Source organism: Paraburkholderia sp. SIMBA_030, assembly GCF_046535245.1.
In the GTDB taxonomy this organism is placed as follows: Bacteria; Pseudomonadota; Gammaproteobacteria; order Burkholderiales; family Burkholderiaceae; genus Paraburkholderia.
The window spans coordinates 56,522-171,157 of sequence record NZ_JAWRXB010000009.1 but is presented as its reverse complement, the minus strand read 5'-3'; the positions used below and the strand labels follow the sequence as shown (position 1 = coordinate 171,157).

Sequence of the window (114,636 nt, the reverse complement as noted above, 5' to 3'; positions counted from 1 at the left end):
ATTCTGAAAATTCGGCTGGGCATACAACAGGCGCGCGCCGGCCGTCAGCTCTGGCGTGAGCGCTTCGGGAATCAGGCCTTGCTCGTCGGTCGGCACTTGCACATAACGCGGCTCGTACATCGAGAACGATTGCAGTGCGCCGAGGTAGGTCGGCGTTTCGACCAGCACCGGGCTGTCCGGGCACACCAGCACTTTGCCGAGGAGGTCGAGCGCCTGCTGCGAGCCGGTCGTGATCAGCACCTGGGTGGGGCGAATCTGTGCGCCGTTCACCGAATAGCGCTGTGCAACCCATTCACGCAGCGGCAGATAGCCTTCGGTCGCGCTGTATTGCAACGCCGCGGCGGGCGCATCGCGCAGAATGCGGTCGGACGCTTCGCGCATGCGCTCGGCGGGGAAGGTGGCCGGCGACGGCAAACCGCCCGCGAACGAAATGACTTCCGGCCGCTCCGTGACCTTCAGGATTTCGCGGATCGCAGAGCTCGTGAGCTTGCGCGCGCGTTCGGACAGTTGCCACGTGGGGGCTTTCAAGTCGCTTTGGTCCATGGTCTCCTCGTCTGGTGTGTTTGGAATCGGTCAAAACTTCAATTATCGCCGAGTCGGCGACCCGCGCGCGCTGCTTATTTAAGGGTCCGTAGACCGTCGGGCGTTTCAAACTCGGCGGTGAGTGCTGGTGCGCCTTCCGTTGGCGCCAGCGCAATCAGGTGCGCCGCGCCCAGCCACTGCAATTGCGCCGCGATCGCGTCTGCCTGCGGATGGACCGCTTTCAGCGTTTTCAGCGCCAGGCTCGTCTCCGGCAATACCGCCGACGGATGCCGCGGCGTGTCCCACTGAATCAGCGACGGCAGCACGCCGTCGCCTGCGCCTTGCCAGGCGGGAAATGCACCGTCGTCGGGCACGGACAGGCTCCATGTGAAATCGCCGCGCGTCATCGGCACGATCGGCGCGATGCGCTGCGGATACTGCGCTTGCCACGTCGCGAGGCGTTTCGGCCGCTCGACGCGTGCGACCCAATGCGACAGATACGGCCCTTTGTCGAGCCGCGCGTGGGTCGCCGGGTCGTCGAGGGCGAACAGCCGTGCGCGCGTCGCGCCGCCGTCCGCCGCCGCGACGGCTTGCGGATCGATCGCGATCACCTCCAGATACACGCCGCCCCACAGGTTCAGCAGGCGGTTGTGCGTGCGCATCAGCGGATGTGCGCCACCGCCGGCCGGCGCGACGCCGAGCGTGTCGGCGACGTACTGCGTGCCCTCGTCGAGGGTACGGGCGGAAATCACGAGGTGATCGAGACGAAGCGAATGAGCGGTCATGGCGGATCGAAGAAACGGTTTCTGCAGTGAACCGGAGCGACGCCGAGCGTGGCGGCGACGCGGCCGGGGTCGTAAGCATAACCGTTCGCCGGACCGGCAGGCGAGGCCGGCCGCGGCGACGATTGCGCCGCTATCTTCAATTTGTGGCTCGGCGCTGGGTCGGGCGGCGCCGTGATCCGCTGCGTGTCTCAAATGTAGCGGCGGCGACCGGCACAGTAACGGTACAATCGATTCGATACTATTCGGTACAGTTGGAGCCCGTTATGTCCGTCCCGCTTGCCCAGATTCCCGCCCCGCACGATACAGCGTCGCTGACGCTGGTCGAGCAGCTTGTCCAGTGGGCGCGCCGCCGCATCGAGGAGCGGGTGTTCCGCCCGGGTATGCGCATGCCGTCGATTCGCAAGCTGGCGCTCGACAAGGGCGTGTCGCGTTTCACGGTGGTCGAGGCGTATGAACGGCTGGTGGCGCAAGGCTGCCTGGAGTCACGGCGCGGCTCGGGTTTCTACGTACGCGAGCGGCTCGGCGGCACGGCCTCGGGCGAGGTCCACGCGATCGCCGAAGCCGCGCCTGCGCCGGCCACGATCGACGTCGTCTGGTTGCTGCGCAATATGCTGCATACGGGCGCGCGCCCCGAGCGCAGTCCGGGGCTGGGCTACCTGCCGGGCCGCTGGCTCGACGGCGATCTGATCACCAACGCGCTGCGCACGCTCGGCCGGCAAAGCGGCGCGCAGATGCTCGGGATCGGCACGCCGCTGGGTTTTTTGCCGCTGCGCCAGCAGTTGCAGACGCGGCTGGAAGAGCTGGAAATCGGCGCGTCGCCCGAGCAGATCGTGATGGTCTCCGGGATTACCCAGGCGATCGACCTGATTTCGCGCATTTACGTGAAGCCGGGCGATGCGGTGATCGTCGGCGATCCGGCCTGGTTTCAGATGTTCGGACGCTTTGCGTCGCAGGGCGCGCGGCTGGTCGGCATGCCGTATACGCCGGACGGTCCCGACCTCGACGCGCTCGAATCGCTGGTGCAGACGTGGCGGCCGAAAATGCTGGTGATCAATTCGGTGCTGCAGAACCCCACCGGCACCTCGCTCACGGCCGCGCAGGCGTTCCGCATCCTGCGACTTGCCGAAGCCTACGACTTCATCGTCGTCGAAGACGATATTTACGGCGATCTGTGTCCGCCGAGCTATCCGGGCACGCGCCTCGCGAGTCTCGACCAGTTGAAGCGCGTGATCTACCTCGGCAGCTTTTCGAAGACGCTCGCGCCCAATCTGCGCGTGGGTTTCATCGCCTGCTCGCCGGAAGTGGCCAAGGCCGTCAGCGATCAGAAAATGCTGGTCGGCATGACGAGCCCCGAGTTGAACGAGCGCGTGCTCTACAAGATTCTCACCGAAGGCCATTACCGTCGGCATGTCGAGCGGCTGCGCGCACGGCTGGACGGCGTGCGGGAAAAGTCCGTGCGGATGCTCGAGAAGACCGGCATGAAGCTGTTTTTGACGCCGACGGCAGGCATGTTCCTGTGGGCCGACACGGGCGTCGACGCGGACGCGCTGGCGGCGGCCGGCCATGAAGACGGCTTTCTGCTGACGCCTGGGAGCCTCTTTTCGCCGCAGCAATCGCCGACCACGTGGATGCGCTTCAATATCGCCAACTGCGGCGATCCGGAGCTGTCGGCGTTCCTGTGCCGCTATCTGGACGGCGTCGCGCGGCGCGCCTCTTGAAACCGCGCCGGATCGTCCCCAGCTAGGCGGACGATCCGGCGGCCCGGCGCGCCGGCGGGCGCGGCCCGCCAGTCGCCCGGCGCCACGCCTGACCCGAACCCCATTCGCAACAGAGAGGAAGTCCGACCATGGCACAAGAAACCATGAGCTTTCAGGCAGAAGTGAAACAGCTTCTGCACCTGATGATCCATTCGCTGTACAGCAACAAGGAAATCTTTCTGCGCGAGCTGATTTCGAACGCGTCCGACGCGGCCGACAAGCTGCGCTTCGAAGCGATCGAAAATAGCGCGCTGTACGAAAACGATCCGAATCTGCGCATCCGTGTGTCGTACGACAAGGCCGCGCGCACCGTCACCATCGACGACAACGGCATCGGCATGAGCCGCGACGAGACGATCTCGCATCTCGGCACGATCGCGCGTTCGGGCACCAAGGAATTTTTCGGCAAACTCTCTGGCGATCAGCAGAAAGATGCGGCGCTGATTGGCCAGTTCGGCGTGGGCTTCTACTCGGGCTTCATCGTCGCCGATCGCATTACGGTCGAAACGCGCCGTGCCGGTTTGCCGGCGTCCGAAGGCGTGCGCTGGGAAAGCGCGGGCGAGGGCGATTTTGCCGTGGAGACGATCGAGCGCGCTCAACGCGGCACGACGATCACGCTGCATCTGCGCGCCGATGAAGACGACCTGCTGTCGGTGCATCGTCTGAAGTCGATCATCCAGAAGTATTCGGATCACGTCGCGCTGCCGATCCTGATGCAGAAGGAAGAGTGGGACGCCGAAAAGAGCGAGATGGTCACGAAGGACGAGGACGAGACCGTCAATCAGGCCAGCGCCCTGTGGACCCGTTCGAAGAACGACATCAGCGAAGATCAGTACAAGCAGTTCTACCAGCATCTGTCGCACGATCATCAGGATCCGCTCACCTGGACGCATAACCGCGTCGAAGGCCGCAGCGAGTACACGCAACTGCTGTATGTGCCCACCCACGCGCCGTTCGACATGTGGAATCGCGATCATCGCGGCGGCCTGAAGCTGTACGTGAAGCGCGTGTTCATCATGGACGACGCCGAGCAACTGCTGCCCGCGTATCTGCGCTTCGTAAAGGGCGTGGTCGATTCGAGCGATCTGCCGCTGAACGTATCGCGTGAAATCCTGCAGGAAAGCCGCGACGTGAAGGCGATCCGCGAAGGCGTGACCAAGCGTTCGCTGTCGATGCTCGAAGATCTGGCCAACTCGGACAACGATGCCGACCGCGAAAAGTACGCCGGCTTCTGGAAGGAATTCGGCCAGGTGCTAAAGGAAGGCGTCGGCGAGGATTTCGCCAATCGCGAGCGCGTCGCCAAGCTGGTGCGCTTTGCGTCGACGCATACGGATTCGCCCGAGCAAACCGTTTCGCTCGCCGATTACGTCGCGCGGATGAAGCCCGAGCAAAGCAAGATCTACTACGTGACCGCCGACACCTGGCAGGCCGCGACCCACAGTCCGCATCTTGAAGTGTTTCGCAAGAAGGGCGTGGAAGTGCTGCTGCTGACCGATCGTGTCGACGAATGGATGCTGTCGTTCCTGAACGAATTCGACGGCAAGCCGCTGCAAAGCGTCGCGCGCGGCGATCTCGATCTGGGCGCGTTGAACGACGAAGAAAAAGAGGCGCAGGAAAAGGTTGGCGAAGAATTCAAGCCGCTTGTCGACAAGATGAAGGAAGCGCTGAAGGACAAGGCGAAGGACGTGCGCTTGACGTTCCGCCTGACCGATTCGCCGTCCTGCCTCGTCGCGGACGATGGCGAAATGAGTGGCTATCTGCAACGTATGCTGAAGGCCGCGGGGCAGCAGGCGCCGTCGTTCCATCCGATTCTCGAAGTGAACCCGGAGCACGCGCTGGTGAAGGGCTTGCATGCGGACAGCGCGAACTTCGATGACTGGTGCCATCTGCTGTTCGATCAGGCATTGCTTGCCGAAGGTGGTGCGCTGGAAGACCCGGCGAGCTTCGTGAAGCGTACCAATGCGCTGTTGCTGGCGCGCGCGGGTTGAGCTTGCGTGGTGAGCTTGAATAATCCGACACCATGCCTATCCGCTTCGATGCCGCCGACGCCCACTGGCGCGTTGCGCCCTTGCCCGGCTTTAGCGCCGCCCAGAAAGACTGGCTGACGCGCGGTGGTTCATTGACCGCGCATCTGGGCATGCTTGGCGCTGTCGCGGTGCGCGTCACGCGCGAAGCCGTCGCGTTGCCGTGGGCCGACGAATCCGCCGCGCTCGGCATCGCGCCGCGCGCACCGGCGTGGATTCGGGAGGTGGTGCTGTCGGTCGACGGCGTGCCGTTTGTCGCCGCGCATAGCGTGGCGCCTCTCGCGGCGAGCGTCGGCGTGTGGCAGGCGACGCGGCGGTTACGCACCCGGCCGCTCGCTGAGTTGCTGTACAGCGATAGCAGCGTCGCGCGTTCGTCGCTAGTGAGCCGCAGGCTGACGGCGCGTCATCCGCTGTACCGGCTGGCGCAGCATGAGATCGGCGCGGCGCCGCCGCATGCGCTGGTCGCGCGACGCTCGGTGTTCGAACGCCACGGCGCGCCGCTGATGGTGACCGAATGCATGCTGCCTGCGCTGTGGGCGCATCTGGCTTCGTCGTCGGGTGAATCATCCGCGCCTGCGCTGCACGCTGCGCATCCACGTTCGCGCGAACATGGCCGCCCGCTCGAGCACATCGCATCGCGCGCGCATCCCGTGTTTCGCGCACCCGGCGAGGCGAGCCGCTAATGTTGCGCGGCTTTCCACCCGTCGCCGCCGCGGATACACATACGCTGATTCTCGGCAGCTTTCCCGGCGAGGCGTCGCTCGCCGCGACGCAGTACTACGCGCATCCGCGTAACCAGTTCTGGTGCCTGCTCGGCACGGTGCTCGACGAACCGCTTCCCGGGCTCGCTTACGAAGAACGTCTCAGGCGCGTACTGGTCCATGGCATCGGTGTATGGGACGTGCTCGCAGCGTGCCATCGCGAGGGAAGTCTGGATGCGGCGATCCGCAACGCGCAACCGAATGACTTCGCATCGCTGCGCGAGCATGCGCCGCTGTTGCGCAAAGTCTGCTTCAACGGCAAGACAGCAGGCCGCTTCGCGCCGGTGATCGGCGAAGCCGGCTACGCCACCCTCGTATTGCCTTCGTCGAGTCCGGCGAATGCTATGCTCTCGTTCGACCAAAAATTGCGTCTCTGGCGCGACATCCTTACATGACGAAATTGATCAAGCGCGCTTCGGCTGAAGCGCGCGCTTTCCGTAATCAAGGCGCTGACGCCGTGAGCAGCAAACAGAAAGTAGTGCGCAACAACAAGCGCGCGCTACACGACGACGATCTGCACGACGCGCCGCAAATCGAAGCGCCGCGCAAGCCGCGTTTCGCGCCTGTCACGTTTTCGGAAGAGGGCGGCGTGCGCTTCCTGCATTTCGGCACGGAATGGGTGCAAGGCGCGATGCGTCTGCGCAAGCCGGATCACATCGAACTCGAATACGCGCAGCAGATGATGGCCTGGCTGCTGTTCATCGAAACGCCCAGGCGCATCGTCCAACTCGGTCTTGGCGCAGCGGCGCTGACCAAGTTCGCCCACCGCTTCCTGACGCGCGCGAAGGTCGAGGCGGTCGAGTTGAATCCGGCCGTCGTCGTCGCCGCGCGGACGATGTTCGAATTGCCGCCCGACGATGCACGCCTGACCGTGCACGAAACCGACGCGTGGGACTTCGTCAACGACCGCGCCAACCACGGCACGATCGGCGCGCTGCAAGTCGACGTCTACGATGCGACCGCGCGCGGCCCGGTGCTCGACAGCGTCGGCTTCTATCGTGCGGTGCGCGCGTGTCTGACCGAGGCGGGCGTGGTGACGGTGAACCTGTTCGGCGATCATCCGAGCTTCGTGCGCAACATGAAGCGTTTGAACGAAGCGTTCGACGGCCGCGTCGTCGCGCTGCCGGAAGTGCACGACGGCAATCGCATCGCGATCGCGCTCTCGGGCCCGGCGCTCGACGTGCCGTTCACGGCGCTGCAAGCGCGCGCGAGACTGATCGAAGCGGAACTCGGCCTGCCGGCGCGCAAGTGGATCAAGGGACTGCAGGAATCGACCGGGCAGAACGGCACCTCGTTCTCGATCTGACGATCGAAGCAGCCGGGCCGGGCAAGGTGGCTCGCCCGGCCACCCGGCGTAGGGCCGCCCGGCCTCGAACCGTCTGCCCCATCTGCATCAAAGCACCGCCCCGCCTCGGGTCGTCCCTGCTTGACCGCACGCTCGCGGCTCCTATACTCTTTCGAAGCTTTCGGGGCGCCTGTCGCTTATCCGGCGGCGGCCACCCGCTGCGGAAACCGCCACCCGTCAAAACACGGGCCAACATTTCAATAATAGGTAGGAGGAGACGTCATGGCTCACGACGCCGACGCGAACAAAGCCAGCAAGCACTGGCTATGGTTGCTGCTGCTGCCCTGGGTCGCGATGATCTGGGTGCCGTCATATAACAAGGTCGAACCGCAACTGTTCGACTTCCCGTTCTTCTACTGGTATCAGCTCCTGTGGGTGCTGATCAGCGCGGTCATCACGGCGCTCGTGTACTTCAAGACCAAGACCCGTTCGACGGGCCGCCCGCAAGGGGGCGCACAATAATGAACGCCACCGCAACTTTCGTCTTCGTTCTGTTCTTCGTCGGCGTCACCATTCTGGGCTTTATCGCGGCCCATTGGCGGCGCGGCGATCTGGCCCATCTGGAAGAGTGGGGCCTCGGCGGCCGGCGCTTCGGCACAATCGTCACCTGGTTTCTGCTGGGTGGCGACCTGTACACCGCGTACACCTTCATCGCCGTGCCGGCGCTCGTGTTCGGCGCGGGCGCCACGGGCTTCTTCGCGCTGCCGTACACGATCCTGATCTATCCGTTCGCGTTCGTCGTGTTCCCGAAACTGTGGAGCATCGCCAAACGTCAGGGCTACGTGACATCGGCCGACTTCGTCTCCGCCCGTTATGGCAGCCGGATGCTGGCGCTCGCGGTTGCGGTGACCGGTATCCTCGCGACGATGCCGTACATCGCGCTGCAACTGGTCGGTATCGAAGTGGTGATCGGCGCGCTGGGTTTCGACACCACGGGCTTCGTCGGCGATCTGCCGCTGATCATCGCGTTCGCGATTCTGGCGGCGTACACGTACACGTCGGGCCTGCGCGCGCCGGCGATGATCGCGGTCGTCAAGGACGTGCTGATCTACATCACGATTGCCGCCGCGATCATCGTGATTCCGCCGCAACTGGGCGGCTTCGGCCATATCTTCGGCGTGGTGCCGCCCGCCAAGCTGCTGCTGAAGGCGCCGGACGTATCGAGCCTGAACGGCTACAGCGCGTATGCGACGCTCGCCATCGGCTCGGCCCTGGCGCTGTTCCTGTATCCGCACTCGATCACGGCCATCCTGTCGTCGAATTCGGGTAACACGATCCGCCGCAATATGGCGATGTTGCCGGCTTACTCGCTGGTGCTCGGTCTGCTCGCGCTGCTCGGTTTCATGGCGCTCGCAGCGGGCGTGAAGGACATGCCGGAATTCGCGCCGTACTTCAAGGCGTTCGGCCCGAACTTCGCGGTGCCGGCGCTGTTCCTGCACTTCTTCCCGTCGTGGTTCGTCGGCGTCGCGTTCGCGGCGATCGGCATCGGCGCGCTGGTGCCGGCGGCGATCATGTCGATTGCGGCAGCGAACCTGTACACGCGCAACATCCACAAGGAGTTCGTCAACCGCAACATGTCGCATGAACAGGAGACCAACGTCGCGAAGCTGGTGTCGCTGATCGTCAAGGTCGGCGCGGTCGCGTTCATTCTGGGGCTGCCGCTCACCTACGCGATCCAGTTGCAGTTGCTGGGCGGCATCTGGATCATCCAGACGCTGCCGGCGATCGTGCTGGGTCTGTACACGCGCATGCTCGACTACCGCGGTTTGCTGCTCGGCTGGGCGGCCGGCATCGCAACCGGCACGTGGATGGCGATTTCGCTGAAGCTGGCGAGCTCGATCTTCACGATTCACCTGTTCGGTTTCGCGATTCCGGGCTACGCGGCCGTGTGGTCGCTGGTCGTGAACCTGGTGGTGGCGGTGGTGGTGAGTATTCTGGTGCGTGTGCTCGGCATGCAGCGCGCCGAAGATCGTACCCGTCCGGAAGACTATCTGGACGTGGTCGAAGGCTGAGCAAGCCGCTCTACTTCGCTTCAAGGCGAAACGCCCGCAAACGAAAGTTTGCGGGCGTTTGTCGTTCCGGGGCACTCTGGTGCACGATAGCGAAACCTTTCCTCAAAGCGTCCGTCGCGCTGCCATGGCCTCTGCCGATTCCCACACTGTGATTGCCCGCCGTTCGGCCATCAGCCGCATAGTGCGCGCGGTCGCATCGCCGTATTACCGCTATCGCCATGCAAGGGTGTTGCATAGTCTGCGCGTCGGCCTCGCGATGCTGGTGTCGATTCTCGCCACGACCGGTATCGACATCCCGCACGGCATCTGGTCGTCGGTGACCTTGCTGGTGGTGATCGGCGGTTTGCAGCATCACGGCAATATTCGCAAGAAGGCGGCGGAACGGGCGGCGGGGACTTTGCTCGGCGCGTCGATCGGTTTGGTGCTGATCCTGCAGCAGAATCTGATCGGCTCGCTGCCGCTCACCTACGTACTGATGTCGATCGTCGCCGCGATCTGCGCGTGGTTCGCGATCGGCTCGTCCGGCTATATCGGTCTGTTGACGGCGATCACGATGTGCATCGTCGCCGGCCATGGCGACAATCCGATCGACGTCGGCCTGTGGCGCACGCTGAACGTGCTGATCGGCATCGTGATCGCGCTGGCCTTTTCGTTCGCGCTGCCGCTGCACGCAACCTATTCGTGGCGCTACGGCCTCGCCGACAATCTGCGCGAATGCGCGCGGATCTACGCACGGTTGCTACAAGGCGAAACCATTAGCGAAGACGAGCAGGTCAAAAGTTTTCTGCGGATCAATAAGCGGCTGGTGCAGTTGCGCTCGCTGATGCCCTCGGTGGCCAAGGAGATCGATGTGCCGCAGGCGCGGCTCGAAGAAATCCAGCGTTTGCATCGCTCGGTGCTCAGTTCGCTGGAGTTGCTGGCGACCGGCCCGCTGATGCGCGCCAACGCCGTGGCGCGCGCCGTTTTTGCACAGGAGTGCGGGGTCGAGGTGCGCGCCGTGCGGGGCATCCTGCTGGCGACGTCGCGCGGCCTGCGATTTGGCCGCGCGACGCATTTCAGGATTCCGCCCGCGTCGCCGCTCGCGCAAGCGCTGCCCGGCGCGGCGTTGAAGCTGCCATCCGATTTGCAAGGGCCCTATTGGCTCGGACAGCGGCTGGCCGAACAGGTCGACCGGCTGCGCGCCTTGCTGCTGGAAACCGAGCCGAACTGGAACATCGAACGGCACACGCGGACCTTGCCGAAGGCGTGAGGCGGCGCAGTCCGCCGCGGCCGACCGCGGTGGCCGCAGCCGCACTCGGCAAGCGTGAGGGCCTTACTCCTCCGGCACCGTCACCATCCAGCCGAGGCCGAAGCGGTCCTCTACCATCCCGAAACCTTTGCTCCAGAAGGTGGCTTGCCACGGCATCATGATCTTTCCGCCGTCGGCCAGTGCATTGAAGTATTTTTCGGCCGATGCCGCGTCGTCGGCCGTCAGCGACAGGCTGAAACCGTTCATCGGACCGGCATCGGGGTCGCAGTGGCCGTCGGACGCCATCCAGGTCGTCGAACCGCTTTTGATGCTCGCGTGCATGATCTTGTCCTCCGTGCCAGGGCGCAGCTGGCTCTGCGCGTCAGGCGGCGCCTCCTTGAAGCGCATCTGGAATAACACTTCGGCGCCGATTGCTTCGCCGTAAAACTTCAGCGCTTCTTCGCAACGGCCGTTGAAAAATACGTAAGGCTGAACGTACATGATCGTCTCCCGGAATGTGGGTCAGCGGCGCCGCGTTCCTTCGGCCGGCGGCCAGCAGGAGCGGGCGTGCAGACGATTGTAGTCGTCCGTCGTGGCAGCAATTGTGACTTTATGCTGGAAGGGCGGTGGGCTTGACGTAGACCCGATAAGACGCCGCCGGAAACGGCGCGCGGCCCTGAACCGGAAGGCTCAGGGCCGCGCGCTGAAGCGAAGAACGCGGGTTTAACGCAGCGCGTCGATCAGCTTTTCCAGCTTGACGGCGTCCGCAGCGAATGCGCGAATGCCTTCGGCGAGCTTTTCCGTCGCCATCGCTTCGTCGTTGACGAGGAAACGGAACGACGATTCGTCGACCGGCACGCGCGCGATGTCGGCACCCGTGGCAAGCTCCGGCGACAGCTTGCGCTCGACTTTCTCGGTGCTCTCCTGCAGCTTTTGCAGCAGATCCGGGCTGATGGTCAGCAGATCGCAGCCGGCCAGTTCGAGAATCTGACCCGGCGTGCGGAAGCTCGCGCCCATCACTTCCGTTTTGTAGCCGAACTTCTTGTAGTACGCGTAGATGCGGCGCACCGATTTGACGCCCGGATCGTTGGCGCCGCCGTCTTTCGCTTCGTCCCAGGCGCTGCCGGCGTTCTTCTTGTACCAGTCGTAAATGCGGCCGACGAACGGCGAAATCAGCTGCGCACCCGCTTCGGCACAGGCGGCCGCCTGCGCGAGCGAGAACAGCAGCGTCATGTTGCAGTGGATGCCTTCTTTCTGCAGCACTTCGGCAGCGCGGATGCCTTCCCAGGTGGAAGCCAGCTTGATCAGCACGCGTTCACGGCCGATGCCCTTTTGCTGGTACAGGCCGATCAGTTCGCGGCCCTTGGCGATCGATGCCTGCGTGTCGAACGACAGGCGCGCGTCCACTTCGGTCGACACGCGGCCCGGGATGATCTTGAGGATTTCGGTGCCGAATGCGATCAGCAGATGATCGATGATCGCGCCAACCGGTTTCGACGCGTGCTCTTTCACGGTCTTTTCGAGCAGCGGACGGTAATCGTCCTTCTGCACGGCCTTCAGAATCAGCGACGGATTGGTGGTCGCGTCGTGCGGCTTGTATTGGGCGAGCTGCTGGAAGTCGCCGGTATCGGCCACGACGGTGGTGTATTGCTTGAGTTGGTCGAGTGCGGTTGTCATGTTCGAGCCTTCAGGGCGCAGGTGCGCCGTGGTTCAGGAGAAATGAGGTCGCCGCCGGACAAAAAGTACAAAAAATACCAAAAGCCCTGGCGGACGCGGGTCACGCTGCAGCGTTGGCCCGCCATGTTGCGGGGAAACGCTGCCGGATACTTCTATTCTATGGCGGATCGCCTGATGCAGTATTGACAGTTGCCCCCGGCGAACCGTTCACGCGGATTTCCGCCACTTTTTTCGTCGACGATTCAGCCGCGGCGCGCGTTCAGCACCAGTTGCGTCAGCACGCCCGCAACCAGTCCCCAGAATGCCGAGCCGATCGACAGCAGGGTGAGGCCCGAGGCAGTCACCATGAACGTCACCAGCGCCGCCTCGCGCTGTTTGGGGTCGTGCATCGCGTTGGCGAGGCCGCTCATGATCGAGCCGAACAGCGCCAGCGCGGCGACGGAAACCACCAGCGCCTTCGGCAAGGCTGCGAACAGCGCGGCGATGGTGGCGCCGAAGATCCCGGCGATCAGATAGAAAATGCCGCACCAGAGCGCCGCGGTGTAACGCTTGTTGCGGTTTTCGTGCGCCTCGGGGCCGGTGCAGATCGCCGCCGTGATCGCCGCAAGATTGATGCCGTGCGAGACATGAAAGCGGCTGAAATCGAGCAAGCCGAGCCCGCCGGCGGCGGCCGTGCCGACGGTGAGCGGCCTGGCCCGCCTGGAACATCAGCACCAGCGAACTGGTGTAGCCGGTCATCATCGCGACGAAGCCGGCGACGACGGCTGACAGCGAGGTGTCGGCGAAGGGTTTGAGACGCCCGGGCAATGCGGTGACAGGGGACAAATCAGGCGATGAAGACGGACTCATGCAGATGCTTTCTTATAGTTGAGGATAAAGCGCGACGCGATTATTTGCTCAGCATGCGCATGGCCGTTTCAAGGCCGGCGAGCGTGAGCGGATACATGCGGTGGCCGAGCACTTCGCGGATTGCGCTGACCGACTGCCGATACGCCCACAAGCCTTCCGGCTCCGGATTCAGCCACGCATGATGCGGGAAATGATCCGCGAGGCGCCGCAGCCACACGGCGCCGGCTTCGGGGTTGTTGTATTCGACCGAGCCGCCCGGTTGCAGCACTTCGTACGGACTCATCGTCGCATCGCCGACGAAGATCAGCTTGTAATCCGGCGTGAACTTGTGCAGCACGTCCCACGTCGGCGCCCGTTCGGCGTGGCGGCGGCGATTGTTCTTCCACAGAAAGTCGTACACGCAGTTGTGGAAGTAATAGAACTCAAGGTGCTTGAACTCCGCCTTGGCGGCCGAAAACAGTTCTTCGGTGCGTTTGATGTGATCGTCCATCGAGCCGCCCACGTCGAGCAGCATCAGCACTTTCACCTTGTTGTGCCGCTCCGGCACCATCTTCAGGTCGAGCCAGCCGGCGTTGGCGGCGGTGCTGCGGATCGTGTCGGGTAGATCGAGCTCTTCGGCGGCGCCTTCGCGCGCGAAACGGCGCAAGCGGCGCAGCGCGACCTTGATATTGCGGGTGCCGATTTCGAGCTGGTCGTCGTAATCTCGGTAGGCGCGCGCTTCCCACACCTTGACCGCACTGCGATTGCCCGCCGCGTCGCCGCCGATGCGTACGCCCTCCGGGTTATAGCCGCCGTTGCCGAACGGCGACGTGCCGCCTGTGCCGATCCATTTGCTGCCGCCTTCGTGGCGCTCTTTCTGTTCGTCGAACAGTTCCTTGAGGCGCGCCATCAGCTTGTCGAGGCCGCCCATCGCTTCGATCTGCGCTTTCTCCTCGGGCGACAGATCGCGTTGCAGCTTCTTCTTCAGCCAGTCGAGCGGGACGTCGAAGGCGGGCGCCGAGGCTTGCGCGACGCCGTTGAAATATGCGCCGAACGCCTGGTCGAACTTGTCGAAGTACTGTTCGTCCTTGACCAGCGTGATGCGCGCGAGATAGTAGAAGTCGTCGAGCGACGGTGCGATCACGTTGGCTTTCAGCGCCTCGAGCAGCGTCAGGTATTCCTTCACCGACACCGGCAGTTTGGCCGCGCGCAGCGAATAAAAGAAGTCGATCAGCATGCTGTTTCCTCCACGGCGGCTGGGGTGCGGTACGGCGCGCTCAACGACCGGATATCGACCCGGGTCAAGACCCGGGTTCCAGCGGTTCCAGCCGTTTCAGCGATTATTGCGGTTCATGAAGATCAGCCGCTCGAACAGGCTCACGTCCTGTTCGTTCTTCAGCAGCGCGCCGTGCAGCGGCGGGATGATCTGCTTCTGGTCGGAAGAGCGCAGCGCCTCGGGCGGAATGTCTTCGGCGAGCAGCAGCTTCAGCCAGTCGAGCAGTTCCGACGTGGACGGCTTCTTCTTCAGCCCCGACACATTGCGCAATTCGAAGAAGCTTTGCATGGCTGCGGCGAGCAACTCCTTTTTGATGCCGGGGTAATGCACCTCGACGATCTGCTGCATCGTCACCGGATCGGGGAACTTGATGTAGTGGAAGAAGCAACGGCGCAGGAACGCGTCGGGCAGTTCCTTCTCGTTGTTCGACGTGATGATCACGAGCGGGCGCTGTTTGGCGCGAATCAGCTCGTGCGTTTCGTACACGTAGAACTCCATGCGGTCGAGTTCGCGCAGCAGGTCGTTCGGGAATTCGATGTCGGCCTTGTCGATCTCGTCGATCAGCAGCACCGTTCGCTGTTCCGACTCGAACGCCTGCCACAGCACGCCCTTGACGATATAGTTGCCGATGTCCTTGACGCGTTCGTCGCCGAGCTGCGAATCGCGCAGGCGCGACACCGCGTCGTACTCGTACAGACCCTGCTGCGCCTTGGTGGTGGACTTGATATGCCACTGCAGGAGCGGCATGCCGAGGGCGGCGGCGACCTCTTCGGCCAGCATGGTTTTGCCAGTGCCGGGTTCGCCCTTGATCAGCAACGGGCGTTTTAGCGTCATCGCGGCGTTGACCGCGAGCTTGAGGTCGTCGGTGGCGACGTATTGCGATGAGCCTTCGAAACGCATGGCGAGATGCTCTTTTCGGGAAAAATTCCAGTATAAGTCAGAAGGCCTGTTGGGCTGAAACGGGCTCGCGTATGGTTTCACCCGCGATCTTGGCGCCTATGCGGGCGTTCGCGCGGCGACCGCGGGCGCCGCAAGGCGGCGCTAGCCGCGGCCTGGCGGCGGGAAAATGCACCGCTGCCCCGCGCGGTGGACGTTCGGCGCGGCGTCGCGGTACAATTAGCCCGATTTTTTTGGCCTGCGTGGCTACCCTATAAGAATAACGGCGCGGGCCGTTGCCTTTTCGGGCGCCCGTTTCCCCTCAAGCCAGGTTACATGCTATGAATAAATTCGTCGGCAAACACGTCGTGATCGCAGCGCTGTCGGTGCTCGCGGGCTATGCGGCCAGTGCGCGGGCAGCGGATGTCGTCGGCAACGCGAAGGCGGGCCAAGGCAAGGTCGCGATGTGTATTGGCTGCCACGGCATCCCTGAATACCGCACCGCTTACCCTGAGGTCTACCGGGTGCCGATGCTCGGCGGCCAGAATCAGGCGTATCTCGAGAATGCGCTGCGCGGCTACAAGAAGGGCGACCGCCATTTCGAAACGATGCACGCGATCACCGCGTCGCTGTCGGATCAGGACATCGCCGATATCTCGGCCTACTACGCAGCGCAAAGTTCCTCTTCGAAGAACAATCCCGACAAGTGATCGGCGTCGGTCACTCGGTTATTTATATTCGCGGGATAGGAGAATTCATGAATAAGCCCCAACAGGCACTCCACACGGTGTTCAAGGCTGCATGCGCGTCGGCGGCATTGATCGGTCTGGTTGCAGCGAACGTCGCGCACGCCGCTGACGCCGGCAATGGCAAGGTGCTGGCCGACAGCCACAACTGCGCGGCTTGCCACGGTGTCAACCTGAACAAGCCGGTGAGCCCGGAATATCCGAAGCTTGCCGGTCAGCACGCCGACTACGTCTACTGGGCGCTGCGCCAGTATCAGATGGGCAACGGCAACCCGCACCTCGGTCGCAACAACGCGATCATGCAGGCGCAGGTGCAAAGCTTGTCGATTGGCGACATGAAAGACATCGCGGCCTACGTCGAATCGCTGGACGGCGACCTGGTGCAGAAGAAGTAAGCGGCGCGCGGCGCTTTTTCCGCACAGTTTCTGATTGAACGACACCCTGCTTCGGCGGGGTGTTGTGCTTTTGGAGCCGCACGCGGTTCGTTGCGCGACGGCTTTGGCCGGGCGTGCTTGCCGCTTGGTCTCGCTTAGTCCCGCGTGGCGCGCCGCTCGATGCGCTGCAGGTACGCGTCCGTATCCGGCGGCGTGCCGGTGCGCTGCGCTTCCCAGATGGTTTCGCCGAGGCAATCCATGATCGCGTGCTGCGCTTCATGGGTCGAGCCGAGGCGGGCGGCGAGCCGCTCGTGCGCCGCGCGAATGCCCGGCGGCTGGTCGATCGACAATTGCTCGGTGATCGCCAGATGCATCGACAGATGCAGGAACGGGTTGGTCTGCCCGCGTTCGGGCGAGTAATCCTGGCTTGCCGCGCCTTCGCTATCGGCCAGATCGGCGTGGTACTCGGGATGCTCGACGATCCAGTCGGCGGCGATCGCCTCGAGCGGCGTCAGGATTTCGCCTTGACGCTGTTTGCGCCAGGTGTCGGTGAAAAAGAGGCGGACTTCGTCGCGGCTGGGATTGAACATCGTGGGACCGGTGCGTTGAGTGTGAGGCGGGCGTGCAGGGCGCCATTTTACGCCGGGGCAAGGCCGCTTGCTGGCCCAACCGCGCCGTCTTCAGAGATCCGGCGGCGGCGTCTTCGGGCGGAACTCGCACAGTGGCTCGATCACGCAATGCCAACATTCCGGCCGGCGTGCCTTGCATACATAACGGCCGTGCAGGATCAGCCAGTGATGCGCGTCCTGCTTGAATTCGGCCGGCGTGAATTTCTCCAGTGCCTGTTCGACCGCACGCACATCTTTTCCCGGCGCGAGACCAGTTCGATTGGCCACTCGGAAGATGTGCGTATCGACGGCGATGCTCGGATGACCGAACGCCGTGTTCAGGATCACGTTCGCCGTTTTTCGGCCGACGCCGGGCAGGCTCTCGAGCGCTTCGCGATCTTCCGGTACTTCGCCGCCGTACTGGTCGAGCAGAATGCGGCACGTCGCAATCACATTCTTCGCCTTGGTCCGATAGAGGCCAATGGTCTTGATGTAACCGGCAACTCCTTCTTCGCCGAGATCGAAAACCTGCTGCGGCGTGTTCGCGACCGGGAACATCTTGCGCATCGCCTTGTTGACCGACAAGTCGGTGGCTTGCGCCGACAGCAGCACGGCAATCAGCAGTTCGAACGGTGTGGTGTACTCGAGTTCGGTCGTGGGATGCGGATTGAGACTCTGAAGCGTCTCGTAGATGGCGCGGCGTTTGTTCGCGTTCATGCGGGGCGTGCGGGTGCGGTTAGCGCTTCGTGGAAGGCGTGTCGGTGTCGTCGTCCGATGCGAGTCCGAGGCGGCGGCGGCGTGCTTCGGCGGCATCGATCTGCGCCTGGACGTCGGCGCTGACATGCTCGGTGTTCAGCGGACCTTGGCCTTTGGCGGCCAGTTCTTCTTTCTTCTTGCGCGCACGATCGAGTGCGGCCTGGATGATCGCGCGTTTTTTCGCTTCGGCGTCGTCCGTTACAGACGCCGCGGGCGCCGCAGGCGATGCATCGGCCGAAGCCGCAGCGCCGGTTCCAGCGCCGTGTGCAGGCGCACTGCTCGCGGCTCGCCGCGCTGCAGCACGCGCTTCGGCGGCTTCGCGTTCGCGCGCAAGACGCGCTTCGCGCCGGTCGTGGCGTTCACGCGCGGCGTCGGCCTGGACCTGGCTCCATGCGTCCCAGCCGGTCGCTTCGCCAGTGACGGGCGGCATCGCGATGCAATCAACCGGACAAGGCGGCACGCACAGGTCGCAGCCGGTGCAGCGTTCCGCGATCACCGTGTGCATCTGTTTCGGTGCGCCAACTATCGCATCGACCGGACAGGCCTGCATGCACAACGTGCAGCCGATGCAAAGTTGTTCGTCGATAACTGCCAAAGGACGAGGCCGTTCGACGCCGTTGGCGGGATTGAGCGGAATCACCGGCTTGCCGAGCAACGCGGCGAGGCGCGCGATGCCTTCGGCGCCACCTGGCGGGCACTGATTGTAATTGGCTTCGCCGCTGGCGACTGCCTCGGCGTACGGACGGCATGCGGGATAGCCGCACTTCGTGCATTGCGTTTGGGGCAGCAGATCCTCGATGCGGTCTGCGAGTGTTATGGAATGGGTCACGGTTACGACGTTGAGGCTTGCCTTGCGGCCGCACAGCCAGCCGAACGCGACTTGGGGAAAACGCGCGGCGGGCTGCGGCAGCACAAAAGCATGGCGAAAGCGTGCTAACACACGCCAATATAGACAAATACAGGCGCAAATAGCGGCGCGAGTGGAGTCTAATCCACGCAAGCGCTCGCTCGCGCCGGGCTTGAACTAAATAGCACATTATCGCCGATTTCCCCAATTGCGATCCGCAATCCATGTGCCATAATCGAAGCGCTTTTTCGAAAGACCGCAGAAGGGTGTTCCCCCAACCAGCCCGTTCAGTGCTGTCGGTGCAAGGCCCGAGGAGAGGCCGGCGGCGCGATCCGGATAACGCGGCTCACGAAGACGATGCCACCATGAATCAGCCGAAAATCAAAAGAGATCCTGAAGGCACGCGGCGCCGCATTCTGCTTGCGGCGGCCGAAGAGTTTGCAAATGGGGGCTTGTTCGGCGCACGCGTCGATCAGATCGCCCGCCGTGCGGAAACCAATGAACGCATGCTCTACTACTACTTCGGTAGCAAGGAGCAGCTTTTCACTGCTGTACTCGAGCACGCATTCAGCGCGCTCAATGAAGCGGAACGTACGCTCGAACTGAACGGTGTCGCGCCGGTCGAGGCCGTGACACGCCTTGCGCATTTTGTTTGGGATTACTACCGCGATCATCCTGAGCTGCTACGTCTCGTCAATAACGAGAATCTGCATGAGGCACGCTACATGCAGAAGTCGACGCGCATCCGCGAAATGATCTCGCCGATCGTCGCCACGCTCGGCGGCATTCTGGAGCGCGGCCAGCGCGCCGGGCTGTTCCGCACCAACGTCGATCCGTTGCGCTTTTACGTGACGCTGTCCGGCATGGGCTACTACATCGTGTCGAACCGGTTCACACTCGAAGCGACGCTCGGCCGCGATTTCAGCAGCGCAGGCGAACGCAGCGAACTCGTGCAGATGAACACGGAATTGCTGCTCGCGTATCTGTTGCGAAAATAAGCCTCGCCGTCGCGACGCACGGCAGCTTCAAAAACGGCAACGGCCTCCGAAGAGGCCGTTGTTCTATCTGTCTGCCTGCGTGGTGTTCAGGCTTCCACTTTTTCCTTCGTCACCTTTGGCGCCTTGTTGTGCTCGAGGATGAAGTCGCGCAATTGCGGATAGATGATGGTGCGCCAGCGGCGGCCCGAGAAAATGCCGTAGTGGCCGCATTTCTCGGCGGTGAAGTGCTGCTTGTTCTGCTCCGGAATGCCACTGCACAACTCGTGCGCGGCAAAAGTCTGACCGTCGCCGGAGATATCGTCCAGTTCGCCTTCGATCGTGAAGAGCGCAGTCTTCCTGATGTCCTGCGGCCGTACCCGCTCGCCGCCGACGTCCCACGTGCCTTCGGCAAGACGGAATTCCTGGAACACCACGCGGATCGTGTCCAGGTAATAGTCGGCGGCCATGTCGAGCACGGCGTTGTACTCGTCGTAGAAGCGGCGATGCGCTTCGGCGTCGTCTTCGTCGCCGCGCAGCAGGCTTTGGTAGAAGTCCCAGTGCGACGCCGCGTGCCGCTCCGGATTCATCGCGACAAAACCGGTGTGTTGCAGGAAGCCCGGATAAACCTTGCGGCCCACGCCCGGATAGTTCGGCGGCACCGTGAAGATCACGTTGTTCTCGAACCATTCGTACGAGTGCTGCGTGGCGAGCGAGTTGACCGAAGTCGGGCTCTTGCGCGCGTCGATCGGGCCGCCCATCATCGTCATGGTGCGCGGCGTGTCTTCGCCTCGGCTCGCCATCAAGGAGATGGCGGCGAGCACCGGCACGGTCGGCTGGCATACCGAGATCACATGCAGATTCTTCGCGCCGATGTGACGGATGAATTCCTGGATGTAGGCGATGTAGTCGTCGAGGTGAAATTCGCCCTCTTCGAGCGGCACCATGCGCGCGTCGATCCAGTCGGTCAGGTAGACCTTGTGGTCTTGCAGCAACGTACGCACGGTATCGCGTAGCAGCGTGGCGTGGTGGCCGGACAACGGTGCGCACACCAGCACGATCGGCTCGTCTTTCAATTGGGTAACAGCGCTGCTGTCATCCGCGAAACGCTTGAAGCGCATCAGGCGGCAAAACGGCTTCTCGATGATCGTTTGTTCGATGATCGGGATGTTATGGCCGTCTTTGACGATTTGATGAAGGTTGAACTCGGGTTTTTCGTAATCTTTACCGAGCCGGTACAGCAGTTCGTAGCCGGCCGACAGGCGGGTCGCGCCGGGCACATAGGCAAGGGGACTGGCCGGATTCGCAAAGGATTTCGACGCGGCCTGAGCCCAGGCGGTGAGGGGGCTCAACATCGCCCGCTGGAATTCGTGCAATTGGTAGAGCATGGGTGCTCCGTACTTAAGCGGTTCGCATGGGGCTTCGCAAACACGCGTATGGCGTTGCGGCAGGCCGTATTGGTTGTTGGCACATTGATTTTCGGCCGACATTCCTGTCGATCATATCGAACAAAGCGTACTTGTGCAATGCAGCAATTTACGCGTGGACAACGCGTAAACTGTCATTAAATCATGCTACCGGCGATGTTGCTGCGCCGCTATCAGGGGTTGCCGCAGCTTTGAATTCCGCAGCCTCCGTGACGCCGATATCGGACGGCTGGCCGGTGGCCTCGGCCATCTTCTGCTCGTGCTTCATCAGGTTCAAACCGGTGTGCACCAGCGCCACATGCGAAAACGCCTGCGGGAAATTGCCGACCAGGCGCTTCGCCGCTGGATCATACTCTTCTGACAGCAGACCGACGTCGTTGCAGAGCGCGAGCAGCCGTTCGTACATCGCATGGGCTTCACCGATGCGGCCTTGCAGCGCGAGGTTGTCCACCATCCAGAACGAGCACGCGAGGAAGGTGCCCTCGCCGGGCGGCAGGCCGTCATCATATTCGGTAGTGCGGTAGCGCATCACGAAGCCGTCACGCATCAGATTTTTTTCGATCGCCGCCACCGTGCCTTTGACACGCGGATCGTCCGGCGGCAGGAAGCCGACCAGCGGCAGCAGCAACACGCTCGCATCGAGCTGATCGCTGCCGTAATACTGGGTGAACGCGTCGAGCGTCGGATTCCAGCTCTTCGCGCAGACTTCCGCGCGGATTTTCGCGCGGGTCGCGCGCCATTCGTCGAGCGGGCCGTCCAGCTTGAACTTTTCCGCCGACTGGATGGCGCGGTCGAAGGCGACCCATGCCATCACCTTCGAAAAGGTGAAGTGCTGGCGTCCGCCGCGCGTTTCCCAGATACCTTCGTCCGGTTCTTGCCAGATTGTCTCGAGGTGGCCGAGCAGCGCGCGTTGCACGTTCCACGCGGTGTCGTCCGCCTGCAATCCGCCTACGCGCGCCAGATGCAGCGCGTTCATCACTTCGCCGTAGACGTCCAGTTGCTGCTGGCCGACTGCGTTGTTGCCGATCCGCACCGGCCTGGCGTCCTGATAGCCCGGCAGCCAGTCGATCTCGAACTCGGGCAGGCGCCGTTCGCCGGCGATGCCGTACATGATCTGCAACTGATCGGGCGCGCCGGCCATCACGCGGCCCAGCCAGGTGCGCCACGCGCGCGCTTCGTCGTAGTAGCCGCCGCGCATCATCGCCAGCAGCGTGATGGTGGCGTCGCGCAACCAGCAGTAGCGGTAGTCCCAGTTGCGCGTGCCGCCGAGCTGCTCCGGCAGCGAGGTGGTGGGCGCCGCGACGATGCCGCCGGTCGGCTCGTAGGCGAGCGCCTTCAGCGTAATCAGCGAGCGGCGGATCGGCTCGGCCCATTTGCCTTCGACCGTGCCGCGCGCCGACCATTCGAGCCAGTGATTCTCGGTGCGCGCAAGGGCCGTGTGCGGATCGCGGGCGGGCGGATTGCGCAGATGCGAGGCCGCATAAGCCAGCGAAAAGGGCACCCGCTCGCCTTCGGTCACGGTGAAATCGGCGACGGTCTTCATGTTCTCGCCGCGCAATTCGACCGGCGTGCGCAGGACTGCGGTGTCCGGACCGGCGATCGCCTTGATGCCGCTGTCGTGCTTCAGGCGTTCGACCCACGGAATCGAGAAGCCGTAATCGAAGCGCAGCACCAGTTCCATCCGCATGCGCACGGTGCCGCGTTTGCCGACCACGAGCCGCACCATCTCCGACCAGCCGTTGCCCGGCGGCATGAAATCGATCAGCGTGACCGCGCCCTCGGGCGTTTCGAAATCCGTTTCGAGGATCAGTGTTTCGCCGCGATAACGGCGCGTGATTGTTGGCGGCGTGTCGGCGACGGGCGAAATCAGCCAGCGGCCGTTTTCGGGCGTGCCGAGCAGGGCGGCGAAGCAGGCGCCGGAGTCGAAGCGCGGCCAGCAGAGCCAGTCGACGGAACCTTCGCGGGAGACCAGCGCGGCCGTGTGGCCGTCGCCGATGAGCGCATAGTCTTCGATGAGTGCGGGCATAGGGAGCGTGTCTCTAGTGCGCACGGCCTTGGCCGCCGCGCTTGATGTCGTTGTTACTACCGGACTCGTACGATGCGTTTTGGTTCAGCACGCAATGCGGCAAAACGCGAGTTGGTAAATTGTCAAATCACTACCTACAATCGGATTTCAACCCGGCGCGCCCAGCTTTCACGTTAGCGCATCGGTCTTACCCCTGGCGCGTGCAGACGCCGTCTCGGAGGACAAAAGCCATGCTGAACCCGTCGAAATCCGATTGCATCACAATTCTCTCGGCCGCGAGCGAACTTGCCGACGATTCGATGCTGTCGCTCGACCCTGGCCGGCTCGGTCTGTCCCGCAACGGGATGCTGGCCGCCGCGGCCTTTCTGGTCGAACGGGACTGCTTCCGGCATCACCGTGAAGGTGACGGCCATTATGCCGTCGGCGCGCTGTCGTTGCAGGGGCGCCTGCGGCTCGATCAACTGTCGAACGGCTGACCGGCGCCGCTGCGGGTGTCTACCGCGCGAGTTTGCCGCTTGGCATGACAGCCTGGTTTGCCATCACGGCAACCGCCACCGCGCGTGCCGTTCATGTCGTTCGCGTCGTTCCTTTCGTTCGTGCCATTCCTTCGCCGGCCGCGCTCATGCGGACCGGTCGCCGGGCTCGCACTGCGCTCCCGGCCGTCCATCCCATCCTGCTGTCCGCTGCCGCTCAGAAGTGCGACGACCCCACGCCGAACAGCCCAATGATGCCGATGATGATCAGATAGAGCGCGACGATGTAGTTCAACAGGCGCGGCATGACGAGAATCAGGATGCCGGCGATCAACGAAACGAGCGGGCCCAGGCTGAGTGTGACGTTCATGAAGACTCCGTGGTGTGAGACTCGATTGAGAAAAAACGACCCGACAGGCGGGACACATGCTGCACATGCACGCCGGTAGCCGGATTGGCTCCATGATCCGACGCAACGCTTTTATACTTGCGTCGATAACGACAATGCACGACCGATGGCGCGGCAGACCAAAGACACCGATATAACCGAATCAACCAGATAACCGATGTCCAGGAGGTCTTATGCGCCGTAGTAACCGGGCCGCAGTGCGTGCCGTATCAACCTCTGCTTTACCGTCTGCTTCATGGTCCGCTGGACGGCCAGTTCCTTTGCGCGCCGCCCGCTCGATAATAAAAGGTTTCGTGCTCATGATCTCGATTGTTGCGTCGCATGCGTTTGCGCAAGATGCAGGCCCGGCTCCCGCCGACGGCGTCTACGACCTGCTGGTCGGCACTTACACGGGCGGCAAGAGCGAAGGGCTCTACGTCTATCGCTTCGACACGAAGACCGGCGAGGCGACGCGTGTGTCGGTCGCACAGACGGTCAACCCGTCGTATCTGGTGGTCAGCCGCGACCGCCGCTTCGTGTACGCGGTCAACGAAATGCCCGGCGACAACGGCCCGGCCACGCAGCGCGGCGGCATCAGCGCATTTCGTTTCGACGCCGCGAGCGGTCAGCTGACCTTCCTCAACAAGGTGTCGTCGGACGGCAACGATCCGTGCTATTTGAGCCTGTCGCCGGACGGCAAGTATTTGCTCACCGCGAACTACTCCGTGGCCGCCGACCCGGGCGGCAGCTTCGCGGTGTTCCCGTTGCAGGCGGACGGTCAGGTCGGCAGCTCGGTGCTCACGGTGCATCACGAAGGCGGTGGTCCGGTGAAGGGCCGCCAGGACAACTCGCACGTTCACTCGACGGTGTTCTCGCCGGACGGCCACTACCTGTTCGCTCAAGACCTCGGCGCCGACAAGCTGTACGCGTACCGCTACACGTCTGACGGCAGCCGCGGTCTGTTCAGCCCGACCGACTGGCGCTACACGCAGGAGAAGGCAGGCACCGGCCCGCGCCACCTGGTGTTCGGCGTCGACGGCAAGCATGCGTATCTGACGAGCGAACTGGCCGCCACGGTCAGCACCTTCGAGTACCACGACGGCAAGCTGGCGCAAGTGCAGACGCTGTCGCTGACGGAGCCGGGATTCAAGGGCGCGGTGGGCGCCGCGGCGATCCATCTGTCGCCGGATGGGCGCTTTTTGTACGCATCCAATCGCGGCGATGCGAACGACATCGTGATCTTCGCGGTCGACCCGGGCAACGGCCGCCTGAAGAAAGTCGGGCACCAGTCGAGCCTCGGCAAGGCGCCGCGTGAATTCGCGATCGACCCGACCGGCAACTGGCTGATCGTCGGCAACCAGAACAGCGATACGGTGTACGTGTTCAAGCGCGATCGGCAGACCGGCTTGCTCGAAGCGAATCCGAAACGGATCGACATCGGCTCGCCGGTGGATTTCAAGCTGGTTTCGCCGTCGTGAGGATGGGTGACGCGAGTGATGTGACGTGAATGCGCGTCGGATAAAAAACGGGCCGCTTCGAGCGGCCCGTTTTTTGTGGTTGGCTTCGCCGTGCCTATTCAGCCGGCCCAGGCGCGAGCACTTCGCGGCTGCCGTTGATACCCATCGCCGACACCAGGCCCGCCGTTTCCATCTGCTCGACGAGGCGCGCCGCCCGGTTATAGCCGATGCGCAATTGCCGCTGCACCGACGAGATCGACGCGCGCCGCGTGCGCACCACGAAGGCGACCGCCTCGTCGTAGAGCGGATCGGCTTCGGCATCCGGCATGTCGCCGAACAGATCCGGCGATGCGCCTTCGGTGGCCGGGCCGTCGAGAATGCCTTCCTCGTATTGCGGCTCGCCGAACTGCTTCAGATACTCGACGATCCGATGCACCTCCTCGTCGGCGACGAACGCACCGTGCACGCGCTGCGGATAGCCCGTGCCCGGCGGCAGGAACAACATGTCGCCCTGGCCGAGCAGCGATTCGGCGCCCATCTGATCGAGAATCGTGCGCGAGTCGATCTTCGACGACACCTGGAACGCGACCCGCGTCGGAATGTTCGCCTTGATGAGGCCGGTGATCACATCCACCGAAGGCCGCTGTGTCGCGAGAATCAGGTGGATGCCGGCGGCGCGCGCTTTCTGCGCGAGCCGCGCGATCAGTTCTTCGATCTTCTTGCCCGCAACCATCATCAGGTCGGCCAGCTCGTCGATCACCACGACGATCAGCGGCAGCGGCGCGAGCGGCTCCGGCGCTTCGGGCGTCAGCGAGAAGGGATTGCCGAGCTTCTTGCCCTTGGCTTCGGTGTCGCGGATTTTCTGGTTGAAGCCGGCCAGATTGCGCACGCCGACCGCCGACATCAAGCGATAGCGCTTTTCCATTTCGCCGACACACCAGTTCAGCGCGTTGGCCGCCAGCTTCATATCGGTGACGACCGGCGCGAGCAGGTGCGGAATGCCTTCGTAGACCGACAGTTCCAGCATCTTCGGGTCGATCATGATCAGGCGCACTTCTTCGGGCGTCGCCTTGTAGAGCAGCGAGCAGATCATCGCGTTGATCGCCACCGACTTGCCCGAACCGGTGGTGCCCGCGACCAGCATGTGCGGCGCCTTCGCCAGATCGGCGACCACTGGATGACCGGTGATGTCCTTGCCCATTGCCAGCGTCAACTGAGAATGCGAGTGCTGGTAGACGTTCGCTTCGAGAATTTCGGAGAGCCGGATCGTCTGACGCCTGGCGTTCGGCAACTCGAGGCCCATGCAGGTCTTGCCGGGAATCGTCTCGACCACACGGATCGACGTGAGGCCGAGGCCGCGCGACAAGTCCTTCATCAAGCCGACGATCTGACTGCCGCGCACGCCGAGTGCCGGCTCGACTTCGAAGCGCGTGATGACCGGGCCCGCCGATGCGCCGACCACGGTGACCGGCACCTTGAATTCCTGCAGGCGCTGTTCGATCAACTGACCGGTTTCGGCGAGCTTTTCTTCGGAGACCGGTTCGACGTCGGTGTCGGCGCGCGCGAGCAGATCGAGCGTCGGCAATTCGACCATCGACGCGGCGGGCGCGCGGAATTCGAAACCGTTGGCGGGGCTGTGGCCGCGCAGCGGTGGGCGCTGGACGACGGCGGGCTCGGCAGGCTCGGCCGATGGTTCCGCCGTGAATTGCGCGGACGATGGCGCGGTGGGTTCGGCGGTAAGCTCGTCGGCGAAATCGTCTGTTGCTGCCGGTGCGGCTTGCGCCGCGAAGCCGGGGAAGCGAACCACGTTGGACGCGTGCGATGCGCTTTGCGGCGGGACGGCGGGCGCGATGTCCGATGTTTCCGGCACGTCCGGCACGTCCGGAACGTCCGACATGTCCGGCGTTTCCGACATGTCCGGCATGTCCGACACGTCCGGCACGTCCGATAGGGCGCGGGAGTCCGCGGCGTCGGCTTCGAATTGCGTAGCCGGTTCGCTCGCGCTCACGACGTGCAGCGACGGCGTGGCGTGATGCGTGGACGCGGCGTCGCTCGGCGCGGTGGTGCTGCTCACGCGCGGCGCGCCCGCCGACGACGCCGCGCGCAGCGACGCTACGGCATCGATCTGGGTTTCCCAAGGCACCAGCGTTTTATCGATGACGACTTCGGCGCCCGGCGCCGGCGCGGCGGCGAATGCGTCGACATGAGCAAACGCAGGTGCCGACGAAATCGCGCCGGTGTTGTCGGTCGCGTGTGCGGTTAAGTTTTCGAACACGTGCGCAGCCGGATTGGGCGTTGCAGCGACCTGTGCAGCCGGCGCCTCGGCGGTTTGCATCGGCGAATCAGCAGGCGCTTGTCCGAACTCGCCCGCGATCGGCGAATTGGCGGTCACTTGTCCGGCATCGAACGGCGCATCGGAGGTTGGCGGAACCGTCGCCACCTTCGCGGTTTCTGCCCCGGTGCTGCGCGCGAGGCTGACGCCGGCGAGATCAGTCCAGCGCGCGGTATTTTCCTCGATGCTGCGAAGCGTTTCTTGCACGCTGGCGGGAGGCGTGACACGCTGCGTCGTCGGCATCGGCCGCGTGTACCTGGGCGCCGGCGAGTTGAGCGGAGTAGCGGGACGATGCGCGATTGGCGTTGACGCGATGTTCGTGCGCGGGGCGGCCGCGAACGGTTGTCCGGCGGACGTGGGCTGGCTGCCTGCAGATGAAGACACTGCGGGTGCCGCGCCTGCGGAGCCCGGCATGGCGGACGGACGGCTCGCGCCGGTGGCTGAACTTGCCGCCGCGCTTGAAGCCGCACCGGTTGCCGCACCTGATACCGTCCGCGCGGCATTCATCGCTTGCGAAGCTTGCGCCGCAACAGCAGGCGCGACTGCTGCGCCGGCCAGGCCCGCTACGGCAGCGCCGGCACCCCGAGACCCTGTTGGCCGTTGCTCTCCAGCCGCGCGGCGGTCCGCCTGCGAGCCGCCGTCGGCAGGCATCCACGCCGCAGTCTTGCCCTGGTTCAGCGGCTGCCTCGGCGCCGGCGTCTGACGCAGCGGCGTTCCGGCCGGCGTTCGCGCTACCGGCTCGGTTTGCGGCGTCTGGCTGCGCGGCTTCACCTCGCCGGTGCGCCAGTCCGACCCGGCGCTGCGCGCCGTCGTGTCTTTGCCTGCCGCGGGAGAAGCCGCACCTACGCCTGCCGCACCCGCACCCGCACCGCGCCCGCGCGCCGGCGGCCGCCAGACGGTCGGGCGGGCATAACGTCCGTTGGTTTTGGGCGCCATCGTATTGGTGGACGACGAAACGTGCGACGGCAAACCGTCATCGACGCTGCGATGGCGGCGCGCTTGCTCGTCGCGTTTGGCGAGTCCGCGCGACAGGCCGAGACCGAACGCGCCGTCGGCCCATACCGCGACGTCGGTCCAGCGGAAGTCGATCAGCCAGGGCAAGCTGATCGCCAGCAGCGCGAGCGCCGCGAGCGGTGTGCCGATATGGCCGAGCAGATGACCGAAGCCCGCCGCCAGCGCATGTCCGAAGCCGTTGACGCCGGCCGCGCCGATCAACGACGCCTCCAGCGTGCAGCTCGCCACCATCACGCAGACGAAGCCGAGCCATAGGCGGATCGTGCCGGGGCCGCGCAAACCTGCGCCGCCCGGCAGCGCCGACTTCACGAGACGCCACAAAAGAGGAATGAACCAGACGGCCGACCCGCCGAACCAGCCGAAAACTACCGTGTGCATGCTAGACATCAACGAATGACGGACGCGCAAAAGCGCAACCCGTCGAGTTTAAACCGGCGAAGCCCGATGCTTCGATGGCAGCCGCAAGTTTGCTTGCGTCCAGTGGAAAAACAGGCCGGCGCGCGGCCTGCCGTCGGTGAAAAACAACGGCTGCTGCAACCCGTGCGCGTCATGCAGACAGCGTCGGCGGCAATAAGGCAACGGGATTGTCTGATCCGCACTGTCCGATCATTTGGCGCTGCGCTCGAACGTCAGCGTGTCGCCGTTATCGAGCACCAGCTGCATCTGCTGCGGCTCGCGCATTTGCACGCCGGTACGGTCGATGTGCGTCAGCGCGTTGAGATACGCGCCTTCGATCTGTCCGCCCGGCGTCATGCACGCCATGCGCGTGCCGCCCAGCGTGCCGAAGCTCAGCTTGCCGTCTTTCAGCGCATACGACCCCATGTAGCGGTTGCAGCCGGAAAAGCCGCTGGCGTGGCGCTGGCCTTTATCGGTCGAGAGCACGAGCGTGATCGGCGCGCCCTGATCGGCGGACGGAATCGCGCGCGCCGTGCCGTCAGCCTGTTTCCAGCCCGAGAGCACCCAGCTGGTGTCGTCGAGCAGCTGCGTCGCGGCCGGGTTGAACGGGTCGGGTGGCGCGGCCTCCGAGTCGGGATGTTTCGGGATCGCGCAGGCGCTGCACAGCGCGGCTACGCTCAAGGCGGCGATCGCCGTGCGCGCGTAGTCAAGCAGCGGCGAGCCGGCCAACGTGAAGGCGCGGCGGCGGGTTGCCATGTGTGGCTGATGCGGCGTTGCCTGCGGCAAGGCTTGCGGCTCGGCCCGCGACGCTGCGGGCAACGAGGCGGCGGACCTCGAAGACAACGTTGCAGGTAACGCTGCCGTCGACGGCGCACGACATGTTGCGATGAAGCGCGCAACACGTCGCGCGGAGGCGCTTTGGAGCATGGCGTCGTTCCTCTTCAAACTGGCGAAGGCGTAAGGGTAACGCACTAAGCTCGCCGCACGCGAGCGCATCGGCGCGCCAAGGGCAGATTCAGCGAGCCGCAGCGCCGCTGCGCGCACTGCGCGCAGACCGTGGCGCGGGGCCGGCGAGCGACGCGCGGCGAGGGTGCGCATCGGGGTGTGCATCGGGGTGCGCATGTTAACATCGTGCTCTACCCAATCCCACCCTCATCCGACTTTTTTATCTGGAGACCCCATGCAGATCGGCCAACGGATTGGCACGCCCCTTTCTGAATCCGCCACGCGCGTCATGCTGCTCGGCGCCGGCGAGCTCGGCAAGGAAGTGATCATCGCGCTGCAACGGCTGGGCGTCGAAGTGATCGCGGTCGACCGCTATCCGAACGCGCCGGGCCACCAGGTGGCGCACCGCTCGCACGTGATCGACATGACCGACCGCGCCGCGTTGCGCGCGCTGGTCGAAGCGGAGCGCCCGCATCTGATCGTCCCCGAAATCGAAGCGATCGCCACCGACGCGCTCGCCGCGATCGAAACCGACGGCCTCGCCGAAGTGATCCCGACCGCGCGCGCCACGCAACTCACGATGAACCGCGAAGGCATCCGGCGTCTGGCCGCCGAAGAACTCGGCCTGCCGACCTCGCCGTACGCGTTCGCCGATTCGCTCGACGAACTGCGCGCGGGCATCGCCAAGGTCGGCTATCCGTGCGTGGTGAAGCCGGTGATGTCGTCGTCGGGCAAGGGGCAGTCGGTGTTGAAGAGCGACGCCGACGTCGAGCCCGCATGGCAATACGCGCTGGCCGGCGGCCGCGTGAATCACGGCCGCGTGATCGTCGAAGGCTTTATCGACTTCGAGTATGAAATCACCCAGCTGACCGTGCGCGCGATCGATCCGGCGAGCGGCGAGGTCGGCACGTATTTCTGCGACCCGATCGGCCACGTGCAGGTGGCGGGCGATTACGTCGAGTCGTGGCAGCCGCAGCCGATGAACCCGCTTGCGCTCGAACGTTCGCGCGAAGTGGCGCACAAGGTGACGGCGGCACTTGGCGGCAGGGGCCTGTTCGGCGTGGAACTCTTCGTGCGCGGCGATGACGTATGGTTCTCGGAAGTCAGTCCGCGTCCGCACGATACAGGCCTGGTTACGCTGTGCTCGCAACGCTTTTCGGAGTTTGAGTTACATGCGCGCGCGATCCTCGGTTTGCCGGTGAATACGTCGCTGCGCGCGCCGGGGGCTTCGGCGGTGATTTACGGCGGTCTGGAAGAAGCGGGCATTGCATTCGAAGGCGTCGCGGCGGCATTGGCGGTGCCGAATGCGGATCTGCGCCTCTTCGGCAAGCCGGAGAGTTTCGTCAAGCGCCGCATGGGCGTCGCGCTCGCCACCGGCGAAAACATCGACGAAGCACGCTCGCGGGCGAAGCAGGCCGCGGCGGCGGTGCATCCGGTCTCCACGAAGTGAAGTGCGCCGAAGCAGATTGAAGGGCACCGAGCCGCGCCGCAACGTATTGGCATGCAATGAAGTAACCCGCGCGTCTTGCGAACTCGCAGCGCGCGAATCCTGAATCATTGAAGTAGAGGTAGGTATGGCCGTGGAATCGCGCAAAAATACGCGGCGTGTGACGTTTGGCCGTCTTGGCGCACTCGGCGTGGTGCTCGCGCTGTGTGCCGGGATGACAGGGTGCGGGCTCGCCGCCGCGCCGTGCCGGATCGCTTCTGCGGGTTTGAAGATCGTGCCGGTGGTCGGTCACGTCGCCGCCGCGCCGACTGACGCGTGCGCCGACGTGATCGATCCATAAGCCGATCTGTCTGCGGCTCATATACGCGACCCGCGGGCGGTTCGGGCGCGTTCCTTGATGTGTAACAACGATCGAGGCACTCGATGAAGAAATGGTTTGTTGCGGTCACCGCCGTAGTGAGTCTGGCGACGCTGTATGGCAACGCATGGGCCGCACCATTGCGGCTCGCCGAGATGCAGACCAGAGACCGGCAAACGCAAAAATACACCTGCGCGACCGGCAAGATCCTGCAGGTGACGTACTGGAATACCGCCAATGGCCAGAGCTTCGCGCTCGTGCCTGTGAAGGGCCAGCAACTGCTGTTCGTCAACACCGTTTCGGCCTCCGGCGCGAAGTATCAGGCCGGCCGCTATACGTGGTGGACCAAGGGCCCGCGCGCCGACCTGTACGACGAAACGGCCGGCGCAAACGCGCCGCCGATGCTGTCCGACTGCGTCACCATCAATCGCTGAGCACGGCGTGGCGGCTTCCTTCATGATGCCGCCCCCCGCCTTGTCAGGCCTCTGCCTTGCGGCATTGCCCGCCTGCGCGCATCTTTTCCGTTCGAGTAGTAAGCTGTCCGGCATGGCATTCGCCGCGTCACGCCGTGTTCAGCCGTGCCCCGCCGTGCCCATCAGGTTGCGCCGTGCGCTGTCGGCGCGGCGGTGGCTGTCTTCGATCGTCCGTTCCCCGGACCACAACGCGCGGGCGGATGGCCCGCGTCGTTTCATCAAGCGAGACCCTCCATGAAAGCATCGGACCTGTTCGTCAAATCGCTGGAAGCCGAAGGTGTCGAGTACGTGTTCGGTATTCCCGGTGAAGAAAATCTCGATCTGCTCGAATCGCTGCGCCGCTCGAAAATCCGCCTGATCCTGACGCGTCACGAACAGGCGGCCGGTTTCATGGCCGCCACTTACGGCCGTCTCACCGGACGCACCGGTGTATGTCTTGCCACCCTCGGGCCGGGCGCGACCAATTTCGTGACGGCTGCCGCATACGCACAGCTGGGCGGCATGCCGATGCTGATGGTCACCGGGCAAAAGCCGATCAAGTCGAGCAAGCAGGGACACTTCCAGATCGTCGACGTGGTGCGGATGATGGAGCCGCTCACCAAATACACGCGGCAGATCGTCTCGATTGCCAATATTCCGGCGGCCGTGCGCGAGGCGGTCCGCCAGGCCGAGGAAGAGCGGCCCGGCGCCACGCATCTGGAATTGCCCGAGGACGTCGCGCATGAAGAGGGCGACGGCAAGCCGATTCCGAAGAGTTACAGCCGCCGTCCGGTCGCCGAAGAAAAGGCAGTGGCGCGCGCGGTCGAGGCGATCACGAACGCGAAGCATCCGTTGCTGATGATCGGTGCGGGAGGCAACCGCAAGACCACGACCAGGATGTTGCGCGATTTCGTCGACCAGATCGGCATTCCGTTCTTCACGACGCAGATGGGCAAGGGCGTGATCGACGAATCGCATCCGATGTGGCTCGGCAACGCGACGCTCTCCGATGGCGACTTCGTGCATCGCGCGATCGAACACGCGGATTGCATCATCAATGTGGGCCACGACGTGATCGAGAAGCCGCCGTTCTTCATGCGCAGCGGCGAGGCGGGTGAGAAGACCGTGATTCACGTGAACTTCCTCGGTGCGGAAGTCGATACGGTGTATTTCCCGCAGATCGAAGTGGTCGGCGATATCGCCAATGCGGTGTGGCAGCTAAAGGAAAGTCTCAAGGCGCGCCAGGAGCATTGGGATTTCACGCGCTTCAAGGAGATCAAGCAGCACTTTGAAGAACACCTGGTGAAAGGCCAGCACGACGACCGCTTCCCGATGTATCCGGTGCGGATCGTCAACGACGTCTACGAAACCACGCCGGCGGACGGCATCGTGTGTCTGGACAACGGCATGTACAAGATCTGGTTCGCGCGCTACTACCGCGCACACGAACCGAATTCGCTGCTGCTCGACAATGCGCTCGCTTCGATGGGTGCCGGTTTGCCGTCCGCGATCGCCACCAGGATCGTGCATCCGGACCGCAAGGTGATGGCCGTGTGCGGCGACGGCGGCTTCATGATGAATTCGCAGGAACTGGAAACGGCGGTGCGTCTCAAGCTCGATCTGGTGATCCTGATTCTGCGCGACGACGCGTTCGGCATGATCCGCTGGAAGCAGGAGAACATGAATTTCCCCGACTACGGCATGACGCTGCGCAACCCCGATTTCGTCGCGTATGCGCAGAGCTATGGCGCGCAGGGGCATCGCATCGAGTCGGCCGCCGAGTTCGCGCCGTTGCTGCGCGAATGTTTCGCGACGCCCGGTGTGCATGTGATCGACTTGCCGATCGACTATTCGGACAACGAGCGCGTGCTCAATCGCGAGATCAAGCGGCTGAGCGCGCAACTATGAGCGGCAGCGCGGCATAGGCATTGGGCTGCGTTGCCGTTGTCAGGCATCGGATCAAGGAGAACCCGTCATGTTGCAAAAGACTTACCCGTATTACCTCGCGAACCAAGCGGTGGCCGCCAACACCGATCTCGAAGTCACCGACAAATTCAGCGGCGAAGTGGCGACCCGCGTCGCGATGGCGGACGCGGCCGCCATCGACAAAGCGATCGGCTACGCCGTCGACGCGATGCCCGCGTTGCGCGTGTTTGCGCCGTTCAAGCGCCAGGCCGTGCTGGAGCACTGCGTGAAGCGCTTTCGCGAGCGTTACGACGAACTGGCGCTCGCGCTCTGTATCGAAGCCGGCAAGCCGATTAACGACTCGAAGGGTGAAGTCACGCGGCTGATCGACACGTTCAAGGTGGCGGCGGAAGAGTCGGTGCGCATCGACGGCGAGATCGTCAATCTGGAGATTTCGCCGCGCGCGAAAGGCTATCACGGCTATGTGAAGCGCGTGCCGATCGGCCCGTGCTCGTTCATCTCGCCGTTCAATTTTCCGTTGAATCTGACCGCGCATAAGGTCGCGCCGGCGATCGCGGCGGGCGTGCCGTTCGTGCTGAAACCCGCGAGCCGCACGCCGGTCGGCGCGCTGATCATGGGCGAGATTCTGGCGGAAACCGACTTGCCGAAGGGCGCGTTCTCGATCCTGCCCGCGCATCGGGACGGTGCCGATCTATTCACCACCGACGAGCGTTTCAAGCTGCTGTCGTTCACCGGTTCGCCGGCGGTCGGCTGGGAGCTGAAGAAGAAGGCCGGCAAGAAGAAGGTGATTCTGGAGCTGGGCGGTAACGCGGCGGCGATCGTCGACGGCGATCAGGGCGGCAAGCTCGATTACGTGGTCGACCGGCTCGCGTTCGGCGCGTTCTATCAGTCGGGGCAGAGTTGCATCGGCGTGCAGCGGATTCTGGTGCATGCAAAGGTCTACGATGCGCTGCGCGACAAGCTGATCGCGAAGACGAAATCGCTGGTGATGGGCGATCCCAGGGACGAGAAGACCTTCGTCGGGCCGATGATCTCGGAGTCGGAGTCGAGGCGCCTCGCCGGCTGGATGGAGAGCGCGGTCGCGGCGGGCGCGAAAATCGTCGCGGGCGGCAAGGTCGAGGGCGCGATGTTCGAGGCGACGCTGCTCGAAGACGTGGAGCGCGGTACCGATCTGTATCGCAAGGAAGCCTTCGGGCCGGTGGCGATACTGGAGCGTTTCGACGATTTCGACGCGGCGCTGGCCACCGTCAACGACAGCGACTTCGGCCTGCAAGCCGGCGTATTCACCGATTCGCTCGCCCATGCGCATCGCGCCTGGGACGTGCTCGAAGTGGGCGGCGTGGTGATCAATGACGTGCCGTCGTTCCGGGTCGACAATATGCCGTACGGCGGCGTGAAGGACTCCGGGCTGGGGCGCGAGGGCGTGCGCTACGCGATCGAGGATATGACCGAGATGCGTTTGATGGTGATGCGCGAGACGTGGTGACGGATGGTTCGGCGGCGCGGCGGTGAGGTTGTCTTTGCCGCCGTTCGGACTTTCGGCGCGGTGCGTCTTATCCGCGCGCCGGCGTCCGGGTCCGAGCCAGTTCCCGACGTCTGGCGGTAGGGCCGGGAAGAACCCGCTGTCATGCAACTGTCGCGCGCGCCAACTACGCTGCCAGCGAGGCGCCGCCGTGCCCGGTGGCGGATCTGCCAAAGCCTGCACGGGCGGCCCGTTGACCAGGGCGCTCGGCTGGCTTTCGCAAGCGCAAGCAGAAAGCCGGCAGACGCGCCATGAGTGTTTTTGCTGAAGTGCTACAATACCGGCCTTTCCGGCGGGTGTTTCCGCCGGCCGGAGCCGGCCGCATTTGTTTCCCGCAATACTGACGGGTCCCGTGCGGAACGCCGTGGCTCCGCCTTCATCCTGATGCCCTCTGCGGTTCCGACCGCTGCCGCGCGCACGCGCCAAGCGCATTTTTAGCGAAAGCCACCATGTCCGACACAGCCGTCACGCCCAGTACTGCGACTTTTGATCAATTCGGCCTCGCGCCCGACATCCTGAAAGCCGTCAAAGAATCGGGCTACACCACGCCAACGCCGATTCAGGCGCAGGCGATTCCCGTCGTGCTGGCCGGACGTGACGTGATGGGCGCCGCGCAAACCGGCACCGGCAAGACCGCGAGCTTCTCGCTGCCGATCATCCAGCGCTTGCTGCCGCAGGCCAGCACGAGTGCGTCGCCCGCGCGCCATCCGGTGCGCGCGTTGATCCTCACGCCGACCCGCGAACTGGCCGACCAGGTCGCCGCGAATGTGCAGGCGTATGCCAGGCATACGGCGCTGCGCAGTGCCGTGGTGTTCGGCGGCGTCGATATGAATCCGCAATCCGAGCAACTGCGCCGCGGCGTCGAAATTCTGATTGCCACGCCGGGCCGTCTGCTCGATCACGTGCAACAGAAAACCGCCAACCTCGGCCAGGTGCAGATCCTCGTGCTCGACGAAGCCGACCGGATGCTCGACATGGGCTTTTTGCCCGACTTGCAGCGCATCCTGAACCTGCTGCCGAAAGAGCGTCAGACGCTGCTGTTTTCGGCCACGTTCTCGGGCGAAATCAAGAAGCTGGCGGCCACGTATCTGCGCGACCCGCAGACGATCGAAGTCGCGCGCAGCAATTCGACTGCGACTAACGTAACGCAGATCGTTTTTGAAGTCGCCGAGGGCGACAAGACCGGCGCGGTCGTTCAGTTGATTCGTGAGCGCGGCCTCAAGCAGGTGATCGTGTTCTGTAACAGCAAGATTGGCGCGAGCCGTCTGGCGCGCAGTCTGGAACGCGATGGGGTTATCGCGACTGCAATTCACGGTGACCGGACGCAGAATGAGCGGATGCAGGCTCTGGATGCGTTCAAGCGTGGTGAGATCGAGGCTTTGGTTGCTACCGATGTGGCGGCGCGTGGGCTGGATATTGTCGAGCTGCCTGCTGTTATCAATTTCGATCTGCCGTTCAATGCGGAAGACTATGTGCATCGGATTGGGCGCACTGGGCGTGCTGGGGCTTCCGGCGATGCTTTGTCGCTGTGCAGCCCGAATGAGCGCAAGCAGCTTGCTGATATCGAGAAGCTGATCAAGCGGCCTTTGGATGTGCAACGGTTGACCGTCGATGCGCCGGTGCGGCATCACCACGAAGAGCGCGCGCCACGGCGGGAAGCTCGCGAAGGGCGGGATGAACGGCCGGGGCGTCGGCGTTCCGGGTCCGGCTCTTCGGGTTCGTTCGATCGGCCGCATCATCATCGCGCTCAGCCTGTGGATGATTTTTTCCTCAAGCCGTATGAGCCGTCGCCTTCTTCCATTCGGAAAGTAGAGGATGCCGGTTCGGCTGCGGCACCGCAGAAGTCTTCTTCCAAGCAGCCGTTGGCTGCACTGTTGGGTGGGTTTGGGATGCCTAGGAAGTCTTCTTCCTGATCCTGTTTTTTGCTCTTTGGTTTTTGGCCTTTCCTTGTTTTCTTTGTGGTTTATTAGCGTTGCCCCTGTGCGGGGCGGCACCTACTTTTCTTTGCCGGCCGCAAAGAAAAGTAGGCAAAAGAAAGCGGCTCAAACCGCTAGCTCCTAAGCGGGTCCCCTGGCTTTGAGGGGATAGTGGAGCATCTGGAGTCGGTGTTCTCGCACACTCCGCGCTGGTGACAAGGCAGTCATACTTCCGTCGGCGCTACGCGCGCCGTAGCGGTACTTCTAATGCCGCTGGTCGTTTCGATCCACCTGTTTCTGCGTACGCTTCGCTCGCCGACTCAGTGCTCGCCCATTCGCTGCGCCCATGCCGACGTCGCGGCAGAATAAAAGCCTTCTAGTGTCGCGTGCTCGGCGCTTCCCAACTCAAGTCCCAGATGTCGCGCGGCTGCGCTTAACGATTCGAGTGGTTTGTCCACGTCCAGCGCGGTTGCGCCGTTTTGCTTGCTGAGCTTTTCACCCTGGTCGTTCGTGACCACCGGTACGTGCAAATACTTCGGTGTCGATACGCCGAGGCAGCGTTGCAAGTAAATCTGCCGCGCCGTCGAATCCATCAGATCCGCGCCTCGCACAATGTGCGTGATGCCCGCGTCCGCGTCGTCGACTACCACCGCCAGTTGATAGGCCCACTGGTCGTCCGCTCGCTTTAATACAAAATCACCGACCTCGGTGGCCAGGTTCTGTGTCTGCGCGCCCTGCCAACGGTCTTCGAATGTGATCACCGCAGCGTCGCCGTCCGGCACGCGCAAACGCCATGCGCGCGCCGGTTTGCCGTGCAGGCCATCACGGCATGTGCCAGGGTAGGCGAGCGTGGTGTTGCGCGCGTGCGCATGCAACAACGAATCGACAATCTCCTTGCGCGTGCAGCCGCACGGATAGATCAAGCCGATAGCCTTCAATTGCTCCAGTGCTTGCTGATAGCGCGCGATGCGCTGGCTTTGCCAGACCGGCGGCTCGTCGGCGTACATGCCGAAGCGCTCAAGCGTCGCGAGAATACCCTCAGCGGCACCCGGGACCGTGCGCGGGCCGTCGATGTCTTCGATGCGCACGAGCCATGCGCCGTCGTGCGCACGCGCGTCCAGCCAGCTTGCCAACGCGCTCGCCAGCGAACCGAAATGCAGCGGCCCCGTGGGCGATGGCGCGAAGCGTCCGCGATAGTTCATGGGTTTCGCCGCGCTTGCGCGAAAGCGATTGTTCTCATCACGCCGCGCGCGCTGCCTCGCCGTCCGGATGGCATGCCGGACACGTCTTGCCCGCCACATACAGCGGCGATTGCTGCGCTTCCACTGTCACCACCGCGCGGCAGCCGAAGCATTGCGCGGTCGCGGTCGGTTCCAGTTGCGGATTGAGCGCGGTGCGATAGTCGAACACGAAGCAGTCGCCGTGGTAATGCGCGCCGCCCACTTCCTCAAAATACTTCAGGATGCCGCCTTCGAGCTGATAGACGTTCTCGATGCCGACTTCCTTCATATGGATCGCGGCCTTTTCGCAGCGAATCCCGCCGGTGCAGAACGACACCACCGTCTTGCCTTCGAGATCGGCACGGTTTTGCTCGATCACGTCAGGAAACTCGCTGAACTTCGTAATGCGGTAGTCGAGCGCGTCGTCGAACGTGCCGACGTCCACTTCGAACGCGTTGCGGGTGTCGAGCATCACGACCGGCCGGCCTGCGTCGTCGTGGCCGCGGTCGAGCCAGGTTCTCAGCGTGGGCGCGTCGACGAACGGTGCGCGGCCGAGTTCCGGCCGGATCGCCGGCTTCTTCATTGTGATGATCTCGCGCTTGAGCTTCACCAGCATGCGGCGAAACGGCTGCTTTTCCGAGAGGCTTTCCTTGAAGTGCAGATTCGCGAACTTGCCTTCGAACAGCGGGTCGTGGCGGATGTAGTCGATAAACGCATCCGCGGCGTCGCGCGTGCCGGCGACGAACAGATTGATGCCTTCAGGCGCCAGCAGAATGGTGCCGCGCAAGCCGAGCGCGTCGCAGCGTTCGGTGACGAACGGGCGCCATTCGGCTGTGTTTTCGATAGTCGCGAAATGATACGCGGCGAGATTGACGATGCTCATGTTTGTCCAGCGATAAAAGACGGCCAGAGGTGGCCGACGGCGGGCCGGCGGCGCGAACACGGGGCGCATTGAGCCGCGGTGTGGCGCGGCCACGTCGAAAAGGGCGAAACCCGTATTATCTCTCAAGCCGGCGCTTCGACCGATTCAGCCGAATGGCCAGCATATTGCGGCAGCGCAAATCGTGCACGAACTTGAGCCGGGTTTGCCTCGATTTGCCCTTTCGGACGCTCGAAGCATACTGCGTGCGCCTGCTGCTCAAACCGTTTGCTGTCCGCCGCGCGCCGGTGCGCGGTGCTCGCGCGTTTCGCTCTTGGGCCAAACGGCCAACGCGCGGGTTGGGCCTGAAAACTCCAGTAGGGTGGAGTTACAATGTCGCCCATGTCAGATCCTCGCTTCGTTCATCTCCGCGTCCACTCCGAATTCTCGATTGCCGACGGCATCGTGCGCCTTGACGACATCGTCGCGGCGGCGGCCAAAGACGGTCAGGGCGCGCTCGCCCTTACCGATCTCGGCAACGCGTTCGGCCTCGTTCGTTTCTACAAGGAAGCCCGTGGCAAAGGGGTCAAACCCATTGCCGGCTGCGACGTCTGGATCACCAATCCGGACGACCGCGACAAGCCTTCGCGCCTGCTGCTGCTGGTCAAAGACCGGCGCGGCTATCTGAATCTGTGCGAACTGCTCAGCAAGGCATCGCTCACCAACCAGTATCGGGGGCGTGCGGAAGTCGAAGCCGGCTGGCTCGAATCCGGTCTGGGTGAAGGCCTGCTCGCGCTGTCCGGCGCACAGCAGGGCGATGTCGGTCTCGCGCTGGCGGCCGGTAACCCGGAAGCGGCGAAGCGCCATGCCCAACACTGGGCGAAGGTGTTCCCGAACGGCTTTTATATCGAGTTGCAACGGTGTGCCCAGCCGGGCGGCGAGCAGTACGTGCAGCAGGCGGTCGCGCTTGCGGCGTCGCTGAAATTGCCGGTGGTGGCCACACACCCGATGCAGTTCATGACGCCGGACGATTTCACCGCGCACGAAGCGCGCGTGTGTATTTCCGAAGGCGACATTCTGGCGAATCCGCGCCGCTCGAAGCGCTTCACGGCCGAGCAGTATTTCCGCACGCAAGAAGAGATGACTGCGTTGTTCGCGGACATTCCGTCTGCGCTCGCCAATACCGTCGAAATCGCCAAGCGCTGCAACCTGACGCTCGAACTCGGCAAGCCGAAGCTGCCGCTGTTCCCGACACCCGACGGCATGTCGCTCGACGACTACCTCGTGCATCTGTCGAAAGAGGGCCTGGAAAAGCGTCTCGAACAGTTGTATCCGGTCGAGGCGGAGCGCGATGCGCAGCGTGAAACGTACTACAAGCGCCTCGAATTCGAGTGCGGCACGATCATCAAGATGGGCTTTCCGGGCTACTTCCTGATCGTTGCGGACTTCATCAACTGGGCGAAGAACAACGGCGTGCCGGTCGGTCCGGGCCGGGGTTCGGGCGCGGGTTCGCTGGTTGCGTATGCGCTCGGCGTGACCGACCTCGATCCGCTGCGCTACAACCTGCTGTTCGAACGATTCCTGAATCCGGAGCGGGTCTCGATGCCCGACTTCGACATCGACTTCTGCCAGCACGGCCGCGACCGCGTCATTCAGTACGTGAAGGACAAGTACGGCGCGGATGCGGTCTCGCAGATCGCGACCTTCGGCACGATGGCGGCGAAGGCGGCGGTGCGCGACATCGGCCGCGTGCTCGATCTCGGCTACATGTTCACGGACGGTATCGCGAAGCTGATTCCGTTCAAGCCGGGCAAGCACGTCACCATTGCCGACGCGATGAAGGAAGAGCCGCTGCTGCAGGAGCGCTTCGACAACGAAGACGAAGTGCACCAGTTGCTCGAACTCGCACAGCGCGTGGAAGGCTTGACGCGTAACGTCGGCATGCACGCCGGCGGCGTGTTGATCGCGCCAGGCAAGCTGACGGATTTCTGCCCGCTCTATACGCAAGGCGACGAAAGCGGTGTCGTGAGCCAGTACGACAAGGACGACGTCGAAGCTGTCGGCCTCGTGAAATTCGACTTTCTGGGTCTGACCACGCTGACGATTCTCGACTGGGCCGAGCGCTATATCCGCCGCCTCGATCCGTCGAAGCAGGACTGGTCGCTAGCACAAGTGCCGCTCGACGATCCGGCGTCGTTCTCGATCCTGAAGAAAGCGAATACGGTCGCCGTGTTCCAGCTGGAAAGCCGAGGCATGCAAGGCATGCTGAAAGACGCGCAGCCTGACCGCTTCGAGGACATCATCGCGCTGGTGGCGTTGTACCGTCCTGGCCCGATGGACCTGATCCCGAGCTTCTGTGCGCGTAAGCACGGCCGCGAAACGGTCGAGTATCCCGATCCGCGCGTCGAGCCGATCCTGAAAGAGACCTACGGCATCATGGTCTATCAGGAGCAGGTGATGCAGATGGCGCAGATCATCGGCGGCTACTCGCTCGGTGGCGCCGACTTGCTGCGCCGTGCGATGGGTAAGAAAAAGGCCGAGGAAATGGCCGAGCACCGCGCGTTGTTCCGCGAAGGTGCGGCAAAGAACGGCCTGACTGCCGAGAAAGCCGACGAAATCTTCGACTTGATGGAGAAGTTCGCGGGCTACGGCTTCAACAAGTCGCACGCGGCCGCCTATGCGTTGCTCGCGTACTTCACGGCATGGCTGAAGGCGCACCATCCGGCCGAATTCATGGCGGCGAATATGTCGCTCGCCATGGACGACACGGACAAGGTCAAGATCCTGTTCGAAGACTGCATCACGAACGGGATGAAGGTGCTGCCGCCGGACGTCAACCAGTCGGCGTACCGTTTCGAGCCGGTCGCGGAAGCGGACGGCAAACGCTCGAAAACGATCCGTTACGGTCTCGGCGCGATCAAGGGCAGCGGCCAGAACGCGATCGAAGAAATCCTGCGCGCACGCGAAGAGGGTCCGTTCATCGATATCTTCGATTTTTGCAATCGCATCGATCGCCGGGTCGTCAATCGCCGGACGGTGGAAGCATTGATTCGCGCCGGCGCGTTCGATTCGCTGCATGCGAATCGCGCGCAGCTGATCGCGTCGGTGTCGCTGGCAATGGAGGCTGCCGAGCAGGCGAGCGCCAATGCCATGCAGGCGGGTCTGTTCGACATGGGCGACGCGCCGTCGCAAGGTCATGAACTGATCGACGAGCCGGAATGGCCGGAAAAGAAGAAGTTGCAGGAAGAGAAGGCCGCGCTCGGCTTCTACCTGTCGGGCCATCTGTTCGATGCATACAAGAACGAAGTGCGCCGTTTCGTGCGCCAGAAGATCGGCGATCTGAAGGAAGGGCGCGACAAGCTGGTGGCGGGCGTGATCGCGTCGCTGCGCACGCAGATGACCCAACGCGGCAAGATGCTGATCGCGCTGCTCGACGACGGCACCGGCCAATGCGAAGTGACCGTTTTCAACGAGACCTTCGAAGCGCACAAGCAGCTGTTCAAGGAAGATGAATTGCTGGTGGTGCAGGGTCAGGCGCGTAATGACGCATTCACCGGCGGCATCCGCTTCACCGTCGATACGGTGATGGACCTCGGCCGTGCGCGTTGCCGTTACGCGGAAGCCGTCAAGGTGCAGATGAACGGCAACGCGGACGCATCGGCGTTGCGGCGTGTGCTCGAAGCGCATAGCGCGGGCAAGGACGAGCCGCAAGCCGCCGCGGCGCCGGCCGCGTCAGCGCGCGGCGGCGGTGGCGGCGGTGGCCGAAGCGGCGGCTATGGCGGCGACAATGGCCGTCAACGTCAGGCTGTACAGATCCCGAACGGGCTCGCCGTGCAGGTGGTCTATCGCAGCGAGAATGCGCAAGGGGAAATGCGTCTGGGCGACGCGTGGCGCGTGAAGCCTACCGACGAACTGCTGGCCGCATTGCGCGGCGAATTCGCGGGAAGTTCGATCGAAATCGTTTATTGATGTCGCGCGGGCGGGGTTGCCCGCGACCTTTCCTCCAATCGCGCCAGCTTCAAAAACCGGTAGTACACCGTTTCCGCATTGAATACTGCGATCATGAACCCGGCACGGCCGTCGAGAAACCCGAGCCGCAGCACGTAAGTTCGTACGAACGCCCACAGGCCGCGACCCACGGCCTTGCCGAAGCTGCCGCGCTTGCCTGCCGCATGACGCTGCTGCGCACCTGCCGTCGAATACGTGTCGAGCTTGCGTAATACGCCCTCGAAGTCTTCGTACGAGTAGTGCATCAGCTTGCCGGTCAGGCGCTGCGCCGGCGTGCCGAACACCAGGCGTTCGTGCACGAGATCGTCGGAAAAGCGCGCCGCGCCACGCTTGAACAGACGCGGGATCCAGTCCGGATACCAGCCGCTGTGGTGAATCCAGTGGCCGCAAAAGCTCGACAGGCGATCCACCGCGTAGACCTCGGCGGTGGGCGCGGCAAGTGCCGCGCGAATGGCCGCGGCGAGTTCCGGTGAGACGATTTCGTCGGCGTCGATGGATAGCACCCAGGTGGTGGTTAGTTGATCGAGCGCGCGGTTTTTTTGCGGGCCGAAGCCGGGCCAGTCGGTCTGTTCGAGGACCCGGGCGCCGTGTGCGCGGGCGATTTCGGCGGTGCCGTCGGTGCTGCCGCCGTCGATCACGACGATCTGATCGGCGAAGGCCACGGCTTGCAGGCATTCGGCCAGCCGAGCCGCCGCGTTTTTGGTGATGATGGCGACGCCGAGGGTGGTTTCTTGCATACCTGAAGTGCGTGGACAGTGCGGAGTGACGGAATGGGTCGCGCAAGTATACACAGCGCACGCGGCGGGGCGCGGACGCGCCCGGCCTCTGTCAGCGGCTCTCTGTCGGTAGCCCTCCGCCCGCGGCCCGCACCATCCGGCCAATTCATCAGCACCGGTCACGCGATCCCCAACCGTTTACAATGCCGTATTTGACTTTCCGCGCGGCAGGCATTCCGTCCGATGCACGGATGCCGTCCCGCATTCCCAGAGGATTCCTTGAGCGCGAAGCCAACGTTAAGCAAACCCATCGGTTCTTCAGGTGAAGCGTCGTCGCCCGTTGTCGTGATGCGGCGCTTGTGGCCGTATCTCAAGCCGTTGCTGTGGGTGTTGATCGGCGCGATCGTCGCGATGGCCGTGAGCGCCAGCACCGACGCGGCGATTCCCGCGCTGCTCAAGCCGCTTCTGGACAAGGGCTTCGGCGCGCATGCCAGCGACAACGCCAAGTGGTTCGTGCCGGTCGCCGTGATCGGCCTCGCGCTGATTCGCGGGGTGTCGCAATACGCGTCCGGCTATCTGCTTGCCTACGTGTCGAACAAGATCCTGCTCGAACTCCGTCTGAAGATGTTCGAGCGCATGATCCACTCGAGCGTGGCGTTTTTCCAGCGCGAAACCGCGAGCACGGTGATCAACGCGATCGTCTTCGAAGTGAACCAGATTCTCAACGTGCTGTTGAGCGTGCTGGTCACGCTGGTGCGCGATTCGCTGACCGTGGTGTTCCTGCTCGGCTATCTGTTCTTTCTGAACTGGCGTCTGACGCTGATCGTCGCCGTGCTGCTGCCGGGGATCGGCTGGCTGGTCGGCAAGATCAACCGCCGTCTGCGGCGCCTGAACCGCGAGCACCAAATGCTGACCAATGAGCTGTCGTACATCGTCGAAGAGACGGTGGGCGGTTACAAGGTGGTCAAGGTGCACAACGGTGAGCAGTACGAGATGGACCGCTTCAAGTTGATGAGCCGGCGTCTGCGCGGCTACTCGATGCGCATGACCGTCTCCGGCGGCCTCGCGCAGCCGTTGACGCAATTTCTCGCATCGATCGCGCTCGCGGTGGTGATTACGATCGCGGTGGTGCAGTCGTCGTCGGATCAGACCACCGTCGGCGGCTTTGTCGCATTCGTCACGTCGATGCTGCTGATCATCTCGCCGCTGAAGCACCTGATGGACGTGAACCAGCCGCTGCAACGCGGCATGACGGCGGCCGAGCTGATTTTCGGGCTGATCGACGAGCCGTCCGAACCCGCCGGCGGCGGCAAGCCGCTCGATCGCGCTTCGGGCGAAGTCGAGTTCCGCGACGTGTCCTTCACCTACGGTAGCAACGCCACGCATAAACGCCATACGCTCGACCACGTGTCGTTCAAGGTGGCGCCGGGCGAAATGGTCGCGCTGGCCGGTCCGTCCGGCAGCGGCAAGACCACGCTGGTGAATCTGCTGCCGCGCTTTTTCGATCCGACCGGCGGCGCGATTCTGGTCGACGGCGTCGCACTGCCGGAATACGGCCTGCACGCGCTGCGCAGCCAGATCGCGATGGTGAGCCAGGATGTGGTGCTGTTCAACGACACGGTGGCGAACAATGTCGCGTACGGCGAGGCGGCCGATCCGGAAAAGGTCAAAGCGGCGCTGCGCGCGGCCAACCTGTGGGATACCGTCGAGGCCATGCCGAGCGGCATCGATACGCTGATCGGCGACAACGGCATGATGCTGTCGGGCGGGCAACGGCAGCGTCTGGCGATCGCCCGCGCGATCTACAAGAACGCGCCGATCCTGATCCTCGACGAAGCGACCTCCGCGCTCGACTCCGAATCCGAGCGCCACGTGCAGTCCGCGCTGGAAACGCTGATGAAGGGCCGCACGACGCTCGTCATCGCGCACCGTCTATCGACGATCGAGCGTGCCGACCGGATTCTGGTGATGGACGCCGGGCGGATCGTCGAGCGCGGCAGCCATCGTGAACTGCTGACGCAAAACGGGCTGTATGCGCATTTGCATCGCATCCAGTTTCAGCAGGACGCAGCGTGAAGCGCACGACACGTCAATCGGCCATTCGGGTCTCCATTCACGCGGTCCGCTAGCCCGGATCGCGCATGACTTACCCCTCAACATTTGACGAGGCGCGGGCGCGCGCTGTCTGAATGAAGAAACTTGGACTCTCCAGTAACGCCCTCCAGCACAGTGGCGGCCTCGAGCGCTATGCCATGGATCTGGTGCGCGGCCTCGCCGCGCTCGGCGTCGAGCCGGCCTTCTTCGCGCGTCGCTTCGACGCGTCGTTGCCGGAATGCAGGATGGTCGAGCCGCACCGCATCAACGTCTCGTTTCTGCCGGGCAAGCTGCGCGACCGCTGGTTTTCGTGGCGCTTGCGCGCGGCGCGGCGCGCGGCGCATGTCGACGTGCTGATCGGCTGCAACCGCGTCGACTCGTCCGAGATGGCGATCTGCGGCGGCACGCATCTCGGGTTTTTGCGGGCGACGGGGCGCGTGCAGAAGCGTTCGGATCGCTGGCAGATTGCGCTCGAGCGCCGCCAATACGAGCGCTCGAAGGTCGTGGTCGCGCATTCGCAGCTGATGCACGACGAGCTGCGCGAACTGTATGGTGTCGACGAGGCGAAGATCCGTGTGTTGTATCCCCCCGTGGACGGCACGCGCTTCGCACCGACCGACGCCGCGACGCGCGCCGCCTTGCGTCGCAAGTATGGTTTCGCCGACGAAGAGATCGTCCTGCTATTTCCGTCGAGCAGCCATGAGCGCAAGGGTTTGCCGCTCATCGAAGCCGCGCTGCGCGACACGGCGCTGCCCGTGGTGGTGGCCGTCGCCGGTCGCCCGCCCGCGCGCACTTCTGAGCGGCTGCGTTATATCGGCTATGTGAAAGAGCTAGCGGAGTGTTACCAGGCCGCGGACTTCACGATCCTCGCATCGACATACGAGCCGTTCGGGCTGGTCGGCATCGAGTCGGTGATGTGCGGCACACCGGTCATTTTCCCGTCGAGCATTGGTTGCTGCGATGCGATCGCCCTGCACGCGAAATTCGTTTTCGCGGCGGACGACCTGGCCGGTCTGCGCGCGACCCTCGAACGGGCGGTGCATGAGCATCGGCACGGCACGCGTCGCGCGCCGCCGGAACTGGCCCGCGACGCGGTGCTTTATGACGCCAGCGTGGCCGCTCACGTGAACGCGCTGCTGACGCTGGCGAGGCAGATCGACGCCGCGCGTTAGGACTGCCACGCCCCTGTAGCAGAAGGGACGGGCGGGCCGCCTGGCGCGGTTTCGCGTCGTTCGTCGATAGGGCCACATGTTATAATTTTTCACAATCGACGCTCGAACTCAATTCGAGCCGAACACCCACTTATTTCATCGAGCTTTCCATGCCGGCCTGGACAGGCGGCGGGCAAGAGGCGCCGTGTCCAGAGCCGCGCCGGCCCGCTGTGACGGGGCCGTAGCCGCTGCACTGGAGGCCTTCGGGAAGAATACCGCTGGAGATTGTGCATGGCGAACGCGACCTCGCGCCGGGTATCGGCGTACAGCAAGATCGCGTTGGGAACCAACGCGCCGATGAGCCTATGAGTCGGCTTGTCGGGCGTCTTCGTATTTTTGCGCGGGCCATGCCGCGGCTGCTGATCAAGCCATTGCGACGCGAGCCGCAGAACCCGCGCCGTATCCTGATTGCGCACCATCTATTGCTGGGCGATACGCTGCTGCTCACGCCGCTGCTTGCCAAGCTGCGCGCGCAATATCCCCAGGCGCAGATCGTTCTTGCCTGTCCGAAGGCGATCGTGCCGCTGTATGCCGGCCGGCCTTTCGACGTCACTGCCTTGCCGTTCGATCCGCGTGATTCGAAGGCGGTGCGAGACGTTTTGCTTTCCGGACCTTACGACCTGGGCATGGTCCTCGGCGACAATCGTCATAGCTGGCTCGCGTTGGGCGCGGGCTGCCGCTGGATCGTCGGACACGCTGGCGATCGACCGGCCTGGAAGAACTGGCCGCTCAACCGGAGCGTGCCGTATCCCGCCATGCCGGCGGCCTGGGCCGACCTCGCCACGGAACTGGTCGACGGGCCGCCGCCGCGCGCCTATCAGCCCACCGACTGGGCTGCGCCGCAACACGCGGCGCTACCCGAGCCGTCGCTACTGGCGAAGCCTTACGTCGTGCTGCATCCGGGCGCGAGCTCCAGCGTCAAACGCTGGCCCGACGCGCGTTGGCGCGAGCTCGCGCAATGCGTCGAGGCACTCGGCTATCTGCCGGTATGGACTGGCGGCCCGGGCGAAGCGGAACTGATTCGCACGATCGACCCGGATCCTCGTCATCCGAACCTGGCGGCGCGGCTCGGTCTGGGCGAGTTATGGCATCTGTTTGCCGGCGCCCAGGCCGTGGTTTGTCCCGATACCGGCGTAGCACATCTGGGACGTCTGATTGGGGTGCCGACGGTCGCGTTGTTCGGGCCCGGCAACGCGATGATTCACGGCGCGGGCCGCTACTGGCGCGAGGTGCCGTTCGTGCCGGTTACGATCGCCGATATGCCGTGCCGCGATCAGCCTTTTATTTTCCGCCGCGAGGTAGCGTGGGTACGGCGCTGTGATCGCAACGAGACGACCTGCGTCGCGTGGCGCGGCGACCATGCCGACTGTATGGGCCGGCTGTCGGTCGAGTCGGTATATAACGCATTGCAAAATGTTCTGGTGAAAGTTTAATGACTCACATGGCTACGCGAGTGGAACGCGTGTTCTGGATTGCCTGTCCGGTCATTCTGTTCGTGGTGATGTTCGGCCACATGACGGCGATCGTCTTCAATGCGCTCGCCCTGACGGCGCTCGGCGTACTGGCGGCGGCCTGCTCGCCGAACCGGCCTTCGCTATGGCACTGGCCGCTGGTGCTGCCCATCGCGGGCTGGGCCGGCTGGAGCCTTGTTTCAGTCGCGTGGTCCATGTATCCAATGGTCAGCGTGCACGCGTGGTGCGACGAGGTGCTCTATCCGCTGGTGTCGTTCTGGGGCTTCTGGCTGTTCGGCACCCAACTGCGGCGGCCTGAGCCCGTGGTGTTCGTCAACTGGGTCGCCTGCGTCGCGCTTGCCGCGATCAGCGCGCTCAACTGGGGGCATCTGCAACCGCCCACCGCCAATACCTTTCCGCTGCATTTCTATAACCGCGTCGGCCACACCAGCACGCTCGCGTTATTTTCCATGCCGCTCTTCGCGGGTTTCGTGCTGCGGCCGCGTTGGCGTGCAATTGGCGCAAGCGGCATCGCGCTGTGCCTCTTCATCGGACTCGCGACGCTCAACCGGTTTTTCTGGCCGGCCGCCGCCGCGACGCTTCTGGTTGCGCTGTTCCCGCTGTACCGGCGCCACCTGCTGCTGGCATTGCTGGTTATTGCGGTGGTGGGCGCGGCCGGCGTCGGCACACTCGAGTTCAGTGCCCGTCTGCGGACGGCCGGCGCCGTGCCCCTTCCCACACAGGCGCGTGATGTTGGGATCGACGGTCATCAGGTCTACGTGCCGGGCTCGCTGTCCGCGATCGGCGACACGGTATCGGCCGACACGCGTCCGAAATTATGGGAGTTTTATATCGGCGAAGCCGAGCGCCATGCGTGGGTTGGGGTGGGCTTCGGCAAGCCGCTGCCGGGTATCGTCTATCGCAGCGAAATGCCGCCCAGTTTGCTGGTGGTCGAACCGCAAGCGCTGACGCACGCGCACAACCTGTTCATCAATACGTGGTTGCAGACGGGATTCATCGGGGTCGCGCTGCAGACCGTGCTGTTGCTGTGCCTCGTCGCGCGTTTCTGGCGGATGCGGCGGGTCGAGCCCTGGCTGTGCGCCGCGGGCGTGGCGCTGGTGGCCGGCATGATCGCGAAAAATACCACCGATGATTTCATGTGGCAGACCACCATGCTCGCGTTTTGGGCTTTTGCCGGCCTGCTGCTGGGTTGCGCGGAGCAAGCCGGTGCTTCACGCGAGCTGTCGCACGAGACCGCACGTGGACAATCCACCGTGGCGCGCAGTGAGCAGCGGCGCGAAGCGCCGACGGCAAAGTTGGGCGAATAACCAAGGTGACGAACGCGAATCCTCACTCTACTGAAGCTGACCGCGCCCCGCTGCGCATTCTGTTTCATATCAACGATTTCGGCAAAGGCGGCACCGAAACCGCGCTGCTGTCCTGGCTGAAGACGCTCGACCGGCGGCTGTTCGCGCCGAGCCTGTCGGTGGCGTATCCGACTGACGACCTGTCGTTCTGGCGCGCGCAGTCGATTCCCGATGACGTTCCCGTCCATGTTCTTGCCTCGTCGAAATGGATGTACGCGCTTCATCAGGCGGCGCGCCGCCGCAAGCTGGGCGTCGGCGCGAAGTTGTTGCACAAGCTATTGACCTATGGCGCCATCAGGCCGCTGGCGGCGCTGCGTATGCAGCGGCTCGCGAAGCAGCACGATTTGATCTGCGATTTCGATTTTTCGCTGCGCCATGTCGCGGGCAGTTGCAATGTGCCCTGGTTCGGCGTCAGTCATTTCAGTTTGGCGGCGCGGCTCGGCAGCAAGAGCGAGCGCTACGTCGCCCGGCGCGTGAAGCATTATTCGCGTTACTCGGCGATTGCCGTGCTGACCCCTGCCATGCTGCGCGAGGCGCAAGCACTCTTTTCGGCAACCGGCCTGGACATTGTCGAATTGCCGAATGTGATTGACGTCGACGACCTGCGACGTGCGGCGTGCGCGGAGATCGAACGTCCAGCGGAGTCGTTCATCGTTTCGGTCGCGCGTCTGGACGAAGGTCAGAAGGATCACAAGACGCTGCTGCGAGCCTACGCTCAGGTATGCGGGCGCGGCCGCTGCGAGGCGGCGCTCGTCCTGATCGGCGAGGGGCGGGACCGACGCGAACTGGAGCAACTCGCCGACGATCTGGAAATAGGCGCATCGGTGCATTTTCTGGGCTTCTGCGCCAATCCGCCGCCCTATATCCGGCAGGCGGAATTGCTCGTGTTGAGCAGCCGCTACGAGGGTTTCGGCATGGTGCTTGGCGAGGCCATGGCGCTCGGCACAGCGGTGCTGTCAGCGGATTGCCCGACCGGTCCAAGGGACTTACTGGAAGGCGGCAATGCCGGCCTGCTCGTGCCGCCGGGCGACGTGGACGCGATGGCGCTCGCAATCGAGCACCTGCTGACCGACACCGATCTACGCCGGCGTCTGGTGCAAGCGGCACTGCAAAAAGTCGAGACGTTCACGCCCGCGAACGCTAACCGGCGGATGCTGGACCTGGCATTGCGCATTTCGAAGCAGGACTCGCCGGGCGTGCAAACACCTCGCTGAACCGCAAGCGAAATTCACGCGCCGCCGGTCACCAGCGGTAACACCGTAAGATCAGGATGCGTGCCTTCCACGATGCTGCGTCCCACGTGTATTCCTTCATAGAGCGCTTCGTCCTCGCCGGCGAAGCTCTCCTCGCCGTCAGCGTGAAACGGCACCGCATGGCCGGGAATGGCCGGATCCGCGCCCGGATGGCAAACATAGCCGATATACGTGTAGCGTTGGTTCGCCGCGGTCGGCGTGTGCCCTTCGCTAGGCGGGTTTTTCAGGAAAGGCGCCACGTGAATTTCGAAACCCTCGTATTCCACCATCTGCCAGGGTGCAGTTTCATCGGCCATGGCCGCCTCCGTCTATGTCGCGTGCCTTTCAAAAAGTCTAGATGATTTGGACGCAAAGCGCGCCCAAGACCGATGCGGCTAAACCACTACGCCACTATGGCTTGATCGCGCCGGGCTGTTTCAGCAGCGTCGGATTGTCTTCAAGGTGCCAGTTCGACGATGCGACCGTCCTTCGACATGACCGCACCAGAGAAGTTGATTTGACGAGGCGCATTCTCCGGCTAACGGCAGTGCTTGATAATCGATCTGTCCGTTAAGGGATTTTAAGATTTTATTTGAAAATGACGCTTGCAGTGGCGCCGCTTCGGCGCGGAGCGTGCGGGGCCGCGCCCGACCGCGCCATCCTGGCCGCGTCATATAGAATGATGCGCTTTGCCCGTACAAAAGACCCTGCCCATGTGGTTCAAAAACCTTCAGCTGCACCGTCTTCCCGCTCCGTGGTCCGTTACCCCTGAACAAATGGAGAAGTGGCTCGCGCCGCACGCGTTCGCGCCCGGCAATAGCGTCGAGATGCAAAGCCACGGCTGGGCGTCGCCGCGCGACAACGACTCGCTCGTCTATTCGCTGAACCGCCAGATGTTGCTGGTGTTTCGCGCGGAAAAGAAACTGCTGCCCGCGTCGGTCGTCACGCAGGTGACCAAGGCGCGCGCGGCCGAACTCGAAGAGCAGCAGGGCTTCAAACCCGGCCGCAAGCAGATGCGCGAACTCAAGGAGCAGGTCACCGACGAACTGCTGCCGCGCGCGTTCAGCATTCGCCGCGACACGCGCGTGTGGATCGATACCGTGAACGGCTGGCTCGTGATCGACGCGGCGTCGCAAGCAGTTGCCGACGAGGTGCGCGGCCTGCTGGTCAAATCGATCGATCAACTGCCGCTCGGCACGGTGCGCGTCACGCAATCCCCGGTCGCGGCGATGACCGGATGGCTGCTCTCCGGCGAGGGCCCCGCAGGCTTCACGCTCGACCAGGACACCGAACTGCGCTCGGCCGCGGAAGGTAATGCGACCGTGCGTTATGTCGGTCATGCATTGGATGCCGAAGACATGCGCCGTCATATCGAAGCCGGCAAGCAATGCATGCGGCTCGCGATGACGTGGAACGATCGCGTGTCGTTCGTGCTGACACCTTCGTTGACGATCAAACGCATCGCGCCGCTCGACGTCCTCAAGGAAGCGAGCGATCCCACCGCACAAAACGACGACGAGCGCTTCGACTCCGACGTCACGCTGATGACCGCCGAACTCGACCGCATGCTGACCGATCTGCTCGAGGTACTGGGCGGCGAACAGGGCGAGGCGATGCCGCAAGCCGCGGCTGCCTGAGTCGAGTCCGCAAAGCGCGGGAACCTTGCAGAGCCTTGCGACGTTGCGCGACGAGCAAACGCCAAACCGCAGACCAATCCCACGCCGCCGCAAGCGTGCCGAAGCATGGTGGGCGCGCTTCGAAGGCGCATCGTCACGAGCGTCACGAGTTCGTTTGAAGTGCGTCCGAAGCGTTCGTCGGCACGGCCAGACAGCGTCGGCGCGGGAATGACGTGGACGTGATGCCGTACGTGACGCGACACGAGGCTGCGGCGGGGCGTGCACAACTTAGGCCTCACGGTGGAAAAGGCAAGCACATCAATGGCTTGCAGGGTTTGCCAGATAGTTATGCACAGATTTGCGAACATTTTCTGTGGACAAGTCCATGCCCGGTGATTTCTCACGGCGCAGCCGCGAAGGCAGAGAAACCACGGAAAGCCCAACACCGTAGGCACGACGACGATACCGCTGCCAAACGAGTGCTTTCAACCAATATGGCAGGTGTATGCTGAACCCGGACCACGCCGAACTTTGGCCGTGACTCATTCAGGATCAAACCGTGCCAAATGCTGAGCGCCTGCTACGGCAGCGGTTTCGCGAGCGTGAACGTGAACGTGATGGCCAGGACGAACCCAGTCGCATCCATCGGCCTGTCAAATGACCGAAGCAAAGCGGATTGAACCGCAGCGTTTCACGGTGCGTCACATCAGCGCCTACCGCTACTCGGAACCCGTGCGTTTCGGCGAACACCGGATGATGTTCCGACCGCGCGCCAGCCGCGACTTGCGCGTCGTCACGAACCAGTTGGTGATCACGCCGACGCCGTCGCGGCTGCACTGGCTGCACGACGTGTTCGACAACTCGGTGGCGGTGGCGAGTTTCGAAGGCAGGGCGAGCGAGTTGCGTTTCGACAGCGAGGCAACGCTCGAACACGTCGAAACGCCGTTGCCCGATTATGCGCTCGGACCTTACGTGGTGAATTGAGAGTATCAATCGGTATCAATCGAACGTGTTAGCTGGGAGCGTTAACTGAGGTGGTTAACCAGGCGCGTCAACTGAACGTTTCAACTGGAAGGAGCGCCGCGATGAAATTGCGTGTTGGCTACGAGCTGGTCTATGAGTGCGTGCAACCTACGCCGATGATGTTGATGTTGAACACGCACTATTCGCATGCGCAGGATGTGCTGAGTCCGGATTTGCTGACGATCGAACCGTCGGTGCCGATCACCCAGTACCGCGACGGTTTCGGCAATCTGTGCAGCCGGATCGTCGCGCCGCAGGGGACGATTGCGCTATCGACGAGCGCTGTTCTCGAGGTGTCGTCCGAGCCGGAAATACGGCCGCCGTTCACGGAGCAGCATCCGGTGGAGGCATTGCCTGACGATACGCTGGTGTTTTTGCTGGGCAGCCGCTACTGCGAGACTGATTTGCTATCCGAGTTCGCCTGGCAGACCTTCGGCAAGATGCCGCTGGGGCGTGTGCGGGTGGATGCGATTTGCAATTATGTGCATCGGCATATCGTGTTTGGCTACGATTTTGCGCGGCCGACCAAGACCGCGTGGCAGGCATGGCACGAGAGAAAGGGCGTGTGCCGGGATTTCGCGCATCTGGCGGTGGCCTTGTGCCGGGCGATGAATATACCGGCGCGGTATTGCACGGGGTATATCAGCGATGTGGGGACGCCGCCGCCGTATGCGGCGATGGATTTTGCTGCGTGGTTCGAGGCTTATGTTGGCGGGTGTTGGCAGACTTTCGACCCACGGAATAATGTGCCCCGGACGGGGCGGGTTTTGATGGCGCGCGGGCGTGATGCGGCTGATGTGGCTATTAGTAATGCTTTTGGGGCTACGCAGTTGGTGAAGTTTGGTGTTGTATGTGAACCTGTTTAGGTTTTTGCGCGTAGCGCCTGGAAGACCAGGCCAAGGCCCACGCCGCAGGCACAACAAACCGTAGCGCCTCATGTGGCTAACGTCGTTACGATTCCCCGAGTGCCAGCGCGCGCTTGCGCTGCCATAGTGCCGCGCCGATCGACACCGCTGCGCCGATGCCGCCCATCGCCAGCGACAGCACGACGATCAGCCAGCCGGTTTGCGCCCGTCCTGAGAACACGCCGACTAGCAAACCGGCGAGCCTGAGCGGCGAGATACGGTCGCACAGCGCACCGAAGAACGGAAACACCAGATAGCGCGGCAGCGTTTCGATAAAGAACGCGACACCGGACCACGAGACCTTGTGCGTCGTCTGGAACACGACGAGTGGCACGAGGAACAGCAGAATCTGATCGGCGAGACGCGCGACAAACAGCGAGCAGAAGAAAGCCTGATGGTTGACGCGCACCGTTCATGTCCCACCGATCATTGTCCGAGACCGATCCTATCAAGGATCATGGTCTTGCGGCCCGGCGCGAGCCTCTTATCCTCCGCGATAAGCCTGTTCGAGCAAGGCGATGTCGAGCTTGACCATTTTCATCATCGCCTCCATCACGCGCTTCGCTTTGGCGGCATCCGGATCCCGCAGCATCTGGCCCAACACATCGGGCACGATTTGCCAGCAGACACCGAACTTGTCCTGAATCCAGCCGCATTGCCGCGGCGTGCCGCCGTCGGAGAGTTTCGACCAATAGCCGTCGATCTCTTTCTGCGAGCCGCAGTGCACGAATAGCGAAATGGCCGGCGTGAAGGTGAAGCCCGGGCCGCCGTTCAAAGCCATGAACTCCTGGCCTTCGAGCTCGAACGTGACGGCCAGCACGCTGCCTTTCGGTCCGGGGCCGGCGTCCGAGTGATGCATCGTGGTGGCGATGCGCGAATTGCCAAACACCGAGGTGTAGAAGCGGGCGGCTTCTTCCGCTTTACCATCGAACCACAGGCATGGCGCAATCTTTTGCATACGATCTCCTCCTCGTGAAGGATGGAAGGCACGCCGCTCACTTCATGGCTAGGATGCCTTGTTCATGTCGAGCATGCCTTGCTGAATCTGTTCCGGCGTCAGATCGCGTGTATGTGTCGCGAGCGACCAGTTGTGGCCGAACGGATCCTGGATCTGGCCGTAGCGGTCGCCCCAGAACATGTCGCTGACGGGCATCGTCACGGTCGCGCCGGCTTCGACGGCCTGCTTGAAACTCGCATCGACATCTTCGACGTAAAGATGAATCGTCACCGGCGAGCCTTTCAGCGTTTTCGGACCGAAGCTGCGATGCTCGGGCCATTCGTCGGTCAGCATCAGCACGGAGTCGCCGATCTTCAGCGAGGCGTGCATGACCTTGCCGCCCGGGCCGGGCAGGCGGACCTGTTCGACAGCGTTGAAAGCCTTGGTGTAGAACGCGATGGCGTCCGCGGCGTTGGCGCAAATCAGATACGGCGTAAGCGAGTGCATCCCCTCAGGGATCGGTTTGACAGTGGGGCTGGACATGACGGCGACTCCTTGAAGTAACAGGTTCGTGAGTTGAAAGCCCCGCTGCGCGAGCCGGGTCTTCAACGTTACGACGGTTGGTACGCGATTGAATCGACACTCCGGAAAAAATATTTTTGAGCGCGGGCGTAAGCGTTCGCTTCAATGCGTCGATCCGCGCCCGACCCGCGCTCGACGCGATTAGCCGGCCGGGTTGTCGTCGTCCGGCGGAGGCGTCGCTGTGCCACTGCCGGGCGCGCCGAGGATGCTGATCTGGAACGTCGGGGTCGCCGCCAGCGATTGCAGCGCGGCGTCTTCCGGGATGTGTTCGAACAGCGGCAGAATCACCGAGCCGCCGATCACCGCGCGCCGGCTATTGTCGGCTGGGCGTAAGCCCCACACGTCCTGATAGACGACCGGAACCGCGACGCCGTTGCGGGTGGTGTTGCCGATGTACAGCATCACATGGCCGCCGATGTAGATCAGCGTGCGCAACGGTTCGCCATGCTGTACGAGATAGTCGAGCCGTTGCGCCGGCGTCGACGCGGACAGATCGATCATGCGCCCGGCGCTCATCTGCGTGGACGAATGGCGCGGCAGCCACACGCCGAACGTCGCGAAGATGGCTTGGAGTTCCGACGAACAGTCGTTGTAGAGCCCGCTATTGCCCCAGCCGTACGGCCGCCCGATCAGCGTTTTCATCAGCATCGCCAGATGACGCGGCGTGGCGGCGAGCGGCATCGGGGCGATCTGCGCTTCGCTCAACTGGGCGGTGCGGATAATCGCGTGGCCTTCCACGTCGCGAGCAGGGACGAAGAGCTTGCGGGCGGCGGGCTGGCTGGCACTTTCCGTGGCGGTTGAGTTCGCGTTTGCGTTTTTACCGGCGGGCTGCGTCGCGTTTTCACGCGCGAGCGGCAGCAGCGTGCCGGCCGGCGCGTCGAAGCGGAATACGCCGTGGCTGTCGCGCACCGGCGCCGAGGCGACCGTTACCGCGCCCAGCGATTTGCGGGTGGCTGCGCGCCACGTGTCGACAAAGGTGTCGTCGGTCATGCCGACGTCGTCGCTGCGCACCCAACCCTGTACATCGGGCGTCTGCACATATGCCCATGCGCCATCGACGCTGCTGCCCAGCACATACAGCGGCGTGCCCGGGCGCGCCGCCGAGATTTGCAGGTTGTCGAACGGATAGCCTTCGCCGGCCAGACGGTGGTCGTAGAACGACGGGTCCATGGTCGGCAGTTCGCGCACCATCAGATTGCCGGTGGCGATCGCGCGGCGCTCAGGCTGATAGACGGGCGCCTGCTCGAACTGGCCGACGTCCATGTTGTACGCAATCGCGTCGATCCACGCCTTGTCGTGAGGACGGAAATTCTCGCCGTAGCCGATGTCCGTGCCGGTCTTGCCTGTGTTATCGAATCTGACGATCCGGCGCTGCTGCAACGCGGCAATGTCGGCGCCTTGCTGGCGATAGACACGCATGCTCACGTAAGCGGAGTTCCATGGCGACGGCGCAGTCGTGCCGGTGCCGAAGTAGCGTGCGTAAAGCGCCTTGAAATGCGCCTGCTGATCCGAGGGACTCAGGAACGGCTGGTCGTAACCGGGACTGTCCGGTTCGAGCCAGTGATCGACGTTCTGGTCGTAATTGGCGATCGGGAACAGCGCGATGGGGGCGGCTGGCGCGTGCGCGTCGTGGGTCGGCGCGGGATTGCTGCAGGCCGCGAGGGCTGTGCACAGCGCGGCGGCGTAGAGGGCGCGCCGCAGGTTGGCATGGGCGGTACGCCGTGCGGCGCGGCAGGCGGCCGGCAACACGGTGGCGAAACGGGACAGGACGACGGCAGGCATGGGTTCGACGGGCATGGTCAAATAAGGGGCCAAGGGCTCGATGATACGGTGTCGTGCGCGGCGTGCGTTCCGATACACTTGCTTTCACATTCAACCGCTGGCCTTGAACCGCTTTTCAGGGCCGCACAATCAGGAGATCACTCATGCGAGCCAGCGCGCGCAATCATTTCGCCGGCGAAGTGGCCGAAGTCAAACACGGTGCGGTGAACGACGAAGTCACGCTGCGCACCCAGGATGGTCTCGAGATCGTCGCGATCATCACGCACGGCAGCGCGACTTCGCTCGGGCTCGCGGCGGGCAAGCCGGCGTTCGCGCTGGTGAAGGCATCGTCGGTGATCGTGATGGTCGACGTGACGAAGAGCCAGGTGTCGGCACGCAATTGCATCGCCGGGACGGTGTCGGCGGTGACGAAGGGCGCGGTGAATTCGGATGTGACCATTGTGGCGGGCGGCGCACAGATTACCGCGATCATCACCAACGAAAGCGTCGACCGCCTCGGTCTCGCGAGCGGCAAGCCCGCGACGGCGATCTTCAAGGCATCGAGCGTGATCGTCGGCGTCGATCAGTGATTGCCGTATCGTGCGTGGTTCGTCCGCGTAACGCCCGAAGCAGATAGCGCGGAAAGAGGGCGGCTTGCGCAGCCGCGCTCGCCGTGAACGAAATAGCGGCTTGCTTTACACTGCATGCCTTGCTTGTTCCTCTTTCCGCTTTCACCACGGACACCGTCATGTTCGAAGTCTCCTCCGCTTCGCATCTTCCCAAAGCCGCGCAATACGAAGAACTGGTCGCCCAGGCACGCGCGCTTCTCGCCGACGAAACCGACTGGATCGCCAATGCAGCGAATTTTTCGGCGCTCGTGTTTCATTCGTTGAGCGATCTGAACTGGGCCGGCTTTTACTTTCACGACGGTCGCGAACTCGTGGTCGGGCCGTTTCAGGGCAAGCCCGCATGCGTGCGCATCGCGCTCGGCAAGGGCGTGTGCGGTACGGCCGCGCAGACTCGCCGAACGCAAGTTGTGCGCGACGTGCATGAGTTTCCCGGCCATATCGCCTGCGATTCCGCTTCGCAATCGGAAATCGTCGTGCCGCTCGTCGCCCCGGACGGCACGCTGATCGGCGTGTGGGATGTCGATAGTCCGATCGTTGCACGCTTCGACGAAGAGGATGCGAACGGAATGGAAGCGCTGTGCGCGGTGTTTGTCGAAGCCGCGTTGCCGCGTGCACCGTCGGCGTCTTAAGAAGGACTGACGATCCAACGGCGCGTCCGCGCCCAGAACGCTTCAATTCGCTTCCAATACTCAGAAAAACCAAAGGCCGGCGCGATGCAAGATTCCACCTATGCCGAAGCGCGCACGCCCGATGCCGCGCTCGCGGCGGCGCCATACGGCATGTTCATCTGCACCGCGGACGGCACGTTCGACTGCGTCAACGCTGCTTTCGAAAGGCTGACCGGTTTTGCCGCCGAAGAACTGGTTGGCCGGCGCAGCTTCGAGTCGCTGCACGATCCGGCCGAACTCGCCAGACGCCGCGCCGAATGGCCGGCGCTATCCGCCGTGACCTCCCGCTACGAAGGCGAATGGACCTACATTCGGCGCAATAACACGCCCGTCCGCGTGGTTCTTGCGCTGGCTCCACTCGTTGCCGAATCGAGGCTTTCCGGTGACGTGGCGCCGCGCTATGTCGGCATCGTCGTCGACATGACACGTTACGCACAGTCCGAAGCGCGGCTGTGGTATGTCGCGCATCACGATGGCGTGACACGCCTGCCCAATCAGACGCTATTCATCGAACGCCTCGATCTGACGATCGCGCGCTGCCAGCGTACCGGCAGCGGTTTTACCTTGCTGATCGCCGAACTCGATCACCTGCGCAAACTGCGCGACGCGCTCGGTTTGCATGCGGCTGAACTGGTGCTGCAGATCGTGGGCGAACGCTTGCGCGGTCTGTTTCCAAACGACGGTACGATCGCCTCGATCGGCGGTACGCAATTCGCGCTGCTGATCACCGAAAGCGGCGCGGCAGCCGATGCGTTCGCCGCTGAAGCACTGGAGCGCATCGCCGAATCGATCGACTATGCGGGCACCACGTTGAACATCACCGCCAGCATCGGCGTCGTTGCTTATCCGGCCGATGGCAGCGATGCGCCGACGCTGATGCGTCGCGCGGGTGTGGCGTTGTCGGCGGCTTCGGCGGTGAGCGGCAATGCGGTGCGGCGCTTTTCCGCCGCGCTCGAAGGCCAGGCCGCGCGCCGCTTCGAACTCGAGACGATGCTGCGCGAAGCGCTCGAGCGTCAGCAGCTGCATCTCGTGTATCAACCGCAGGTGATGCTCGCAACCGGCCGCATCGTGCAAGTGGAGGCCTTGCTGCGCTGGAATCATCCGCGGCGTGGTTTGATCAGTCCGGTCGAATTCGTGCCGGTCGCGGAAGAGGCGGGACTGATCGAGCGAATCGGCGAATGGGTGATCCGCACCGCATGCCGGGATGCGGGCAAATTGCTCCGGCTGACCGGCAGTTTGCCGCGGGTGGCGGTGAACGTGTCGCCGCAGCAGTTCCAGCGACACGACCTGTTCTCGACGATCCGCGAGGCGCTCGAAGAAGCCGCGCTCGACCCTTCGTACCTCGAAGTGGAAATCACCGAAGGCGTGTTGCTTGGCGACACCGACCAGGCATTGCAGACGTTGCATGCGTTGCGCGAATTGGGCGTTGAAGTCGCGGTGGACGACTTCGGCACCGGTTATTCGAGCCTCGCGTACCTGACGCGTTTTCCGCTGAATCGCCTGAAAATCGATCGCTCTTTTGTGATGCGCATGACCACCGATCCGCAATGTGCGGCGCTGGTCGGCGCGATCATCGCGATGGCGCATGCGTTGAAACTGCGCGTGACCGCTGAAGGCGTCGAGACTGCCGAGCAGGCCGCGCAGCTGGAAGCGCTCGGCTGCGACGAAGCACAAGGATTCTGGTTCTCGCGCCCGGTTACAGCTGCGGCGCTGCGTAATCTGCTGAAGCCGTTAGGCGCGGGTTGACGCCGGCACGCGTCGCTCAGTGTTTGCGCGGATGAGCGAGGAAGAAACGCAGCATTTCGGCCGCCGCATCAGGGCCGGTTGGGTCCGTGTATGAACCGCGCTGACTGCCGCCCGCCCATGCATGGCCGGCGCCGTGAATCGACCAGTACTCCGCTTCGACGCCGTTCGCCGCGCTGAGCCGTTGCACCGTGCAGCCGCGCTGGCCGTTTGCCGCGCGCGCAGGCACGCTGACGGTCGTGGTGCCGGCGTCGAAGCCTGCTATGAGCTCGGTGGCATTCGAAGGATGCACGGTCGAGTCCGCATCACCATGGAACACGATGAGCGGGCGCTGCGGCTCGCTGCGCGCGCGGCTGCGACGTGCCTTGCCGCTCTTCATGGCGGCGAGCGCCGAAGGCAGGCCCTTGGCGCTTCCGTATGCGAGGCCCGAATGCACGCAGGCTGCCGCGTACAGGTCGGGCGACGTCGTCAGCATGATGTCCGCCATCGCGCCGCCCGCCGATAAACCCGCCACGTACACCCGCGCAGGATCGACGCGATAGCGCGCCATCACTTCACGCGTGATGCCGGCGATCAACGAAGGCTCGCCCTGATCGCGCTGCTGGTCGACGGGTTTGAACCAGTTCCAGCATTTCGAATGATTGGCAGCCTGCGATTGATTCGGATAAACGACGATGAAGCCATGACGCTCGGCCATTTCGTTCATGCGCGTGCCGGCCGCGAAATCGTCGGCGTTTTGCGTGCAGCCGTGTAGCATCACGATCAGCGGCAACTGTTCGCTTTTGTAGACGGCCGGCACGTAGAGCTTGTATTGGCGCTGGCCTGCGCCGTTGCTGAAGTTGTGCGTGCTGAAGATGCCGGGTGTGTCTGCGTCGACCGTGTGCCCGGCTGGAGGGTGAGGCGCGGGTTCGGCTTGCGTTTGAGCTCGCGCCCAGGCTTGTGCTCGATCCTTCGCACTTTGGGGTGCGTGCGGCGTCAGCGTTTCAGCAGCTCTGGCCGCGCCGCCGGCGAGCGCGCGCTGAACCGCGGCGGCCGCTTCCTTCGGGCCCGCCGTACGCAACAGTTCGAAGGCTTCTTTCATCGAGTTCAGAAAATCTTCGTTCAGCTTCATGCTCGTAGTCCGTTGCGTTGTCTTGCGTTGTGCGCGGTTGATCCTGGCAATGAGGCTGACAATGAATCAGGCGATGAGTCGGACGATCAGCCACATCAGACGCGTCTAGCTGATGCGGCCGGAGAGTGCAGCCTTGACTGCGGGCGACGCGTGAAAAGCGCCGAGCACCACCACCGATGCAATCGTGGCCGCCGCGAGTTCCGCCGGCACGTCGGCTGCGATGCTGGCGAGGCCGAGCACATGAATGTCCAGCCGTTCGTTAGCGGCCTGTGCCGCTTCGAGGTCCTGCCGCGAGAAGTGCTGCAAGCCGAGCACCATCGCGCGCCGGGTCACCGTTTCCGTGACGACCTGCGCGTGCGCGGCGAGCTGGTTGCGGATCGCCGTACGAATCAGGTCGGTGCGGTTCGAGTAAAAACCTTCTTCGACCAGTAAATCGATCTGGCCCAAGTCGACCGGGCCGAGGTTGATGGTGATTTTTTCGGTCTCGCCGCCTTTCGGACGCGAGGTGTCGATCAGTTTGAGTTTGGTCATTTATACTCCGCACAACATCCTAGTACCATCTATTGGGATGGTTATAGGCGCGCCTTGCTGCTACGTCAACGAAGAAATTAGGGGGCGGAGCGGCGTGTCTTCGCGTGGAGATGCGGGTGAACCGGTATGGCGGCGAGGGAGGGGGGTGAGCAGTTATGAACATGGCGATTGCCAGATCAACGCGCTGCCGACGCGACATGGGAAGGCGGGTCAGCCTCGTCTGGGACCGACCCGTTGCAGCGGGAAATTACGCCTGAGGATCAGTGCTGTCTGCTGCCGGAGTATTGTCGGCGTTGTTTTCCTTCTCGCCTTCCTTCTTTTCGACCAACGATTCCAGTGCACCGGCACCTTCAAAGCCGGCAACAGCTGCGATGCCTTTCGTCAGCAGACCCGCTTCCGGATCGACTTTTTCCGCTGCTTCAACGGCTGCTATCGCGCCCACGATCTTACCTACTTCCTCCAGGATTCCCATGCCGCCCTCCGTTGAGTTCAAAGTGAGGCTTCATCTTCGCACGAACTTCTACGACCTTGTCGCGATTTGCGAACCGTTGCCAACGCGTCGGTCACCACCTCGCCCGCGTCGGCCTAAGAAAACTGCGCCTTGAGCCGGCGACGTTGAGGCGCGAGGCCGGTCATGGACGCCCTTGATGGGCTATACGACGACGAGTCTAGAGCCTGGAGGCGAATTTTGCGCATTGATCTGGCCGCCGCGCGGTATAGTGAGTGAAAAGAATCGTGTCGGGGGTTCCCCTAGGGAATCGAGATGAGCACGCTCTTTTACTACGTGAGCGCCGCGATGGTCGGCGGCGGTTTTGGAACAAGCGGAATATTCGGGCAAGTGTTTCTTTGGAGCGGGCTCATTCTGATTGCTGCGTCATTCGCGTTCAAGGACGGTGACGGACAGGGGTGAACCGGATTCGTCAAATGGCTCGACTCCGACATTGCAGCAACGTTTGCCTTAACGTTGCACTCGCCGTTTATGCGAGTGACCGGCATTGATCTCCAGTCTCGACGCGGCTATGCCAGGTCAATCGTGCGGTGGATTGATGTCGAGCAGCGGGGCGAGAGCACTCACACCGAGCACATGCATCTGATTGATCTGCTGGAAGCGTTACGCAGGCGCTTCCTGCAATTGCAATCGCAGCATGCGTCCCAAGCTACGCACAGTCAACGACTCTTTCCACACGAATGTCAGCGAACTCTTCCGATTCTGGACCGTCCTTGCCGAACCCGCTTCACGTGCTTATCGGGTTTTCGCAGCACAGCGCATCGGACGACCTCCTTCGCTGCATCGAACCGGACCTGGGCGCAATGCTCGGTCGGCCTGTGAAGATCGACCTGATGCCCGGCGAACTCGGCGTCAAGGCCGCGAAAGCGGTGATCTCGAGTCCGCCGGACGGCAGCACGATCCTGGTCGCGACGTTCGGAACGCACGCAATCAATCCGAACATCAGGGCAGACCTTGGATATGACCCACTGAACGACTTCTCGCCGATCTGCCTCGCGACCCGGTCGCCGCTAGTGTTGGGGACGAGGTTGTCGTTGCAGGCGGAAGACGTCAAGGGGCTCGTTTACTTGGCGTCGAAACAGGAGCTGACTTTCGGTAGCTCCGGGATAGGCAGTGCGCCGTACCTGGCCGGGCTGCTCTTCCAAAGAATGACGGGAGCGAAACTGACGCACCGGCCGTACGCCGACACCGGCAAGCTCTATGACGATTTGCTGACCGAGCGACTCGATCTCAGTTTTAACAACGCTTCAAGCATGCTGCCTTTGGTTCGAGACAAGCGCCTGCGTGCACTAGCTGTCACGACATCAGCAAGATGCGCCGCCGCGCCCTATCTGCCGACGATGATCGAAGCTGGGCTGGACGGTTACTCGCTGAGCAACTGGCTGGGATTCGTCGCCCCTCCAAATGCTCCGGCATCTGTGATCACGGAACTGAACCGTGCCCTTGTCGTGGCCCTGCGCAGTCCCAACAATCGGTCCTTCTTCACGAGCAACGGAATAGACATAGTCGGGAGCACCCCTGAGGCGTTCCGTGCTTATATTGCGGGAGAACTGAAGCGCTGGGCGTGGTTACGCGATTCCGTCAAAATGTAGGCCCGGCACGACGATGGCAAACGTGCAGAGATCCCGTGAAAGCGCTGGGGCTCCGTCAAGTTGACAGATGTAGACCTCCCGACGTCTATTCGCTGGCGGCGTGTGGGCGCAGTGCTGCTTGGCGGCTCCGTGTTTGGCCTTGCACTATTCTCTGTGGTACCTGCGCCGTAGTCGTTCCCTGATTTCGCCGAACGTCGCTGAGCTCCGTTATATGCTGGCTTTCGGTGACAGTTCGTCGACATCCACGGTCCGGTTGGACGACCGGATCACCCGCATGGCTACCCACGCGATCAGGTACGCCGACCCACAGATCACGAAGATAAGGTTATAGCCCGCGTCGATGTGGCCGAGCGCCTTGAAATGATCGAGCACGGTTCCTACCAGCAGCGGGAAGAGCGTTGCGCCGAGCGCGCCCGCCAGTCCACCGATACCCACCACCGAACCAACAGCCGCCTTGGGGAACATATCCGATGCCGTCGTGAACAGGTTGGCTGACCATCCCTGGTGCGCGGCCGCGGCGAGGCTAAGAAGCGCAACCATCGCCCACATGTCGTTGATCCACGGAGAGAACGCAATCGGCGTGACGAGGAACGCAAGTGCCAGCATCGTCGTCTGCCGTGCCTTGTTGACCGACCAGCCGCGACGGATGAGCGACGACGAAACCCAGCCACCGCCGATGCTACCAATCGACGTGGCGATGTAGACGATAACCAGCGGAAGGCCAAGATTCTTGAGATCGAGGTGGAAGCGGGAATTGAAGTACGACGGCAACCAGAACAGCATGAACCACCAGATCGGATCAGTCAGCAGCTTGCCCACAAAAAAGGCCCATGTCGGACGGAGCTTGAGCAACGAGACCCAACGTACTTTCGCCGGTGAGGCAGCGCAAGCCGAAGCGGCGTCTTCGCTGATATATTCCAGCTCCGCTTTCGTGACCTTCCTGTGCTTCAGAGGGGCCTGATACATGACGTACCAGAAGCCGAGCCACACGAAACCCGTAAGACCCGTGACGAAAAAAGCTGCCTCCCATCCGTACGTTGCGGCCAGCCACGGGACGACTGCGGGCGCCGCAACGGCGCCGATGCTGGTCCCCGATGTCAGGATGCCCACGGCCAGCGCCTGCTCCTTGCGGGGGAACCATTCGGAGACGCTTTTGACGGCGCACGGGAAGCTTCCCGATTCCGAAATGCCGAGGAGTGCGCGCATGACACCAAAGCCGAGCGTGCTACGCACGAGGGCATGGCCGCAAGCCGCAATGCTCCACAGCAGGACACATACGCCATATCCGATCTTCACGCCAACTTTGTCGACGAGCTTGCCGGAGAGCAGCATGCCGATCGCATAGCAGGCCGTGAACACCACGACGATGTAGCTGTATTGCGTTTCGGTCCAGTTGAACTGCACCGCAAGCGCGGGCTTCAACAACCCGAGTACCTGACGGTCCAGATAGTTGATCGTCGTTGCGAAAAATAGCAGGGCGCAGATGCGCCAACGATATTTCGAAAGTTCCATGTTTTACTCCTGTCTCCTGATATGCGAATGCGCCTGATTGCGCATGCAACGAGCCGCTGTGCACGTTCTCTAACGCCCTGCGCCGACAGCTACCGGCCTTAACCCACTACACCCATAAACTTCGCTATCTGTTCGACGGAACTGAGAAGAAGATGCCGTCCAGGATGTGTCCTTAAACCCAGCGCGCAAGCCTTCTGAAGGAGGAGAGTTTTCTCCGGCTTCATCGACCCATTCAGGCAACGTGGCAAGCTTGGAAGACTCGCAATCAGCCGAAATTTGCATGACGCTTCTCGCGGAATGCAGCTACACCTTCCGCGGCGTCCGGTGACGCCTTGCACACCGACGCCGCGAGTTCGTGCGCGTATTCGTGTTGACCCGACTCCATCATCCGGACGAGTCGCTTGCCGACGGACAGGGACGTCCTCGACCGCTTCTGAAGCGTGGCGCAGACAGCGTCTACCCGTGCCGCGAGTTCGTCGGCCGCAAGCGCTTCGTTGACGATGCCCCACTGTGCTGCTGTGGTCGCTGCGACTGGCTCACCCAAAAGAATCAGTTCACGGGTGCGCGTGGCCCCTACGAGTTCCGAGAGGCGGGCACAGCCCATCCAGCCCGGAATCGCACCGACCGCCGCTTCCGGGAACCCGATTCGCGCGTCGACGCTTGCGTAGCGGAAATCGCAGGCCAGCGCGAGTTCGAATCCGCCACCGAGCGCGCTGCCGGAAAGCACGGCGATCGTGGGTTTGTCGAGTTCAGCGATTCTGCGAAACACGCGATTTCCATCCCGAATGAATCGGGTGCCCATTTTTTGCGGGTCGACATCGCCCCATTCGTTGATGTCGGCACCACTGCAGAAAAAACGCTGGCTCGTCGAAGTGAACTTCAGCACGCGCACTTCGTCATCGCGTTCGACACTCGTGACGGATCGCTCGATGTCGTCGAGCATGCCGGTCGTCAGCGCGTTGTGCCGGGCCGTACGATTGAGCGTGATCGTCGCAACAGCGCCTTCGATGATGAAAAGGACGTCGGAATTTTGCTGCATGAGAAACACCTCACGATTCAGATAAGCGCGTGTATCGTTCGAAGATCAGTGGACGGCCGAAGCTTCAAGAAGGTGCTCATCGACCAACGGGGCAAACTCCATCCGCGCCAGCACGTCCTTTTGTACGTCGATGCCTTTCGCAACTTCGATCAGGCGAACGCCAAGCGGGTCGAGCCTGAACACAGCCCGCTCAGTCACATAGAAAACCTCTTTGCCGTCGAGGCGAGCCTGAAGACCGCTGAACGTCACATGACGAACGTTCTTCACCGCCTTGGGAACCGAGCCGGGCGAGACGATCTCGAGCGAGTCGTCGCCCGATCTCTCGACGCGAAGGCCTTTTGCTTCGAAAGCGCCGCAGAAGACGACCTTTTTGGCGCCCTGGGCAATGTCCATGAACCCGCCCGGGCCAACCACGGTGCTGCCCAGTTTCGAAACGTTCACATTTCCTTGTTCATCGAACTCGCCCATGCCGAGGAACGTGATATCGATACCGCCGCCGCTGTAGAAGTCGAACTGATCGACGCTGGGCACGATGGCATCTGCGTTGCGCGCAGTGCCGAACATCGCGCCGTCGAGCATGGACCCGCGGTGGATGCCCTGTTCGACCGAACCCCAGTATTCCGAAGCGCGGCCTTGTGCAGCCAGGACCGCGGGAATGGCTCCCGGAAATCCGAATCCGAAATTCACCGACTGATTCGTGCCGAGTTCCTGTGCTGCGCGCTCGGCGACGATCAGGCGCATGCCTTCGGGCATTTCGGCGTCGGTTGTGTCGCCAAATGATTCACCGCTGAGCGAGGCGTCGTAGTCGCTGATCGCGCACTGTCGTTGGGCCGGCGTCTCAACCGTGATATCCACCATGACACCCGGCACCCGGACAAGGCGTGCCGGCACGTGGCCTTTGGACTTGTCCTTCACCTGCGCAATAACTTTGCCGCCGCTGTTGTGCGCTGCAAGCGCAACGGCGTAGATGTCGAGGTCGGCCGGTTCGCGGCGCGTGGACAGATTGCCGCGATCGTCCGCGGACGATGCCATGACGATGGAGAAGTCGATTTTGATGGGCTTGAAGCGCAGATACTCGTCGCCGCCGATCTCGATCAATTCGACGAGATCTTCCGTGGTGGCCGCATTGAGCTTGCCGCCGCCAAGCCGGGGATCGACAAAGGTCCGGAGCCCGACGCGCGTGATGACGCCTGGGCGGCCCGCGCCGATCTCGCGGAACAGGGTAGCGATCACGCCTCCCGGGAAGCTGTACCCCTCGATCTGGCCTGACTCCGCCAGCGCCTGCATGGCGGACGACCACACCCAGTGGCCGCCGATGACGCGCTTGACCATGCCCACGTGCGCAAATCGGCCGAGGCCGCTCCCCTGGCCGTCGCCGACACCTAATGCATGGACAACCGTGAGATTGCAGGGATGGCCCGTCTGCAGAAACCGCGCTTCGACGGCGGCCAGCACTGCATCCGGTTCAAGCAGTCCACCGCCCGAGCCGGTAATCGCGATCGTCGCGCCATCAGGAATCGAAGCCGCCACCGCTTCTGCGTTCATCCACTTGTTCACATCGCCTCCTTATTCTCGACACTCCGGTTCGTTGTGGTATTTTAAGAAACGAACTGGTTCGTTACTTATGGTAGATGATGTCATAGGGATTCGGCGTCTTCAAGACCCTGCGGCGATAATCGGGTTTACGATAGTGGGCCCACTGTCTCGATAGGGACATAAGAGGCGAGCCGCGAATGCCGTCGCAGGCGGTTTGCCGTTACCGTTTAATTTTTTGAGTTTGAAGGGGCAAGATGCCAACGACGACAGTCGAAGGAGACAGCGATACACAGGCTGTCACGAAGCAGCCGCAGCGCGCGAAGCGGCTGCGCGACCCGATCCAGACGCAGGCGAAAATCATTGCGGCAGCGAAAGCGGAGTTCGCGAAGGTCGGGCTTGGCGGTGCTCGCATCGAGTCGATCGCGGAGAAGGCCGGCGTGAACAAGCGGATGATCTACGAGTACTTCAAGGGGAAGGAGGAGCTATTTCAGACCGTCCTTGAAGAAATGTGGACGGACATCCGGACCGAGGAGCAAAAGCTGGCGCTCGACCATCTGCCGCCAGTAGAGGCGATCCGCACGCTGATGACGTTCACGTGGGAGTATTACCTGAAGAATCCGGAGTTCATGTCGCTGGTCAACAGCGAGAACCTGCATCGCGCGCGGCATGTCAAGAAATCGAGGCGGTTCAGCGAGTTGCACCGGGGATTCATCGACATGCTCCAGCGGATCCTGGACCGGGGCGTAGCGTCGGGCGACTTCCGTCCCGGCATCGACGCGAGCCAGCTGCATTTGACGCTGGCCGCGATCGGTTACTACTATCTGACGAATCGATTCACTGGCGAAGTCATCTTCGGGTTCGATTTCGTCTCGAAAGAGGCGCTTAAAAAACGCCTCGAATTCAACATGGACACGGTGTTCAGCCTGCTTCGCCCGCGCTAGGCGCGCCGACGCTTTTTTCCCTCTCCATTTCCAGTTTCGCCTCCGACATACAGGGTTTTCCGCCGCGCTAGGGAAAACCCTTTTTTGACAGCGCATCGCGTCGAGTGTTAAATAACGAACTGAATCGTTACTAAAGATTTCGCGCCGGATGGCAGGGGATCGGCAGGACGTCAGTCACGAAATGCGATGCAGGAGATGAAACATGGAGCAACGCCACGTCGCGCTGGTTACGGGAGCCCGTCGCGGAATCGGTCGGGCCATTGCGCTCGAGTTAGCGGATGCCGGGTTCGACGTCGCAATCACCGACGTCGAGCCATCCGACGAGCTGGAAGCCACGCGCGCCGAGATCGAGCGCACCGGCGTCAAATGCGTGGCACTGACGTCGAACCTCGCGGACATCGCGCAACACGACGCGCTGCTTCAGGCGGTCGAGGATTCGCTGGGCAGCGTGACCTGTCTGGTCAACAACGCGGGTGTCTCCGTCATGTCGCTCAGCGACCTTCTCGACGTCACGCCCGAGAGCTACGACCGGTGCCTCAACGTCAACACTCGCGGCACATTCTTTCTGATGCAGGCGTTCGGTCGTCGTGCTGTGAAGACGCCGCAGGCCAGCGTCAATCGCTCGATCATCACGATTACTTCTTCCAATGCCGTTGCAGCGTCGCCCCAACGCAGCGAGTATTGCGTTTCGAAGGCCGGCCTTTCGATGGCGACCACGCTGTTCTCCTTGCGACTCGCCGAGCTCGGTATCGGTGTGTTCGAAGTGCAGCCGGGCCTGATCGAAACGGAAATGACCGCGCCGTCAAAAGCTCGCTACGACGCGCTCGTGGAAAACGGTCTGACTGCCATCAAACGATGGGGAATGCCGGAAGAAGTCGCCGTTGCGGTGCGCACGCTCGCAACGGGCGGCCTGCCGTTCAGCGTCGGCCAGGCGATCCGCGTCGATGGCGGTCTCCTTGTTTCTAAATACTGACTTCGAGTCGAGTCATGCAAATCAAACTTCCTGCGCCGGACGGCTCACTGGCCGACTACCGTCTGACCGGCAGCCCGCTGCAAGTCGTGAAGCCGGTGGCGCCATTCAACCGCATCGCCTACTCGGCGGCTCACGTAGTTGCCGACCCGCTTCGCAGCGGCGAACCCGGACAGACGTGCGCGATCGACTGGGAGCGGACTATCGGATATCGCCGCTACCTTCTCGAGCAAGGTCTGGGTATCGCGGAGGCGATGGACACGGCGCAACGCGGCATGGGTCTGTCATGGGACTCGGCGAAAGAACTGATCGTCCGAACCCTGAACGAAACGCGCGACATTCCCGGGGCGCTGATCGCGTCCGGTTGCGGAACGGACCATCCGCCTGCCGACGATGCGCGTTCGTGCGACGACGTGATCAAGGCCTATCTGACGCAGATCGAAAGCGTCCAGCGCGCCGGAGGTCAGATCATTCTGATGGCGAGCCGTGCTCTCGCGCGCGTGGCGAAAGACGCGCGTGACTACCTCCGTGTGTATCGGGAAGTGCTGTCTGCTTGCGACAAGCCGGTCATCCTTCACTGGCTCGGCGAAGCGTTCGATCCGGAACTGGCGGGCTATTGGGGCCACGCCGACTTCGAAAACGCGGCGAAGGTGTGTCTCGAAGTCATCGCCGCGAACGAGGCCAACGTCGACGGCATCAAGATTTCGCTGCTGGACGACACCAAAGAGATCAACTTCCGCCGTCGCCTGCCGGCATCCGTAAAGATGTTTACCGGCGACGATTTCAACTATCCCGCGCTCATCGCCGGCGACGAGATCGGATATTCACACGCTCTGCTCGGTATTTTCGATGCGATCGCGCCTGCGGCATCGCAGGCGCTGAGCGCGCTGGCCTCGGGTGACGTGGCGCGCTACGAGCAGTTGCTTGCACCGACCGTCCCGCTGTCCCGGCACATCTTCCGGGCGCCCACCCAGTACTACAAGACCGGAGTGGTGCTGCTCGCCTATCTGAACGGATTCCAGTCTCACTTCTTCATGCTCGGCGGCCATCATGGCGCGCGACCGCCCATCTACCTGGCGGATGTCTTCCGTCTCGCCGACCAGGCCAATTTACTGCGCGACCCTGAACTGGCTGTCACCCGCATGCAAGGGCTGATGGCGACGCTTGGCTGCGCGGCATAGAGCGAAAACGCGCTTTCGGCGTGACGGGATGTGGGTAACCGGTTGAGAAAGACATGGACTCTTTGCAGGGAAGGCTGGACCGTTGCGCGATCAATACGGCAACGCTGGGACATCGCGAGCCGTTGCATACGACGATCGATCGCATCGCAAGGGCGGGCTTTGGCGGCATCGCCCCGTGGCGACACGAAGTCGAGGCTGCGGATGTCGCACAGATCGCGAGGCAGATTCGCGCACTCGAACTCAAGGTGACGGGCTATTGCCGCTCGACCTGTTTCCCGGCACCGACGGCAGAGGAGCGGGCGGCAAACATCGGCTCGAATGTTCGAGCGCTCGCTGGTGCGGCCGAGCTGGGTGCGGAGTGCTTCGTCATGGTCGTCGGCGGATTGCCTGCCGGAAGTCACGACCTGTCGGCCGCCCGCGAGATGGTCTCAGATGGAATCGCGGCGTTGATGATCGAAGCGAAGAAAGTCGGCGTGCGACTCGCGGTCGAACCGCTCCATCCCATGTATGCGGCCGAGCGCTCGGTGATCAACACAGTCGGACAGGCGCTGGACCTGTGCCGGCAACTCGACCCGAAAAACGACGCCCTCGGCATTGCGGTCGATGTCTATCACTGCTGGTGGGACCCGCAACTTGCAGAGTCGGTTGCCGCAGCCGGGAAAGAGGCACGGATCGCCGCCTATCACGTGTCCGACTGGCTGACGCCGACCACGGACATGCTTCTGGATCGCGGAATGATGGGCGATGGGGTGATCGACCTGAAGGAGACGCGACGCCTGGTCGAAGCAGCGGGATATGTCGGCATGACCGAAGTGGAAATCTTCTCCAGGGACCTGTGGTGGAAAGCACCCCCGGACGAGATTCTCCGGTGCTGTGCCGATCGACTGCAAAGCGTCTGCTGAATTCTGGTGCTGCAGGGCTTGACTTAGGTCTGCGTCCGAATACCTCCGTCAAGTACTGCAGCCAGTTCGCCGGCCTGAATGCGGAGGCGATGTACAGCTTGGTGGCAGCACTGGCGCAAGCAGAATATAGGGTTGACGGCGTCTTACACTTGCAACGGCCTGTCGCTCGATGCCGACGTCAAGCAGAACAGCGATTCGTAACTATATGAATCTAAAAATTTTAACGTTCTATTGCTGGATCCTTGACGGCTTTCTGCGGCACTACATCAGCACAATGTCGTACTGCTCCTGGCTCAAATTCGACTCCACCTGCAACGACACCGGCTTGCCGATGAAATCGATCAGCATCGCCAGATGCTGTGACTCTTCTTCAAGAAACAGATCGATCACCTGCTGCGACGCCACCACGCGAAACTCTCTTGGATTGAACTGCCGCGACTCGCGCAGAATCTCGCGCAGCACGTCGTAGCACACCGTACGCGGCGTCTTGACCTGTCCTTTGCCCTGGCAAACCGGGCAGGGCTCGCACAACACATGGGCGAGCGATTCGCGCGTGCGTTTGCGCGTCATCTCCACCAGTCCAAGCTGCGAGAAACCGTTGACCGTCACGCGTGTGCGATCGCGCGACAACGCCTTCTTCAATTCGCCGAGCACCTGCTCCCGATGCTCGACGTTTTCCATATCGATGAAGTCGATGATGATCACGCCGCCCAGGTTGCGCAGCCGCAATTGCCGCGCGATCGTGTGCGCGGCTTCGAGGTTGGTCTTGAAGATCGTATCGTCGAAGTTGCGCGCGCCGACGTAACCGCCGGTGTTCACGTCGATGGTGGTCATCGCTTCGGTCTGGTCGATCACCAGATAGCCGCCGGACTTCAGTTCGACGCGGCGTGACAATGCGCGCTGAATCTCCGCCTCGATGTTGTACAGATCGAAGAGCGGCCGCTCGCCGGTGTAGTGATGCAGCTTCGACGACACCGCCGGCGTGAACTCCGCCGCGAAGTCGGCGAGCATCTGGTAAGTCTCGCGCGAGTCGACCTGAATGCGCGAGGTTTCATCGTTGACGAAATCGCGCAGCACGCGTTGCGCGAGATTCAGATCCTGGTACAGGAGGCTGGTAGGCGGCATGCGCTGGCCTTGCGACAGAATCGTCGCCCACGTCTTGCGCAGATACGCGACGTCGCCGGCCAGTTCTTCGCTGGTGGCATCTTCGGCGATGGTGCGCACGATGTAGCCGCCTTTCTCATCGGCGGGCAGCACGGCGGTCAAACGTGCGCGCACCGCTTCGCGTTCGGCTTCGCTCTCGATCTTCTGCGAAATGCCGATATGCGGTTCCTGCGGCAGATACACCAGCGTGCGCCCGGCGATGCTCACTTGCGTGGACAGCCGCGCGCCCTTGGTGCCGATCGGATCTTTGACGACCTGGACCATCAGCGTCTGGCCTTCGAACACGATCTTTTCGATCGGCTGATGCGGCGTCTGATGCTGCGGTTCGCCGGCAATGCGCGGATGCCAGATATCGGCTACGTGCAGAAATGCGGCGCGTTCCAGACCGATGTCGATGAAGGCGGATTGCATGCCCGGCAACACGCGCACGACCTTGCCGAGATAGACATTGCCGACGCGGCCGCGTGACAGTGTGCGTTCGACGTGAAGTTCCTGGACGGCGCCTTGCTGGACGAGCGCGACGCGCGTTTCCTGCGGCGTGACATTGATCAGGATTTCTTCATTCATGAGGTTATTTTAGAAGTCGATGCGCGCTGCACGCAGAAGGGCAGCGGTTTCAAAAAGCGGCAAACCCATGATACCTGAATAGGACCCGTCGATATGCTCGATAAACTCGGCGGCGCGTCCCTGCACGCCATATGCGCCCGCCTTGCCGAGCGGCTCGCCGCTCGCGGCATAGCGGCGCACCGCGTCGGCGTGCAGTGCAGCAAAGCGTACCTTCGACACCGATAGCGCGGCGGGTAGCAACATGCCCTCCGCGTCGACCACGGCAACGGCCGTCAGTACTTCATGATCGCGGCCGGCGAGGCGCGTGAGCATCGCGAATGCGTCGTCGGCGTCGATGGGTTTGCCGAGGATCGCGTCGTCGATCGTGACGGTTGTGTCTGCAACCAGGATCGGCCGCGCGGCATGCTCGCCGGCCACCAGGCGCGCGCGTGCAGCGTGTGCTTTGGCGATACAGACGCGCTGCACGTAGTTGCGCGCACGCTCGCCGGGCTGCTCGGCTTCGAGTGCTTCGGCATCTTCATCGGGGCGCGGCAGCAGCAGCTCGAAGCGCACGCCGAGTTGTTGCAACAACTCCTGGCGGCGCGGACTTTGAGAGGCAAGGTAGACGAACGGGTGCAGTGAGGCGGCAGGCGTTGGCATGAACAGGTCTCGATGAAGCGAATGGCATGAACGCGCGATGCGCTCGCCGTTCATGCGCCAATGAACGCGCCGACAAGCCGACAAGCGCAGCAGCAGGCAACGAGACTGGAAACGCGCGATCTGTCAGCAGCCTCGTTCGCTCACGCGCGGTGATAGGGGTGATTTTGCGTGATGGTCCACGCGCGGTAAAGCTGTTCGGCGAGCAGCACACGGACCATCGCGTGCGGCAGCGTCAGGCTCGAGACACGCAGCAGCATATCGGCACGTGCTTTCAGATCGGGATCGAGCCCGTCGGCGCCGCCGATCAGAAACGCCACGTCGCGGCCGTCCTGCTGCCAGCCGGGCAGGGCGCCGGCAAGCTGCATGGTGGTCCAATCTTTGCCGCGTTCATCGAGCGCGACGATGCGCGCGTTCTTCGGCAACGCGGCTTCGATCTTCTGCCGCTCGGCGGCCATCACGCTTTCCGCAGGCCGCCCCGACGAACGCTGCTCGGGCTTGATCTCGCGCAGCTCGATGCGCAGCTCGGGCGGCATGCGCTTCGCGTATTCGTCGAAGCCGGTAGCGATCCAGTCCGGCATCTTGTGGCCGACGGCGAGGATGTGCAGTTTCATCACGGATGTAATCACGGATGTAATCACGGATGCAATGGCGGATGTAATCTCGGACTACGCAACGTGCCAGCCAAAGCGCTTAACGGCGGCGTGCCGGCGCCTTGCGTGCGGGCTTTGCCGCCGGTGCTTCGTCTTCGTCCTCGTCCTCTTCGCCGAGCGGTTCGCTTGCGTGCGCGCCGCCGAACGGGTTCGGCGCCGACAGCTTGAGGCGCACCGGCTTGTCGCCCCAGATTTCTTCGAGGTTGTAGTACTGGCGCAGCGCCGGTTGCAGGATGTGCACGATGGCGTCGCCGCAATCGACCAGCACCCATTCGCCGATGTCCTCGCCCTCAGTACTGACGATGTCGCCGCCGGCTTCCTTGACGTTCTCCCGCACGCTGGAGGCGAGCGCTTTGGTCTGGCGGTTCGAGGTGCCGCTCGCGACGATCACGCGATCGAACAGGGCGGTCAGGTGGCTGGTGTTGAACACCTTGATGTCTTGCGCTTTCACGTCTTCGAGAGCGTCGACGATCACGCGTTGCAGTTTGCGAATATCCATGGGGTTACCGGTGGTACAGATGATGTTGAAGAATATAGTCCCGCACCGCGGTGGGGACATGGCTCGCGGCCTGTTCCTGCTGTTCGCCGCCCATGTGGGCGAGCCGTTGGGTCACCTGTTCGCGCAGATGCGCGCGAATGTCGGTGGCCGAGACGTCGAACGCAAGCGTCGTATCGATCAGCAAGTGGCCGCAAGGCGTGGCTTGCAGAACGTCGGCGCGGGCACGGCGCGCGTCGATTTCCCGGGCGACCACGGGCGGAATCGACGCGAGGTCGAAACCGGGACGCGTGGCTGCGCAGATGTGCGCGAAGTCGAACAGGCGCCGCCAGTCGCGCCATGTGTCGAGATGCACCAGTTGATCCGCGCCGATCAGCAGCGCAATCGACGCCGCCGGACCTTCGCGTTCACGCCAGCGTTGCAGCGTGTCGATCGTGTAAGTCGGGCCGTCGCGATCGATTTCGTCGGTCGCGACGCGCACCGTGACGCCCGGCAGCACCAATGCGCTTGCCGCGGCGCGCGTCATCGCCAGCCGGTGAACGGCCGCCGACACGTCCGATTTCTGCCACGGCTGGCCGGCCGGCAGCAGCACCAGTTCGGTCAGTTGCAGCACGTCGGCGAAACGCCGCGCGAGCGCGAGATGGCCGTCGTGGATCGGATCGAAAGTGCCGCCGAGCAATCCGATCCGGTGAGGCAGGGCGACAGGATGAGCGTTCGGCTTCAGGTGAAGATCCTTTGTCGTGACGATTCAGGTGCGGTGCGGGCACGAGTCCGTCACACCCACTCGCGCGGCACGAGAAAATCGCTGTAAAGGCGCGCTTCCGGCGTGCCCGGCTCGGGTTGCCAGTTGTAGCGCCAGTTCACCACAGGCGGCATCGATATCAGAATCGATTCGGTGCGTCCGCCGCTCTGCAGCCCGAACAGTGTGCCACGGTCGAAGACCAGATTGAACTCGACGTAGCGGCCGCGCCGGTACGCCTGGAAATCGCGCTCGGCCTGGCCGTACGGAATGTTGCGGCGCTTTTCGATGATCGGCATGTACGCTTTGAGGAATGCATCGCCGACGCTTTTCAGCATCGCGAACGATTGATCGAAGCCCGGCGCCGAAAAATCGTCGAAGAAAATCCCGCCGATGCCGCGCGGTTCGTTGCGGTGCTTGAGGAAGAAATACTCGTCGCACCAGCGCTTGAAACGCGGGTAGAGGTCCGCGCCATAAGGCTGCAGCGCGTCGCGGCAGACACGATGAAAATGCTGCGCGTCTTCTTCATAACCGTAGTACGGCGTCAGATCCATGCCGCCGCCGAACCAGAACACCGGCTCTTCGCCCGCTTTGGTCGCGATCAGCAGACGCACGTTCATATGCACGGTCGGGCAGTGCGGATTGTGCGGGTGCAGCACGAGCGACACACCCATCGCTTCGAAGCCGCGGCCCGCCAGTTGCGGACGCGCCGCGCTCGCCGAGCCGGGCAAGGCGTCGCCGGTGACGTCCGAGAAACCGATGCCGGCGCGCTCGAAGAACTTGCCGCCTTCGAGGATCCGCGTGCAGCCGCCGCCGCGCAGCTTTTCGCCGGGGGCGCGTTGCCATGTGTCGGTGGCGAACGGCGTGCCGTCGAACGCGCCGAGCGTGTCCGCGATATGCGTTTGCAAGCCTTGCAGCCAGCTACGCACGGCTTGTGCGTCATAGCTCGAATCGGTCATGAGTGCAGGTGCTGAGGGCGGCACGCTGGTCGCGCCGCGGGTTCTTCGTGAAGGGCGGCCGGCGTTCTTCGGGGCGTCCGGAGAAAGCGCGGCGGTGCGGTTGCTCGCGTGCCAGGCGCCCGCATCGCGCCGCGGGCGCCGGAACAGCCGCTGAAAACCCGCAGTGTAGCGCCGATGGCGCCAACTGCGGGCGAGCGGGGTTGTGGCTTAGTGCTTGCCTTCGGTCCTGGTGTCGTGCTTGCGATTCAACGCACGGTAGCCGATGTCGCGGCGATACTGCATGCCGTCGAACGAGATCTGGTTGATCGTCTCGTACGCGACCGACTGCGCGCTGCGCACCGAATCAGCCAGACCGACCACACACAGCACGCGGCCGCCCGAAGTGGTCAGCTTGCCGTCGGTGAGCGTGGTGCCGGCGTGGAACGTGACCGAATCCACGGTTTCGGCCGGGATGTCGCTGATCCGGTCGCCCTTGCGCGGCGTGTCCGGATAGTTGTACGCGGCCAGCACCACGCCGAGCGCGGTACGGCGGTCCCATTCCAGTTCGATCGTATCGAGCGTGCCGGCGATTGCCTGCTCGACTACTTTCGAGAAGTCGCCCTTTAAACGCGCCATGATCGGCTGCGTTTCCGGGTCGCCCATGCGGCAGTTGAATTCGAGCGTTTTCGGGTTGCCTTGCGCGTCGATCATCAGGCCCGCATACAGGAAGCCGGTGAAGCGGATGCCTTCCTTCTCCATGCCGCGCACGGTCGGCAGGATGATTTCGCGCATCACGCGCGCATGCAGTTGCGGCGTGACGATCGGCGCGGGCGAATAAGCGCCCATGCCGCCCGTGTTCGGACCCCGGTCGCTATCGAGCAGACGCTTGTGGTCCTGGCTCGAGGCGAGCGGCAGCACATGCTTGCCGTCCACCATTACGATGAAGCTCGCTTCTTCGCCGGCGAGGAATTCCTCGATCACGACGCGCGCGCCCGCATCGCCGAGCTTGTTGTCCGACAGCATCATGTCGACCGCGGCGTGCGCTTCTTGCAGCGTTTGCGCGACCACCACGCCCTTGCCTGCGGCCAGGCCGTCGGCCTTGATGACGATCGGCGCACCCTTGGCGTCGAGATACGCGTGCGCGGCGGCGACGTCGGCGAAGGTTTCGTATTCGGCGGTCGGGATCGCGTGGCGCTTCATGAACGCCTTGGCAAAATCCTTCGAGCTTTCGAGTTGCGCGGCTTCCCTGCTCGGCCCGAAAATCTTCAGGCCGCGCGAGCGGAACAGGTTGACGATACCCGCGGCGAGCGGCCCTTCCGGCCCGACCAGCGTGAAGGCGATCTGTTCTTTCTCGACAAAATCGGCGAGCGCGGCCGGCTCGGTGATGTCGATATTGCGCAGACGCTCGTCCTGGGCGGTGCCGCCGTTGCCGGGCGCAACGTAGACGAGCTGGACCCGCGGCGATTGCGCGAGCTTCCATGCGAGCGCATGTTCGCGACCGCCGGAACCGACGACGAGTAACTTCATGTGAATTCCCGAGACTTAAAAACCATAAACGGCTGACGCAATGCGCTCAGCCGTGGAATAACAGCGAGGCTCGCTTTGGGCCTGCAGCCAGGTGGCGGCGCAGGGCCGGTAGCGAACCCGGCTCGAAGCGGTGCCGCAAGGGCACCAGCAAGCGCCCGCTCAGCAGCAACGCGAGGGACACCCGGCGGCGTGGCGCGGTTCGATGCGAATCCGCGCCGCCGGGGCACGCTCATTCGTCGGCGATCGCGGCGTTTGTATAGACTTCCTGCACGTCGTCCAGATTCTCCAGCGCGTCGAGCAGCTTCTGCATTTTCACGGCGTCCTCGCCGGTGAATTCGACTTCCGTCTGAGGTTTCATAGTCACCTCGGCGAGTTCCGCCTTGAAGCCCGCGGCTTCGAGCGCGGTTTTCACCTTCGGGAAATCGTTCGGCGGGCACAGCACTTCGATACTGCCGTCTTCGTTCGTGACGACGTCCTCGGCGCCGGCTTCGAGCGCGGCTTCCATCAGCTTGTCTTCCGGCGTGCCGGGTGCGAACAGGAACTGGCCGACGTGGTCGAACATGAACGATACCGAGCCGTCCGTGCCCATGTTGCCGCCGTTCTTCGAGAACGCGTGACGCACTTCCGCCACTGTGCGCGTGCGGTTGTCGGTCATCGTATCCACGATCACCGCCGCGCCACCGATGCCGTAGCCTTCGTAGCGGATTTCTTCATAGCTTGCGCCGTCTACGCCGCCCACGCCACGCTGGATCGCGCGGTTGACGTTATCTTTCGGCATGTTGGCGTCGTAAGCCTTTTCGACGGCGAGCCGCAGACGCGGATTCGAGTCGATATCGCCTCCGCCCATGCGGGCCGCAACCTGAATTTCCTTGATGAGCCGCGTCCAGACCTTGCCGCGCTTGGCGTCGGCCGCTGCTTTCTTATGCTTGATGTTGGCCCATTTCGAATGACCCGCCATACCTTTCTCCATCGCGCGCGCCAGCGGGGCGCACGCATAGTGCAATTGTCGTTGCGATTCCAGGCGCTTGCGAACGCGCGCCTCGATGTCAGACGGTTCAGCTTGCTTAAACGCCCGGTGATACCCGGTTATGCCCGCTACGGCCGCCCAGTTGGGTCCCGCTTATGTCCCGGTTTGTCCATTACGCCCGGCTAGCGAGACCGAAGTTGCAGCGCGGTTGGGACGGGGCGGTGCGGCCAGCGGGTTGAAAATACCTCACCGGTTCCGGCAAGCCCCGCGTCAAGGCGCGATGCGCCAGGGTTGTGCAAGTTGAGCCGCTCTCTGAGCGGATGCGAATTTTATCATGCCGCTGGGGTGCGGCAGGGGGCAGAGACGTGGGAAAGTGCGCGGCGGCGGCGTTTTCCGCACGCCGCCCGCGCTCTTTTCAAGCCGCTTTCAGTTTTTCGTACCGAACAGGCGATCGCCGGCGTCGCCGAGACCCGGCACGATGTACGCGTGCTCGTTCAGATGCGAATCGAGCGACGCGACGTACAGTTTGACGTCCGGGTGGGCGTTCTGAAACACCTGCACGCCTTCTGGCGCGGCCACCAGCGCGAGGAACAGAATGTTCTCGCCGGCCACGTTGCGGCGCTTGAGCACGTCCACCGCGTGCACGGCCGAATAGCCGGTCGCGACCATCGGATCGCACAGAATGAACACGCGGTCTTCCAGGTCCGGCAAGCGCACCAGATATTCGACCGGGCGATGATCTTCGGCGCGATACACGCCAATGTGGCCGACACGCGCGGACGGCACCAGTTCCAGCAATCCGTCCGACATGCCGATACCGGCGCGCAGCACCGGCACGATCGCCAGTTTCTTGCCGGCGATCACCGGCGCGTCGATCTCGACCAGCGGCGTGGTGATGCGGCGCGTGGTCATCGGCAGGTTGCGGGTGATTTCGTAGCCCATCAGCAGCGTGATTTCGCGCAGCAATTCGCGGAACGTGCGGGTGGAGGTGTCCCGGTCGCGCATGTGCGACAGCTTGTGCTGGATCAGCGGGTGATCGAGGATGAAGAGATTGGGAAAACGGCTGTCCTGGGTCATGGCGAGGGCGCGCAAGCGGCGGCAAGAGGGATCGGAGATCGGGTCGGCGGCTCTCGCCGGGCGGAAATCCGGCCAGCGGGCACGCTACGGCTGCAAGTTTACCGAAAGAGTGCAGCCGGAAGATACCGGAGATTGCAACCACCTGGCGCAGTCCGGCACCGATTCTTCTAGAATCGGGGGAAACTTTGCAACCAGCGGCGAAGACGTCGCCACAAGGACACGCACATGGACATGGGAATCGCAGGACGCACCGCGCTGGTTTGCGCGGCCAGCAAGGGATTGGGGCGCGGCTGCGCGGAAGCGCTCGCCGCCGAAGGCGTCAACCTGACGATCGTCGCGCGCACCGCCGAGGTGCTGGAGGCGACCGCCGCCGAGATCCGCAAGCTAAGCGGCGTCGAGGTCAAGGCGGTGGCGTGCGACATCACCACGCCCGAGGGCCGGGCGGCGGCGCTCGCCGCCTGTCCGCAACCGGACATTCTGGTCAACAACGCAGGCGGTCCGCCGCCGGGCGACTTCCGCAACTTCACGCACGAAGACTGGATCCGCGCGCTCGAGAGCAACATGCTGACGCCGATCGAACTGATCCGCGCGACCATCGACGGGATGAGCGCGCGCGGCTATGGGCGCATCGTCAACATCACGAGTTCGGCGGTGAAGGCGCCGATCGACGTGCTGGGTTTGTCGAACGGCGCGCGCTCGGGGCTGACCGGCTTTGTCGCGGGACTCGCGCGCAAGGTGGCGCCGACGGGCGTGACGATCAACAACCTGCTGCCGGGCCTGTTCGATACCGACCGCATCGCGACCACGGTCGCGGCGCAGGCCACGGCGCAAAACATCTCCGTCGACGAAGCGCGCAAGCAGCGCATGAAGTCGATTCCCGCCGGCCGTTTCGGCAATCGCGACGAATTCGGCCGCGCCTGCGCGTTCCTGTGCAGCGTGCATGCCGGCTACATCACCGGCCAGAACTGGCTGCTCGACGGCGGCGCTTATCCGGGCACGTTCTGACTAACCCGCTGTCATCATCACTACAACAACGACAATCACAACGGTTCAGGAGTCTTACGTCATGACCACCCGCATTGCGTTGATCGCGCACGATCACAAGAAGGACGACATCGTCAAACTGGCCGGCGAATACGTCGATACGCTCAGGCGCTGCGAGATTGTCGCGACCGGCACGACCGGCACGCGCATCGGCGACACGCACGGCCTGGCGGTCGAGCGCATGTTGTCCGGCCCGCATGGCGGCGACTTGCAGATCGGCGCGCAACTTGCCGAAGGGCGCGTGGACATGGTGATTTTTCTGCGCGACCCGATGACGCCGCAGCCGCACGAACCGGACATCAACGCACTCGTACGTGCGTGCGACGTGCACAACATTCCCTGCGCCACCAATATTTCGACCGCGCGGATGATTCTCGACGTGCTGACCTTGCGTCTCACGCAGCAGGTTTGAACGCGCGCTTGCTTCACGATCAGGATCAAACTCAACCATAAGCAGGGAGACATGATGGTCAAAGCGATTCGATTCGATAAAACCGGCGGCCCGGAGGTGATGAAATGGGTCGACGTCGAAGTGGGGGAGCCGGGTGCGGGCGAGATCCGCATCAAGCAGAATGCGGTCGGCCTGAACTACATCGACGTGTATTTCCGCACGGGCCTGTATCCGCTGCCTTTGCCGGGCGGCCTCGGCATGGAAGCGGCCGGTGTGGTGACGGCGCTCGGGCCGGGCGTGACCGGTCTCAAAGCAGGCGATCGTGTTGCGTACGTCGCGCGTCCGCCTGGGGCGTATACGCAGGAGCGCGTGCTGCCGGCGGCGCAGGTCGTCAAGGTGCCGGACGCGCTGAGCGACGAGCAGGCGGCATCCGTCATGCTGCAAGGGCTGACCGCGCAATACCTGCTGCGCCGCACGTATCCGGTGAAGGCCGGCGACACGATTCTGATCCAGGCCGCGGCGGGCGGCGTCGGCTTGCTGGTTTGCCAGTGGGCGAAGGCGCTCGGCGCGACGGTGATCGGCACGGTCGGTTCCGATGAAAAGGCCGAGATAGCCAGGGCGCACGGCTGCGACCACGCGATCGTCTACACGCGTGAGAACTTCACCAAACGCGTGCGCGAGATCACCAACGGCGCGGGCGTGCCGGTGGTCTACGACTCGATCGGTAAAGACACGTTTACGGCGTCGCTCGATTGCCTCGCGCCGCTTGGCATGTTCGTGAGCTTCGGCAATGCATCGGGGCCGTTGCCGCCGATCGATTCGTCGGAATTCGCCGGGCGCGGTTCGCTGTTCTTCACGCGCCCGACGCTCTTCACCTATATCGGCAAGCGCCACGATTACGATGCGATGGCTGCCGAACTGTTCGACGTATTGGTGTCGGGCAAGGTGAAGACGAGCATCAATCAGCGCTATGCGCTTGCGGATGTCGGCCAGGCGCACGCCGCTCTCGAAGGCCGCCGCACGACAGGGTCGACGATTCTGCTGCCGTAAGCGTCATGACTTAAGCGCGGTAGCGCCGCCGATATAAAAAACCGCGCTGCTTTTACGCGTGCGGCAGCGGGCCGCGAGACTTGCGTCAAAACCCGCTATCCCAACGCACACCGGCATAAGGCCGTTCCGCTTCACGGTGGAACGGCCTTTTCCGTTTACGCGATTTTTACGCGCGCCCCGACATCTTTGACCAGGCCTTTACGCGGTTCGGCATAACGTTCGATCTATCCAAAGTCCGTGTATGGAGAACAAAGATGGATGTGCTGTATGTCGGGGGGCTGGTGTTGTTTTTCGCGCTGACCTTTGCATTGATCGCCGGCTGCGAGAAGCTGATGCAGTTCCGCCGTGGCCATGGAGCGCGCTCGTGAACTGGATCCTCTGGTTATCAGGCGCGGCCACCGCGCTGCTGTTCGCTTACCTCGTTTATGCGCTGCTGCGCGCGGAGGACATTGAATGAACTCGAACAATGTCCTGCAAGCGGGGCTTTTCATCGTCGTGCTGCTGGCTGCCGCGGTGCCGATGTCCCGCTACCTGAGCGGCGTGATGGACGGCAGTTCGCGCGTGGTCCGTTTCGGCGGTCCGATCGAGCGGCTGTTGTATCGCATCGCGGGCGTCGATCCGTCGACGGAAATGGGCTGGAAGCACTACGCCATCGCCACGATCGCGTTCAACGCGCTCGGCACGCTGTTCCTTTACGTGCTGTTGCGCGTGCAAGGCTGGCTGCCGGGCAATCCGCAGCAGTTCGGCCCGATGACGGTCGACGGCGCGTTCAATACGGCGGTCAGTTTCGTGACCAATACGAACTGGCAGGATTACACGCCTGAACAGACTGTCGGCTATCTGACGCAGATGCTCGGCTTCACCGTCCAGAACTTCTTCTCCGCAGCTACCGGGATCGTGGTCGTGATCGCGCTGATTCGCGGCTTCGCGCGTCACACCGCGCAAACCATCGGCAACTTCTGGGTCGATCTCACGCGTGTGACGCTCTATGTGTTGCTGCCGATGGCGGCGATCATCGCTGCGTTGCTGATGAGCCAGGGTGTGATCCAGAACTTCAAGTCGTATCAGGACGTACCGACGCTGCAAACCACGACGTACGCCGCACCGAAGCTCGATGCCCAAGGCAATCCGATGAAGGACGCCAAGGGCAATCCGGTGACGGTCGATACGCCGGTGAAGACGCAGACCATCGCGATGGGCCCGGTCGCCTCACAGGAAGCGATCAAGATGCTCGGCACCAACGGCGGCGGTTTCTTTAACGGCAACTCGGCGCATCCGTACGAAAACCCGACGCCGTTCTCGAACTTCCTGCAGATCTTCTCGATCCTGCTCATTCCCGCCGCCCTGGCCCTCGTGTTCGGCCGGATGATCGCGGACCGCAAGCAGGGCGTGGCCGTGCTCGCGGCGATGACGATCGCGTTCGGCGTGTGCGTGTTCGGCGAGATCGGCGCGGAACAGGCGGGCAACCCGGCGTTCGCCGCGTTGCACGTCGACCAATCGGCGAATGCGTTGCAGTCGGGCGGTAATGCGGAAGGCAAGGAAACGCGCTTCGGTATCGCGCAGTCGGGCATCTTCACGGTGGCGACCACGGCGGCTTCGTGCGGCGCGGTGACCAACACGCACGACTCGCTCACGCCGATCGGCGGCCTCTATCCGATGCTGCTGATGCAGCTCGGCGAAGTGATCTTCGGCGGCGTGGGTTCCGGTATGTACGGGATGCTCGTGTTCGCGTTGCTGGCCGTGTTCGTGGCGGGCCTGATGATCGGCCGCACGCCTGAATACGTCGGCAAGAAGATCGAAGCGTACGAGATGAAGATGGTGTCGATCGTCGTGCTGCTCACGCCGCTGCTGGTGCTGGTCGGCACCTCGATCGCGGTGCTGACCGAGGCGGGCAAGGCGGGTATTGCCAACCCGGGGGCACACGGTTTCTCCGAAATTCTCTACGCGTTCAGTTCGGCCGCGAACAACAACGGCAGCGCCTTCGCCGGTCTGACTGTGAGCACACCGTTCTACAACTGGCTCACGGCTATCGCGATGTGGTTCGGCCGCTTCGGCACGATCATCCCGGTGCTGGCGATCGCCGGTTCCCTCGCCGCGAAGAAACGCATCGGCGTGACCGGCGGCACGCTGCCGACTCATGGCCCGCTGTTCGTCGTGTTGTTGCTCGGCACGGTGCTGCTGGTCGGCGCGCTGACTTATGTGCCCGCGCTCGCGCTCGGTCCTGGTGTCGAACATCTGATGATGATGGGCGCCCATTGAGGCGGCCCTTGCGAACCAGCGAGCAAACAGGCTCAAGGCACGCGATAACGGGAAATTCGAGGATTCAATGACTGAACATAATGCAACCAGGTCCATGTTCGACCCGGCGCTGCTGCGCCCGGCGATCGTGGACTCCTTCAAAAAGCTCACGCCGCGCACGCAGTTCCGTAATCCGGTGATGTTCTGCGTGTACGTCGGCAGCATTCTGACGACCATTCTCTGGATCGCCGCGCTCGGCGGCGAGGCGGAGGCGCCCGCGGGCTTCATTCTCGCGGTCACCTTGTGGCTGTGGTTCACGGTGTTGTTCGCGAACTTCGCGGAAGCGCTTGCCGAAGGCCGTTCGAAGGCTCAGGCGGCGTCGCTGCGCAGCGCGAAGAAAGACGTGATGGCCAAGAAGCTCAACGAGCCGCATCCGAAGTCGCCGATCCGCATTATGACGGCGTCCGATCTGCGCAAAGGCGACGTCGTACTGGTCGAAACCGGCGACGTGATTCCGGCCGACGGCGAAGTGATCGACGGTGTCGCGTCGGTCGACGAATCGGCGATCACGGGCGAGTCCGCGCCGGTGATCCGCGAGTCGGGCGGCGATTTTTCGTCGGTGACGGGCGGCACGCGGGTGCTGTCGGACTGGATCGTCGTGCGTGTGACAGCGAATCCGGGCGAGGCATTCCTCGACCGCATGATCGCGATGGTCGAGGGCGCGAAGCGTCAGAAAACGCCGAACGAAATCGCGCTGACGATTCTGCTGGTCGCGTTGACGATCGTGATGCTGCTGGCGACCGCCACGCTGCTGCCGTTCTCGATGTTTTCGGTCGAAGCCGCGAAAGCCGGACATGTGGTCACGATTACCGCGCTGGTCGCGCTGCTGGTGTGTCTGATTCCGACCACCATCGGCGGGCTCCTGTCGGCGATCGGCGTGGCGGGCATGAGCCGGATGATGCAGGCCAACGTGATCGCCACGTCGGGCCGCGCCGTGGAAGCGGCCGGCGACGTCGACGTGCTGTTGCTCGACAAGACCGGCACGATCACGCTCGGCAACCGCCAGGCATCGCAGTTCGTGCCGGCGCCCGGTCTGACCGAAGAAGCGCTTGCCGATGCCGCGCAGCTTTCGTCGCTCGCCGACGAAACGCCGGAAGGCCGCAGCATCGTCGTGCTGGCTAAACAACGCTTCAATATCCGCCAGCGCGACATGGCGTCGCTGCACGCAGTATTCCTCGGCTTCACCGCACAAACGCGGATGAGCGGCGTCGATCTGTCGCCCAAGGGGACTTCCTCCGGGGCGCCTGGACGCGAGATTCGCAAGGGCGCAGCCGATGCAGTGAAGAATTACGTCGAAGCCCATGGCGGCCGCTTCCCGACGGAAGTCAGCAATGCGGTTACTGAAGTCGCCCGTCGCGGCAGCACGCCGCTGGTGGTCGCCGAAAAAGACGAGCAGGGCGCGCGCGTGCTCGGCGTGATCGAACTGAAGGACGTGGTCAAGGGCGGTATCAAGGAACGCTTCGCCGAATTGCGCAAGATGGGTATCAAAACCATCATGGTGACCGGCGACAACCGTCTGACGGCGGCGGCGATTGCTGCGGAAGCGGGGGTCGACGATTTCCTCGCCGAAGCCACGCCGGAAGCCAAGCTCTCGACGATCCGCGCGCACCAGGCCGAAGGGCGGCTGGTCGCGATGACCGGCGACGGCACCAACGACGCCCCGGCGCTCGCGCAGGCCGACGTCGCGGTGGCGATGAACACCGGCACGCAGGCGGCAAAGGAAGCCGGCAACATGGTCGACCTCGATTCGAATCCGACCAAGCTGATCGAGATCGTCGAGATCGGCAAGCAGATGCTGATGACGCGCGGCTCGCTCACGACCTTCTCGATCGCCAACGACGTCGCCAAGTACTTCGCGATCATTCCGGCTGCGTTCGCGACGACCTATCCGGCACTGAACGCGCTGAACGTGATGCATCTGGCGACGCCGGCTTCCGCGATCATGTCGGCGGTGATCTTCAATGCGCTGATCATCGTGCTGCTGATTCCGCTGGCGCTCAAAGGCGTGCGTTATCGCGCGCTCGGCGCCGCGATCCTGCTGCGCCGCAATCTGCTGATCTACGGTCTGGGCGGGATCATCGTGCCGTTCATCGGCATCAAGCTGATCGATATGGTGCTGGCCGCGTTCGGCTGGGTTTGAGAAGCGCGTGTCGCAAAGCCATTAAAAGGAATCGCCAATCATGAAAAATCTGTTCCGTCCGTTGATCGTGATCTTCGCGGTGCTGGCCGCCGTGACCGGACTTGCCTACCCCGCCGTGATGACCGCTGTCGGCCAGGCGGCCTTCCACGATCAGGCCAACGGCAGCTTGCTCGAGCAGGACGGCAAGGTGGTCGGCTCGAAGCTGATCGGCCAGCAGTTCGACGCGCCGCAGTACTTCTGGGGACGTTTGTCCGCGACCAGCCCGATGCCGTACAACGCGACCAACTCGGGCGGCTCGAACCTCGGGCCGACCAACCCGGCGCTGACCGATGAAGTCAAAGGCCGCATCGACGCGTTGAAGGCCGCCGGCACGGATATGTCGAAGCCGGTGCCGGTCGATCTGGTGACGTCCTCAGGCAGCGGTCTCGATCCGGAGATCAGCCCGGCGGCCGCTGCGTATCAGATCGAGCGCGTGGCGAAAGTGCGCAAGCTTGCGCCGAACGACGTGCAGGCGCTGGTCGAGCGTTATACGAGCGGCCGCCAGTTCGGCATTCTGGGCGAGGCGCGCGTGAATGTGCTGCAACTGAACCTGGCGCTGGATCAGATGAAGAAACAAGGTTGAACGCTGCTGTTCGCAAAGGCGGCGTCCGCGTGACGCCGCCTTTGCCATTTGTCGCGGCGCCGATGTGGCGCTCGCCGATGCGATGGCCGCCATCGCATCGGCACGCCGTTTGCGGCCCGGCCGCCACCGTGCCACCATGTACGCACCAGCGCTCGCCTTACTATGAAAACCATTGAGCATGAACCGCCCCGATCCTGACGAATTGCTCGACAAACTGCAACGCGACGAAGAGAAACGTCAGCGGGGCAAGCTGAAGATTTTTTTCGGCGCGTCGGCCGGGGTCGGCAAGACCTATGCGATGTTGCTGGCCGCGCGGCGCCGTTTCGACGAGGGCGCGGACGTGGTCGTCGGCATTGCGGAGACGCATGGCCGCGACGAAACTGCCGCGCTGCTCGACGGCCTCGACGTGCTGCCGCTCATGCAGATCGAGTATCGCGGCCGCAAGCTCGGCGAATTCGATCTGGACGCCGCGCTCGCCCGCAAGCCGCAACTGATTCTGGTCGACGAACTCGCGCATTCGAACGTGCAGGGCGCACGGCATCTGAAGCGCTGGCAGGACGTCTACGAACTGCTCGACGCGGGCATCGACGTCTACACGACGGTCAATGTCCAGCACCTCGAAAGCCTGAACGACGTGGTCGGGCAGATCACCGGCATTCGCGTCTGGGAGACGGTGCCGGACCGCGTGTTCGATCGCGCCGACGAAGTGACGCTGGTCGACTTGCCCGCCGAGGAACTGCTCGACCGGATGCGCGACGGCAAGGTGTATATGGCGCAGCAGGCCGAGCGCGCGGTGCGCAACTTCTTTCGCAAGGGCAATCTGATTGCGCTGCGTGAACTCGCATTGCGCCGTACCGCGGATCGTGTCGACGCGCAGATGCGCGAGTATCGCGCGGACCGGTCGATCCAGCGTATCTGGCAGGCGCGTGAGCGCTTGCTGGTGTGTGTCGGTCCCGGCCCGGAAGCGCCGACGCTGGTGCGGGCCGCGGCGCGTCTCGCCGCAAGTTTGCGAGCCGACTGGATCGCTGTGTATGTCGAAACACCCGCGCTGCAGCGTTTGCCCGACGCGCGCCGCGAACGTACGCTGAACGCGTTGAAGCTCGCCGCCGAACTCGGCGCGGAAACGGCGACGCTCGCCGGCAGCGATGCGGTCGCCGCCTTGATCGGCTATGCGCAGGCGCGCAACGTGTCGAAGCTGGTCGCGGGTGCGTCGTCGCGCACGGGCGCGATGCGCCGGCTGCGCCGGCCGCTCGGCGAGCGCATCGCCGAATGCGCGGGCGACCTCGATCTCACGTTGATCCGCGCGTCGTCGGAACGCGATGGCGGCGAGCATCGCACGTTGCTGAACACCACTGCGAATGCCTGGCGCGAGGCATTGAGCGCGGCGCGCGAGCGCCGCTCGCCGCCGCGCGCCTACAGCTTTGCGCTGGCGATTTGCGCGGCTATCACGCTGCTGTCAAGCCAGCTGATCGATCATATCGACCTGACGAACCTCGTCATGCTGTATCTGCTCGGCGTGATCTTCACGGCCGTGAAACTGGGCCGCGGACCGGGTGTCGTGCTGTCGTTCCTGAGCGTCGCCGCGTTCGATTTCTTCTTCGTGCCGCCGCGCATGTCGCTGTCGGTGTCCGATACGCAATATCTGTTGACCTTCCTCGGCATGCTGCTGACCTCGCTCGTGATCAGCCATCTGACCTCGAGCTTGCGTCGCGAGGCGAGCGTCGCGCGGCGCCGCGAACAACGCACCGGCGCGATGTACGCGATGGCGCGCGAACTGGCTGCGGCGCTCGCGACCGAGCAGATCGTCGGCATCGGCAGCCGGCACGTCAGCGAGGTGTTCGGCGCACGCGTCGCGATCCTGTTGCCGGACAGCGTCGACCAGGTGAAGCAGAAGATCGAGGACCCCGACGCGTCGATCACGCTCGACGGCGAGATGCTCGATATCGACGTCGGCCAGTGGGTCTACGATCAGCAGAAACCGGCTGGGCATGGCACCGATACGCTGCCCGCGGCCGCCGCGCTCTATCTGCCGCTCAAGGCACCGATGCGCACGCGGGGCGTGCTCGCGGTCGTGATGCGCGACGAACGCGAACTCAACGTACCCGAACAGCAACGGATGCTCGATGCGTTCGCCGCGCAGATCGCGCTGGCGTTGGAGCGCGTGCATTACGTCGAAATCGCGCGCGATGCGCTGGTCAATATGGAGTCGGAGCGCCTGCGCAATTCGTTGCTGTCGGCGATCTCGCACGACTTGCGCACACCGCTGACGACGATCGTCGGTTTTTCGTCGATGCTCGCGCAGTCGCGTGAAGGACACCCCGGCGCGCAACCCGGTGACGATCTGGTGGAAGCGATTCATGAAGAGGCGCTGCGCATGACCGGCATCGTCACCAATCTGCTCGACATGGCGCGCTTGCAGGCGGGCAGCTTGCAATTGAACCGGCAATGGACGCTGCTCGAAGAAACAGTCGGCGCTGCGTTGCGTGCCTGCAAGCGCGTGCTGGCGAATCATCCGGTGCAGGTGAAGCTGCCCGCGGACTTGCCGCTGCTGCACCTCGATGCCGTGCTGATGGAGCGGCTCTTCTCGAACCTGTTCGAGAACGCCGCCAAGTACACGCCGGCGGATACGCTTTTGACGATCGGCGCGCAAGTGATCGAGGAAGGCGGCAAGCAGTTGGTGCGCGTCACCATCGACGATACCGGACCGGGGCTGCCCGCCGGCATGGAGGCGCGCGTGTTCGAGAAATTCACGCGTGGCGAGAAAGAGTCGGCCAAGCCGGGCATCGGGCTCGGCCTCGCGATCTGCCGTGCAATCGTCGAAGCGCACGGCGGTACAATCGGCGCGCTCAACCGGATGAAGGCGGACGGTCAAGTCGAAGGCGCGCGCTTCTGGTTCACGCTGCCGGTGGAAACGCCGCCCGCTGCGCCTGATTCGCTGGAAGACGAGGACATCGGCGCGTTGCCAGATGATTCGGCACCGGCACCGGAGCAGGCCGCCGCGGCGCCGCTCGAGTTCAATTCACCCCACAACCCGCTCTCCAAGCCTACCCATGAGTGACCCCGGCATCACCGTTGTCCTGATCGAAGACGAAAAGCAGATCCGCCGCTTCGTGCGAACGGCGCTGGAAGGCGAGGGCATCGTGGTGCACGACGCCGAGACCGGCAAGCAGGGCCTGGTGGAAGCCGCGACGCGCAAGCCCGATCTGGTGATCGTCGATCTCGGCTTGCCCGACACCGACGGTCTGGACGTGATCCGAGAACTACGCGGCTGGAGCGAATTGCCGGTGATCGTGCTGTCGGCGCGCACCCAGGAAATCGAGAAAGTCGCCGCGCTCGACGCCGGCGCGGACGATTACCTCACCAAACCGTTCGGCGTCTCCGAACTGCTCGCCCGGATTCGCGCGCATATGCGGCGGCGCAACCACGGCGGCGCCAACGAATCGCCGCAGGTGCGTTTCGGCTCGGTCACCGTCGATCTGGCTTTGCGTCAGGTGAGCCGCGACGGCGCGCCGGTCCATCTGACCCCGATCGAATACCGTCTGCTCGCGACGCTGGTGCGCCACGCCGGGCGCGTGCTGACGCATCGGCAACTGCTGCGCGACGTATGGGGGCCGTCGCATGTCGAAAGCCATCACTATCTGCGCATCTATATGGCGCATCTGCGCGGCAAGCTGGAGCGCGATCCGGCGCAGCCCGAATACATCGTTACTGAAACGGGCGTCGGATACCGGTTGGTCGGCGCGATGTGACGCTGCCCCGAGCCCCGTAGGCGCCCTTGTGACGGGCCGCCGCAGCGTGCGAGCGGACCGATTTGCTATAGTTACAAATCGTAAGGACGACCTTACGCATCCGCTACGAACGGGGACGGCCCCATCTGACCATGGAGTTGTCTCGTGTCCTGGTTTCTTCTATTGATCGCCGGTTTGCTCGAAGTCGCGTGGGCAGCCGGTCTCAAGACCTCCGAAGGTTTCACCCGGCTCTGGCCGTCCGTGTTCACGCTCGTGACCGCGCTCGGCAGCTTCGTGCTGCTCGCGATGGCCATGCGTCAACTGCCGCTCGGCACCGCCTATGCGGTGTGGACAGGGATCGGCGCGGTCGGCGCGTTCATTTTCGGCATCGTGATGATGGGCGAAGCATTGACGCTCGCGCGTGTGGCGAGCGCGTCGCTGATCGTGATTGGATTGATCGGCCTGAAGCTCTCCTCGGGGCATTGAGCTGCCGTCGGCAGGGCGGTTGTTGCGAACTCCCGCGCGAGACTTCGATTTGCACGCCGAGTCGCGCCCCATTAGAGGCCGCCCGCCATTTGTTCGCCGCTCTGCGTTCTGCGAATTAACGTGGCTATAATGAAGCTGAATCCAACCTGAAATTGCCCGCGGCCCATTTGGCGCGGCCGGCTTGGCGCGGGTCTGACGACTTCGGTGCGGCGGCTTCCGTCCTTCTTGCCCATCGAAGCGCCCGGCACGCACAGCGCGCCTGGAGGCGGCCATGCTTGAATCACTTTCGCTTGCTGCTGGCCTCTCATGGGGCAGCGGCCTGCGCCTCTATCTGACGGTCTTGCTCGCCGGCGTGCTCGAACGCCTCGGCTTCATCCATCTCCCCGACACGCTGTCCGCACTGTCCTCGCCGTGGGTGATCGGCGTCGCCGCCGTGCTGACGGTCGCCGAATTCCTCGCCGACAAGATTCCCGCGTTCGATTCGCTGTGGGACGCGATCCACACCTTTATTCGCATTCCGGCCGGCGCCGTGCTGGCCGTCGGTGCGCTTGGCCATGCCGATCCGGCGCTCCTGACCGTCGCCGCGCTCGCGGGCGGCACGCTGGCCGGCACCGCGCATCTGGCGAAAGCGGGTACGCGCGCGCTGATCAATCTGTCGCCGGAACCGGTGTCCAATGTCGTGACCTCAACCGCCGAAGACGGCCTCGTGCTCGGCGGCGTGCTGCTCTCATTGTTCGTGCCGCTTGTGTTTCTGGTGCTGATGGTGGGTTTCCTGATGTTGGCGGGCTGGGTGTTGCCGAGGCTTTGGCGCGGCGTGCAGGGCGGTTTCCGCGGGATGGCGACGCACATGGTGTCGCGTTTGGTCAGGAGCAGGCACGATTGAGCGATACGGTACGAGGTTCGACGGCGCGCGTTACATCGAGTTCGCGACGCCGGTTTAGCAGCGCCGACTTGCTGCACCAGGCCATCCGCATGACGGCGCGCGATTGGCGCGCGGGCGAACTGACGATGCTGCTGCTGGCGCTGGTACTGGCCGTCGCGGCTTTGTCGAGCGTCGGCTTCCTGGCTGACCGCTTGCATCAAGGGCTCGAGCGCGACGCGCGCCGCATGATCGCCGCCGATTTCATCGTGCGTGCCGATCATCCGGTCGATCCGCAATTCGCACGGCAAGCCGCGGCGCTCGGTCTGAATACGGCCAGCACCGCGATCTTTCCCAGCATGATCAATTCGACCGGCGCGCAGCCGGTCTCGCGCCTCGCCGCCATCAAGGCGGTGTCGCCGGGTTATCCGTTGCGCGGCGCGTTGCGGATCGCATCCGCGCCGGGCGCGGCGGATCATCCGGCGCAATCGATCCCAGCACCGGGCGTCGCCTGGGTCGATCAGGCCTTGCTCGACGCGTTGAAGCTGCATGTCGGCGACGCGGTAAAGGTCGGCAATCGCAACTTCACGATCGGTGCGGTGATCACCCGCGAACTGGATCGCGGCTTCTCGTTCGTCAATTTTTCGCCGCGTTTGATGTTGCGCGCCGACGAGGTCCAATCGACTGGCCTCATCACGTTCGGCAGCCGCGTGACCTATCGGCTGCTGGTGGCGGGCACGGATGCGTCGGTCGCGCGCTTCGCCCAGTTCGCGCACGACAAGGTCGACGGCGGCAAGATGCGCGGCGTCGCGCTCGAGTCGTTGCAGGACGGCCAGCCGCAAGTGCGTCAGACGCTCGACCGTGCGAGCCACTTTCTCACGCTCGTCTCGCTGCTCACCGCATTGCTCGCGGCGGTAGCGATCGCGATGGCCGCGTATCGTTATATGCGTCGGCATCTGGACACCTGCGCGGCAATGCGCTGCCTCGGCGTCAGTCAGGCGACGCTGCGCGCGCTCTTCACGCTCGAGTTCGTCGGCCTCGGTTTAATCGCCGGGGCGGTGGGCGTTGCGCTCGGCTACGCGGGACATCTTGCGTTGCTGACGTGGCTCGGCAGTCTGATCGATGTCGCATTGCCGTACCCGACCGCCTGGCCGGCGCTCGAGGGCATCGCGGCGGGTCTCGTGTTGTTGCTCGGCTTTGCGTTGCCGCCGCTCCTGCCATTGACGCGCGTGCCGCCGGTGCGGGTGCTGCGCCGCGAATGGGGCGACGCGGGGCGCACCGCGTGGGCCGCCTACGCCCTTGGCATCGTGATGTTCGCCGCGCTGCTGATCGTCGCGGCGGGCGAACTGAAGCTCGGCGGTATCGTCGCGGGTGGTTTTGCGGGCGGCTTGCTGGTGTTCGCGTGCATCGCGCGGCTGGCGTTGTGGGGCGCCGCGCGTTTCGTGCGCAGCGAGCGGGTCAATGCGGGAGTCGGCTGGCGCTATGCGCTGGCGTCGCTCGAGCGGCGCAGTAGTGCGAGTGCACTGCAGATTACCGCGCTCGGCATCGGCTTGATGTGCCTGCTGCTGATCGCGATGACGCGCAACGATCTGGTAGCCGGCTGGCGCAAATCGACGCCGCCCGATGCGCCGAATGAATTCATCATCGACATCCAGCCCGATCAACGCGAAGCCGTCACGCAATATCTGAGCGCACATGGCCTGCCCGGCACGGTGCTCTCGCCGATGGTGCGCGGCCGGCTGATCGCGATCAACGGCAAGCCGGTCAATCCGGACGCGTTCAAAGGCGACGACGCAAAGCGCCTCGTGGACCGCGAATTCAATCTGTCGTACACGACGACGCTGCCCGAGGACAATCGGCTTTCCGATGGTGTCTGGTATGGCGACACGAAAACGCCGCAGATTTCGATTGAGCAGGGGCTCGCGAAACTGATCGACGTAAAGCCTGGCGACATGCTGCGCTTCGACGTGACGGGCTTGCAGATCGACGCGCCCGTGACGAGTGTGCGCAAGCTCGACTGGGGCTCGTTCAAGGTCAACTTTTTCGTGCTGATGCCGCCGGCGGCCTTGCAGGATTTCCCGGCGACGTTCATCACCAGTTTTCATCTGCCGCCTTCGAGGCAGGCGACGATCGACAGTTTGATCTCTGCTTATCCGAACCTCACCGCGATCGACACCGGTCCGATTCTGGCGCAGGTGCAGCGCGTGTTGCAGCAGGTGATTGGCGCGGTGCAGTTTCTATTTGCGTTCACGCTCGCGGCTGGGGTGCTGGTGTTGTACGCAGCGCTGGCCGGCACGCGCGATGAGCGTATGCGAGAATCCGCGCTGCTGCGTGCACTGGGGGCGTCGCATCGCCAGGTGCGGGCGGTGCAGATTGCCGAGTTTGTCGCGGTGGGCGCGCTGGCGGGGCTGATGGCGGCGGTGGGCGCGCAGGTGATTGGATGGGTGCTGGCGACCCGCGTGTTCGAGTTTTATCTGAGCTTCGATCCATGGCTGTTGCCGGCGGGTATGGCTGCCGGGATTGCTTGTGCTGGGATTGGTGGCTGGCTCAGTTTGCGGCATGTGTTGACGCGGCCGGCGTTGCAATCGCTGCGGGATGCGTGATTTCTATTTTGTTTTGTGACTGGGTATGAGCGATCTTAACGACGAAGTGTCCACGGCGGGACCGACGGCCTTCGAACTGGTGGGCGGCGAGGCTCGCGTGCGCGAGTTAGTCGACCGGTTTTATGACTTGATGGATCTCGAAGCGGAATTCGCCGGGATTCGGGCTTTGCATCCGGCGTCGCTCGATGGCTCGCGGGACAAGCTTTTCTGGTTTCTGTGCGGATGGATGGGCGGGCCCGATCATTACATCAGCCGGTTTGGGCACCCTCGGTTGAGGGCGCGGCATTTGCCGTTTGCTATCGCCTCCAGCGAGAGGGATCAGTGGATCAGGTGCATGGCCTGGGCCATGGAGGATGTGGGGCTTTCCGAGCCGCTTAGGGAGAGGTTGCTTGGGTCGCTCTTCGAGACCGCTGACTGGATGGTCAACCAGAAATCGTTAGTAAAGAAGATGGCCTCTTTTGAATTCCGAGTGGGTAATGTTGGCGGGTCAAGGGCGGGCGTGAGCCCGGCGCAGCGCACCCTTGAGGCGCCGTGAATCGACAAGCTGGGGCATGGCTGGTTGCGGCAGAATGCGGCAACCAGCCATGCGAGACGAAGCGAACATGACGAATCAACTCTTTGAAGCCGCCTTGGGAATCAAGGCCCCGTGGTACGTCCAAGGCGTCGACTTCGACACAGCCAAACGACAACTCACGATTGCCGTGGACTTTGTCGCCGGCAGCCGCTTCGTCTATCCCGGTGTCGCCGGCGAGCACCCCGTGCATGACACGCAAATCAAGCGGCTGCGACACCTGAACTTCTTTCAACATGAGTGCTATCTCGAGGTGCGGGTGCCGCGCGTGAAACTGCCGAACGGCGCGGTGCGGCTGGTCGAGCCGGATTGGGTCGGCCAGCTCGACGGCTTTACCTTGCTGTTCGAAGCGCTGGTGCTGATGCTGGCGCAGCAGATGCCGTTTGCCGCCGTGGCACGTATCGTCAATCTGTCGTGGCACCGGGTGCATGCCATCTGTTCGCGCTATGTGGAACTCGCGCTTGCGTCGGCCGACCTGTCGGACGTGACGACGGTGGCGATTGACGAAACCTCGTACCGGCGCGGCCACGAGTATCTGACGCTGGTCGCCGACATGCAGGCGCGCCGTGTCGTGTTCGTCACACCCGGGCGTGACGCGAAGACGATTGAAGGCTTCGCGGCCCATCTGAGCCAACACCACGGCACGCCCGAGCAAGTCACCTCGGTGAGCATCGACATGTCGCCCGCCTTCATCAAGGGCGTGGGTGAACATCTGCCCAATGCGCGGCTGACGTTCGACAAGTTTCACGTCGTCGCCCACGCCTCCAAGGCGCTCGATACGGTGCGCCGCCAGCAGCAGAAAGCCAACCCGGAACTCAAAGGGATGCGCTGGACGCTGCTCAAGGACGCCAACAAACTGAATCTGGCGCAATTGACCGACCTCGAGGCGCTGGTCAGGCAGTACGCCACCAAGCGCACCGCCCGCGCATGGCTGTATCGGGAGCAACTGCGCGAGATTCTCGAACGCAAGCAGATTCATGTCGTCTCCGAGATGTTGCGGCAGTGGTGCACCAACGTCATGCGCTCGAAGGTCGAGCCGATGAAGGAGGTGGCGCGAATGATTCGCCGGCACTTCGATGGCATTGTCGCCTGGACTCAGACCCGCCAGACCAACGGCTTCATCGAGGCCATCAACGGCTTGTTTCAAGCTGCCAAGCGCAAGGCTCGCGGTTACACGCGCTTCACGACGATGCGCACTGTCCTCTTTCTCATCGCCGGCAAGCTCGATTTCTCCAGCTTCAACCCACATGCCTCGTGAGCCTCGTTACCCACTGCATTTTCAAAAGAGCCAGAAGATGACGTAATTCTGAGGGGCCGCCGGGCTCGGTCCTGAGCGCGGGTGTGACATGTCCGGGTGGGACTTGTGGTTGCTTACAACTTCGGACACGATTTCGTAAACGCTGCGACCGTACGCGAGCACCTTTCACGCGGCACATCGACCGACCGGTTCAATGCGGATGAGACCGTGTGATTGGAGCAGGACTCTTTAAATACCGTGCCCGGCTGCCCAAAGCGGAGCGTTCCTGGGGAACAAGGCGACTAAGAAGGTCACTGACAGCAAACGCATCGCCGCGGACAAAATCGAATGGGCTCTCGGTCGGCTCGACGACATCCGGCGCACAGAACAGCAATCACGCGACTCCCGCATCTTTCCGGGTCACTACGCGCCCGCACGATATTCCAATCAACTTCGCTCCCGCGGCCGCTTCGGCGACGAGGTCATGCGGAGTCATTCCTCATCTGGAGCGGGTTGCACGTTACAGCGACTCAACGGCTTCAAGTCGCGCTTGCGCTATCTGCGCAATCTGGCCGGGGTGTTGGCAATGGTACGTTCCAAACAGCTGGGAGCATAGCTGGGCAAGGGAAGCAAGGTCCACGGCCTGGTCCGCGTGCTCGACTTCGCGCGCGTTGAGTACATCGTCGAGAACTGGAGCGAGACGGCGCAGTCGCACAAACGTGTCGGCACTTAGTTTCATACTAAACCTCCTGTGGCCAGACGCTGCGGTGCACCGAGTCAGTCAGCGACAAGGCGGTATGCTATGTTCCGTCAGCCTGGCTCGTTAATAATGTCCGTTGCATGCAACGAGTTTCATTACGTCTCTATCCGCAATGGGGTGGCAGTGCAGGCCGCAATAGGTCGGAGCACATGGCTAATCCTGGCCTTTCAATGCCGACCATACCCTGACCGGCAAATTACGATTCTGTCATTTACGCCTCGACGCTCGCTGCCGTGCGGCGCGCATCGCTTTCTCAGGACGACGGCTTTCTCTGGACGAGGTCTTGGGGTCAAAGGCGCGATGGGAACCGAGCGTGACCGGTTACATGCGGGCATATCCGGAAAGAAGCAGCTGTAAGACATAATCCGTGAAGCCGACAAACGGTTTGCCCGTTCCAGGGCAAACCGTTCTCTACTGAGCCTGCGTTGCTGGCGCGCGATGCTTAGCCGTGCGAGCGGGAGGGCTGGTGAAGCTGATGATGGTGAGGCTGGTAATGATGCCGCACAGGGGCGTGTCGGTCGTCGCGATGCATGTCAGCGAAAGACACCGCCGGTGCAGCGAATGCGGCTATGAGGAGAACAGCAAGAGCTTTCTTGAAAACGTGTTCCATGGGAATCCAGGTGGCAGTAAGTGAGTATCAGATGATGAGCGATGCAATGCCACTGGCGACTGCGATGCGCAAATAGTTTAGCGCAATACCCAGTTCATAATCGTCGCGTTCGTGAAACGCAAAGAAGGCAACAGCCCGTATTGCGGGCTTACCAGAACGTTAACGTTCCCAGAGAAAGCGTCAACGCAAGCGCGAGCGGAATGTCGGAACTGTGGCGCTGACGACAAGGGCTGGCTGAGTTCTTCCGGACAGCGGGTTTAAGGATTGTCCGACGCATTGGGCAGGAGATTCGTCACACAGCCGAGGGCCTGGCGCCGGCACGAGAACCCGACCTGCCAGGCGAAAGTCAGCTATTTCTTTGGGTCTCCAAGGACATCAACGCTGCAGCCGATGAACCATGCAAGTGCTGGCGCCATCTCGGTGAGCGAGACGGTAGCGACTCGGCGTGTCGCATCGTCCAGAACAGGCCTGGTGCGTATCTGGAATCAGGAAACAATTCGTCACGGCGGACGATACAGCACGGAACAGGTGCCTTGTTCTTCAACCTGGTGCGTCGCCGAGGGTAACAGCTCCTGAAAAGGGTCTATGCTGCAAGCAAAACTGAGCAAAAGACCGACTTTCGGTCGTTTGCTCAACTCGGCACGCAACTTGCCTCTTTCTAGTTAGGGTCTTTCCATCAGCTTCGTGTTCGCAGTCTATTGAGGGGCGGTGCAAACACTGAATCAATGTTCGTTTTCTTCGGAGAGCTATCACACGAGCATCTGTTTTTAGCAGTTAGAGAACCGCAGGAGGACACTATGTTTCGGTCCACGCCAGTCATTGCCAGCAAAACCGTAGGCGGCGAAAGAATTCACGCTGAATTTCTCTGCGATACGGGACGGCTACGAATCATCGGCGGCATCACAGTGCACGCAGAATTGTTTCCGCCGCATTCGTGGTTTGCCATTGCATCTGTCGCGGGATACAGCCGGTGGGGCACCCGGCCCGACGAGATAGACCTGCTAAGGCTCATCGAGAACTTCATATACTTGCCCGGACCACCGGCTCTATGAGCAGAGCTTTGAGCGCAATCTGACAGGTGGTGGGCGCGTTTCTGCCCGTTCTGGCCTATGCACCCCCTAAGTCCAGCCGATTTTTTTGTAGCCCTGCAGCGCGCGACAAAGGGCGCGTCGACCTTAGACAATGCCCCGCAGCGTGCCTTCGGCGCGATTCGCCAGGATGTACTGCAGCTTATCGAGCGAAAGTGGCTTGGTCAGATGGAAATCGAATCCGGCCGCTAGTGCCCTCGACTTGTCGGATTCGGATGCATAGCCCGTGAGCGCTACCAGGATGACGTCATCGAATCCGCGATTCAGGCGAACAGTTCGTGCGACCTCGAAGCCGTCCATTTCCGGCATCCCCACGTCGACGATTGCAACTTCAGGGTGCGTTTCAGACATCAGCCGTATGGCATCGCGCCCATTGTCCGACGTTGTTACTTCGTGACCTTCGAGTTCAAGCAAAACGCTCAGCGCCTTGAGCGCATCCTGATTGTCGTCAACGAGCAGGAGACGCGCCGGCTCGGGAGCTGCAGCGGTCGCGCTGGGGGTGCCTACGTCTGTATCCGTTGTCGTCCGGGCTATCGGCAAACGGAGTGTTACAACCGTGCCTTTGCCCGAGCCTTCACTCTTGATTGAGATTGTTCCATGGTGAAGCTCGACCATCCGCTTTGCCACCGCGAGACCTATTCCCAAGCCTCCTTCGGAACGCGCCTGGCCACGGGCAGACTGCGCGAATAGCTCGAAGACGTGCGGCTTGACTGCGCTATCGATACCCATGCCGTTATCAGTGACGTCAATAACAACCAACCCGGGTGCTTCTTCGCGCGAGTTGTTTGGCTCGACGCGGACGTTGAGCTCGATGGTGCCTCCGACAGGTGTGTATTTCGCTGCGTTCGAAAGGAGGTTGCCCAGCACCTGGCTCAAGCGGACATGGTCGGCACGCACGGGGATGGGCTCGTCCAGCCCCGTGATTTTGAGTATGTGCCTGCGGGATGCGACGTGATGTCTGATAGCTGTCACGGCATCAAACACAATGTCGGTGAGCGAAGTGTCACTGTGCTTGATAGCGAGCTTGCCATGCTTCAGACGGGCGGCATCGAGCAGGTCATCGACCAGTGTTCGCAGATGCCTCATCTGGCGTTGTGCGATAGTCAGGACGTCGACGGCTCTTTCGTCTTCGGCGCAAAGTCGTTTCGCTGCACTTATGGCGCCGTCGATTGGCGTCATTGGATTTCGTAGCTCGTGACTGAGCATGGCGATGAATTCGTTGTGCCGCCGGTCGCTCTCTTCACCGCTGTCGCGCGCATTGACGATGGTTAACGCCGAGCCGGCGAAAACGGCGAGGTTTGAGAGCAGTCTGACGTCTTCGAGATCAAATCTGCAATCCTCGGCGTGTGACATCACCCATATCGCCCCTAGTTCCGCATTCTCAGCCTTGATTGGAACGACTATTCCTTCCGGTACGTCGATTCCCGGAAACGCAAGGCAAGGGAACCGAGCCTGCGGGTCGACGAATAGTTGCGGTGTTCCCGCCTCCAGGGTCACAGCGCACGGGCACTCGTCCCATGCGGTCGTATGGCCGCGCAGGCCAGCGCAGAGCCCGGCGACAGCGAGCCACCTGAGGACCCGATTGTCATCTGGTCCCTCGACAAGACTGATACCTGCGCTACCCGCGCGGCACAGTGTCAGAGCCGTGTCCGCGATGACTTGCAGAAATTCGGAGCGCGGGCCGGCCTGGGCTCGGGCGAGTGCCACAAGCGCGCGGTTCTCGGCCGCATAATCTGCGGCGCGGACCGGCCTGCGGGCAAGCTCATCCGTTTGACTGGGCGCGCGATTGCTTTCCATGGCTGATAGAGCGACTGGAGAAATAGAGAAAGTTCGAAGGTCGCGATGCCGGGATGCTGCTAGCTCGACACACGGGCGACGTTCTTCACAGCGGCGAATTTCACATTACGGGACGGACGACACAAAGTCAACGAGGGTTCGTACCCGCTTGCCTGCTGACAAAGGCGCCCTCGGTCCACGAAGGACAGCGACCTGAAATTGCTCACGGCGGCCCAACTACGGCGAGTAGAAATTTTGGCTGACTCGATACTGGCTCGAGAGCGCCATTTCCTTCGTCAGCAGGCGTGATTGGAGAGCCCCAGCTGCACAAAAGGCCAGTCGGCTACGCTGTTCCGCCACGCTGTAACTGTCGATGCGAGATGTTGTCCGCCAGGAGCCGTCGCATTGTGGTCAGTAAAATTTGTCCGTCTACGGGCTTGCGAAGGAAACCGTCGTAGCTGATGAAGGCGGGCGGGCTGGGTTCTCCGGAAATCAATATGAAAGCAACGTCAGCTAATCCGGGGAGAGTGCGCAATCGGTGACACAGTTCGCTCCCCGACATCACCGGCATGCGCCAGTCGGCGACCACTATGTCTACAGGGGATTCGATGAACATTGCCAATGCTGACTTGCCGTCGCTCGCCGTCTTCACTTGAAATCCGTCCGCGACACAGTTCGCCGCCCAAGCGGCGAGGGTTTCCGCGTCGTCATCTACCAGCAGTACGCTTGCCATACCCAAATGCTCGAGTTCTCACATATTGTTTGGCAGCTTGATGCCTGCCCAAGTTCACGCGGTCATTCATCCAGGCCATATATTCGTCGCGCTCGCCCTGTTTCGGAGAATGCGTATCCTGGGAGCAGGAAACGGAGGCGTTCATTTGCTACTCGGCTCAAACGGTGCCGCCGACGCGGCAGATTTGGATGCTACTGAACGCCGGCGAGCATTAACGCAACGCTTGCTCAAACGCGTCGGTGTGCAAGTGTCCTCACGCCAGGATTTCTCCGAATCGCAAGGACGCTGCGATGGGTGCAGTGTGGAAGAAAACGCGTGACGTCGCCCATGCCGTTTAACGATGAAAACGCGCCGGTCTATTCTGCAATCCTCCTCGGCGGACGCCGAGACTTAATTGAACGGGCAATTGCGCTATGAGGGAGAACTCGTGCATCTGAGACGACATCTAGCATTACTGCTTTCATTGACAGCTTTGGGTTCAACCGGAGCATGGGCGAGCGATATTCAATGTGCAACCACTCGACAACCGGCTGAGCGCGTCATATGCGACCACGCAATCCTGAACAATGAGTACGACGATATCTTCGCGCAACAGCAGGCTCTGCTGAGCACTGGAAAGCTCTCGCCCGAACAACTCGCCCGGTGGAGGCAATCGCGGAGCGCCTGCACCGACGTCCACTGCATCGACGGCGTATTTGCTCGATGGGCAGTGATGGCCAAGTCTGTCGAAACCACTTCTCGCGCCGCAGTGGCTCCGGTTATGGCCTCGGCTACTGCAATGGCCCCTGTCGGACCTACTTCGGACGCAATCGCCCTTCCCGCATCCCAAGCCTTGCCGACATCTGAAGCATCTCTTGTGCGTCAAGGGAGTGCCGCCGGCGTGGCGCTTCCGCAGCCTGTCGAGACTCAAGCCTCTTCATCTGCGGTCGCTTCTGCTCCTTCTAATGCAAGTGAATCCCGTAGCACGACCGGCATGAGCGCCGGCCTGACGACGGTCTTGCTTGTCGCGGTTGGATTCGGCGTTCTCTTCCGACGCCGAAGGAGGGCCGGTGCAAGCACCGGGGAACCACCAGGTAATGTTCGGGGCAAGGACAAGCCTTGAGCGGACCACATTGAAGGGCATGGAGCGCGGCGACGTAGTGTTGTGATTTTCGGTGATACGCCGCTCCAGTCCAGGCACTGGCATTTTCCGACGCCACCGTGGCATATTGCGGCCACGTTCACAAGGAGGTCACCTGATGGCAACGACCTTGGAAGCAATCCGAACGAAGATAGATAAACTGAAGGCGCAGGCTGACGCGTTGCTTGCAAAGCAATCGTCGGGCGTTATCGAAAGGATTCGCGCGTTGATGGCGAAGCACGACCTGACTACTGCTGACATTGACGTGCACGCTGGCGGCAAGCAGCGCGCCGCGAAGGCAGTTGTTAAGACCATGAGCAAAGGTAGCGCTGCTGCGGTCAAGTATCGCGACCCGAAGACAGAAGAAATCCCGAGCTCCGATCATTGAACACCTACACAACAGCGGCAGACTACGCCGCCTTGAACCCCGAAGCCCGTGCAGTAGTGGATTGCTGGTTCGGCGCCCCGAACTCACCCACCTTCGGCCAACCGCACAAGCGGTGGTTTGCCCGCGATAAAGCTTTCGATGCGATGCTACTGGAACGCTTCGGCAACCTGATAGACGTGGCACGCGAAGAAGGCATCCTCGACAACTGGCAAGAAACCCCGCTCGGCGCGTTGGCGCTAATCATCATCCTCGATCAGTTCTCCCGCAACTGCCACCGCGACACGCCACGCGCTTTCGCTGCCGATCAAAAAGCGCTGCACATCGCGCAACAGATGATCGCGACCGGTGCCGACCGCTCATTGCCTACCGCACATCATCGCGCATTCGCCTATCTGCCTTTCGAACACGACGAAACGCTCGCCAGCCAGCACGAATCACTACGCCTGTTCAAGCAGCTCGAAGCTGAACCAGGCGGCGAGTCCTACTACTCGTCCGCGCTCAGACACGCGAAAGTGATCGAGCACTTCGGACGTTTTCCACATCGCAACGCGATACTCGCACGGCCCTCGACGGCTGAAGAAACCGCTTTCCTGCGCGGACCCGGCGCCTCGTTCTAAGCCGGTCTAAGCCGATTGAACCCACAACTGATCGCCGCGCCTGCAAAGCGCTTTAGTCGCCGCGCGCGACCGGCGCAGGTGTGCGCACGAACACGCGCAATAGTTCGTCGTTGTCGCCCGGACGCGCACCTGACCAGAACAGGCGCCAATCGCCCGGTGGCGTGCGCGCATCGTTGCGGCGGCTCTGCTCGATCAGCCAGGTGCATGTAGTCGCGTCGGTATTCGTGATCGGCCGATGCTCGATACCGGTGTAGTAATACAGCATCGGCGCTTCCGATTCGCCAAGGCCTTTGCTGGCCATGCAATCGCCATCGTTCCATTCGAGATTCATTTGCGCGCGGAGGTTTTCGAACACCGAGCGGTAACTCTTCCCATAGTCGAGCCACGGCAGCAGCAGCGTGCTCACGAGTCCCCATGCGACGATCGCGCCCGCACACCAGCTCACAGCGCCGCGCCATTTGCCGGTGTGCTTGAATACCGGCAGCAGCCACAGCCAACCGAACGTCAGTAGCAGGCCGGCCGCGATCAGTCCGGGTTTGACCGGCATCACCCAGTCGAGCGGCAACCAGCGACCAAGCCCATGCAACGATCCGTGAGTCTCGACAGGGCTGCTCATGATCGACCAGACGATCCACGCAAGCGCCGCCACGCTGCCGAACAGCACGCGGCTTACCATGTCCCAGCCTGCATGCAGACGCTGCGGAAGCTTCTCGATACCCTGCATCGCCAGCAGTGCAAGCGGCGCGATGAACGGCAGGATGTACAGTTCGCGAACCGTCGCCGAGCTTTGCAGCACGGCAAAGCCGGTGCCCGCGAAGATCGCCGGCAGCGCGACGCGCGGATCGCGCCAGCGACGCCACGCGCCGCCCGCGAGCGCGGCCAATGCAAGCGGCACGACCGGGAAGCCGACGCTCAGCACCGTGCGTAGCACGAACAGACGGTTCTCGTTTTCAGAGCCGAGTTCAGCCACCGAAAAGCCGAAAAAGCGGCCGATGTTGTTGTCCCACAGCCAAACCTTGAAGAGCGCTTCGGAGCGCAGATAGAAGAAGATCGGCCAGATCAGCGCAAACGGCGCACAGACGAGTGCGGCGATGCCGAGCGCGCCTGCAAAGCTGCGGTTGCGGCAAGCAGGATAGAGCGCTAGCGCTGCAACGGTGGTCGCGCCGAACACCAGCGGCACGAACAGGCCCTTGGCCAGCAGCGACACGCCGACGCCGGCACCGAACATCGTTGCCGCGCTCAGGATGGCGTGGCGTCGATGGCGTGCGTCGACCGGCAACAGGCGGGCTTCGTCGCGCAGATGCATCAGCACCAGTTCGAACAGGCCGCAGAAGCCGAGCGCGGCGCCGGCCATCAGCGCGACGTCGGTCATCATGTCGTGCACGTGTTTGATGACCACGAGCGTGCTCGCGAACAACGCGAGCGTGCCGATCACGCGCACGTCGAACCAGCTCGGCGCGCCTACCGCGCGGCGGGCGACGCGTGCGGTGTAGTAGACCGTCAATGCGGCGAACAACGCGCTCGCGAGGCGCGCTGCATCATGCAAAGGGAGATAGCGGCCGAACGTCCACGCGAGTCCCGCGGCGACCCAGTCGTAAATCGGTGGCTTTTCGACGAAAGGCTGTCCAGCGTTGGTCGGCACGACCAGGTCGCCGGTGTCGAGCATGTGCTGGATGATGCCGAACGTGTAGGTCTCATCCTGTTTCCACGGCTCGTGGCCCAAGGTGCCGGGCAAGAGCCACGCACACGGGATCGCCAGCGCGACGAGCCACATCAGCGGGCGGGCAGCGGTGAGCGCGCGCAAGCGCTGGGCGCCACGCGAGGTGCGGTCGGTGGGGCTCGCCGCGCCCGCCGGGGCTGCGGGTCCTGCGGGCGCTTCGGTTGTGGTTGCAGTTGCGGCAGCCTGGCGGTCCAACGAACTGGCGTTGTCTTCAGCGAGGTCCGCCAAGTCGGGGCGAGCCTGCTCCGGCGCACTGTCGGCAGGCCCGGCCGGCGCGGGCGTCGCGGCTATGGCGTGCCCCGTGCGCCAGCGCGCGGATGGGTTTTCGTGCATGAAGATCTCTGGTCGCCGTGCGCGGCGGCATGGGCCGCGAACTTATGTGGTGGTTGTGCGTCGCGTGCGGTTGCACACGCTCCGCGCGATTGTAGCCCCCATTTATTACTGTCGATTACAGAAAAAGCGGATGCGTTGGGCGTAATCGAACACATGGCGCCGATTCCGCATCAGATCGATGGGAAGGCCTGCCTGGAACGGGGGAAAAGCGGCCGTGGGAAACGGCCTGTCGCTCAGAAAGGAAGAGGGCGGCTCAGCGACCGCCGGTCACGTCGAGCAGTGCGCCGGTCACGTACGAGGCGGCATCGCTCAGCAACCAGACGATCGTCTCGGCGACTTCGGCGGCGCTGCCGGGACGGCCAAGCGGCGTTTGCGCGCCGAGCTGGGCGGCGCGGTCCGGCTTGCCGCCGCTCGCGTGGATTTCGGTGTCGATCAGGCCGGGGCGCACGGCATTCACGCGCACGCCTTGCGGGCCGAGTTCCCTGGCGAGGCCGATCGTCATTGTGTCGACGGCGCCTTTCGAGCCGGCGTAGTCGACATATTCGTTCGGCGAGCCTAAACGCGCTGCCGCCGACGAGATATTCACGATCACACCACCCGCGCCGCCGCGATCTTTCGACATCCGGCGTGCGGCTTCGCGCGCGCACAGATACGCACCGAGCACATTGACGTCGAACAGGCGCTTCAGGCGCGCCAGATCCATATCGGCGAGCTGCATCGACGGTGCGACGATGCCGGCATTGTTGACGAGCGCATCGAGCCGGCCGAAGGTCTGTTCGACGGCGTCGAACATCGCGATCACATCGGTTTCGTTCGCGACGTCGCCGGCGATCGGCAATGCGTGGCCGCCCGCGCGTTCCACTTCGGCGGCGGTTTCCTGCGCGGCGGCGAGGCTACGCGTGTAGTTCACGCCGACCGACCAGCCGCGCGCACCCAGCAAACGCGCCGTTGCACGGCCAATACCGCGGCTGCCTCCGGTGATCAGAACGGCTTTCGTCATCGCAACCTCATCGTGTGAAAGCAGCCCACGCAGAACGCGCGGGCTATCCGGTGACCGGATAGCAGGCCGTGGAAATCAAATCTCGTCGCGTTTGATGGCCCATTTGTCGGCAGCGGGCGGCTGATAGCGCTGCAGCTTGCCGATCAGCGCGGCAGGATCGGCTTCGATCTGCAGGATGTCGAAGTAGGTTTGCCGCATGAAGCCTTCGTCCACCGTGTGCTGGAGCAGATTGATCAACGGATCGTAGAAGCTGTCGATATTCAGCAGTGCCACCGGCTTCTGGTGATAGCCGAGTTGGGCCCACGTGTAGACCTCGAACAGCTCTTCGAGCGTGCCCGCGCCGCCCGGCAGCGCGACGAACGCGTCGGACAGGTCGGCCATCATCTTCTTGCGATGATGCATGTCGGGCACAACATGCAGTTCGGTCAGGCCGTTATGGCCGACTTCCTTGTTGACCAGCAGCTCGGGAATCACGCCGATCGCACGGCCGCCTTCGGCCATGACCGTATCGGCGATCACGCCCATCAGGCCTACCTTGCCGCCGCCGTACACCAGCGCGAGGTCCGCTCCGACCAGCGCACGGCCGAATGCGCGCGCGGCTTCGGCATACAGCGGTTTGGCTCCGTCGGAGGAGCCGCAATACACACACACCGACTTCATGCTCAAACGTCCTTCGGTTCGTTGCGGGGCGCGGCGCCTTCTTTGGGCGGCAGGTAATCGTAGAACTCGCGCTTGGGCAGCTTGCCCGACGCGAGGTCGTCGAAAATCTGCCGCGAGCGGCCGCGCAAATAAGGCGCCATCAGCGACACGATCTGCACGCTCACCTGATGCAGCTCCGCGCGAATCGTTTCCTGCTCGTTGTACTTGCGCGGGTTCATCACGAATTGATACGACAGCCAGTACGTGCCGATCACGCCGACGTTGGTCGCGATCACGTGCAGTTCTTCGGGCGTCGCGACCATTTCGCCGTCGGCCACGAGTTGCTCGCAGAACTGGCTCGCAAAACGCACCTTGTGGCTGATGATCTGTTTGAAGTGCGTCTCCAGCGTGCGATTGCGCGCCAGCAGATCGTTCAGATCGCGATACAGGAAACGATAGCGCCAGGTGAAATCGACCATGTATTGCAGGTACGACCACATCTCGTCGATCGTCGCGCGGTGATCGTCGGGAAAGCGCAAGCGCTTTTCGATCTCCTGCTCGAACTGGCCGAAGATGCTGTTGATGATGTCGTCTTTGTTGCGGAAGTGGTAGTACAGGTTGCCTGGACTGATTTCCATTTCCTCGGCGATCGTCGTCGTCGTGACGTTCGGCTCGCCGATTTCGTTGAACAGCTTCAACGACAGTTCGAGGATCCGTTCGCGGGTGCGGCGGGGAGGTTTGGCTTCCATGTCGTCCGGCCCTGGTTACGCCGGGCTGAACGCGGGCGGCGTGCCGCTCGCGCGTGATCCACCCGGACGCGGTTGGTATAGTTGAGTGGCCCCAAACCTGTCGCTGCACGACAGGCCCCCGAGGCGGCAATCCCTCGATCCCCCAAGGGGACTTCCTTCGGGGCCGGGAACTTCCTGCGGAGCGGAAAACCCGGGGGGCGGCCCAGCGTTTTCTCGTGAGACTATCGAACGATTATAAACCGACCGTTCTTATCCCAAACGGATACTCAGGGTTTTCATACTTTGAGACGTTGGCGCGTCAGGTAGCGCGGACTTCATAGCCATGTTTTGACCCAATGCACCACGAGCGGCCCGACGATCAACACCCACGTCATCACACACATGCCGAGCGCGACCATCACCGCCGCGCTGCCGAGATCCTTGGCACGCCGCGACAGTTCGTGGCGTTCGAGCGAGATCCGGTCGATGGCCGCTTCGAGGCTCGAATTCAGCAGTTCGACGATCAGCACCAGCAGCACCGAGCCGAGCAACAACACGCGCGACACGGGATCGACCGGCACTAGCACACCGCACGGAAGCAGGATCGCGGCGAGCGTCAATTCCTGGCGGAACGCGCTTTCCTCGCGGATCGCCACGCGGAAGCCGGCCAGCGAATTCTTCATCGCGTGCCATGCGCGAGTGAGGCCGCGATTGCCCTTGTACGGATTGAAGGGCAGCGGCGTGAGCGGATCGTCGGGGCTGAGCGGCTCGTGGTGGGTTTCGCTCGCGGGGCTCGTGTGGTTCACGCCGTTCGCGTGAGGTACATGACCCACGTGGTTCGGTTCGCCGTGTTCGCGCACATCGTCGAACGGTTCGATGCTGGCCGCGTCGGCATCGGCGTCGATCCCGGCGCGGGTCTTCACGGCGCGCAACGCGCCAGTCGCCGTGCGGGCCACGGTAGAGGTTCTGGTTCGCATAAGCGGCTCGGCGCGCCGCGTCATGCGGCGGCGCTTTCCTCGCTGTACGAGGCGCGCGGCAACGGCTTCAGATGCGCGGCGAACTGCTCGGACGCCGCGGCCCACGAAAAGCGCTCGGCCCACGCCCGCGCATGGCTGCGCTCGATCTTCAACGCTTCGAGGCAGGCTTCGCGCAAGTCCTCATGCATGGCGCCGGCGCCGCCGTCGCCCAGCACGTCGATCGGACCGGTCACCGGATAGGCCGCGACCGGCGTGCCGCAGGCCAGCGCTTCGAGGAGCACCAGACCGAACGTATCGGTGCGGCTCGGGAACACGAACACGTCAGCGGCCGCATAGACCTTGGCCAGTTCGGCTTGCGTCAGCACGCCGAGATAATTCGCCTGCGGATAGCGCGACTTCAGTTCGGCAAGCGCCGGGCCTTCGCCCGCGACCCACTTCGAGCCGGGCAGATCGAGCTTGAGAAACGCTTCCACGTTTTTCTCGACCGCCACACGCCCCACGTACAGGAAGATCGGCCGCGCGGTGTTGAGCACCTTCGAGTCCATCTGGTGAAAGATGTCGAGATCGACGCCGCGTGTCCACAGTACGACATTGGTGAAGCCGAATTTTTCGAGGTCGTTCTTGACCACCGGCGTCGGCGCCATCACCGCCAGCGACGGCTTGTGGAACCAGTGCAGAAACTTGTAAGTCGCCGCAAGCGGAATGCCGAAGCGCGCCTGCACGTATTCGGGAAAGCGCGTGTGATAGGCGGTCGTGAACGGCAGCTTGTGCTGGATCGCATAGGCGCGCGCGGCCATGCCGAGCGGGCCTTCGGTGGCGATGTGCAGCGCCTCGGGTGCGAACGCGTCGATACGCTCGCGCAGCTTGCGGCGCGGCAGCAGCGACAGGCGAATCTCAGGATAGGTCGGGCACGGAATCGTCTTGAATTCGAGCGGTGTCAGCAGATCGACATGGTGGCCGAGCGCGGTCAGCTCGCGCGTGGTGTTTTTCAGCGTGCGCACGACGCCATTGACCTGCGGTTCCCATGCATCGGTGACGATCATGATCTTCATCGGTTTGGCCCAATGGAAGTTAAGAGGGACTACGCGGTCGCCCGGGCCTTTTGCGCACGGACTTCCGGGGCACGCATCACGGTCCAGTAGATCACCTTGAGTTCGCCTTCATACGTCTCGACTAGCGCCGACAGGCTTTCGACCCAGTCGCCGTCGTTGCAATACAGCACGCCGTCGATTTCGCGGATCTCGGCTTTGTGGATGTGGCCGCAGACCACGCCGTCGCAGCCGCGGCGGCGCGCTTCATCGGTCATCACGCGCTCGAACGACGAAATGAAATTCACCGCGTTCTTCACCTGATGCTTCAGGTATTGCGACAGCGACCAGTACGGAAAGCCGAGCCGGCTACGGATCCGGTTGAACCAGCGGTTCAGGATCAGGATCATCGTGTAAAGCGTGTCGCCGAGATAGGCGAGCCACTTGGCGTGCTGGATCACGCCGTCGAACAGATCGCCGTGGACGATCCACAGGCGCTTGCCGGCGAGCGTCGTGTGGAACGCCTCGCCGCGCACGTGGATGTCGCCGAATGCGAGGTCGCAGAACTGACGCGCGGCTTCGTCGTGATTGCCGGGCACGTAGACGACCTGGGTGCCTTTGCGCGCTTTGCGCAGAATCTTCTGCACCACGTCGTTGTGCGCCTGCGGCCAGTACCAGCCTTTCTTCAACTGCCAGCCGTCGATGATGTCGCCAACGAGATACAGATATTCCGACTCGTTGTGCCGCAGGAAGTCGAGCAGATAGGGTGCCTGGCAGCCGCTCGATCCCAGGTGGATGTCGGACAGCCAGATGGTGCGGTAGCGATGCGGTTCGGCGTGGTCGTCGTCGTGATGGGCGGCGTGCGCGTCGAGCGGCAACGACGGCACGGGCAACGGCCGTCCGTGACTAGGGTTGGGGTCCGGGTGGAACGCGACGGGGTCGACGCTCGTGCCGGTCTGGCGGAACAGGGAAGTCGCGGACGTTTGGGGGTCCATGGCTCACGCGTCGAGTTGCGGTGCCCGTATTGCGCCAGTCGCGCGTGACCGTGCCGTGACAGTCACAAGAAGTTCTTATTACTGTGTGAATTACTGTGTGGGAATTAGGAGGGGCGGCAGCGTGAATTGCCGGAAAATCCGATGGGTCAGCGCGCGACGTCGATCACGCGTGTACCGGCGAGCCGATCGTGCAGGAATTGGCGCTGCCGGTCGAACCGGCCGGTAGCGGCCCACAGCACGAACCAGATCGCGGCGATCGCGAGTGTCTGCGGCACGGCGAGACCCAGTAGCGGATGCAACGCGAGCGGCGGCAAAAACCACAGCCAGGCCAGCGCATAGCGGACGATCGCGCGGCCGGTGGAGAGCGGCGCCCCGTCAGCGGCGACGACGCGCAGGCGCCAGGTTTTCATCGGCAGGGTCTGCCCGCTGTGGGTCCAGAACCAGACGAAGTACAGCCCGACCACCAGCCCGATCCATGCCGCGAGAAGGTTGTGATGGGTCAGGCCGTTGCGCTGCTGCGTCAACGTGCTGAACAGATAACCGGCGATAAACACGACGCCGAACAGGATCACGGCTTCGTAAAGCAGCGCGGCGAGGCGCCGGCGCACGCTGGGGACGGTGCCGGAGGCGCCGGCGGGTAGCACGAAGGTCGTGAGCGGCTGGGGCACGGTGGTTGTGGACGCGGCCGGGCTCGAATCAGGAGCCGTTGAAGATCGACGGCGCCTCGGAGGGCGAAACCGGTATCGGCGTGGCGGGCACGAAGCTTCCCGGGGCGGGAACGGCGGGCATGTCCGGGCTCGGCAACGACGCGCCAGCCGCGGCGCTCGCCGCTGCGGTGCTGCTCGCGCCACGCTCGCGCGCATTGACCAGACGGTCGAGCCCCTTGATTTCGCTCCTGCCCGACGGCGGCGCGCTGACTACACTGGGCCGCCGTTTGCGCTCGCTGGCAGCAAGCCGCTCCTTCTGTTCTTCGGACAGTTGCTGGTAGGCCTTCCACGCGTTCTGGCGTGT

General features: G+C 63.1%; 102 protein-coding genes and 4 pseudogenes (2 of these 106 only partly in view). 56 read left to right on the top strand and 50 right to left on the bottom strand.

Annotated features, from left to right (window positions below; all coding sequences use genetic code 11):
* Positions 1-543: the 5' portion of a PLP-dependent aminotransferase family protein gene (locus tag SB772_RS17400; protein WP_410834467.1), read on the bottom strand. 654 nt of this gene lie to the left of the window's left edge; 543 of the gene's 1,197 nt are visible here — the first part of the coding sequence; the start codon lies at positions 541-543; the stop codon falls past the left edge of the window.
* Positions 544-617: 74 nt separating this feature from the next.
* Positions 618-1,307: a VOC family protein gene (locus tag SB772_RS17395; protein WP_410834466.1), complete on the bottom strand. Its 690-nt coding sequence runs from the start codon at positions 1,305-1,307 to the stop codon at positions 618-620.
* A 263-nt stretch (positions 1,308-1,570) separates the two neighbouring features.
* On the opposite strand from SB772_RS17395, the gene SB772_RS17390 reads away from it, so the two are divergent.
* The 8 genes from SB772_RS17390 (at position 1,571) to SB772_RS17355 (ending at position 10,455) form a co-directional block, all read left to right on the top strand.
* Positions 1,571-3,025 (top strand): PLP-dependent aminotransferase family protein, encoded by a 1,455-nt coding sequence (locus SB772_RS17390; protein ID WP_410834465.1) that lies wholly within the window; start codon positions 1,571-1,573, stop codon positions 3,023-3,025.
* A gap of 128 nt (positions 3,026-3,153) precedes the next feature.
* Positions 3,154-5,052: a molecular chaperone HtpG gene (gene htpG, locus SB772_RS17385; RefSeq protein WP_410834464.1), complete on the top strand. Its 1,899-nt coding sequence runs from the start codon at positions 3,154-3,156 to the stop codon at positions 5,050-5,052.
* Between the two features lie 32 nt (positions 5,053-5,084).
* Positions 5,085-5,771 (top strand): chorismate--pyruvate lyase family protein, encoded by a 687-nt coding sequence (locus SB772_RS17380; protein ID WP_410834463.1) that lies wholly within the window; start codon positions 5,085-5,087, stop codon positions 5,769-5,771.
* Complete coding sequence (locus SB772_RS17375; protein ID WP_410834462.1) at positions 5,771-6,244, top strand: DNA-deoxyinosine glycosylase; 474 nt, start codon at positions 5,771-5,773, stop codon at positions 6,242-6,244. Before SB772_RS17380 ends, SB772_RS17375 begins: the two co-directional genes overlap by 1 nt.
* On the top strand, positions 6,241-7,155 hold the full coding sequence (locus tag SB772_RS17370) for a spermidine synthase (RefSeq protein WP_410834461.1): 915 nt from the start codon (positions 6,241-6,243) through the stop codon (positions 7,153-7,155). The genes SB772_RS17375 and SB772_RS17370 overlap by 4 nt, the downstream gene beginning before the upstream one ends.
* A 261-nt stretch (positions 7,156-7,416) precedes the next feature.
* Positions 7,417-7,656 (top strand): DUF3311 domain-containing protein, encoded by a 240-nt coding sequence (locus SB772_RS17365; RefSeq protein WP_410834460.1) that lies wholly within the window; start codon positions 7,417-7,419, stop codon positions 7,654-7,656.
* On the top strand, positions 7,656-9,206 hold the full coding sequence (gene mctP, locus SB772_RS17360; RefSeq protein ID WP_410834459.1) for a monocarboxylate uptake permease MctP: 1,551 nt from the start codon (positions 7,656-7,658) through the stop codon (positions 9,204-9,206). Before SB772_RS17365 ends, mctP begins: the two co-directional genes overlap by 1 nt.
* Positions 9,207-9,330: 124 nt before the next feature.
* On the top strand, positions 9,331-10,455 hold the full coding sequence (locus tag SB772_RS17355; RefSeq protein ID WP_410834458.1) for an FUSC family protein: 1,125 nt from the start codon (positions 9,331-9,333) through the stop codon (positions 10,453-10,455).
* Between the two features lie 63 nt (positions 10,456-10,518).
* Here SB772_RS17355 and SB772_RS17350 read toward each other — a convergent pair whose 3' ends face one another.
* The 5 genes and pseudogenes from SB772_RS17350 to SB772_RS17330 all read right to left on the bottom strand — a co-directional run bounded on the left by SB772_RS17350 (position 10,519) and on the right by SB772_RS17330 (position 15,115).
* Positions 10,519-10,935, bottom strand: a complete 417-nt coding sequence (locus tag SB772_RS17350; protein ID WP_410834457.1) for a VOC family protein — start codon at positions 10,933-10,935, stop codon at positions 10,519-10,521.
* Between the two features lie 222 nt (positions 10,936-11,157).
* Positions 11,158-12,111: a transaldolase gene (tal, locus tag SB772_RS17345; protein ID WP_410834456.1), complete on the bottom strand. Its 954-nt coding sequence runs from the start codon at positions 12,109-12,111 to the stop codon at positions 11,158-11,160.
* Positions 12,112-12,353: 242 nt separating this feature from the next.
* A pseudogene (locus SB772_RS17340) lies at positions 12,354-12,734 on the bottom strand (benzoate/H(+) symporter BenE family transporter); the annotation flags it as partial.
* A 266-nt stretch (positions 12,735-13,000) separates the two neighbouring features.
* Positions 13,001-14,176: a vWA domain-containing protein gene (locus tag SB772_RS17335; RefSeq protein ID WP_410834455.1), complete on the bottom strand. Its 1,176-nt coding sequence runs from the start codon at positions 14,174-14,176 to the stop codon at positions 13,001-13,003.
* A gap of 96 nt (positions 14,177-14,272) precedes the next feature.
* Positions 14,273-15,115 carry an AAA family ATPase gene (locus tag SB772_RS17330; protein WP_410834454.1) on the bottom strand — a complete coding sequence of 281 codons (843 nt, stop codon included), beginning with the start codon at positions 15,113-15,115 and terminating at the stop codon, positions 14,273-14,275.
* A 317-nt stretch (positions 15,116-15,432) separates the two neighbouring features.
* Between SB772_RS17330 and SB772_RS17325 the strand changes: the two genes are divergently transcribed.
* Positions 15,433-15,801 carry a c-type cytochrome gene (locus tag SB772_RS17325; RefSeq protein ID WP_410834453.1) on the top strand — a complete coding sequence of 123 codons (369 nt, stop codon included), beginning with the start codon at positions 15,433-15,435 and terminating at the stop codon, positions 15,799-15,801.
* Positions 15,802-15,848: 47 nt separating this feature from the next.
* Positions 15,849-16,232, top strand: coding sequence for a c-type cytochrome (locus tag SB772_RS17320; RefSeq protein ID WP_410834452.1), 384 nt, complete (start codon positions 15,849-15,851; stop codon positions 16,230-16,232).
* A 134-nt stretch (positions 16,233-16,366) separates the two neighbouring features.
* On the opposite strand, the gene SB772_RS17315 is transcribed toward SB772_RS17320, so the two are convergent.
* The 3 genes from SB772_RS17315 to rsxB form a co-directional block, all read right to left on the bottom strand.
* A complete protein-coding gene (locus tag SB772_RS17315) occupies positions 16,367-16,801 on the bottom strand; it encodes a DUF1841 family protein (protein WP_410834451.1) in 435 nt (144 codons plus the stop codon).
* A gap of 90 nt (positions 16,802-16,891) precedes the next feature.
* The gene (gene nth / locus SB772_RS17310; protein ID WP_410834450.1) at positions 16,892-17,536 is read right to left on the bottom strand and encodes an endonuclease III; all 645 of its coding nucleotides are present in this window, start codon (positions 17,534-17,536) and stop codon (positions 16,892-16,894) included.
* 19 nt (positions 17,537-17,555) lie between these two features.
* Entirely contained in the window at positions 17,556-18,404 is an 849-nt protein-coding gene (gene rsxB, locus SB772_RS17305; protein WP_410834449.1) for an electron transport complex subunit RsxB, read from the bottom strand.
* A 383-nt stretch (positions 18,405-18,787) separates the two neighbouring features.
* Between rsxB and SB772_RS17300 the strand changes: the two genes are divergently transcribed.
* Positions 18,788-19,420 carry a TetR family transcriptional regulator gene (locus SB772_RS17300; RefSeq protein WP_410834448.1) on the top strand — a complete coding sequence of 211 codons (633 nt, stop codon included), beginning with the start codon at positions 18,788-18,790 and terminating at the stop codon, positions 19,418-19,420.
* An 86-nt stretch (positions 19,421-19,506) separates the two neighbouring features.
* Here SB772_RS17300 and SB772_RS17295 read toward each other — a convergent pair whose 3' ends face one another.
* Both SB772_RS17295 and SB772_RS17290 read right to left on the bottom strand, forming a co-directional pair.
* Positions 19,507-20,784 carry a polyhydroxyalkanoate depolymerase gene (locus tag SB772_RS17295; RefSeq protein ID WP_410834447.1) on the bottom strand — a complete coding sequence of 426 codons (1,278 nt, stop codon included), beginning with the start codon at positions 20,782-20,784 and terminating at the stop codon, positions 19,507-19,509.
* 181 nt (positions 20,785-20,965) lie between these two features.
* Complete coding sequence (locus SB772_RS17290; protein ID WP_410834446.1) at positions 20,966-22,849, bottom strand: glycoside hydrolase family 15 protein; 1,884 nt, start codon at positions 22,847-22,849, stop codon at positions 20,966-20,968.
* Positions 22,850-23,079: 230 nt separating this feature from the next.
* Here SB772_RS17290 and SB772_RS17285 point away from each other — a divergent pair, with 230 nt between their 5' ends.
* Positions 23,080-23,325, top strand: coding sequence for a hypothetical protein (locus tag SB772_RS17285; RefSeq protein ID WP_410834445.1), 246 nt, complete (start codon positions 23,080-23,082; stop codon positions 23,323-23,325).
* 214 nt (positions 23,326-23,539) lie between these two features.
* Here the strand turns inward: SB772_RS17285 and SB772_RS17280 are convergent, their stop codons facing one another.
* A complete protein-coding gene (locus SB772_RS17280; protein ID WP_115104110.1) occupies positions 23,540-23,692 on the bottom strand; it encodes a DUF3096 domain-containing protein in 153 nt (50 codons plus the stop codon).
* 212 nt (positions 23,693-23,904) lie between these two features.
* Here SB772_RS17280 and SB772_RS17275 point away from each other — a divergent pair, with 212 nt between their 5' ends.
* A complete protein-coding gene (locus tag SB772_RS17275; RefSeq protein WP_410834444.1) occupies positions 23,905-25,188 on the top strand; it encodes a lactonase family protein in 1,284 nt (427 codons plus the stop codon).
* A gap of 94 nt (positions 25,189-25,282) precedes the next feature.
* On the opposite strand, the pseudogene SB772_RS17270 reads toward SB772_RS17275, so the two are convergent.
* Together SB772_RS17270 and SB772_RS17265 are read right to left on the bottom strand one after the other, a co-directional pair.
* Positions 25,283-26,839: pseudogene (locus tag SB772_RS17270) on the bottom strand (DNA translocase FtsK); the annotation flags it as partial.
* A 2,280-nt stretch (positions 26,840-29,119) separates the two neighbouring features.
* Positions 29,120-29,665, bottom strand: a complete 546-nt coding sequence (locus SB772_RS17265) for an META domain-containing protein (RefSeq protein ID WP_410834443.1) — start codon at positions 29,663-29,665, stop codon at positions 29,120-29,122.
* 424 nt (positions 29,666-30,089) lie between these two features.
* On the opposite strand from SB772_RS17265, the gene purT reads away from it, so the two are divergent.
* The 6 genes from purT to SB772_RS17235 all read left to right on the top strand — a co-directional run bounded on the left by purT (position 30,090) and on the right by SB772_RS17235 (position 37,472).
* A complete protein-coding gene (gene purT, locus SB772_RS17260) occupies positions 30,090-31,304 on the top strand; it encodes a formate-dependent phosphoribosylglycinamide formyltransferase (protein WP_410834442.1) in 1,215 nt (404 codons plus the stop codon).
* A gap of 124 nt (positions 31,305-31,428) precedes the next feature.
* The gene (locus SB772_RS17255) at positions 31,429-31,641 is read left to right on the top strand and encodes a DUF6726 family protein (protein WP_410834441.1); all 213 of its coding nucleotides are present in this window, start codon (positions 31,429-31,431) and stop codon (positions 31,639-31,641) included.
* An 83-nt stretch (positions 31,642-31,724) separates the two neighbouring features.
* A complete protein-coding gene (locus SB772_RS17250) occupies positions 31,725-32,093 on the top strand; it encodes an MliC family protein (RefSeq protein ID WP_410834440.1) in 369 nt (122 codons plus the stop codon).
* A gap of 273 nt (positions 32,094-32,366) precedes the next feature.
* Entirely contained in the window at positions 32,367-34,019 is a 1,653-nt protein-coding gene (locus SB772_RS17245) for an acetolactate synthase large subunit (protein ID WP_410834439.1), read from the top strand.
* 67 nt (positions 34,020-34,086) lie between these two features.
* Positions 34,087-35,523: an aldehyde dehydrogenase family protein gene (locus SB772_RS17240; protein ID WP_410834438.1), complete on the top strand. Its 1,437-nt coding sequence runs from the start codon at positions 34,087-34,089 to the stop codon at positions 35,521-35,523.
* A gap of 485 nt (positions 35,524-36,008) precedes the next feature.
* A complete protein-coding gene (locus tag SB772_RS17235; RefSeq protein ID WP_410834437.1) occupies positions 36,009-37,472 on the top strand; it encodes a DEAD/DEAH box helicase in 1,464 nt (487 codons plus the stop codon).
* Between the two features lie 323 nt (positions 37,473-37,795).
* Here the strand turns inward: SB772_RS17235 and gluQRS are convergent, their stop codons facing one another.
* Positions 37,796-38,677: a tRNA glutamyl-Q(34) synthetase GluQRS gene (gene gluQRS / locus SB772_RS17230; protein ID WP_410834436.1), complete on the bottom strand. Its 882-nt coding sequence runs from the start codon at positions 38,675-38,677 to the stop codon at positions 37,796-37,798.
* Positions 38,678-38,714: 37 nt separating this feature from the next.
* A complete protein-coding gene (locus SB772_RS17225) occupies positions 38,715-39,578 on the bottom strand; it encodes a sulfurtransferase (protein ID WP_410834435.1) in 864 nt (287 codons plus the stop codon).
* 369 nt (positions 39,579-39,947) lie between these two features.
* Between SB772_RS17225 and dnaE the strand changes: the two genes are divergently transcribed.
* Positions 39,948-43,523, top strand: a complete 3,576-nt coding sequence (dnaE, locus tag SB772_RS17220; RefSeq protein WP_410834434.1) for a DNA polymerase III subunit alpha — start codon at positions 39,948-39,950, stop codon at positions 43,521-43,523.
* On the opposite strand, the gene SB772_RS17215 is transcribed toward dnaE, so the two are convergent.
* Positions 43,517-44,299: a glycosyltransferase family 2 protein gene (locus tag SB772_RS17215; RefSeq protein ID WP_410834433.1), complete on the bottom strand. Its 783-nt coding sequence runs from the start codon at positions 44,297-44,299 to the stop codon at positions 43,517-43,519. The two genes, dnaE and SB772_RS17215, sit on opposite strands and share 7 nt — an antisense overlap.
* 258 nt (positions 44,300-44,557) lie before the next feature.
* Here SB772_RS17215 and msbA point away from each other — a divergent pair, with 258 nt between their 5' ends.
* From msbA to SB772_RS17190, 5 genes are all read left to right on the top strand, one after another.
* On the top strand, positions 44,558-46,354 hold the full coding sequence (msbA, locus tag SB772_RS17210; RefSeq protein ID WP_410834432.1) for a lipid A export permease/ATP-binding protein MsbA: 1,797 nt from the start codon (positions 44,558-44,560) through the stop codon (positions 46,352-46,354).
* A gap of 113 nt (positions 46,355-46,467) precedes the next feature.
* Entirely contained in the window at positions 46,468-47,544 is a 1,077-nt protein-coding gene (locus tag SB772_RS17205) for a glycosyltransferase family 4 protein (protein WP_410834431.1), read from the top strand.
* A 344-nt stretch (positions 47,545-47,888) separates the two neighbouring features.
* Entirely contained in the window at positions 47,889-49,016 is a 1,128-nt protein-coding gene (locus SB772_RS17200; protein ID WP_410834430.1) for a glycosyltransferase family 9 protein, read from the top strand.
* Positions 49,016-50,362 carry an O-antigen ligase family protein gene (locus tag SB772_RS17195; RefSeq protein WP_410834429.1) on the top strand — a complete coding sequence of 449 codons (1,347 nt, stop codon included), beginning with the start codon at positions 49,016-49,018 and terminating at the stop codon, positions 50,360-50,362. The genes SB772_RS17200 and SB772_RS17195 overlap by 1 nt, the downstream gene beginning before the upstream one ends.
* Positions 50,359-51,615: a glycosyltransferase gene (locus SB772_RS17190; protein ID WP_410834586.1), complete on the top strand. Its 1,257-nt coding sequence runs from the start codon at positions 50,359-50,361 to the stop codon at positions 51,613-51,615. Before SB772_RS17195 ends, SB772_RS17190 begins: the two co-directional genes overlap by 4 nt.
* 14 nt (positions 51,616-51,629) lie before the next feature.
* Here SB772_RS17190 and SB772_RS17185 read toward each other — a convergent pair whose 3' ends face one another.
* Entirely contained in the window at positions 51,630-51,950 is a 321-nt protein-coding gene (locus SB772_RS17185; RefSeq protein ID WP_410834428.1) for a hypothetical protein, read from the bottom strand.
* Positions 51,951-52,346: 396 nt separating this feature from the next.
* On the opposite strand from SB772_RS17185, the gene SB772_RS17180 reads away from it, so the two are divergent.
* The 3 genes from SB772_RS17180 to SB772_RS17170 all read left to right on the top strand — a co-directional run bounded on the left by SB772_RS17180 (position 52,347) and on the right by SB772_RS17170 (position 55,138).
* On the top strand, positions 52,347-53,270 hold the full coding sequence (locus SB772_RS17180; protein ID WP_410834427.1) for a recombination-associated protein RdgC: 924 nt from the start codon (positions 52,347-52,349) through the stop codon (positions 53,268-53,270).
* A 636-nt stretch (positions 53,271-53,906) separates the two neighbouring features.
* Complete coding sequence (locus SB772_RS17175; protein WP_410834426.1) at positions 53,907-54,233, top strand: transglutaminase N-terminal domain-containing protein; 327 nt, start codon at positions 53,907-53,909, stop codon at positions 54,231-54,233.
* Between the two features lie 101 nt (positions 54,234-54,334).
* Positions 54,335-55,138 (top strand): transglutaminase-like domain-containing protein, encoded by an 804-nt coding sequence (locus SB772_RS17170; RefSeq protein ID WP_410834585.1) that lies wholly within the window; start codon positions 54,335-54,337, stop codon positions 55,136-55,138.
* Positions 55,139-55,366: 228 nt separating this feature from the next.
* Here the strand turns inward: SB772_RS17170 and SB772_RS17165 are convergent.
* The 4 genes and pseudogenes from SB772_RS17165 to SB772_RS17150 form a co-directional block, all read right to left on the bottom strand.
* Positions 55,367-55,586 (bottom strand): annotated as a pseudogene (locus tag SB772_RS17165) (MFS transporter); the annotation flags it as partial.
* Between the two features lie 75 nt (positions 55,587-55,661).
* On the bottom strand, positions 55,662-56,135 hold the full coding sequence (locus SB772_RS17160) for a VOC family protein (RefSeq protein WP_410834425.1): 474 nt from the start codon (positions 56,133-56,135) through the stop codon (positions 55,662-55,664).
* Between the two features lie 48 nt (positions 56,136-56,183).
* Positions 56,184-56,657 carry a VOC family protein gene (locus tag SB772_RS17155; protein WP_410834424.1) on the bottom strand — a complete coding sequence of 158 codons (474 nt, stop codon included), beginning with the start codon at positions 56,655-56,657 and terminating at the stop codon, positions 56,184-56,186.
* Positions 56,658-56,837: 180 nt separating this feature from the next.
* The gene (locus SB772_RS17150) at positions 56,838-58,478 is read right to left on the bottom strand and encodes an SH3 domain-containing protein (RefSeq protein WP_410834423.1); all 1,641 of its coding nucleotides are present in this window, start codon (positions 58,476-58,478) and stop codon (positions 56,838-56,840) included.
* A gap of 143 nt (positions 58,479-58,621) precedes the next feature.
* Between SB772_RS17150 and SB772_RS17145 the strand changes: the two genes are divergently transcribed.
* From SB772_RS17145 to SB772_RS17135, 3 genes are all read left to right on the top strand, one after another.
* Positions 58,622-59,047, top strand: coding sequence for a TOBE domain-containing protein (locus SB772_RS17145; protein WP_410834422.1), 426 nt, complete (start codon positions 58,622-58,624; stop codon positions 59,045-59,047).
* Positions 59,048-59,205: 158 nt separating this feature from the next.
* Positions 59,206-59,715 (top strand): GAF domain-containing protein, encoded by a 510-nt coding sequence (locus SB772_RS17140; RefSeq protein ID WP_410834421.1) that lies wholly within the window; start codon positions 59,206-59,208, stop codon positions 59,713-59,715.
* An 84-nt stretch (positions 59,716-59,799) separates the two neighbouring features.
* Positions 59,800-61,500: a putative bifunctional diguanylate cyclase/phosphodiesterase gene (locus SB772_RS17135; protein WP_410834420.1), complete on the top strand. Its 1,701-nt coding sequence runs from the start codon at positions 59,800-59,802 to the stop codon at positions 61,498-61,500.
* 16 nt (positions 61,501-61,516) lie between these two features.
* On the opposite strand, the gene SB772_RS17130 is transcribed toward SB772_RS17135, so the two are convergent.
* The 3 genes from SB772_RS17130 to SB772_RS17120 form a co-directional block, all read right to left on the bottom strand.
* Positions 61,517-62,608 carry an alpha/beta hydrolase family esterase gene (locus tag SB772_RS17130; RefSeq protein WP_410834419.1) on the bottom strand — a complete coding sequence of 364 codons (1,092 nt, stop codon included), beginning with the start codon at positions 62,606-62,608 and terminating at the stop codon, positions 61,517-61,519.
* 105 nt (positions 62,609-62,713) lie between these two features.
* Complete coding sequence (locus SB772_RS17125; RefSeq protein ID WP_410834418.1) at positions 62,714-63,139, bottom strand: CopG family transcriptional regulator; 426 nt, start codon at positions 63,137-63,139, stop codon at positions 62,714-62,716.
* A 247-nt stretch (positions 63,140-63,386) separates the two neighbouring features.
* Complete coding sequence (locus SB772_RS17120) at positions 63,387-63,611, bottom strand: hypothetical protein (RefSeq protein ID WP_410834417.1); 225 nt, start codon at positions 63,609-63,611, stop codon at positions 63,387-63,389.
* A gap of 291 nt (positions 63,612-63,902) precedes the next feature.
* Here SB772_RS17120 and SB772_RS17115 point away from each other — a divergent pair, with 291 nt between their 5' ends.
* Together SB772_RS17115 and SB772_RS17110 are read left to right on the top strand one after the other, a co-directional pair.
* Complete coding sequence (locus SB772_RS17115; protein ID WP_154562223.1) at positions 63,903-64,049, top strand: hypothetical protein; 147 nt, start codon at positions 63,903-63,905, stop codon at positions 64,047-64,049.
* A gap of 311 nt (positions 64,050-64,360) precedes the next feature.
* Entirely contained in the window at positions 64,361-65,239 is an 879-nt protein-coding gene (locus SB772_RS17110; RefSeq protein ID WP_410834416.1) for a Bug family tripartite tricarboxylate transporter substrate binding protein, read from the top strand.
* Positions 65,240-65,446: 207 nt separating this feature from the next.
* Here SB772_RS17110 and SB772_RS17105 read toward each other — a convergent pair whose 3' ends face one another.
* The 3 genes from SB772_RS17105 to SB772_RS17095 form a co-directional block, all read right to left on the bottom strand.
* Positions 65,447-66,751 carry an MFS transporter gene (locus SB772_RS17105; RefSeq protein ID WP_410834415.1) on the bottom strand — a complete coding sequence of 435 codons (1,305 nt, stop codon included), beginning with the start codon at positions 66,749-66,751 and terminating at the stop codon, positions 65,447-65,449.
* A 265-nt stretch (positions 66,752-67,016) separates the two neighbouring features.
* Entirely contained in the window at positions 67,017-67,790 is a 774-nt protein-coding gene (locus SB772_RS17100) for an enoyl-CoA hydratase/isomerase family protein (protein WP_410834414.1), read from the bottom strand.
* A 45-nt stretch (positions 67,791-67,835) separates the two neighbouring features.
* Positions 67,836-69,347, bottom strand: a complete 1,512-nt coding sequence (locus SB772_RS17095; protein WP_410834413.1) for an acyl CoA:acetate/3-ketoacid CoA transferase — start codon at positions 69,345-69,347, stop codon at positions 67,836-67,838.
* A gap of 233 nt (positions 69,348-69,580) precedes the next feature.
* Between SB772_RS17095 and SB772_RS17090 the strand changes: the two genes are divergently transcribed.
* The 4 genes from SB772_RS17090 to SB772_RS17075 all read left to right on the top strand — a co-directional run bounded on the left by SB772_RS17090 (position 69,581) and on the right by SB772_RS17075 (position 73,320).
* On the top strand, positions 69,581-70,267 hold the full coding sequence (locus SB772_RS17090) for a TetR/AcrR family transcriptional regulator (protein ID WP_410834412.1): 687 nt from the start codon (positions 69,581-69,583) through the stop codon (positions 70,265-70,267).
* 202 nt (positions 70,268-70,469) lie between these two features.
* The gene (locus tag SB772_RS17085; RefSeq protein ID WP_410834411.1) at positions 70,470-71,240 is read left to right on the top strand and encodes a 3-ketoacyl-ACP reductase; all 771 of its coding nucleotides are present in this window, start codon (positions 70,470-70,472) and stop codon (positions 71,238-71,240) included.
* Positions 71,241-71,254: 14 nt separating this feature from the next.
* Positions 71,255-72,418, top strand: a complete 1,164-nt coding sequence (locus SB772_RS17080) for a dihydrodipicolinate synthase family protein (protein ID WP_410834410.1) — start codon at positions 71,255-71,257, stop codon at positions 72,416-72,418.
* Between the two features lie 53 nt (positions 72,419-72,471).
* Complete coding sequence (locus tag SB772_RS17075; RefSeq protein WP_410834409.1) at positions 72,472-73,320, top strand: sugar phosphate isomerase/epimerase family protein; 849 nt, start codon at positions 72,472-72,474, stop codon at positions 73,318-73,320.
* Positions 73,321-73,581: 261 nt separating this feature from the next.
* Here the strand turns inward: SB772_RS17075 and rng are convergent, their stop codons facing one another.
* The 6 genes from rng to hemF all read right to left on the bottom strand — a co-directional run bounded on the left by rng (position 73,582) and on the right by hemF (position 78,534).
* Positions 73,582-75,051: a ribonuclease G gene (gene rng, locus SB772_RS17070; protein WP_410834408.1), complete on the bottom strand. Its 1,470-nt coding sequence runs from the start codon at positions 75,049-75,051 to the stop codon at positions 73,582-73,584.
* A 9-nt stretch (positions 75,052-75,060) separates the two neighbouring features.
* Positions 75,061-75,690, bottom strand: coding sequence for a Maf family protein (locus SB772_RS17065; protein WP_410834407.1), 630 nt, complete (start codon positions 75,688-75,690; stop codon positions 75,061-75,063).
* Positions 75,691-75,830: 140 nt separating this feature from the next.
* Positions 75,831-76,301: a 23S rRNA (pseudouridine(1915)-N(3))-methyltransferase RlmH gene (gene rlmH, locus SB772_RS17060; RefSeq protein WP_063495252.1), complete on the bottom strand. Its 471-nt coding sequence runs from the start codon at positions 76,299-76,301 to the stop codon at positions 75,831-75,833.
* Between the two features lie 79 nt (positions 76,302-76,380).
* Entirely contained in the window at positions 76,381-76,839 is a 459-nt protein-coding gene (gene rsfS, locus SB772_RS17055) for a ribosome silencing factor (protein WP_410834406.1), read from the bottom strand.
* Positions 76,840-76,843: 4 nt separating this feature from the next.
* Positions 76,844-77,560 (bottom strand): nicotinate-nucleotide adenylyltransferase, encoded by a 717-nt coding sequence (locus SB772_RS17050; RefSeq protein WP_410834584.1) that lies wholly within the window; start codon positions 77,558-77,560, stop codon positions 76,844-76,846.
* A gap of 50 nt (positions 77,561-77,610) precedes the next feature.
* Positions 77,611-78,534 carry an oxygen-dependent coproporphyrinogen oxidase gene (hemF, locus tag SB772_RS17045; RefSeq protein WP_410834405.1) on the bottom strand — a complete coding sequence of 308 codons (924 nt, stop codon included), beginning with the start codon at positions 78,532-78,534 and terminating at the stop codon, positions 77,611-77,613.
* On the opposite strand from hemF, the gene SB772_RS17040 reads away from it, so the two are divergent.
* Positions 78,533-78,688 (top strand): hypothetical protein, encoded by a 156-nt coding sequence (locus SB772_RS17040; protein WP_410834404.1) that lies wholly within the window; start codon positions 78,533-78,535, stop codon positions 78,686-78,688. The genes hemF and SB772_RS17040 overlap by 2 nt on opposite strands.
* A 53-nt stretch (positions 78,689-78,741) precedes the next feature.
* On the opposite strand, the gene purD is transcribed toward SB772_RS17040, so the two are convergent.
* From purD to upp, 3 genes are all read right to left on the bottom strand, one after another.
* Positions 78,742-80,040 (bottom strand): phosphoribosylamine--glycine ligase, encoded by a 1,299-nt coding sequence (gene purD / locus SB772_RS17035; protein WP_410834403.1) that lies wholly within the window; start codon positions 80,038-80,040, stop codon positions 78,742-78,744.
* 229 nt (positions 80,041-80,269) lie between these two features.
* Positions 80,270-80,998, bottom strand: a complete 729-nt coding sequence (locus SB772_RS17030; protein ID WP_410834402.1) for a YebC/PmpR family DNA-binding transcriptional regulator — start codon at positions 80,996-80,998, stop codon at positions 80,270-80,272.
* Positions 80,999-81,433: 435 nt separating this feature from the next.
* Positions 81,434-82,084: a uracil phosphoribosyltransferase gene (upp, locus tag SB772_RS17025; protein ID WP_410834401.1), complete on the bottom strand. Its 651-nt coding sequence runs from the start codon at positions 82,082-82,084 to the stop codon at positions 81,434-81,436.
* Positions 82,085-82,309: 225 nt separating this feature from the next.
* Here upp and SB772_RS17020 point away from each other — a divergent pair, with 225 nt between their 5' ends.
* The 15 genes and pseudogenes from SB772_RS17020 (at position 82,310) to SB772_RS16950 (ending at position 99,134) form a co-directional block, all read left to right on the top strand.
* A complete protein-coding gene (locus SB772_RS17020) occupies positions 82,310-83,089 on the top strand; it encodes an SDR family oxidoreductase (RefSeq protein ID WP_410834400.1) in 780 nt (259 codons plus the stop codon).
* 61 nt (positions 83,090-83,150) lie between these two features.
* Entirely contained in the window at positions 83,151-83,540 is a 390-nt protein-coding gene (locus tag SB772_RS17015) for a methylglyoxal synthase (protein ID WP_410834399.1), read from the top strand.
* Positions 83,541-83,594: 54 nt separating this feature from the next.
* Complete coding sequence (locus SB772_RS17010; protein ID WP_410834583.1) at positions 83,595-84,569, top strand: quinone oxidoreductase family protein; 975 nt, start codon at positions 83,595-83,597, stop codon at positions 84,567-84,569.
* 254 nt (positions 84,570-84,823) lie between these two features.
* Positions 84,824-84,937, top strand: coding sequence for a potassium ABC transporter ATPase (locus SB772_RS17005; protein ID WP_410834398.1), 114 nt, complete (start codon positions 84,824-84,826; stop codon positions 84,935-84,937).
* Complete coding sequence (kdpF, locus tag SB772_RS17000) at positions 84,934-85,026, top strand: K(+)-transporting ATPase subunit F (RefSeq protein ID WP_007583461.1); 93 nt, start codon at positions 84,934-84,936, stop codon at positions 85,024-85,026. Before SB772_RS17005 ends, kdpF begins: the two co-directional genes overlap by 4 nt.
* Positions 85,023-86,828 carry a potassium-transporting ATPase subunit KdpA gene (gene kdpA, locus SB772_RS16995; protein ID WP_410834397.1) on the top strand — a complete coding sequence of 602 codons (1,806 nt, stop codon included), beginning with the start codon at positions 85,023-85,025 and terminating at the stop codon, positions 86,826-86,828. Before kdpF ends, kdpA begins: the two co-directional genes overlap by 4 nt.
* A 67-nt stretch (positions 86,829-86,895) precedes the next feature.
* Positions 86,896-89,007: a potassium-transporting ATPase subunit KdpB gene (gene kdpB / locus SB772_RS16990; RefSeq protein ID WP_410834396.1), complete on the top strand. Its 2,112-nt coding sequence runs from the start codon at positions 86,896-86,898 to the stop codon at positions 89,005-89,007.
* Between the two features lie 40 nt (positions 89,008-89,047).
* Positions 89,048-89,629 (top strand): potassium-transporting ATPase subunit KdpC, encoded by a 582-nt coding sequence (gene kdpC / locus SB772_RS16985; protein ID WP_410834395.1) that lies wholly within the window; start codon positions 89,048-89,050, stop codon positions 89,627-89,629.
* 178 nt (positions 89,630-89,807) lie between these two features.
* Positions 89,808-92,687, top strand: coding sequence for a DUF4118 domain-containing protein (locus tag SB772_RS16980; protein WP_410834394.1), 2,880 nt, complete (start codon positions 89,808-89,810; stop codon positions 92,685-92,687).
* Positions 92,680-93,378: a two-component system response regulator KdpE gene (gene kdpE, locus SB772_RS16975; RefSeq protein WP_410834393.1), complete on the top strand. Its 699-nt coding sequence runs from the start codon at positions 92,680-92,682 to the stop codon at positions 93,376-93,378. The genes SB772_RS16980 and kdpE overlap by 8 nt, the downstream gene beginning before the upstream one ends.
* Positions 93,379-93,522: 144 nt before the next feature.
* Entirely contained in the window at positions 93,523-93,843 is a 321-nt protein-coding gene (gene sugE / locus SB772_RS16970; protein ID WP_410834392.1) for a quaternary ammonium compound efflux SMR transporter SugE, read from the top strand.
* A 271-nt stretch (positions 93,844-94,114) separates the two neighbouring features.
* A complete protein-coding gene (locus SB772_RS16965; protein ID WP_410834391.1) occupies positions 94,115-94,726 on the top strand; it encodes a DUF4126 domain-containing protein in 612 nt (203 codons plus the stop codon).
* Complete coding sequence (locus SB772_RS16960; protein ID WP_410834390.1) at positions 94,723-97,305, top strand: ABC transporter permease; 2,583 nt, start codon at positions 94,723-94,725, stop codon at positions 97,303-97,305. The genes SB772_RS16965 and SB772_RS16960 overlap by 4 nt, the downstream gene beginning before the upstream one ends.
* Before the next feature lie 25 nt (positions 97,306-97,330).
* A pseudogene (locus SB772_RS16955) lies at positions 97,331-97,741 on the top strand (group II truncated hemoglobin); the annotation flags it as partial.
* A 166-nt stretch (positions 97,742-97,907) separates the two neighbouring features.
* Positions 97,908-99,134, top strand: a complete 1,227-nt coding sequence (locus SB772_RS16950) for an ISL3 family transposase (RefSeq protein WP_410834389.1) — start codon at positions 97,908-97,910, stop codon at positions 99,132-99,134.
* 499 nt (positions 99,135-99,633) lie between these two features.
* Here SB772_RS16950 and SB772_RS16945 read toward each other — a convergent pair whose 3' ends face one another.
* Positions 99,634-99,852: a hypothetical protein gene (locus tag SB772_RS16945; RefSeq protein ID WP_410834388.1), complete on the bottom strand. Its 219-nt coding sequence runs from the start codon at positions 99,850-99,852 to the stop codon at positions 99,634-99,636.
* Positions 99,853-100,339: 487 nt separating this feature from the next.
* Here SB772_RS16945 and SB772_RS16940 point away from each other — a divergent pair, with 487 nt between their 5' ends.
* On the top strand, positions 100,340-100,507 hold the full coding sequence (locus SB772_RS16940; RefSeq protein WP_410834387.1) for a hypothetical protein: 168 nt from the start codon (positions 100,340-100,342) through the stop codon (positions 100,505-100,507).
* Between the two features lie 1,151 nt (positions 100,508-101,658).
* Here SB772_RS16940 and SB772_RS16935 read toward each other — a convergent pair.
* Entirely contained in the window at positions 101,659-103,368 is a 1,710-nt protein-coding gene (locus SB772_RS16935; RefSeq protein WP_410834386.1) for an ATP-binding protein, read from the bottom strand.
* Between the two features lie 322 nt (positions 103,369-103,690).
* On the bottom strand, positions 103,691-104,080 hold the full coding sequence (locus SB772_RS16930) for a two-component system response regulator (protein ID WP_410834385.1): 390 nt from the start codon (positions 104,078-104,080) through the stop codon (positions 103,691-103,693).
* A 1,238-nt stretch (positions 104,081-105,318) separates the two neighbouring features.
* Between SB772_RS16930 and SB772_RS16925 the strand changes: the two genes are divergently transcribed.
* Both SB772_RS16925 and SB772_RS16920 read left to right on the top strand, forming a co-directional pair.
* Entirely contained in the window at positions 105,319-105,588 is a 270-nt protein-coding gene (locus SB772_RS16925) for an H-NS histone family protein (RefSeq protein WP_410834384.1), read from the top strand.
* On the top strand, positions 105,585-106,205 hold the full coding sequence (locus tag SB772_RS16920; protein ID WP_410834383.1) for a DUF924 family protein: 621 nt from the start codon (positions 105,585-105,587) through the stop codon (positions 106,203-106,205). The genes SB772_RS16925 and SB772_RS16920 overlap by 4 nt, the downstream gene beginning before the upstream one ends.
* 52 nt (positions 106,206-106,257) lie before the next feature.
* On the opposite strand, the gene SB772_RS16915 is transcribed toward SB772_RS16920, so the two are convergent.
* From SB772_RS16915 to SB772_RS16875, 9 genes are all read right to left on the bottom strand, one after another.
* Positions 106,258-108,258 (bottom strand): ArnT family glycosyltransferase, encoded by a 2,001-nt coding sequence (locus SB772_RS16915; protein ID WP_410834382.1) that lies wholly within the window; start codon positions 108,256-108,258, stop codon positions 106,258-106,260.
* Between the two features lie 253 nt (positions 108,259-108,511).
* A complete protein-coding gene (locus SB772_RS16910) occupies positions 108,512-109,258 on the bottom strand; it encodes an SDR family oxidoreductase (protein WP_410834381.1) in 747 nt (248 codons plus the stop codon).
* Between the two features lie 75 nt (positions 109,259-109,333).
* Positions 109,334-109,918, bottom strand: a complete 585-nt coding sequence (locus SB772_RS16905) for a TIGR00730 family Rossman fold protein (RefSeq protein ID WP_410834380.1) — start codon at positions 109,916-109,918, stop codon at positions 109,334-109,336.
* Between the two features lie 2 nt (positions 109,919-109,920).
* On the bottom strand, positions 109,921-110,646 hold the full coding sequence (locus SB772_RS16900; protein WP_410834379.1) for a TetR/AcrR family transcriptional regulator: 726 nt from the start codon (positions 110,644-110,646) through the stop codon (positions 109,921-109,923).
* A 314-nt stretch (positions 110,647-110,960) separates the two neighbouring features.
* Positions 110,961-111,602 carry a diacylglycerol kinase gene (locus SB772_RS16895; RefSeq protein ID WP_410834378.1) on the bottom strand — a complete coding sequence of 214 codons (642 nt, stop codon included), beginning with the start codon at positions 111,600-111,602 and terminating at the stop codon, positions 110,961-110,963.
* Positions 111,603-111,622: 20 nt separating this feature from the next.
* Positions 111,623-112,654 (bottom strand): glycosyltransferase family 4 protein, encoded by a 1,032-nt coding sequence (locus tag SB772_RS16890; protein ID WP_410834377.1) that lies wholly within the window; start codon positions 112,652-112,654, stop codon positions 111,623-111,625.
* Positions 112,655-112,683: 29 nt separating this feature from the next.
* Positions 112,684-113,625: a UDP-2,3-diacylglucosamine diphosphatase gene (locus SB772_RS16885; RefSeq protein ID WP_410834376.1), complete on the bottom strand. Its 942-nt coding sequence runs from the start codon at positions 113,623-113,625 to the stop codon at positions 112,684-112,686.
* A gap of 146 nt (positions 113,626-113,771) precedes the next feature.
* On the bottom strand, positions 113,772-114,293 hold the full coding sequence (locus tag SB772_RS16880; protein ID WP_410834375.1) for an RDD family protein: 522 nt from the start codon (positions 114,291-114,293) through the stop codon (positions 113,772-113,774).
* Positions 114,294-114,321: 28 nt separating this feature from the next.
* On the bottom strand, positions 114,322-114,636 hold the final stretch of the coding sequence (locus tag SB772_RS16875) for a DUF3106 domain-containing protein (protein ID WP_410834374.1). The gene runs 438 nt beyond the window's last position; 315 of the gene's 753 nt are visible here — the last part of the coding sequence; the start codon falls outside the window, past its right edge — the gene reads right to left on this strand; the stop codon is at positions 114,322-114,324.

What these genes read in the sequence shown, in the direction of transcription:
- SB772_RS17395 (WP_410834466.1), bottom strand. Translation starts at nt 1,307, where the DNA reads ATGACCGCTCATTCGCTTCGTCTCGATCACCTCGTGATTTCCGCCCGT.
- SB772_RS17390 (WP_410834465.1), top strand. Translation starts at nt 1,571, where the DNA reads ATGTCCGTCCCGCTTGCCCAGATTCCCGCCCCGCACGATACAGCGTCG.
- htpG (WP_410834464.1), top strand. Translation starts at nt 3,154, where the DNA reads ATGGCACAAGAAACCATGAGCTTTCAGGCAGAAGTGAAACAGCTTCTG.
- SB772_RS17380 (WP_410834463.1), top strand. Translation starts at nt 5,085, where the DNA reads ATGCCTATCCGCTTCGATGCCGCCGACGCCCACTGGCGCGTTGCGCCC.
- SB772_RS17375 (WP_410834462.1), top strand. Translation starts at nt 5,771, where the DNA reads ATGTTGCGCGGCTTTCCACCCGTCGCCGCCGCGGATACACATACGCTG.
- SB772_RS17370 (WP_410834461.1), top strand. Translation starts at nt 6,241, where the DNA reads ATGACGAAATTGATCAAGCGCGCTTCGGCTGAAGCGCGCGCTTTCCGT.
- SB772_RS17365 (WP_410834460.1), top strand. Translation starts at nt 7,417, where the DNA reads ATGGCTCACGACGCCGACGCGAACAAAGCCAGCAAGCACTGGCTATGG.
- mctP (WP_410834459.1), top strand. Translation starts at nt 7,656, where the DNA reads ATGAACGCCACCGCAACTTTCGTCTTCGTTCTGTTCTTCGTCGGCGTC.
- SB772_RS17355 (WP_410834458.1), top strand. Translation starts at nt 9,331, where the DNA reads ATGGCCTCTGCCGATTCCCACACTGTGATTGCCCGCCGTTCGGCCATC.
- SB772_RS17350 (WP_410834457.1), bottom strand. Translation starts at nt 10,935, where the DNA reads ATGTACGTTCAGCCTTACGTATTTTTCAACGGCCGTTGCGAAGAAGCG.
- tal (WP_410834456.1), bottom strand. Translation starts at nt 12,111, where the DNA reads ATGACAACCGCACTCGACCAACTCAAGCAATACACCACCGTCGTGGCC.
- SB772_RS17335 (WP_410834455.1), bottom strand. Translation starts at nt 14,176, where the DNA reads ATGCTGATCGACTTCTTTTATTCGCTGCGCGCGGCCAAACTGCCGGTG.
- SB772_RS17330 (WP_410834454.1), bottom strand. Translation starts at nt 15,115, where the DNA reads ATGCGTTTCGAAGGCTCATCGCAATACGTCGCCACCGACGACCTCAAG.
- SB772_RS17325 (WP_410834453.1), top strand. Translation starts at nt 15,433, where the DNA reads ATGAATAAATTCGTCGGCAAACACGTCGTGATCGCAGCGCTGTCGGTG.
- SB772_RS17320 (WP_410834452.1), top strand. Translation starts at nt 15,849, where the DNA reads ATGAATAAGCCCCAACAGGCACTCCACACGGTGTTCAAGGCTGCATGC.
- SB772_RS17315 (WP_410834451.1), bottom strand. Translation starts at nt 16,801, where the DNA reads ATGTTCAATCCCAGCCGCGACGAAGTCCGCCTCTTTTTCACCGACACC.
- nth (WP_410834450.1), bottom strand. Translation starts at nt 17,536, where the DNA reads ATGAACGCGAACAAACGCCGCGCCATCTACGAGACGCTTCAGAGTCTC.
- SB772_RS17300 (WP_410834448.1), top strand. Translation starts at nt 18,788, where the DNA reads ATGAATCAGCCGAAAATCAAAAGAGATCCTGAAGGCACGCGGCGCCGC.
- SB772_RS17295 (WP_410834447.1), bottom strand. Translation starts at nt 20,784, where the DNA reads ATGCTCTACCAATTGCACGAATTCCAGCGGGCGATGTTGAGCCCCCTC.
- SB772_RS17290 (WP_410834446.1), bottom strand. Translation starts at nt 22,849, where the DNA reads ATGCCCGCACTCATCGAAGACTATGCGCTCATCGGCGACGGCCACACG.
- SB772_RS17285 (WP_410834445.1), top strand. Translation starts at nt 23,080, where the DNA reads ATGCTGAACCCGTCGAAATCCGATTGCATCACAATTCTCTCGGCCGCG.
- SB772_RS17280 (WP_115104110.1), bottom strand. Translation starts at nt 23,692, where the DNA reads ATGAACGTCACACTCAGCCTGGGCCCGCTCGTTTCGTTGATCGCCGGC.
- SB772_RS17275 (WP_410834444.1), top strand. Translation starts at nt 23,905, where the DNA reads ATGCGCCGTAGTAACCGGGCCGCAGTGCGTGCCGTATCAACCTCTGCT.
- SB772_RS17265 (WP_410834443.1), bottom strand. Translation starts at nt 29,665, where the DNA reads ATGGCAACCCGCCGCCGCGCCTTCACGTTGGCCGGCTCGCCGCTGCTT.
- purT (WP_410834442.1), top strand. Translation starts at nt 30,090, where the DNA reads ATGCAGATCGGCCAACGGATTGGCACGCCCCTTTCTGAATCCGCCACG.
- SB772_RS17255 (WP_410834441.1), top strand. Translation starts at nt 31,429, where the DNA reads ATGGCCGTGGAATCGCGCAAAAATACGCGGCGTGTGACGTTTGGCCGT.
- SB772_RS17250 (WP_410834440.1), top strand. Translation starts at nt 31,725, where the DNA reads ATGAAGAAATGGTTTGTTGCGGTCACCGCCGTAGTGAGTCTGGCGACG.
- SB772_RS17245 (WP_410834439.1), top strand. Translation starts at nt 32,367, where the DNA reads ATGAAAGCATCGGACCTGTTCGTCAAATCGCTGGAAGCCGAAGGTGTC.
- SB772_RS17240 (WP_410834438.1), top strand. Translation starts at nt 34,087, where the DNA reads ATGTTGCAAAAGACTTACCCGTATTACCTCGCGAACCAAGCGGTGGCC.
- SB772_RS17235 (WP_410834437.1), top strand. Translation starts at nt 36,009, where the DNA reads ATGTCCGACACAGCCGTCACGCCCAGTACTGCGACTTTTGATCAATTC.
- gluQRS (WP_410834436.1), bottom strand. Translation starts at nt 38,677, where the DNA reads ATGAACTATCGCGGACGCTTCGCGCCATCGCCCACGGGGCCGCTGCAT.
- SB772_RS17225 (WP_410834435.1), bottom strand. Translation starts at nt 39,578, where the DNA reads ATGAGCATCGTCAATCTCGCCGCGTATCATTTCGCGACTATCGAAAAC.
- dnaE (WP_410834434.1), top strand. Translation starts at nt 39,948, where the DNA reads ATGTCGCCCATGTCAGATCCTCGCTTCGTTCATCTCCGCGTCCACTCC.
- SB772_RS17215 (WP_410834433.1), bottom strand. Translation starts at nt 44,299, where the DNA reads ATGCAAGAAACCACCCTCGGCGTCGCCATCATCACCAAAAACGCGGCG.
- SB772_RS17205 (WP_410834431.1), top strand. Translation starts at nt 46,468, where the DNA reads ATGAAGAAACTTGGACTCTCCAGTAACGCCCTCCAGCACAGTGGCGGC.
- SB772_RS17200 (WP_410834430.1), top strand. Translation starts at nt 47,889, where the DNA reads ATGAGTCGGCTTGTCGGGCGTCTTCGTATTTTTGCGCGGGCCATGCCG.
- SB772_RS17195 (WP_410834429.1), top strand. Translation starts at nt 49,016, where the DNA reads ATGACTCACATGGCTACGCGAGTGGAACGCGTGTTCTGGATTGCCTGT.
- SB772_RS17185 (WP_410834428.1), bottom strand. Translation starts at nt 51,950, where the DNA reads ATGGCCGATGAAACTGCACCCTGGCAGATGGTGGAATACGAGGGTTTC.
- SB772_RS17180 (WP_410834427.1), top strand. Translation starts at nt 52,347, where the DNA reads ATGTGGTTCAAAAACCTTCAGCTGCACCGTCTTCCCGCTCCGTGGTCC.
- SB772_RS17175 (WP_410834426.1), top strand. Translation starts at nt 53,907, where the DNA reads ATGACCGAAGCAAAGCGGATTGAACCGCAGCGTTTCACGGTGCGTCAC.
- SB772_RS17170 (WP_410834585.1), top strand. Translation starts at nt 54,335, where the DNA reads ATGAAATTGCGTGTTGGCTACGAGCTGGTCTATGAGTGCGTGCAACCT.
- SB772_RS17160 (WP_410834425.1), bottom strand. Translation starts at nt 56,135, where the DNA reads ATGCAAAAGATTGCGCCATGCCTGTGGTTCGATGGTAAAGCGGAAGAA.
- SB772_RS17155 (WP_410834424.1), bottom strand. Translation starts at nt 56,657, where the DNA reads ATGTCCAGCCCCACTGTCAAACCGATCCCTGAGGGGATGCACTCGCTT.
- SB772_RS17150 (WP_410834423.1), bottom strand. Translation starts at nt 58,478, where the DNA reads ATGCCTGCCGTCGTCCTGTCCCGTTTCGCCACCGTGTTGCCGGCCGCC.
- SB772_RS17145 (WP_410834422.1), top strand. Translation starts at nt 58,622, where the DNA reads ATGCGAGCCAGCGCGCGCAATCATTTCGCCGGCGAAGTGGCCGAAGTC.
- SB772_RS17140 (WP_410834421.1), top strand. Translation starts at nt 59,206, where the DNA reads ATGTTCGAAGTCTCCTCCGCTTCGCATCTTCCCAAAGCCGCGCAATAC.
- SB772_RS17135 (WP_410834420.1), top strand. Translation starts at nt 59,800, where the DNA reads ATGCAAGATTCCACCTATGCCGAAGCGCGCACGCCCGATGCCGCGCTC.
- SB772_RS17130 (WP_410834419.1), bottom strand. Translation starts at nt 62,608, where the DNA reads ATGAAGCTGAACGAAGATTTTCTGAACTCGATGAAAGAAGCCTTCGAA.
- SB772_RS17125 (WP_410834418.1), bottom strand. Translation starts at nt 63,139, where the DNA reads ATGACCAAACTCAAACTGATCGACACCTCGCGTCCGAAAGGCGGCGAG.
- SB772_RS17120 (WP_410834417.1), bottom strand. Translation starts at nt 63,611, where the DNA reads ATGGGAATCCTGGAGGAAGTAGGTAAGATCGTGGGCGCGATAGCAGCC.
- SB772_RS17115 (WP_154562223.1), top strand. Translation starts at nt 63,903, where the DNA reads ATGAGCACGCTCTTTTACTACGTGAGCGCCGCGATGGTCGGCGGCGGT.
- SB772_RS17105 (WP_410834415.1), bottom strand. Translation starts at nt 66,751, where the DNA reads ATGGAACTTTCGAAATATCGTTGGCGCATCTGCGCCCTGCTATTTTTC.
- SB772_RS17100 (WP_410834414.1), bottom strand. Translation starts at nt 67,790, where the DNA reads ATGCAGCAAAATTCCGACGTCCTTTTCATCATCGAAGGCGCTGTTGCG.
- SB772_RS17090 (WP_410834412.1), top strand. Translation starts at nt 69,581, where the DNA reads ATGCCAACGACGACAGTCGAAGGAGACAGCGATACACAGGCTGTCACG.
- SB772_RS17085 (WP_410834411.1), top strand. Translation starts at nt 70,470, where the DNA reads ATGGAGCAACGCCACGTCGCGCTGGTTACGGGAGCCCGTCGCGGAATC.
- SB772_RS17080 (WP_410834410.1), top strand. Translation starts at nt 71,255, where the DNA reads ATGCAAATCAAACTTCCTGCGCCGGACGGCTCACTGGCCGACTACCGT.
- SB772_RS17075 (WP_410834409.1), top strand. Translation starts at nt 72,472, where the DNA reads ATGGACTCTTTGCAGGGAAGGCTGGACCGTTGCGCGATCAATACGGCA.
- rng (WP_410834408.1), bottom strand. Translation starts at nt 75,051, where the DNA reads ATGAATGAAGAAATCCTGATCAATGTCACGCCGCAGGAAACGCGCGTC.
- SB772_RS17065 (WP_410834407.1), bottom strand. Translation starts at nt 75,690, where the DNA reads ATGCCAACGCCTGCCGCCTCACTGCACCCGTTCGTCTACCTTGCCTCT.
- rlmH (WP_063495252.1), bottom strand. Translation starts at nt 76,301, where the DNA reads ATGAAACTGCACATCCTCGCCGTCGGCCACAAGATGCCGGACTGGATC.
- rsfS (WP_410834406.1), bottom strand. Translation starts at nt 76,839, where the DNA reads ATGGATATTCGCAAACTGCAACGCGTGATCGTCGACGCTCTCGAAGAC.
- SB772_RS17040 (WP_410834404.1), top strand. Translation starts at nt 78,533, where the DNA reads ATGAGTGCAGGTGCTGAGGGCGGCACGCTGGTCGCGCCGCGGGTTCTT.
- hemF (WP_410834405.1), bottom strand. Translation starts at nt 78,534, where the DNA reads ATGACCGATTCGAGCTATGACGCACAAGCCGTGCGTAGCTGGCTGCAA.
- purD (WP_410834403.1), bottom strand. Translation starts at nt 80,040, where the DNA reads ATGAAGTTACTCGTCGTCGGTTCCGGCGGTCGCGAACATGCGCTCGCA.
- SB772_RS17030 (WP_410834402.1), bottom strand. Translation starts at nt 80,998, where the DNA reads ATGGCGGGTCATTCGAAATGGGCCAACATCAAGCATAAGAAAGCAGCG.
- upp (WP_410834401.1), bottom strand. Translation starts at nt 82,084, where the DNA reads ATGACCCAGGACAGCCGTTTTCCCAATCTCTTCATCCTCGATCACCCG.
- SB772_RS17020 (WP_410834400.1), top strand. Translation starts at nt 82,310, where the DNA reads ATGGACATGGGAATCGCAGGACGCACCGCGCTGGTTTGCGCGGCCAGC.
- SB772_RS17015 (WP_410834399.1), top strand. Translation starts at nt 83,151, where the DNA reads ATGACCACCCGCATTGCGTTGATCGCGCACGATCACAAGAAGGACGAC.
- SB772_RS17010 (WP_410834583.1), top strand. Translation starts at nt 83,595, where the DNA reads ATGGTCAAAGCGATTCGATTCGATAAAACCGGCGGCCCGGAGGTGATG.
- SB772_RS17005 (WP_410834398.1), top strand. Translation starts at nt 84,824, where the DNA reads ATGGATGTGCTGTATGTCGGGGGGCTGGTGTTGTTTTTCGCGCTGACC.
- kdpA (WP_410834397.1), top strand. Translation starts at nt 85,023, where the DNA reads ATGAACTCGAACAATGTCCTGCAAGCGGGGCTTTTCATCGTCGTGCTG.
- kdpB (WP_410834396.1), top strand. Translation starts at nt 86,896, where the DNA reads ATGACTGAACATAATGCAACCAGGTCCATGTTCGACCCGGCGCTGCTG.
- kdpC (WP_410834395.1), top strand. Translation starts at nt 89,048, where the DNA reads ATGAAAAATCTGTTCCGTCCGTTGATCGTGATCTTCGCGGTGCTGGCC.
- SB772_RS16980 (WP_410834394.1), top strand. Translation starts at nt 89,808, where the DNA reads ATGAACCGCCCCGATCCTGACGAATTGCTCGACAAACTGCAACGCGAC.
- kdpE (WP_410834393.1), top strand. Translation starts at nt 92,680, where the DNA reads ATGAGTGACCCCGGCATCACCGTTGTCCTGATCGAAGACGAAAAGCAG.
- SB772_RS16965 (WP_410834391.1), top strand. Translation starts at nt 94,115, where the DNA reads ATGCTTGAATCACTTTCGCTTGCTGCTGGCCTCTCATGGGGCAGCGGC.
- SB772_RS16950 (WP_410834389.1), top strand. Translation starts at nt 97,908, where the DNA reads ATGACGAATCAACTCTTTGAAGCCGCCTTGGGAATCAAGGCCCCGTGG.
- SB772_RS16945 (WP_410834388.1), bottom strand. Translation starts at nt 99,852, where the DNA reads ATGAAACTAAGTGCCGACACGTTTGTGCGACTGCGCCGTCTCGCTCCA.
- SB772_RS16935 (WP_410834386.1), bottom strand. Translation starts at nt 103,368, where the DNA reads ATGGAAAGCAATCGCGCGCCCAGTCAAACGGATGAGCTTGCCCGCAGG.
- SB772_RS16930 (WP_410834385.1), bottom strand. Translation starts at nt 104,080, where the DNA reads ATGGCAAGCGTACTGCTGGTAGATGACGACGCGGAAACCCTCGCCGCT.
- SB772_RS16925 (WP_410834384.1), top strand. Translation starts at nt 105,319, where the DNA reads ATGGCAACGACCTTGGAAGCAATCCGAACGAAGATAGATAAACTGAAG.
- SB772_RS16915 (WP_410834382.1), bottom strand. Translation starts at nt 108,258, where the DNA reads ATGCACGAAAACCCATCCGCGCGCTGGCGCACGGGGCACGCCATAGCC.
- SB772_RS16910 (WP_410834381.1), bottom strand. Translation starts at nt 109,258, where the DNA reads ATGACGAAAGCCGTTCTGATCACCGGAGGCAGCCGCGGTATTGGCCGT.
- SB772_RS16905 (WP_410834380.1), bottom strand. Translation starts at nt 109,918, where the DNA reads ATGAAGTCGGTGTGTGTGTATTGCGGCTCCTCCGACGGAGCCAAACCG.
- SB772_RS16900 (WP_410834379.1), bottom strand. Translation starts at nt 110,646, where the DNA reads ATGGAAGCCAAACCTCCCCGCCGCACCCGCGAACGGATCCTCGAACTG.
- SB772_RS16895 (WP_410834378.1), bottom strand. Translation starts at nt 111,602, where the DNA reads ATGCGAACCAGAACCTCTACCGTGGCCCGCACGGCGACTGGCGCGTTG.
- SB772_RS16890 (WP_410834377.1), bottom strand. Translation starts at nt 112,654, where the DNA reads ATGAAGATCATGATCGTCACCGATGCATGGGAACCGCAGGTCAATGGC.
- SB772_RS16885 (WP_410834376.1), bottom strand. Translation starts at nt 113,625, where the DNA reads ATGGACCCCCAAACGTCCGCGACTTCCCTGTTCCGCCAGACCGGCACG.